We start from the raw sequence: 113,998 nt of genomic DNA, 5'->3' as shown, positions 1-113,998 counted from the left end.
CGCGATCTCTCATGAGCCCATCACCTGACCACGACGACGCCACGTCGCACGACCGCGCCGCGCAGCTGATCGCGGCGTTCGGGCTGAAGCCGCACCCCGAGGGCGGCCACTATCGCGAGGTGTTCCGCTCGTCGGCATCCGTCCACCCGGGCGACGGCCGGGGCGAGCGCTGCGGCCTGACGACGATCTACTTCCTGCTGAACGCGGGCGAGCAGAGCCGGCTTCACCGCGTCACCTCCGACGAGGCGTGGCACTTCTACGAGGGCGATCCCCTGGAGCTGCTCTGGACGGGTGCCGACCCCACGGTGCTGCACCAGGCGCGCCTCGGGCCGGTCGCGGACGGCATGGCCCCGGTGGCCGTGGTGCCCGCCGGTGGGTGGCAGGCGGCGCGCTCGAGCGGCGCGTACACGCTGGTCGGCTGCAGCGTGGGGCCGGGCTTCGACTTCGCCGACTTCCAGATGCTCGGGGACCATCCGGAACTCGCCGCAGAGCTGTGTGCGCGGCATCCTGGTTTGCGTCCGTACGTCTAAGATGCAACAGCACGTCCAGGCGGTCCCGCGGTCTGCCGCGCCGGCGCCGCGGTAGTTGAATGCCGTCCCGATCCGCCGGCCTGTCACCGCGTCTCGCGGCGATCGTAGACGCCCTGCCATTGCGCCCGGGAATGCGCGTGCTCGAAATCGGATGCGGGCCGGCCGCGGCGGCCCGGGCGGTCGCGCGCCGGATTGGCGCTGGGCACGTGCTCGCCATCGACCGCTCGGAGAAAGCGGTCGAGCAGGCGAGGGCGGGATCGGCCGATGAGATCGCGGCCGGCCGGCTGAGCGTGCGCCGGGCGACCGTGGAGGAGTTCGCGCTGCGGCCTGGCGAAGCACCGTACGACATCGCGTTCGCCATTCGCGTCGGTGCGCTGGACGGTCGGCACCCCGGGACGGAGCAGCAAGCCCTCCGCCGGATCGCGGCGGCCCTGGTTCGGGGTGGACGCCTGTTCGTCGACGGCGGAGACCCGCTCCGCGAGATCCCCCTCGGCCACGTCGCGGCCGAAGATGCGGCACCCCGACCGACGTAGCCCATCGTGGTGACGAAGAGGGCCAGGCGCATCGTGTGGGGTGCCGCGTGCGCCGTGATCCTGTGGAGCGTGTGCCTGGCATGGCGGATCGCGTCGTATGGCGGCCGGCATGATCCCGCCGCCGCCGACGTGGCGATCGTCCTCGGGGCGGCGGTCCGGGATACGGCGCCTTCGCCCGTGTTCGCGGCGCGGATCGATCACGCCATCGCGCTGTACCGCCGCGGCCGGGTGACGCGGATCGTGTTCACGGGCGGAGTGGGCGGCGGCAATCGCCATGCGGAGGCGGAGGTCGCGCGTCGCCGGGCGATCGCGGCCGGCGTTCCCGCTGCCGCGATCGCCGTGGAAACGCGATCCACGATCACGTACGAGAACCTGGTGGAGGCGAAGGCGCTCCTGTCTTCGGATCCAGATCTCCGCGTGCTCGTCGTGAGCGATCCGCTGCACATGCGCCGCTCCATCGCCATGGCGCGCGACCTTGGCCTGGACGCGCATCCCGCCCCCACGCCGACGAGCCGGTACCGCTCGTGGCGCACCAAGGCGGGTTTCCTGGGCCGCGAAGTCGTCTTCTATTCCCTCTACCTCGTCCAGCGCCTGCCCGGACGAATCGGCTGACCTCCGCTGCGTGACCGCCGCGTCCTGCCCATCCCGACGCATCTCACCACGAACGACGGCATTCCCATGAAGAACCTGTACGAACCCGCCGCCGCGGCCGAAATCAAGGCGCGGCTGCAAAGCCTGCGGCCCGACAGCCAGCGCCAGTGGGGCACCATGAACGTGGCGCAGGCGGTCGCGCACTGTGCCATCGGCATGGAGATGGCGCTCGGGGACACCCGCCCCAAGCGGATGTTCATCGGGCGGATCATCGGCCCGCTGATCAAGTGGCTGGCGATCCGCAACGATGAGCCGATCCGCCGGAACTCGCCGACCGCGCCTGACCTGGTGGTGGCCGGCGAGCGAGAGCTGGAGCGCGAACGCGAGCGCCTGTCGACCCTGATCGACCGCTTTGCCGCCGCGGGCCCGGCGGGCTGCACCACGCATCCGCACAGCTTCTTCGGGCGGATGACGCCGCAGGAGTGGGCCGTGCTGTCGTACAAGCACCTGGATCACCACCTGCGGCAGTTCGGGGTGTAGGTCGGCGAGGGCTTGTACCATGTAACTTGACACAACGCCGCTCATCGTGCATTGTTCATCCCGAGTGGTACAAGCACGTCCTCGCCACACGGGAGAAGGTCACATGCTCACGAAACTCTTCGGCGCACCGTTCCAGCTTTCCGACGCCGTTCGCAAGACGCTCGCGGATGCGCGGAACGAGGCGGTCCGGCTTCGGCACGACTATGTGGGACCTGAGCACCTGCTGATTGCGGCCACGCGCGAGCCGTCGGTTGCTCGCGCGCTCCATGGGTTGGGGGTGGCTCCGGAGCAGGTTCGCGCCGCCGTGGAGTCACGGGTGTCGGTCGGAGCGGAATCCGTCGCGCTGCGGAAGCTCGAGTATACTCGCCAGGGCAAGAAAGTGCTGGAATACGCCGCGGCCGAGGTGCGCGAGAGCGGGTCTCGGGTTGGGCGGATGGGACACCTGTTCCTGGGAATCATCCGCGAGGAAAGCGGGATCGCGTCTCTCGTGCTCAACGAACTCGGCATCACCCTGGACCGCGTCCGACAGCTGCAGGTGGAGGGTCAGCGGGAGCAGGATCCCCGATTCCGGGTGCGGATCGACGATGCGTCGGACCGCTCCATCTACGAGCAGATCGTGGGGCAGATTACGGAAGCGGTCGCGACGGGAGCGCTCGGGCCCGGTGAGCGGCTGCCCACGGTCCGGAAGCTCGCCGACGACCTGGACATCGCGCCGGGAACGGTGGCGAAGGCGTACGGAGAGCTGGAGCGCCAGGGGTTCGTCGTCACCGAGGGCGCTCGTGGGACCCGCGTGGCGGACCGGGGCGGGGCGCCCGCGGACGCAGAGCGGATGCAGACGCTCACCGGCCTCCTCCGTCCAGTCGCAGTTGCCGCGTTCCACTTGGGCGCGGATGCCCAGGACCTTCGCGTGGCGCTCGAATCTGCCATGCAGGGGATCTTCGACCGGGAGCGGAGCGCCGCGTGACAGGATTGCCGGATTGGACACGGCGCGCCCGACCCTTGGACGCGGTTATGATCGAGATCGGCTTCCCGATCCAGCCGGACTTCTACTTCGGCCCGGAGAACGATTTTACTGTGCGACAGTGGGACACCCTGTGCGAGCCGTTGTACGTGCCCGTGATCGACCACTACGCCCCGCCGCCCGGCCGGGGTGAAGTCCAGTTCGTGCTCACCCGATCCCTCGAAAATTCCATCGGCGAACTGGTCCGGTACTACGCGGACGTGCTAAGGCTGATGGAAAAGCACCGGAAGAAGGTCATCAAGCACCGGTACTTCTTCGAACTGGTCCCGATCATTTTTGCGCCCGGGGACAAGTTCGAGCTGCGATACTTCACGAGCGAGCACTGGGAAACGGCCACCCTGCTGCTTCACAACCTGGAGCAGCAGCGGGACGGCACGCTCGACGACGCTCGCGACCAGGGGCATGATGTGGAGGTAGTCGGCTGGGGCGACAGGCTGTTCATCCGGGTCACGGACCCGGATGCGGACCCCGTGATCGAGCACGCCTGCGTTTCCTGCGACCGCGCGAGCCTCGTCCGGCAGATCGGCCCGCTGCGCGAGCGGACCCGGCGTATTCGCGCGGACCTACGGCGCGCGTTCGAGGTGGACTACTGGTCGCTGGAGTGGCTGCACCGGGCGTGGAAGATCCCGCATCGGGACTGGATGCGCGAGGTGGATACGTTTCTCTAGGAGTGCCGGCCGGATGGGAAAGGCCGGGGCGTCGCCGCCCCGGCCTTTCCGATCGATCCCTGCCTTCGTCCGGCCTTACGGCTCTACGATGGACAGGTTCAGCCCCGCCTCGCGCGCCATTTCGATGGACCGCGCGACGGTGTTGCCCAGCACGAACCCGTGCTCCACCTTGGTCTTGATGCCGTTGAACTCCACCTCGCCCGTGCCGACCCCCAGGTGCGTGAGCACGCCGATGGCGCGCGTGCCCGAGAAGCTCAGGCCGTTGCTCTCGCAGCCAATGATGCCGGAGCCGGAGTCGCCGGGCGCCGCCACGAAGTCACCGTACCACGAATTCCCGTCCGATCCGCCGCCCACGCCCACGCGGGCCTTGGTGACGAACGTTTCACCCGTGACGGTGCCGTTGCCGTAGTGGCAGGCGGGCTCGCCGAAGGCCATCATCTCCACGCCGCTGAAGTCGCCCCAGATGGGCATGGAGGGGCGGATCAGGTGGTGCGCCGAGGCGGGAATCTCCACCACGCCGAAGTCGTTGCCCACGTCCGCGGTGCCGGTGGGGTCGGTCTGGCGCGCGTAGGCCACGCGGCCCAGCGTCACCACGGTGCCCACGAGCGTCATCGCGTCGAAGTTGCCCTCGCAGTTCTGCACGCACACGTCAACCGACACGCCCGTCGCGTCGAAGTCGGCGCCCGGGCCGTGCGTGGCCTTGTTGGCGGCCGAGACGAAGCAGTGGCCCGCGGCACCCAGGAACAGCCTGTTGCCGTCGCGCCAGATGAAGTTGGCGGTGCAGCCGTACGTGCCGTCGTTGGGAATGGTCACCAGGATCGGCGAGCCGGGCCCGATCCCCGCCGGGCCGGCGGGGATCAGCAGGTTGGGCGGCTTGCGGATGGTCTTGTTCACCCACTTGGTGACGTCGATCTTGGGCTTCTTGATTTCGATGTCGCCATCGGTGTCCGTCAGCGAGATGAGGTTGCCCGGTCCCGCCTCCGGCGCCATGATCTCCGGCGACGTGTCGACGCAGGCGGCGAGGGTGGCGGCAAGGCCGAGGGCGGCAAGGCTGGACAGCAAACGCATGGGCTCCTCCGAGGTGGCGTAGATTTGGGCAGACACTGCTGCGCGGAACCTGCCGCGCCCGCCCCGACAAAGGGCATCGGGCGTGCCTCCTTTCCCGCCGCCGTTCGGGATGCCTCGTGGCGGGAGGGATGGCGACAGCGAACCTTCTCTCCCGCAAGCACTTGCGAGGCTGCAGCGTGGTGAAGTAACTGAGTAGCGCTCAGTTGGCGTACGTGGAGGCGGCGGCGCTGCTTGCACCATTCTAGTGAAGGTGCGATATCGGTTCGCACGCTTTGCGGGCATTCACTTGAGGCACGATGAAGAACGCCAGCCAACCGGCGCCCCCCGAAGGATTCCGCTACCAGGCGAACGTCCTGCCGCCCGACGAGGAGCAGGCCCTGGTCGAGCGCATCCAGGAACTGCCGCTGAAGGAGTTCGAGTTCCACGGCTACGTGGGCAAACGCCGAGTGGTCTCGTACGGCTGGCACTACGATTTCGGCGAACGCAAGCTGCACAAGGTCGATGACATTCCCGACTTCCTCGTTCCGCTGCGCGACCGTGCGGCCGCGTTCGCGGACGTCGCGCCGGAGGAGCTCTCTCACGCGCTCGTCACCGAGTATGGCGCCGGCGCGGCGATCGGCTGGCACCGCGACAAGGGCGTCTTCGGGGATGTAATCGGCGTTTCGCTGCTTTCCTCGTGCGCCTTCCGGCTCCGGCGAAAGGCGGGATCGAAGTGGGAGCGCTACTCGCTGACGGCGGAGCCCCGGTCGGCGTACCTGCTGCGCGGCCCCTCGCGCACGGAGTGGGAGCACAGCATTCCCGCCGTGGATGCGCTCCGCTACTCTGTCACCTTCCGAACGCTGCTGTCGGACCGTTGACCTCCACTCTCCGGGATGATGCTTCTCCGATTGCTACCTCTCCTCGTCGTCCTCCTCGCCGGGTGCTTCGAGCAGCCGTATCGCGAGTACGCGAGCGGCGCCGAGGCGATCGCCGCAGGCGAGTTGCAGCGCGGATGGTGGCCGGCGTGGATGTCGGCCTCCGCCCGGAACGTGCACCTGCAGGGCGACCTTGATTCGAACGAGTGGTGGCTGCGTGCGGATCTGTCTCCGGCGAGCGCGGATTCCCTCCGAGCCCTACTCACGCAGGTGGACGCCGGTTCCGTTCGCGTGCAGCGCCCTTGGAGAGGGGGCGGCTGGTGGTTCGAGGCGTTGATCCAGCAGGCGCCTTCGAACGACAACGCCTTGAATGCGCGCCTGTTTCGCGGTACCGGGGCGCCTGTGCCCTACACGACCGTCGTGGCGTTCGACAACGGCTCGGAGACGGTGTTCGTGTGGACCCATGGAACGCGATTGTACGGCCCATGAACCTCAATCAGGTCACGCTCCCGGCGGTGGACCTCGCGGCGTCTGTCGCGTTCTATCGCACGCTCGGCTTCCGGCTGATCGTCGACACGCCGCACTACGCCCGCTTCGAGTGCCCGGACGGCGGCGCCACGTTCTCGCTGCACGGGGTGGATGCCGTGCCGGCGGAGTCGGGCGTGCTCGTGTACTTCGAGCACGAGGCGCTGGACGACCTCGTCGCGGACCTCAAGAACCAGGGCGTGGTGTTCACGCAGGAGCCCACGGACCAGCGCTGGCTGTGGCGCGAGGCGCGGCTTCGGGATCCCGCGGGTAACGCGCTGTGCCTGTACTGGGCCGGGGAGAACCGCCGCAACCCGCCGTGGAGAGTCGCGAACCCGTAGCGTCCGCGCCGCCAGCATCTCCCAATCCGCTCCACGCCACCCGTCCTGATGACCCAAGAGACGCAGCCGCGCCCGCTGTCACTGGTGTACCTCGCCGCGCCCGTCCCGGCACTCGTCCTCGGCGTGCTCACCATGCGGCTGTCGGACGTGCCGCCGAGCCTGTGGGGGCAGAACGTCGCCGCGTGGGCGATTGGCACGGTGCTGTGCGTGGTCCTTGCGCGGCCCCGTACCTCCGCCGCGCGGCCGAGGTGGGCGGAGGTGGAGGCGGTGCTCACGCTGGCGGCGTTGGCCGCGACCCTGCTTGTGCCGGGCGTGGACGGGGTACATCGGTGGCTGCCGCTCGGCCCGGTGCGCCTTCACGCTGCCGCGGTTCTCCTTCCCGTGCTGATCGTCGCGCTGGACGGCCTCTCGCAGGCGAGGGGATGGTGGGCTTCCGCCCTCGTCGCGTCCGCCGCCATGCTGGCGCTGTTCCTTCAGCCGGACGCCGCGCAGGCGACCGCGTTCGGCGCGGCGGCGGTGCTCCTGCTGGCCGCGAAGGCCGAGGGACGCGCGGCGCGGCTCGCCTGCGTCGGCATCGTCGCCGCGCTCGCCGCCCTCACCTGGACGCGGCGCGACCCGCTGGCGCCGGTGCCGTACGTGGAGGAGATCGTGGGATTGGCCGCGAGCCTCGGCACCGTCTGGGCGATGGCGGCGGCGGTCTCGCTGCTCCTGCTGCCTCTGCCGTTCCTCGTCGGTGGACGGGGCGCCGCGCGACACGTGGGCATCGCGCTCGGCGCATACGTGGCGATCACCGCCGCCGCTCCTTTCTTCGGCAGCTTTCCCGTTCCGGTGCTGGGATACGGCATGTCGCCCATCATCGGATACCTGGCGGGCCTCGGCCTCTTCCTGGGGCAGCGGGCACCGGACCCGAGGTCTCCCAGAAGCGGGTGAACCCGCCGGCTGGAAGAGCGGAAAGCCCCGACTCGGGCCGCTGACGTGTCCCGCTCGGGGCTTCACCTGCACGCGCTCCCACACCTGCCGAAGCGCACACGAATTCTCCCCCTCTCCCGCTTGCGCCCCGCTTGCGGGAGAGGGGGCCGGGGGGAGGGCAGCGGGGGAATGCGCCGGCGCCGATCGAAACGCCCCTCCATCCGCCAGCCGCGCTGAAACCAATCGCCTCCCGCGCCCGTCGAATGCGCATCGGCGGGGCGTCGACGGCCCCGCTTTCACATCCGCTCGGGGCTCCCCCATGATCGCATATCGCCGCAGCCTGCTCGTCCTGGCGTTCACCCTCGGGGCCTGTGCCCCGCATCGCCCGGCCCCCGTCGCACCCGCGCCCGACCCATCCGTCGCGCAGATCGCCGCGCTGGACGAGAAGGCGCCGCTCTGGCTGGCCGAGCACCACGTGCCCAGCATCGCCGTTGCGTACATCCGTGACGGACGCGTGCAGTGGACGAAGGTGTACGGCGAGCAGTCCGAGGGCGTGCCGGCCACCGCGCAGACGCTGTACAACGTGGCGTCGCTGGCCAAGCCCGTCTTCGCCGAGACGATGCTGCGGCTTGCGGCGGAGGGCCGCCTGTCGCTGGACGAGCCGCTCGCCGGCCATTGGATCGACCCGGACGTCGCGGCAGACCCGCGCCACCAGAAGCTGACGCCGCGGATTGCGCTCAGCCATCGCACCGGGTTCACCAACTGGCGCTACCAGACGGGCGGAAAGCTGGTGTTTGGGGGCGAGCCGGGCGCCACGTTCGGCTATTCCGGCGAGGGCTACGAGTACACCAGGCGCTTCGCCCAGAACAAGCTGGGGACGCCCTGGGAGGCGCTGGCCAGCCGGTACGTGTTCCAGCCGTTTGGCATGACGAGCACGTCGAACACGCGGCGCGACTGGTTCGCGGGTCGCATCGCCGTGCCGTACGGGCGCGAGGGGCGCTACGGCGAGCCCACCATCCAGGATTCCGCACTGGCTTCCGACGACCTGTACACGACGGTGGGCGACTACGCCGCCTTCGTGGTGGGCGTGATGAACCGCGACGGGCTTCCGGCCGCGTACGCCGCCCAACGCGACTCGGCCCACGTGGCGAACGAGGCCGCGGCCGCGCGCTGCGACCGCGCCCGCGTTACGCATTGCGCCCGCGTGGGCATGGGGCTGGGTTGGGAGATCCTGGAGTATCCGGGCGAATCCGTACGGCTTCACACCGGCGGCGACTGGGGAGAAAGCACCCTGGCGTTCTACATCGCCGAGCGCCGCGAAGGCGCCGTGATGCTCACCAACGGCGCGGCGGGAATGATGGTGATGCTGCGCGCCGTCAACCTGCTGTTCCCGGACACCTGGCTGGCGGACGAGGTCCGCAGCTATTACTGACGGCGTGCACGCGGCGGGCGCAAACACTTGCGCCCGCCCCCCTCCGGGGCTGAGCTTGAAGTCGCCCGCCCTCGCAGCGCCCACCTGCCGCACCCGGTTGCACCGATGCACCTGCGTATCCCCATCCTGCTCGCCGCGCTGGCCCTGCTTTCCGGGTGCACGCTGTCCACGGTTCGCTCCGCCGAGGTGTACCCCGGCCTTTCGCTGAGCGCCCAGGGGTCGGCCATGTCACCTCCGGGCGAGGATGCGTACTGGTTTTGGGCGTACGACTGCTACGGCTGCAACGGGTGGGTTCCCGGGCTGTACGCGGAGATGACGCTGGGAAAGGTGAGCGCAGACGGTGCCCGCGGCCGCGAGTTCAGCGCCGGGTTCGATGCCTTCTCGCCGTTCGTCGGCGCGTACACGCAGCTCGCGAAGAGCGAACGGTCGGCCTACGGGATCGGCGGGCGGCTGGGGCTTCCGCTGGTTTCGTGGAGCACGTCGCAGGTGTACGGCCGCTACGACCGCATCCTCCGCCCGGGGCAGCGCCTGCTGCTGAACCCCGCCGTGCTGCTGCACTGGGGCAACTCTCCCAACGGAGAGAATCGTGGGCACTTCGTGGGGGTGGTGCAGGGCGTGGGGATAGAGGAGGAAGGCGACCGCGCGTCGTTCATCCCGGCTGTCTCCGTGGGGCTGCTGTCGGGAAAGCGCGCCATCGACGGATTGCCCGAGAACTCGTTCACCACCGCGTTCGCCACGGCCTCCATCACCGTCGTCCTCCATCGCAAGCGTGCGCCCGCGGCTCCGGTTCCGGTCCAGCCGGCCGAACCATGAGGGGGCTGCCCCGGTTGATCAGCTCACGCCCGGCTTCCCGCCACATCCATCGCCTTTTCCGCTCCGGTGCCATGATCAAGGCCACGTTCGCATCCCTCGTCCTGCTCGCGCTGTTCGTCTCCTCGCCCGCGCGTGCGCAGCTGCTGCAGACGCAGACCCTCACCCTGCAGGCCGCCAGGACCATGGCGGCGGCGGCCGAGGCGGAGGCGCGCGAGAACAACTGGAACGTAGCCATCGCCATCGTCGATGCCGCGGGTGAGCTCATCCTCTTCCACCGGCTGGACCAGACGCAGCCCGCCAGCCTGGACATCGCCGTCGGAAAGGCGCGCACCGCGGCGCGGTTCCGGCGCCCGACCAAGGTGCTGGAAGACGCGGTCGCCGGCGGGCGCACCGTGCTGCTGGCGCTGGACGGCGTCCCGCTGGAAGGCGGGCTGCCGATCGTCGTGGACGGCCGCGTGATCGGCGCGGTAGGCGTCAGCGGCGTCACCTCGCAGCAGGATGCGCAGGTGGCGCAGGCGGCCATCGACGCCCTGGTGCGGTAGGTGCCGCGGCGCTGAGTAGTGGCGACCGAGCCAGGTCACGCCGCCGATGGCATGCTGTTTCACGTAAGCGAGGGCGAGATCGGCCGGTTCGAGCCGCGTCCCACCGCGTCCGCCGACGCGCCGGTGGTGTGGGCCGTCGACGGTCGCCGCCTGCACAACTACCTGCTGCCGCGCGACTGCCCGCGTGTGACCTTCTACGCCGGCCCGGGGACGATCGCCGAGGATGCCGAACGGTTCCTGGGCACGAGCCCGGCCGTCGTTGCGGTCGAGAGCGCCTGGCTGGAGCGCATCCGGGCGTGCGTGCTGTACTGCCATCACCTGCCGTCCCGCACCTTCGAGTGCCTGGATGAGAGCGCGGGCTATTTCGTCGGCCGCGACGCAGTGGTGCCCGAGCGGGTGGAGGTGATCGACGACGTCATCACGGAACTGCTCGCGCGCGGCGTGGAGCTGCGCTTTCTGCCCAGCCTCTGGCACCTGCACGATGCCGTCGCCGCGTCCAGCCTGCGGTTTTCGATGATCCGGATGCGAATCGCCGCGCCGCGCTGAAGTCACTCTACCGGGCCGTGTCGATTTCGCATCGCCTCGTTCGACGTACAGGTAGAGCGGGGATTCCACCGGCGGCCGCACAGGCCACCCCCGCTCTCCACCTGACACTGATGGAGACACCGATGCGATTCATGAACCTCGTAAAGAGCGCCGAGAACGCCGGCCCCATGCCCCAGTCGTTCATGGATGCCATGGCCGCGGCGAGCGAACAGTCCCGCCAGGCCGGCAAGCTGCTCGACACCGGCGGCCTGGCCTCGACCGCGCGCAGCACGCGGGTACGCGTCTCGGGTGGAGAGCTGAGCGTGCTCGACGGCCCCTTCGCCGAGGGCAAGGAAGTGGTGGGCGGCTACGGCATCGTCGAGGCGGCGTCCCGGGAAGAGGCCGTGGAAGGCGCCGTCTGGCTGATGAACATGCACCGCGAGCACTGGCCCGGCTGGGAAGGCGAGGTGGAGGTCCGCCAGATCATGGGACCGGAAGATTTCGCCGGGTAAGCCCGGCGTCCGCCCCGCATCCGCAACCATCGACTCCATCGAGAGGAACGCCATGGCCATCTCCCCACGCATCCGCCCGTGCCTCTGGTTCGCCGACCAGGCGGAGCAGGCCGCCGAGTTCTACACGGGCATCTTCCCCAATTCGCGCATCGTCAGTATCACCCGCTTTCCCGCCGCCGGCGTGGAGATCCACGGACGCCCGGCGGGCTCGGTGATGACCGTGGTGTTCGAGCTGGACGGGCATCAGTTCACCGCGCTGAACGGCGGCCCCGTGTTCACGTTCAACGAGGCCGTGTCGCTGGAGGTGCGCTGCGGCACGCAGGAAGAGGTAGACCACTACTGGGAGCGGCTTGGGGAGGGCGGTGATCCCGCGGCGCAGCAGTGCGGCTGGCTCAAGGACCGCTACGGCCTCTCCTGGCAGATCGTGCCGGTGGGGATGGAGAAGATGATGGCCGACCCGGAGTCGGCGCCCGCGGAGCGCGCGATGACTGCCATGCTGGGGATGAAGAAGCTGGACCTGGGCGAACTCAAGCGCGCCCACGCCGGCATCGCCTGAGCTCCCGCCGGAACTGCATTTCACGCAGAGGACGCAGAGGATGGGAGAGAGGACGCAGAGAAAAGAAGGTTTTTCTCTGCGTCCTCTCCGTTCCCTCTGCGGCCTCTGCGTGAAACGGTGTTAGCGAGGCATGGCGACGATCGAGCGCCCGTCGTCTTATCAGACGGCCACGTGCTTCGCCTGGGAGCCGACGCGGATCCCGACAAGCCGCTGGGGGAATGGCTGGACGAAGCCGGCGTGTCCTGGACGCCACAGCCCGACGGCAGCTGGCAGCGGGCGGAATGACGTGAGGGCGGGAGATCCGCCCTCACTCTTGCACGTCGGCGGTGATATAGTTAGATATATCACCATATCTCTGTAAAACCCGAGCACGGGAGAACGACCATGAGCACAGTGCACGGAGGAGCGTAGCCATGCAGCCGATGCTGGTGGTACACATCGCGGCCGGCAGCGTGGCGCTCCTCGCCGGCTACACCGCGCTCGCCGCGGCCAAGGGAGCGAGCGTGCATCGCAAGAGCGGGGTGGTGTTCGTCGGCGCGATGACGGTGATGGGAGTCACGGGGGCGGCGATCGCGGCGATGGCCGGCGTGGAAACCACGGTCACCGGCGGAGTGCTCTCGGCGTACCTGGTGATCACCGCGTTGACGACGGTGCGGCCCTCCACTCCCGCCATCCGGCGGCTGGAGTTCGGAGCGATGCTGGTGGCGCTGGCCGGGGGCTTGGCCACCCTGGGGATGTGCATCGACTCCGTGTCGCGCGGCGAGTTCGCTCGGGACGGCATCCCGGTTCCCATGATCTTCCTTTTCGCTGCCGTCGCGCTCCTGTCGGCGGGCGGCGACGTCCGGATGATCCGCGCGGGCGGCATCCGTGGCCCGTCGCGGCTGGTCCGGCACCTGTGGCGCATGTGCTTCGCGCTGTGGATCGCGGCGGGTTCGTTCTTCCTGGGCCAGGCAGACGAATTTCCCGCGCAGCTCCGCAACTTTGCGCTGCTCTCCGTTCCGGTGCTCGTGCCGCTGGTGGCGATGGTCTACTGGCGCTGGCGCATCCGCGGCGGAAAGCCGGTGCGGGGAAGGGCGCGCACCCCCGCTCCGGCGGTCGCTTGAGCCATGCTGGACGGACGCCCGCGGACCTTGCGGTCGGCGTGCCGTTCCGGGTAGTTATAGCACCATAGCGCCGGGCGTCGATTCGAGCGGATTCCGGCGTGCGGAGTCAATTCGCGGGCCGGGTGGGCGGGGGGCGATTTCGTTCGCCCCCCTTCATTGCAGGGTGATCCGGGAACCTGATGGCGGAACGCGAGTGGAACGACAGCCAGCCGATCTACCGCCAGCTTCGCGACATGGTTGCCGCGATGATCCTGGACGGCGTGCTGAACGAGGGCGATCCGCTGCCTTCCGTTCGACAGGTGGCGGCCGAGTACCGCGTCAACCACCTGACGGTGCTCAAGGGCTACCAGCAGCTGGTGGACGAGCGGCTGGTGGAGACCAAGCGGGGCCGCGGCATGTTCATCAATCCCGGCGCGCGCGACCTGCTGCTGCAGGGCGAGCGCGAGAAGTTCCTCACCGAGCAGTGGCCCCGCATCCAGGAAACCATCCAGCGGCTGGGTCTTACGCCGGAGGACCTGCTCGCCGCCGGCGCATCCGCGCCCGGTCCCGCTAAGGAGCGCTGAAGCCATGGCATGCATCCAAGCCCGCGGCCTGCGCAAGTCGTTCGGCAGCACGGTGGCGCTCGACGGTCTGGACCTGACGGTGGAGGAGGGCCGCATCGTGGGGCTGATCGGTCCCAACGGGGCGGGGAAGACCACCGCGCTCAACGCCATCCTGGGCCTCACTCGCTACGAGGGCGAGCTGAACGTGCTGGGCCACGACCCGTGGAGCCAGCGCGACCGGCTGGCGCGCGACGTCTCGTTCATCGCCGACGTGGCGGTGCTGCCGCGCTGGCTGCGGGTTTCGCAGGCGCTGGACTACGTCGCCGGCGTGCATCCCCGCTTCGACCGCGGCAAGGCCGAGGGGTTCCTGGGGAATACGGAGATCCGGCGCACGAGCAAGGTCGGCGAGCTGTCGAAGGGGATGGTGGCGCAGCTGCACCTGGCGCTGGTGATGGCCATCGACGCCAGGCTGCTGGTGCTCGACGAGCCGACGCTGGGGTTGGACATCCTTTATCGCAAGAAGTTCTACGACTCGCTGCTGAACGACTTCTTCGACCGCACGCGCACCATCGTGGTGACCACGCACCAGGTGGAAGAGATCCAGGACGTGCTGACGGACCTGGTGTTCATCGACCGCGGGCGCCTCGTCCTGGAGTGCAGCATGGAGGAGTTCGAGCAGCGCTACGTGGAGGTGATGGTTCGCCCCGGGCAGCTGGACGGGGCTCGCGCGCTGGGGCCCATCCACGAGCGCCACCTGTTCGGCCGCAGCATCCTGCTCTTCGACCACGCGGAGCACGATCAGGTGGCGGCGCTCGGTGAGCTGCGGACGCCCAGCATCGCGGACGTGTTCGTCGCCGTGATGGGCAGCCGTCCGGGCCAGGAACGCGGAGCGGGCCGATGAACGCCGCACCGCACGCCGTCATCGACGCCCCGGCCGAAGCCGCCCCGGCCCCGGCCCGGACGCGCCCGTTCTACTGGTCGGTGCGGCGCGAGCTGTGGGAGAACCGCTCCATCTACCTGGCACCGCTGGGCGTCGCCACGTTCGCGGTCGCGGGGCTGGTGATTCACGCCATCACCATGCCCAGCCACATGCCGGGCATGCTGGCGGTGGACGACGCGGCGACGGAATCGGCCTCCATCACCTACCGCGTCGCGGCGCTGCTGATGCTGGCGACCACCTTCGTGATCGCGGCGTTCTACTGCCTGGAGGCGCTGGCGGGCGAGCGCCGGGACCGTGGCATCCTCTTCTGGAAGTCGCTCCCCGTATCGGACCTCACGACGGTGCTGGCCAAGGCCGTCGTTCCGCTGGTGATCCTGCCGCTGCTGGCCTTTGCCGCCATCGTAGCCATGCACGTCGTGCTGCTGCTGCTGAGCGCAATCGCCCTGGCGATGCACGGCCGCGGCGTCGGCGTGCTCTGGAGCGAGCTGCGGCTGTTCACCATGTGGGCGTCGCTGCTGTACTCCCTCGTGTGCATCGTGCTGTGGCATGCACCCATCTACGGTTTTCTGCTGCTGGTGTCGGGCTGGGCCCGGCGCACGGCCGTCCTCTGGGCGGTGCTGCCGCTGCTGGCGCTCGGCGTGCTGGAGAAGCTGACGTTCGACAGCATGAACGTCGCCGCATTCGTCCAGTACCGGCTGCTGGGCTGGCACGTCCACGCCTTCGACCCGCGGGGGCCCGCCATCACCGTTCCGTTTCACCCCTCCACCCCGCTCACGCCGGGACGGCTCCTGGGCACGCCAGACCTGTGGATCGGGCTGGTGCTGGCGGGGGTGTTCATCGCCGCGGCCGTCCGCATGCGCCGGCACCGCGAGCCGATCTGATCCCGACCCTCCCTCCGCTCCCCGCCCCGCCTCTCGTTCTGCCGTAGCGCCTCCGTCCGTCCCCGCACGAAAAAATCCGGATCCGCGACGAGAGGCTTGCGCGATCTATGGTGTTATACTAGAGTATATCACCATAGCGCAGGTCGACCGTTCACCGGCGCATTCAAGTCCGCTCCAGCCGAACGGCGCGGACCGTTTCACCCGACCAGCACACACGGGAGAAGACATCATGCGGATAGCAACTCTGGGGATGGCCGCCGCGGCGGCGCTGATCTTTGCGCAGCCGGCGGCGGCAGACACCGTCTGCGACTGGTGGGAGTTCGCCACCCGCATCACCAACGCGCAGTCCGCCGCCGGGCGCACGCCGGAGACGGAGCGGACGATGTCGCGCGTGTCGCTCGCCATGTTCGAGGCGCTGAACGCCATCGACCGGCGCTACGAGAGCTACCTGGGCTTCCCGGTGGGCGATCCGTCCGCCTCGCAGGACGCAGCCGCGGCCACGGCCGCGTATCGCGTGCTGCTCTTTCAGCTCCCCGCGCAGAAGACGACGCTGGACGACACCTACGCGCTGACGATGGCGTCCATCCCCGACGAGCGCGCGCGCGAGGCGGGGCGGCTGATCGGCGAGCAGGCGGCGGCGGCGGCGCAGGCGGCGGGGGGAATCGACTCCACGGTCGCCCAGGTGCCCTACCGCCCGCGCACCACGCCGGGCGAGTGGATCGGGGCGGCGCTCCCCGTTCTGCAGCCGTACTGGGCGGCCTTCCGCCCGTGGGCGGCGCCGAGCGCGGAGGCGCTGCGTCCGCCGCCGCCCCCCGCGCTGAACAGCGAGCGGTGGGCGCGCGACTACGAAGAGGTGCGGCGCCTGGGCGGGCGCACGAGCACCGAGCGCACGCCGCTGCAGACGCTGATCGCGCGCTACCGCGAGATGCCGGACCTGACGCCGTCGCTGCGGATGATCGCGGACGGGCCCGGGCGCAGGCCGGTGCAGAACGCGCGCATGTTCGCGCTGCTGCAGATGGCGACCGACGACGCCACGCAGGGGATGGCCGTGGCCAAGATGCACTACAACTTCTGGCGCCCCATCACCGCCATCCGCAACGGCGCGGAAGACGGCAACGACGCCACGGCGCCGGACGTTGGCTGGGTGCCGCTGCTGGTGACGCCCAACTTTGCCGAGTATCCGTGCGGCCACTGCACCTACGCCGCGGCGGTCGCCGAGGTGATGAAGGCCGAGGTGGGGCCGCGGCCGGCGACGGGCGTGCGGGTCAGCTCGCAGTCCCTTCCCAACGCCGTCATCCAGGTGCTGCCCACGTGGGACGAGTGGGTGCAGCAGGTGTCGGATTCGCGCATCTACGGCGGCGTGCACTACCGCTTCAGCAACGAGGCGGGGGAGATGGCAGGCAGCCGCGCCGCGCGCATGGTGCTGGAGAAAGTGATGAAGCCGCTCCCCGCGCGAAATACGCGGCGCTGAGCGTACCCCGCCACAGAACAGCATTTCACGCAGAGGACGCAGAGGATGGGAGAGAGGACGCAGAGAAAAGAATGGTTTTTCTCTGCGTCCTCTCCGTTCCCTCTGCGGCCTCTGCGTGAAACGTTTTTCATCGTCGTCTTGCGCGATTCCGTGGGAGGTTCTAGTTAGGAGCACGTTTCTCGACCGTTCATCGCCGCCGCCGTACGCTCATGACCGCTGGCCCAGAACAGCCCCACAACCCGCTGCACGGCGTAACCCTCGAGCGGATGCTGACCGAGCTGGTGGACCACTTCGGCTGGGAGGCGATGGGGCAGCGCATCGCCATCCGCTGCTTCACCGCCGATCCCAGCATTGGCTCCAGCCTCAAGTTCCTGCGCAAGACGCCATGGGCGCGGGAGAAGGTGGAGGGCATGTACCTGTACATGCTGCGCGAAAAGGCCAGGCAAGCGCGGCACGGCTCCGCGCCCAAGCCATCCGGAGAGGGATGATCGAGCTTCGCCTCCTGGGCCCCGGCGACGCAGGCGTGCTCGGGCGCGTGGCCGACGACGTGTTCGACTACGCGATCGACGCACGCCGGACCGCGGAGTTCCTGGCCGACCGGCGGCACCACATGATCGTGGCGCGGGACGAGGGCGTAGTGGTGGGGATGATCTCGGCGGTGGACTACGTGCACCCCGACAAGGCGCCCCAGCTCTGGATCAACGAGGTAGGCGTCGCCCCCTCGCACCGGCGGCGGGGCATCGCCCGGCGGCTGATGGACGCCATGCTGCAGCACGGACGGACCCTCGGCTGCACCGAGGCGTGGCTCGGGACCGAAGAGGACAACGTGGCGGCGCGCGGGCTGTACGAAGGGGTGGGATCGCGGCCGGAGCCGTTCGTGCTCTACGCCTTTCCGCTTCAGGAGCCAGGCACGCCCCCGGGAGAATGACTGAGCGCCCCGCATCCGGATGGATGCGGGGCGCTCTCTCGTGGTGCGTGTCGGCTAGCGGAAGGCCGCCACCGTGGCCGCGGTCTCGTTCAGCACCCGCGCGTTGTTCTCGTAGCTGGTGGTGCCCATCACCTCACCCGTGCCCGGGTAGGTCTTGGACGGGTTGGACCACCACTGGATGCGCGTGCAGTTGCTGCAGTTGTTGCCGTACGCCATGATCGTGCGCCAGCTCTTGGACGCCGGGATGAAGCCGTGGCCGTACGGGTACGGGCTGGTGCTGCCGTCCACGTAGCGGTCGTGCCGGGCGCCCTGCAGGTGGCCGATCTCGTGTCCGAACGAGTAGTAGCCGGTGATGCAGGTGTAGTGGGCGGCCATGAACGCCGTGGTGGCGGTGGCCTTGATGGCCGCGGCCTGCCCGCACGCTTCGCTGTCGTTCACCACCAGCGCCACCACGTCGGCGGCGTAGGTGTTACGCAGCGTGTGCACGTTGTCCATCAGGCCGTCGGTGCTGCTCCGCAGCGCGGTGACGTGCTGCGAGAAGCTGCGGTTGGCCTCGTTGTACGTTACCTGCACGCTGTGCACGCGCACCATGTTGATGTTGATGCCGCTGTTCACGTACGACTGGTTGGTCTCGTCGACGGCCAGCTGGATCTTGCTGCCGATGGTGCCGGCGGCCGAGGCGGCCGACGCGGTGTACGCCACCAGCACGTTGATCTGCGTGAGCGCCGCGATGCCCACCTCGCCGCCGGAGCTGCGCGCCTCGCGGATCCCGCTGATGGCGGCGTCGAGCGAGCTGTTCAGCGCGCCGCTGGGTACGTCGGGGGTGTGCTCCGAGGGAAAGCCGCTCTGGTCGATGCGCGACACGGCGTGCAGCCCGTTGCCCAGCGACTCGATGCTGTACTGCGTGCGGCCCACGGTGACGGTGGCGGCCACGCCCCCGTCCATGAACACCATCTGCACCCAGCCGTGCTCGCCGCGCACCGGGCCGGCCCACGAGATGTCCTCGGCCGCGCGCTGCTGCACGCGCTCGCCGACGGCGACCACGTTCAGCCCCGGCGCCACCGCCAGGCGAACCGCGGCGCCCTTCCCGAGCATGCGTCCGGGCGCCGCGGCAATGCGGGCCAGGTGCACCTCGGCGGTGCTGGCGCGGCCGCGGATGCTGGCCAGCTGGCTCTGCTGCGAGGCGCTGAGGGCGGCCCCGGGGGCCAGCGTCAGGAGGTTCTCCTGGGCCTCTGCGGCGCTCATGGACGAGGTGGCGGAGGGGTTGATTTCGTCGCCCTGGCAGGCGGCGAGGCCGGCGGATGCGGCAAGGACCAGCGCGAGGCGTGCTGCTTTCATCGTGCGTTCTCCGGTGGGGCAGGGTTTGGATCGATGCGTGAGTGTTTCCCGACAGGGGGCGTGCAGGCGATCGTGCTCCTGAGGCTGCGCGGGCAGCCCCTTTTGATTGCGGGAAGTGTGTCGCGGGATGCGCTCGGGGCGGGAGCAGGGATGGCGCTCTGCACAGCGCCAGCCGCGCTTCCGTGGCGGAAGCCGGGACGGGCATCAGCGGGGTTACTGATGGAATAGGACAAGATTAGGGGCGGGATGCCGGAAGTCAAGCATCTTCTCTCCGCCCGAATCCGCCGTGGAGACACGTCCTGGAAGCGGGCCGCGCGAAATCACGAAAAGAGCGCTGGCGCCCACGCGTTGGATTCGATGTTCCCGACGGTCTCGCACCCTTTCCGACGTCCCGCGGACACGATCGTGGTCAACCGGGGGCGACCCCGTCCCGCAAACTGTCCGATCGAGGAGTTTTCATGACGTCCCCCGTGCCCGGACTCACCACGTCGCGCCTGGTGCTGCGCCCCTGGCGCGACGACGACCTGGCGCCCTTCGCCGCGCTGAACGCCGATCCCCGGGTGATGGAGTTCTTTCCCGCCGTGCTGTCGCGCGCGGAGAGCGACGGGCCCGTTGCGCGCATCCGGCGGCACGTGGAGGCGCACGGCTTCGGACTGTGGGCGGTGGAGGTTCCCGGCGTCGCCCCGTTCATCGGCTTCGTGGGCCTGATGACGGTTCCCCCGGCGCTCCCCTTTTCGCCGGCGGTGGAGGTCGGCTGGCGGCTGGCGCACGAGCACTGGGGCCGCGGCTACGCGACCGAGGCGGGGCGCGCGGCGGTGGAGTTCGGATTCGGCGTGCTGGGGGTGCCCGAGATCGTCTCCTTCACGGCCGAGCAGAACCGCCCATCCCGCGCCGTGATGGAGCGCCTGGGAATGACGCACTCCCCAGCCGATGACTTCGAGCATCCCTCCATCCCCGCGGGGCACGCGCTGCGGCGCCACGTGCTGTACCGGCTGCGCGCCCCGTGAAGATGCTTGCCGCGGGGCCGTCCGCGGCTGAACTTGATGAACCGCACCGCCAATCCGGGCCCGCCACCCTCCGGCCGAACCCACCCGATGCACTGTGCTGCCCCGATCGCCGCCACCTTCGCGCTGCTTGCGTGCACCGCATGCGCTCCGGACCGGGCCCGTCCCCTCCCGCCGCTGATGGACGTCTCCGGCGACGACTGCACGGCTTCAGCGCTGGTGTTCGCGGGTCGTCATGGGAACCCCGATTCGGCCGTGGCCTTCATCAACGACGGTTGCATCGGGGACCGCATTTTCCTGGGGATCGCGGGTTCGCGCCGCGAGCTGAAGCGCGCGGCCAACGTTCCGCTGGGCGCGGGAGGCGACTACTCCGACGGCGAGTACCGTGTGCTCGTACAGCGCGGCCGATCCGTCTCGCGGACCGTGGTGGCAAGCCCGCCGGACGCGTTCTGCCCCGAGCCGCACCAGCGGGAGTACGCAGCCGCGTACGAAGCGACGGTCCACATAGCGTCCAGCGCCGGTTCGTGGACCGTCGCCGGCACCCTTCGCCGCGACGAATGCGGGCCCTGAACGCTCCCGTCGTCGCGAGCGCGCTTTGCCGCGAAGCTTCCACGCGGCTCGCTTGACGGCCCCGGCGGCGCATCGTATCACCAACTGTTCCGCGAACTCCGCAACCGCAACTCGTTTCCCCAGGCGCGCGTGAGTCCCTTCGAGCACCTGTCCGTCCTCATCTCCATCATCATCGGCCTGGGGCTGACGCACCTGCTCGCCAGCCTTCACCGCCTGGTGCAGGCCCGCGACCGGGTGAAGCTCCACTGGCTTCCCCTGCTGTGGGTGGTGCTGCTCTTCATCTCGCAGGTGGAGTGGTGGTGGGCCAGCTTCGAATGGCGAAGCCGGGTGGAATGGAACTTCTTCTACTTCCTCTTCATTCTTCAAAGCCCCGTCGCGCTGTACCTGGCCGCGGCGTTCGTGCTTCCGGACGTGGAAGCGGGTGAGTCGTACGACCTGAAGCAGTACTACTTCGCCACGCGCCGCTGGCTCTTCCTGGCCATCGCCATGAGTCCCGCCGTGGACGCGGTGCGCAGGGCGGAGCAGGCGGGCTCCATCACCGACTTCGGCGCGGTGAGCAACGCCGTCTCCGCCGTGCTGGTGGGCTCGATGGCGTTCACGCAGAAGCTCTGGTACCACGCGCTCGTGACGCTGGCCGTGGGCGCGCTCTTCCTGGCCTTCATCGTCTCGTCGGCGCTGGAGCTTCGCTGATCCACCGGCATGGTGTCACGTTCGCCGGGCGCCGCGCGTTTGGTCCTGCGGAATGCTCATTCCCCCAGGCCCCACCCACGAGATCGTGACCATGAAGCGCTTTCCCCTGTTCGTCGGCACCGGGCTGCTCGTTGCGTGCAGCGGCATCACCGACACCGCCTGCGCCTGCTCGCCTTTTGAAGGCCCGCTGGTGCTGATCACCGGCACCGTCAGGAGCCCTGCCCTTGCTCCCGTGCCGGGCGCCGCCGTACAGGTGCGGCCGATGAACCCCGTAACGTGTGAGGCCGTCGAACCGACACTCGTCCGCGTGGTGCAGACGGATGCGGCGGGCCGGTTCCGGCATGGGGAAAACGAGAGCAACAGAAGCATGTGCTATCGCGTGTGGGCCGAGCCGCCGCAGGGAAGCGCGCTGGCGCGGTCCGACAGCCAGTTCGTCCGCGTGCAGTTTACGGATACCCTCGCCACTCCCGACCGCGTGGATCTCGCGTTCCAGCTGCGCTGACAGGAGGAGCCAGAGAAGAAGACGGCCCGCCCTCGGCTCCGCTGGGCTCTCGCCCGCCCGGGCTGACACGCGTCCACCCTCTCCCACACCAGCGTGGGAGAGGGGGTACACACCAGACGTCGGTGCACCCAAGTCCATGATGCGCCATAGCCTGTCATCCTGAGGCCCAGGCGCACCCTACCCGCCCGCAGCACATCGCTTGCGGGCCGAAGGATCTTGCTGGCGTCACTTCTCAGCCGGGGCGCGGCAGCGGTCACCAGTGCGTGGACCTTGGCCTTCGTCCCGGCGGTTGAAACCGCAGCTGGAACGTCACGAAGTCCGCCTTCGCGGCGCCTTCGCGAACTGCACGCGAAGCCCCGCTCATCAGGGAACGAGCACCAGCCCGTCCACGCCGAAGCTTCCGCGGCCCCAGGGCTGAAAGCGGATGGCCCTGACGTTGGTGAGCGTCATGCCGTTGTTGATGGCGGCCGGCTGGTAGTCCCTGCGGCGCGGGAACGCCGTGGTGTTCAGCGGCACGCTGGCGAACCGCCACCCCGTGAAGTCGTCGACGAAACGGTGGACGAACAGCTCACCGTCCGCGTCCTCCAGCTCCAGGTAGATGGGGTTGCCGGAGCCGGTGCCCTCCAGCCAGAACTCCAGGGCGCGGTACGCGCTCCAGTTCTCGTTCAGCGTAACGCCGAAACCCGCCCATTTAACCACGCTGTACGTCACCCGCACGCCCTGGCTCACCGCCGCCGGCCACGCCATCGTCGCGGTCAGGGTGCTGCCGGCGGTGTCCGCGTACGACCACCAGCGCCTGGAAATTCCCGCCTCGAAGTCGTCCACCGTTCGCCGCGGATCGGCCAGGGGATCGTGCATGTTGCCGCTGGCCAGCAGCAGCCCCAGCAGCCCCAGCCCGTGCCCGTACTTGGAAAAATCCATCATCCGCAGCGTCTCCGACCACATCCCGCGCCGGTAGCCGGCATTCGTCGACAGCATGGCCGCCGAGGTGAGCGGGCCGTAGAACCAGGGGCTGCGGTCGGGCCCGCCGAACAGGCTGTCGTCCAGAAAGGCGCCGCTGGTGTGGTATGCCGAGCCGATCCCGGTGGGGCCCCTGCCCGGGCCGCCGCCGCTGAAGAACGCGTTCATCCGGTCCAGCCGGCTGCTCGCCCGGCTCTCGCAATTCCACGCGGCGTCGGCCGCCAGCCGCCACGGCGCGCGCACGGCGTTCCACGAGAAGCGGTGGCTTTCCGGGTCGGCGTCCAGCGTGCCGTCGGGGCGGGTGCGGTCCGGCAGCAGCCCGGTCGCCGCGTTGGCGTAGCTGGGGTTCAGGTCGATGCTGGTCAGGTACTGGTACGACTTGTCGGCCACCTCCATCCAGAAGGCGTCGCCCGTATGGGTGGCGAAGGCCCGGTACCACGCCGGCGCCATGTATCCCGGAAAGGTGACTTCCCAGTACTGCAGGGGCATGTCGCCGGCCGTCAGCAGGTAGGCGTGCGCCGAGCCCTCCGGAACCACCATGTGCGTGCGGATGGTGCCCAGCAGCTCGTCGAGCGGCGCCGCGTACCCGCCCCAGCGCCTGTGCGCCACCAGCAGCGCGAACGCCATGTCCTGGTCGGCGTCGCTGGCCGCGCCGCTGTCGGCCACCACGCCGTCGGCGCGGATCACCCAGGGCAGGGCGCCCTTGGCGTTGCGGTGCGCGTAGCGATAGGCCTCCAGCGCGTTGAACGTCTTGCGGTCGCCCATGTACGCCGCCAGCAGCATCCCGTAGCCTTGGCCTTCGGAGGTGGTGCCGTGGGGCAGCTGCTGCTCGGTGCCGCCGTCGTCGAAGTAGGCGAAGTCGGCGTCGGCCTTCACGCGGGCCTGGTTGCCTTCGTACGACACCCGCGACGCGCGCCACAACTCGTACTTCTGCCGGAGCTGCTCGTTGGCGGCGGCCTGGTTCGGGGCGATGCTCTGCGCGCACCGGTACCGGTACGGCGCCGCGCCGCCGGTCCGCGAATCGGACTGGGCGAGGGCGCCGGACGAGACGAGCGCCGCCGCGAGGGCAAGGCCGGCCAGGATGCTGCGTCGGTGCATGGAGCGTTTCACGAGGGTAATGGCGTGGGAGCGCTTGCAGGTCGTTGTAGTGCCACACCTTGTCATCCTGAGATCCGGGCGCGCCGCACCTGCCCGCACACGAATCCACGCGGGCCGAAGGATCCAGCCGCGGACACGAGCAATCGTCGTGCGCGGAACCGCTGCGGGCGCAAATCGTTACCGGATCGTGTTACGCATCCCGCTTTCCGCGTCCGCACTGCGTGCGCGCCCTGCTCCGCGGCATGCTCTTGCGCTTCATCCCCCGAACACCTGAGCTTGCGGAGCACCGCCGCCCGGCGGATGCAATCCGCGGCCCTCCCCTCTCGCACGAGCCGATCCAATGAGAGCGCTCCTTCTCGCCACCGTGGTGCTCCTGTCCGCCTGCGCGCCGTCCGCCGGGCCCGCGCCGTCTGCCGGGGGCACGCCCGCGGCCTCTGCCTCACCCGCGGAGCAGGTGGTGCAGGTTCAGCTGGAGGCGTACAACCGTCGCGACCTGGAAGGCTTCCTGGCCACGTATTCGCCGGAGATCCGCATCTACCTGCACCCCGACCGCCTTCTGATGTCCGGCCTGGACCAGATGCGCAAGGAGTACGGCGATGCGTTCACCGCCAATCCCGACGGCCGCGCCGCCATCACCAGCCGCATGGTGCAGGGCAACTACGTCATCGATCACGAGCACGTGACCGGGCAGGCGGACGGAAGGGAGATCCGCGCGGTGGCCATCTACGAGGTGCGCGACGGAAAGATCCGCAACGTCTGGTTCATCGGCTAGCGATGTGACGCCGAAATTCCGTGGCGTTGCGGCGAGGCAACGAGTCACCGCCCGCTCGTGCGGCGGATCACTGCGCATTTTGAGGGCGCCGCCATCGGCGATTCGAAAAGCGCGTGTCGATTTCCCCGGTCGTGGTTCGTCGTGATGGTAGAGGCGAGCGCTGACCCGGTCCAACCACCGGGCGCCCCCTCCCAACCCGACACAGGAGGAGCACCGATGCAGACCATGGCGATCGACCAGGGACGTCCGGCGGCGGAATTCGCGCGCGCGGCGGCACCGGCTGCCCCGGGCAGGGGACTGGTATTGACCGGCCGCGCGATCAGCGGCTTCGTATCCGTCTTCCTGCTCTTAGACGGGGCGGCGCGGCTGGTGCGGTTTGCGCCGTACGTGGAGGGAACGGTGAAGTTCGGCTACCCGGAGCACCTCGCGTCACCCATCGGACTGGTGCTGCTCGCCGCGACGCTGCTGTACGTGATCCCCCGCACGGCCGTGCTCGGCGCCATCCTGCTGACTGGCTACCTGGGCGGTGCCACGGCGTCGCACGTCCGCATGGAAGACCCGTTCTTTCTCTTCGCCGCCACGTTCGGCGTGCTCGTTTGGGTGGGGCTGTACCTGCGCGAGCCGCGGCTGCGCGCGCTGATTCCGCTGCGTGCGTAGTGCGCCGCGCTCGGGCCTCCGAGCGGAGCGCGGCCGACGCTTTCCTGGAGGCACTGGATGCGCGCTTCGACGCGAGTGGCGGTCACGGCGCGCACCGTCTTCGGCCTCGGGCTGGTCCTGGCCTGCGCCGTACCGCTCGGGGCGCAGGCGGTGACGGCGTTCAACTTACGGCTGGACAACGACATCCTCGCGCTCCGCGGCCACGGAGCGCCACCCGACTACGACTACACCCACGGGCTGCACGTCCACGCGGAACTGAGCCGCAATCCGGGTCCGCTCGTCCCCCTGCAGACGTGCGCCGCGGACGGCGACGCGCTCCCGTGCCTGCGCACCCGGCTGCACGCGGGCCAGGAGATCTACACGCCCCGCCGCGACGCGCCCACGCCGCTGGCGGGAGAGCGGCCCTACGCTGCCTGGCTGTACGCCGGTACGGAAGCCACCGTGGAGGAGCCCGGGCGGCAGCGGGCGCTGGCGGTGCAGGTGGGGATCGTGGGCCCGGCGGCACTGGGCGAGCCGGTGCAGAACGGGGTTCACCGGCTGAACGGTTCCGAGCCGCAGGTGGGATGGGCGCACCAGCTCGGCACCGAGCCGGGGCTGCTGGTGCGTTACCGCGACGAGCGGGTGTTCGATGCGGATCTCGCGCGTCTCGGTTCCGCCCAGCTTCGCCCGGGATGGATGGTCGTGCTGGGCAACGTCCACACGGCGGCCCAGGCGGGCGCCAGTGCGCGGGTGGGCGCGGCGGACGGGTGCGGGCCGTTCCTGTTGCTCGGCGGATCGCACGAGTGGGTGGTTCGCGACCTGTTCCTGGACGGCAACACCTTCCGGGGCAACTCCACCGCGCGCAAGCTGCCCTTCGTCGCCACAGGCGAGGTCGGGGCGGGTTACGGCTTCGGACGGTGGAGCATTGAGTACCGGTTCGTCGCCCGGGGCCGCCAGTACCACGCCCAGCCCCGTCCCCACGCGTACGGATCGCTCGGCATCCAGGTGAACCGGCGCTGACGGTTCCATCCGGCGGCCCACCCGTCCCGTTTCGCGGACAGCGTTGTCCATCCGGGATGTCGGGCGCGTTCCGGGCCGCTGAGCGCAAAGTGTTGCGCTCGTGACCGTTGCGCCGCACGTCCGCTTTCGTACGGTCCTTGCCCGACGGAGAGCGGTTCTCCCACCCCGGCCCGATCTCCCAGGAGGAACCGATGCGTCGCCTCGTGCTCTTGCCGTTCGTCCTCGGCGGTTGCCTGATGAATTCCCGCGGGGTCCCCGCGCCCGCCGGCGCGCTTTCCTGCGCGGAGCAGGCGGCGGCCGGCCTTGGATATCATGTCACGGCGCGCTCCGAGTATACGTCGTTCAGGGCCGAGAAGCTGATGCCCGGCGACGGGATGTACCGGGTGGTGGGAGAGATCTCGGCGTCGTTCTGGAGCGACCCCGCCGGCCGGTCGCGCCTGAGCGTGGACGGCGGCCGCTACGAGGCCTCGGGCACGGGCGGAGGCCCGGTGCCGGGCCCCGGTCCCGGCGTGCGCGGGCAGCCGGGAACCGGGCTTCCGGGCGCGCCGCGCGTCACCCGCGTGGGGAACGGCCGGCGCCGGCTCTCTCCCGGCACGGCGGCCATCGACGCACAGACCATCCAGAAGCAGTGCGCCGGTGACGGCCCGGGGAGGATGGCCGAGCGATAGGATCGTCCTCCGGCCGAACTTAACCGATTCGCTCTGGCTCCCGCCGGGGCGAATCGGTTATTGTTGATCGAACATTCCCCGCTCCCCCGCTCTCCCAGACTCTCTCTGCCGGGCTCGAAACACAGGATGAAAAAGACATCGGTTCTCTCGGCGCTACTCGCATCGCTCGTCTGGTGCAGCACCGGGCTTGCCCAGGACGCGACCACGCCGCAGCGGTTCACCACCCGGGGTTTCCAGTTCACCGTGGGAATGACGGGAGCGCGATCCACCATCGAGAAGGGCGAGAGCCCCACCGCCGGGATCGGCGTAAGCCTGCACGCGGGGTACGGCTTCACACGGCGGCTTTCGCTCTTTCTCGGCGGCACCGGAACGACGATGGAATCCGGCAAATACGCCCTGGCCCATGTCGATCTCGGTGGCCGGCTCCTGCTCTCCGAAGCCCAGCTGCGGCCCTACCTGCAGGCGGCATGGACGGGCCGCCAGGCGAGGGAGGACATCCCCGAGCACTTCGATGACCAGGTCGTGCAGATCCGCGGATTCGGGCCGAGCGTGGGCGCCGGGGTGGAGTACGGGGTTTCGCCCGAAGCCGCGGTAGACGTGGGGCTGGTCTACACCGGTGGCGACTACACCGAGGGAAAGATCACGAAGGACCCCTGGACGGACCTGGGCAGCGGCCGCTTCGGCGGACGGAGCCTGCGGTTCACGGTGGGTGTCACGGCGCGCATCTAGCGGCCTGACCCGCGGCACGCGGCGGTGTGCGCGAATCGAACGCAGCGTTATCTTCTCCGCATGACTTCCGCCTCCCTCCCGCTCATCCGGACCGGCATCGTGCGCGGCGCCTGCCCGCACGACTGCCCCGACACGTGCGCCATGCTGGTGCACGTGCACGACGGCCGCGCCGTGCGCGTGCAGGGCGACCCCGACCACCCGGTGACGCAGGGCTTCCTGTGCACCAAGGTGAACCGCTACGTCGAGCGCACCTACCACGCAGACCGGCTGACGACGCCGCTGCGGCGCGTGGGCCCCAAGGGCGAGGGGCGCTTCGAGCCGGCCAGTTGGGACGAGGCGCTGGACGACATCGCCCGGCGGCTGAACGCCATCCGCGCGGGCGAGCACGGGGCGCAGGCCATCCTCCCCTACTCGTATTCCGGCACGCTGGGCAAGGTGCAGGGCGAGTCGATGTCCAGCCGCTTCTTCCACCGCATCGGCGCCAGCCTGCTGGACCGTACCATCTGCGCCACGGCGGGCAGCGTCGGCTGGGGCGTCACCTACGGCGACCGCCTGGGCCCCACGCCGGAAGAGGCCGAGCACGCGCGCTTCATCCTGCTGTGGGGCACCAACACCCTCACCAGCAACCCGCACCTGTGGCCGGCGCTGCGGCGCGCCCGCGAGGCCGGCGCCCGCCTGATCGCCATCGACCCCATCCGCACGCGCACCGCCGCCCAGTGCGACGAGCACCTGCCCATTCGCCCCGGCGCCGACGCCGCGCTGGCGCTGGGGATGATGCACGTGGTCTTTCGCGACGGGCTGGACGACGCGGAGTACCTGCGCGAAAACACGGTCGGCTGGGAGGCGCTGCGGGAACGGGCGCGCGAGTGGACGCCGGAGCGCGCGGCGGGCATCACGGGGCTGGATGCGGAGCGCATCGAGCGGCTGGCGCACGAATACGCCACCACGCGGCCGTCGTTCATCCGGCTGAACTACGGGCTGCAGCGGCACCGGGGCGGCGGCACGGCGGTGCGAACGATCTCGCTCCTTCCCGCGGTCACCGGTGCCTGGCGCGACCTGGGCGGCGGCGCCACGCTCTCCACCAGCGGCGCCTTCAAGCTGAACGGCGGAAAGCTGCAGCGGCCGGAATGGGTTCCGCCCGGCACGCGCACCATCAACATGATCCAGCTGGGCGAGGCGCTCACGAAGGCGGACGCGGGCGTGGGCGGGCCGCCGGTGCAGGCGCTGGTGGTCTATAACAGCAATCCCGCCGCGGTGGCGCCCGACCTGGGGAGCGTGCGGCAGGGGCTGCTGCGCGACGACCTGTTCACCGTGGTGATGGAGCACTTCGTCACCGACACTGCGCGCTACGCGGACTGGGTGCTTCCCGCGACCACGCAGCTGGAGCACTGGGACGTGCACACGGCGTACGGGCACCTGTACCTGACGCTCAACCGACCCTCCATCGCCCCGGTCGGCGAGTCGCTGCCCAACACCGAGATCTTCCGGCGGCTGGCCACGCGGATGGGGCTGGACGATCCGGAGTTCGCGGACGGCGACGTGGACCTGATCCGCCAGGCGCTGGAGTCGTCGCACCCCTGGATGCAGGGGATCACCTTCGAGCGGCTGCTGGACGAGGGATGGATCCGCCTTGCCGCCCCGCGCGACTTTCGCCCGTACGCGGAGCCGAAGCCGAACACCCCCACGGGAAAGATCCAGATCCTGGCCCCGGAGCTGGAGTCGATTGGCCTCGATCCCCTGCCCACGTACGTGCCCCCCGCGGAAAGCGCCGAGGCAGACCCGGAACGCGCCGCGCGCTTTCCGCTGATGCTGCTGTCGCCGCCGGAGCATCCGCTGATGAACAGCACCTTCGCCAACGTCCCGCACCTGGAGCGCGCGGCGGGGCCCACCAAGCTGCTGCTGCACCCCAACGAGGCGGCGGTGCGCGGGGTGCGCGACGGCGACCGCCTGCGCTGCTGGAACGACCGCGGCCACTTCTTCGGACGGGCGGTGGTCACCGACGACGTGCGGCCGGGGGTGGCCGTCTCCTACGGCGTGCGCTGGGCGCAGCTCTCCGACGGCGGCCGCACGGTGAACGACACCACCTCGCAGGGCGTCACCGACATGGGCGGCGGCGCCGTGTTCTACGACAACGCGGTCGAAGTGGAGGTGGCGGCGGGGAACGAGATTCTGGACAGGGTGCCCCGTTCGGGTGTATATTCAACCGTTCCACTGAGTTAGCCCCCGAAGGAACACCCCGCCGCAGGAGCACTCCACGTTGCGAATCCTCTACGTTTCCCACTCGTTTCCGCTGCCCGGCGACCCGCTGAGCAACGTGGGCGGAATGCAGCGCGTGGCGCAGGGGCTGCACGCGGCCCTGGGCGAGCATCCCGGCGTGGAGCTTCATTCTCGGCTGCTGGAAACGTCGTGGAAGCAGACGCCCCGCCGCTTGCCGGGCTTCATGGCCGGGCTGCTGCGGGAGATTCCCCGCGTGGTCAAGCGCGAAAAGATCGACGTGGTGCTGCATTCGTCCATGGTCACCGCGTCCACCACGGCGGTGCTGGGCAACGCCATCCGCCGCGCGGGCGCCCTGTCGGCCGCCATTCCCGTGGGGCGCGACGTGACGCTGCCCACGCCGGGGTACCAGTGGTTCGTCCCCAGGGTGCTCGAGGCGCTGGACCTGGTGTTTCCCATCAGCCAGGCCACGGGGCAGGAGTGCCTGGCGCGCGGGCTCTCGCCCGCCAAGATGCACGTGGTCCCCTGCGGCGTGGACGTGGACCTGTTCGGCGCCCCGCGCGACCGGCGCGCGGCGCGGCGCGAGCTGCTGAAGTCCATCGGCGAGTCCGCGGGCACCATTCCCGACGACGCGCTGATCCTGGCGAGCGTGGGGCGGCACCAGGAGCGCAAGGGCTTCACCTGGTTCACCGAGCAGGTGATGCCCACCATGCCCGGCAACGTGATCTACCTGATCACGGGCGAGGGGCCCATGACGCCGCAGATCCAGGCATCCATCGACCGCCATGGCATGCACGGAAACGTGCGGCTGCTGGGCAAGGTGTCGGAAGAGATGCTGCTGACGCTGTACCGCGGCGCCGACCTGTTCGTGATGCCCAACATCCACGTGAAGGGCGACATCGAGGGCTTCGGCGTGGTGATGCTCGAGGCGGGGCTGTGCGGGCTGCCGGTGATCGCGGCCGACCTGGAAGGGATCAGCGACGTGATCCGCGAGGGAGAGAACGGGCACCTGGTGCCCAGCCGGGACGCCGAGGCGTTCCGGGCGCTGGTGCTGCGCTACCGCGCGGACCGCGCCCTGGTGGCGCAGGCGTCCAGCCGGGCGGCGGCCTACACGGCCAGCCACTTCTCCTGGTCCGCCATCGCTGACACGTTCGTGCGCATTCTCAGCCAGCACACCCGGACTACCGGCACCGTCCCGGCGGAGCTCGCCCGAGCGGCAGGGTGAGCATCCACGTTCCGCCATCACACGATCAGCCGCCCTCTCGAACGGGGCGGCTTTTTCGTGGGCGGAGCGGTGGCGCGGGGCGGTGCGGGCCGTTAATCTGACGCCTTCTTGAGATTTGACAACGCGCGGCCCCGTGGCGGGCCCGATCAACGATATGGAGACCGGATGAGCAAGAACTGGGACGGCTGGCTGCGGGACAAGGACTGGCAGCCGGTGGCGCCCGACGAGTTCAAGGCGCTGCCCGCGGACGAAAAGCTGCGGCGCATCCGCCACTCGTCGGCGCACGTGATGGCGACGGCGCTGCGGAAGGTGAGGCCCGAGGCCACGTTCGCCATCGGGCCGGCGACGGAGCACGGCTTCTTCTACGACGTGCACGTGGACTCGCCGATCACGCCCGACGAGATCGCCGCGGTGCAGGAGGGGATGAAGGGCGTCTGCAAGGAGCGGCAGCGCTTCGAGGTGGCCGTCGTCCCCCACGCCGAGGCGGTGGAGTTCTTCGCCGAAAAGGGCGAGCGCTACAAGCTCGACATCCTGGAAAAGCTGGTGGACCAGACGGTCACGTTCTACCGCAACGGCGACTTCGTGGACCTGTGCGCCGGTCCGCACGTGCCCGACACCAGCTTCTGCCAGAACGTAAAGCTGCTGGCGGCCTCGCCCGCGCACTGGCGGGGCGAGCAGAACCCGTCGCTGCAGCGCGTCACGGGCACGGCGTGGGACAGCCGCGAGGCGCTGAAGAGCTACCTGGCGTTCGTGGAAGAGGCCAAGGCCCGCGACCACCGCGTGCTGGGCCAGGCGCTGGACCTGTTCAGCTTCCATCCGTGGGCGGCCGGCGCGCTCTGGCACCCCCGCGGGCTGACGCTGCGCAACGAGCTGGGCCGCTTCTGGCGCGAGCTGCAGCCGGAATACGGCTACGTGGAGATCCTCAACCCCGTGCTGTACAAGCCCGACCTGTTCCAGCAGTCGGGGCACTGGGAGCACTACCACGAGGACATGTACATCGTGCGCGACGCCAGCGGCGAGCCCGACATGGCGCTCAAGCCGATGAACTGCCCCGACACGATGCTGTTCTACAAGACGCGCTCGCACAGCTACCGCGACCTGCCCCTGCGCGTGGCCGAAAGCCAGATCCTGCACCGCAACGAGGTGACGGGCGCGCTTCACGGGCTGATGCGCACGCGCAGCTTCGTGCAGGACGACGCGCACATCTTCCTGACGCCCGACCAGGTGCAGGAGGAGATCCGGCAGCTTCTGGGGCTGGTGGACCGCTTCTACTCGCTGTTCGGGCTGGAGTATTCCATGAAGCTTTCTACGCGCCCCGAGAAGTACATGGGCGAGCTGGAGCAGTGGAACGCGGCCGAGGAGGCGCTCAAGGCGTCGCTGGACGCGTCGGGCCGGGGATACTGGATCGACGAGGGCGATGGCGCGTTCTACGGGCCCAAGATCGACATCAGCATCCAGGACAGCCTGGGGCGCAAGTGGCAGTGCGGCACCATCCAGCTGGACTTCCAGCTTCCGCAGCGCTTCGAGCTGGAGTACACGGCGGCGGATGGCACGCGGCAGACGCCCATCGTCATCCACCGCGCCATCTTCGGGTCGATGGAGCGCTTCATCGGCGTGATCGTGGAGCACTTCGCGGGGGCGTTCCCGGTGTGGCTGGCCCCCGTGCAGGCGGTGGTGCTCCCCATCTCCGACGAGAAGCAGCTGGACTACGCGCACGAGGTGATGGCCAGCCTGCGCAAGGCCGGCATCCGGGCCGAGCTTCAGCAGTACGAGTCGCTGAACTACCGCATCCGGCAGGCGGAAAAGCAGAAGGTGCCGTACATTCTGGTGCTGGGCGAGCGCGAGCAGGAGCAGGGCACTGCCGCCGTGCGCCGCCACAAGGTCAAGGAGCAGCGCGTGGTGCCGGTGGACGAGATCGTGGCCGAGATCGCCGCCAAGGTGAACAGCCGCGAGCTGGACGTGCACATGGCCAAGGTCCAGGCGAAGTTCCAGGAGCCGGGCGACACGAGCACCACCGACAACCCGTACTGATCGCGCGGGTGGGATGACGAACGGGGCGGGTGAAGATGGATCTTCGCCCGCCCCGTTTTCCGTCCCCCGTACTGCCTCTCAACCGTCCAGGAGCACGGGCCCGTACCGCCGATGGAACGCGGGCGCCAGGCGCCTGCAGAACTCTTCGGTGGTGCCGCCGCGGGCTTCGAAGCGCCGCATCAGCGCGCGCTGCAGCGCCAGATACGCTTCGAACCGCGTGGGCGAGGTTTCCAGGAACCGACGAACGATTTCCATGAGTCCATCCTTTCGGCGCCGGCATGGCGCACGCGACCCTGTACAAGCATTCGGCGTGCCGCCCGGCGCGAGCGTGCAAATCGTTGTGAAATCAACACTTTCGGGTCGAGAGCCCCCGCCGCTTTCTCCCTCCATGTGACGCCGGTGTGGTCGCCGGGGGACACCCAATGAGGCAATACGCGGACAGGCCCGCGGGAGTTGCAGCTGCCCCGGATTGCGTGCGTTACGCGGGTGACGCCATCCGCGCGGGCATCTGGTCCAATGGTTCCCGGCGCGGTGGAAGAGTACAATGCGAACACCCGCGGCCGGTCCGACGCACGTTCCTGCTGTCGCTCTGCCGCCCTCCGGGCGATATTGGCGTTCCACATACGATTCCCGACACGGGCGTAACACTTCCGTTGAACCTGCGCTGGAATGGCCACGAGCGATCGCGACATCCGCACGGCCCTGTACGAAACGGAACTCGCGCGGTTCTCGGCGGACCCCCACTCGCTGCTGGTGGACGAGCTGGGGGTTTGCCAGGGCGAGTTCCGCATCGACGTGGCGGTGGTGAACGGCGCGCTGCACGGGTGGGAGATTAAGAGCGACCGCGACACGCTCGCGCGCCTGCCGGCCCAGGCCCAGGCGTACAGCCGCGTGTTCGACACGATGACGCTCGTCGTCGGCGAAACCCACCTTCACCATGCGCTGGCGCTGATCCCCGGATGGTGGGGAGTGCTCGTCGCCTCGCGGCGGCGGGACGGCGCGGCCCTCGACGCAGCGCGCGCCGGCGCGCGCAATCCCGCCCCGGATCCGGTGGCGCTGGCGCAGCTGCTCTGGCGCGACGAGCTGGTCGCCATCCTGGCGGACCTCGACGCGCCGAAGAAGCTCTTCCGACAGCCCAAGTGGGACCTGTGGCCCGCGCTGGCGGCGCGCCTGGAGGTGGACGACCTCGCCGCGCGGGTGCGGGCGGCGCTCAAGGCACGCCCGGAGTGGCGCCGTCCGCATGGTCCCGCACCTGGATCGCAGCCAGCGTGAGGTGATGCGAGGTGCCCGCCTGGCGCCACGCCTCGGGGTTGCCGCCCTTCGTCTCCGCCCGGGCGGTACGGGCGATGTACTCGTCTCCCCTGCTGAACGCATTCCCGCTGTAGTCCGGGAGTTGGACGAGCTCCTGGCAAAGCTTCTGGAACGCCGCGCCCCCGCCTTTTCGAAACGTCCCGCGCTTCAGTACCAGGAACTCCGTCGCGGTGGTGTAGCGGAGGGCGACGGGAACGTTCATCAGCCGCGGATCGGCGTCTTCCAGGTCAGGATGCGCGATGCCGTAGTCGCCGAACGCGGGGCGGCGGACGGCGGCGGGGAGCGAGCGGGAGACCGCTTGCCACAGGTTCCAGTCCGATCGTTGGATGCGGAACTCGGAGCCGCGCCCCAGCTCGCCCAGCGACCTGGGGAATCCGCCCGATGCCAGCGTGAAAGTACGCCAGCGGTCCAGGTGCGGAAGCTCGCGGATGGCCACACTGGCGCCGGTCGCGAGAGAACGCGCCAGCTCCTCGGGAACGCCGCGGTAGTCCAGCACGAGGTCCGCATCGCGGACGGGCACGCCGAGCCATTCCAGGAGCGCGTCCATCCGGGCGGCAAGCTGGTCCGTCAGGTCGGCGTCTTCCATGCGCAGGCACACGCCCGTCCCCAGCCGTCCCACCGCGTTCCGCACCGCTTGCTGGTACGTGTCTTCGCGGCGCAGCCCGGTCACGGGCACCACGCCGAACCCGGCCCGCTCCGCAAGGTCGAACAGGACTGACGCTCCGTGTTCGCCTCCGGCCGTGAGCCGGCCTGGCTGAACGAGCCGCGAATCCACGAACACGGGACCCCGCTTTCCCCAGTACTTTTCGAGCTTGTCGAACTGCGCCTGGTAGTGCTGCGCGGGGGTGAGCACCCGTCCATCCAGCTCCGCGATGGGCGGAACGTCGATGAACGGCGTGAGCCCGTGCTGGTCGTGCAGCGCCAGCCCGCCCAGCGCCTGGTACTCACCGGATTTCCCCTTCAGCAGCGGAACGTAGTGCCCGGGACCGAAGCTCGGTTGCATGACGGTACGTGTAGAGGGCGGATGGAGGCGTGCCGCGGGAGTATGGAGCGTCACCTTTCCGGGCGCAATGTGCGTCCAATTCCCGTCACCGCGAGTGACGCTGAGCGGTTGTACGGCGGCGTTGACCGATCGTCGCGCGCGCAGTAATTTGCGCATCCTTCCCCACTGCGCCGCACCTTCGTTCACGCCGCCGCAACGCATCGTGGACCGCGCCCAAACGGCGCGCGGCGCGCATCCCCATCCCCTCGTTCGGGCATCCCCCATGTCCAGCTCCGCCGTCCTGTCTCCCGGCCTGGTCGTCGCCGGACGCTACCGCATCGAAGAGACGCTTGCCGGTGAGGGAAGCGCGGCCCTGCTGCGCGCCACCGACACGCGAGCCGAGCGCGGCGTGGTGCTGCGCATGCTGCCGCTGGGCGGCGGGGATGATGGCGAGCGCTGCACGCGGCAGGGCAAGCTGGCGGCGCGGCTGACGCACCCCAACCTGGCTCGCGTGCTGGATTTCGGGACGGACGAGGCGGCAGGCGTGCGGTACGTGGCGGCGGAGTTCGGGGCGGGGGGAACGCTGGCCGCCCTGCTGGCCCAACGCGGCGCGCCGCCGCTGCCCCTGGCGCTGCGGATGCTGCAGGAGGCCGCGGCCGGGCTGGCGGCGGCGCACGCGGCCGGGGCGGTGCACGGCGACCTGCACCCGGGAATGCTGTGGCTTTCGCGCGGGGGCGGAAAGCTGCGCGTGGAGGTGCTGGGGCTGGGGATGGACGCCGCCGGGGCGCCGCCCGCGCGCGCGACTGCCCGCTACTGCTCGCCTGAGCGGCTGCGGCGCGCCCGCGACCTGGCGGTATCCGCCGACGTGTTCAGCCTGGGCGCCATCGCCTACGAGGTGCTGGCCGGGCTGCCCGCCGACTGGATGTCCCTGCTGGTCGCCATGGCCAAGGGTCAGCCTGCCGCGGTGCCGTCGCCCCTCACCCTGAAGCCCGGTCTGCCGCCGGAACTTGCGGAGGCCGTGCTGCGCGCCGTGTCGCCGGCGCCCGGGGACCGCTGGTGCGACGCGGGCGAGTTCGCAGCCGCGCTCGCCGTCCCCGTCGCAGCCCCCGCCGCGCCGACGATCATCCCGCTCGCCATCAACGTGGTCCGGGAGCCCGCGCCCGAGCCTCGCGCCGAGGCCCCGCGATTCATCCCGCTCGCCGTGCCCATCGTGGCGGCTCCGGCGGACGTGCTCCCCGCGCCGGCGGAGATCGTCGCGGCCGCGGAGACGCTGCCTGTCCTGGAGCTCGTGCCGGCCGCTTCTCCGCTGGAGATCGTCCACGCGGATGCTTCGCCGCCGGTGGAGGTCGCTCCAGTTGCGGCTGTTCCTCCCGCCGCCGATGCAGCGCCTGCCGAGCCCGCACCGGCCACAGGCACCGATGGGGGGGCCACGCTCTCGCACGAGGTCACGCTCGCCTCCAGCGACCTCGCCGACAGCCTCTACATCCCGCCGGCCATCGTGCCGGCCGCGCAGGCGCCGGCTCCCGGGCTGATCGCGGACGTCGAGCCCGCCGCTGCGATCGCGGTGCCGCAGCCGGCGATGGAATCCGCGGTTCTGGACGATGATCCGGCTGTGGAATTCGAGCTGACCCTGATCGACGCCGAGGACGAGATCCCGACGCTGCTAGCCGCTGCACCGATCGCGGAGCCCGCGGTTGCGTCCGCCGAGCCGGAGGTCATCGACGAGGACGGGGCGGCGGCGCAGTCGGTTCCTCTCGGCTTTCTTACGGTGCTTCCCGCGTCGGAAGCCGTCGAGCCGAAGAGGGCGGACAGGATTGCTCCGCAGCCGGCGGACCGCGGTGCGCCGAGCGTGCCGGTGACCCCGATCGTGCGGTACGGCCGTCCCAGGCCGAATGCGCAGCCGACGGGCGGGCGCCGCGGGCTGATCGCTGCCGGCGTGGTGCTCGCGGTGCTGGTCGCGGGTGGCGGGCTGGTGGCGAAGACGGCCATGGGCGGATCGTCCACGGATGCCGCCGCGGCGCGTCTCGCCTCTCCCGCGCTGGCGGCTGCTTCGTCGGCCGCGTCCACGGCCGCTCCGTCGACCGACGTCGCCGCGCCGGCCGTTGAGGAACCGAAGCCCACCACCGACCGGACCGCAGCCGCGGCGGACGAGGAGCGGCGCCGCGCAGAGGAGAAGCGGAAGCAGGACCAGCTTCGCCGCGACCAGCAGCGGCGAGCCGATTCCATCCGGGCCGCCCAGCTCGCGTCGGCACGGCAGGCTGCGGCGCAGGCAGCGCCAGCCCCGATTCAGCCCCCCGCCCCGGTGGAGAACCGCCCGGTGCCGCAGGTGGCGGTGGCGCCTCCGCCCGCGGCAGCCGCCCCGGCGCCGTCCGCGCCCGCCCGTCCACGCGTAGACCCGTCGCGCGTGTACCGGGCGGGCGAGTTGGACGAGGCGCCGGCGCTCGCCAACCGCGCCGACTTCGGCCGCGTGGTCGCCCGCAACTACCCGTCGTCTGCATCCGGGGCGGGAAGCGCGGTGGTGCAGTTCGTGGTGCTGCCGAACGGAACGGTGGATCGCTCGTCCATCCGCGTGCTCGAGGTGTCGGACCCGGTCTTCCGCCGTGCCGCCACCGCGGCCGCGGGTGCCGCCCGGTTCACCCCGGCCCGCGTGGATGGGCAGCCCGTCCGGGCCACGGTGTCCATCCCGCTCACCTGGAACCAGAACTAGCGGCCAGGCAGAACGAGATCGCGAACGCCCCGGCCAGGTTACTGGCCGGGGCGTTCGTGCATCAATCGACGTACGTCTCGAAGAACCCCGGCAATCGCCCCAGCGCTTCGCCGCGCAGTTCCACCGTCGCCATCCCCCGCATCTGCACGAACCAGCGGCGGGACGCACGCGCCATGTCGGTCACGTGCACCGCGCCGACGTCCACCGTCACGCGCATCCCCTGCCGCGCATCGCCGAACGCGAACCGGCGGGGAACACGGATCGCACGTCCATCGGCGCGAATGGTCTGCCACTCCGTCACCTGCATCTCGCCGGGGCGATAGACGCCGCGCACGCCGCGGGCGTCCACCAGGTACGCGAACAGCCCTCCGGGCGACGCGGAGCCGCCACGGACCACGCCGTACAGCAGCGACAGGTCCGCGTTGGAGGCCGAGCCCCACTCCCACGAAACGTCGCGCCACACGCCCCAGTTGTGGTCGTGGTACGCCTGCGCGCCGCGCACCGGGCGGCAGGCGGGAAGGCAGACGGTGCCCTTGGCCGTAGCGTAGAGCGCGGGCGTCACGTAGCCGGACACCAGCTCCGCCCCGCCGATGTCCGTGGGCGGAAAGTAGCGGCGCGGGGCGGGGGAGACGCGCAGGTCCACGCGCACCCCTTCCGCATCCGCCACCACGTGGTAGCCGTCGTCCCCCAGGCGCACGAACGCGCGGTCGCCGAAGCGCAGGTCGGGTCCCGTGGTGTCGAAGCGAACCTGCTCGCCGGGGAGGTCGCGGGTCAGCGAGCGGTGGGTGCCGTCCGGCTCGCGAACCGTCAGCAGGATGCGCCCGCCCCAGCGGCCGGGCACGGCCACCTCGCCCGCCACCATCAGCGTCACGTACATCCACCGGGCATCGTCGAGCACCACGTTGAAGTAGTGCCACTCCGCCCAGGTGCTGTCGCGAACGGGCGGAACGTGAAAGCGATCGATCTCCCGGAGCAGCTCGGTCTGTGTCGGGTTCAGCCAGCGGCGGTCGGCGTCCGAGTCTTCCCAGCGGCCGGAGAGCAGCGTGGGCGCGGCCCCGGCGGCCTTCACCCGCGAGGGAATCTCGCCGCCGGCGATGGCGGGGAGGCGCCGGTCGCCCACGAACAGCTCCACCTGCTTGCCGTCCAGGACGGGGCTGGCCGCCGCCACGCCGAACTCCTCGCGCCCACGGGGCGATTCGAAGACGTTGCGGTGAAGGAAGCGCGCGTGGTCGATGCCCAGGAAGAGGGACGACACGCCGCCGGCCTTGAGCATCTCGGCGCTGATCCCCGCGGGCACGACGACCACGTCGCCGCCGCCCACCAGTTCGCGGTCGCGCGCCTGCTCCAGCATCGCCTCACCCACGGCGAGCAGAACCACCATCACCGACACCCCCAGCGCGTAGCCGCCCAGCAGAAAGAGCGCGCGCCCCGGGCGGTTGCGAAGCTCCGCGAGCGCCAGCCGCAGGATCATGAGGGCACTCCTCCCGACACCACCAGGCCGTCCGCCATCTCCACCCGTCGGCGCGCGCGGCCGGCCACGTGGGGATCGTGCGTAACGATGACCAGCGTGGTACCGCCGGCGTTCAGCCGCTCGAACAGGGCGATGATCTCGTCGCCGGTGCGCCGGTCCAGCTCGCCCGTGGGCTCGTCGGCGAAGATCACCTCGGGGCGGTTGGCGAGCGCCCGCGCGATGGCGACCCGCTGCTGCTCGCCGCCGGACAGGTGGGGCGGCCGGTGGCGGATCCGGTGCCCCAGCCCCACGAACTCCAGCAGCTCGCGCGCGCGGTCCCGCCGCTCGCGCCGGGCGATGCCCGCCTCGGCCATCGGCAGCTCCACGTTCTCGGCGGCGGTGAGCACGGAAAGGAGGTGAAAGCGCTGGAAGATGAAGCCCACCTTGCGCAGCCGCAGCGCCGAGCGGCGCCCCTCGTCCAGCGCGTAGACGCTTTCGCCCAGCAGCTCGACGGTGCCGCGGGTGGGCGCCTCGATGCCGGCCAGCACGTTGAGCAATGTGCTCTTGCCGCACCCCGACGACCCGACGACCGCCACGTGCTCGCCGCGAGCCACGGAAAGGTCGACCCCGCGCAGCGCATGGACGGCGTCGCCCTGGTAGGCGAATTCCTTGATGATGCCGCGGGCGGCGATCACGGGGCGAGCCCCTGAAGCCGCGCAATCACTGGAAGTCACAAGAGTCACGGAAAGTACCGGCATCACGGGCGTGTCCCGATGCGTCATCCCGGACCGGGTCGCAAGATCCGGGGCAGGACGTGAGACGCGCCCGGCGCGCGCAGCATCAGCAGCCCAGTGCCGGGCTTGTGTCGGGGTGGGGAAGGAGAAGCGCGGGCTGCCCGCCGCCACGGCGGCGGCGGGCAGCCCGCGGGCCGGGCTTACACAGACGCCGGCACCTGGCCGCTGATGAGCAGCGGGACGAGATCGGTGTTCGGGGGCAGCACGGTTCCCCACGTCGCGTGGCCGTCGCTCCAGCTGGTGCTGATGTCGAACGACACCGTGCGCGTCAGCGCGCCCGAGGCATCCTGCGGCGCGTCCGTGAGGTCGATGAGGATCCCGGCCGAGAACGACTTCTCGATCACGGTGCCCGTGTCTACCGTCTGCGAGGCGAACATCAGGAACACCTTCTCCACGGGCACCATCTCGTCCTCGCTGTTGCCGAACAGCGGGAACACCGCGAGCGGGGCGTAGTTGCCATCGCTCTGCAGCTGCGAGATCCCGCAGCTGAAGGGGCTGCTGGTGGCGTTGACCACGGAGATGGCGTCCTCCGGCCCGCCGTCGGCCACCGTGCCGGTGCCCGTGGGCGAGTCGACGGTGAGTACGTCGCTCAGGCTTGCGGGATAGTCGTTGTCCACCGAGATCTGCGTGTCGAAGTCCACGTCGGTGTTGCGCGACGTGAACACCTTGTAGAACTCCGACCACTGCACCTTGGTGTTCAGGCCGTAGTCGCTGGTGGCGAACCACACCACCGGCTTGCCGCTGGGGGGGCCGCTGACGGCCTTGAAGCCGTACAGCAGGAACCCGTTCTGGTTGAGCATGTCGGCCGTGGCCTGCTGCATGGTGATGACGACCTGGTACTTGCTCGCGTTGGACATGATGTTGCTCCCGTGCAAAGTAAAGAAGTGGTGCAGGCCCCTGAGTGGGCCGGCGGGCGGGTGGGAAAGCGGTCCGGCGGCCGCGCGGCGTCTCCCCTCCCATGCGTATCGAGAAGCGGCGGGTTGCGCTCGTTCTCGATACGCGGTTAACTATGAGCCGGCCCTCTCAACCTGCTGTCCCTTCACTGTGTTATCATCATCCATCCCCTCTCAACGTTTGCCCTCAACCTTCTGGGCGGCGCGGCGCTTTCGGGCCTGAACGGGCCGGTGGACGGCAAGGCGGCGCACAAGCGGCGCATCGCCCTGCTCGCCATTCTCGCCGTCGCCCGGGGGCGCACGGTGGGGCGCGAGCGCATCATCGGGCTGCTCTGGGCCGACCACCGCACCTCCGCCGCGCGCCACCTGCTTTCCGAGTCGCTGTACGTGCTGCGCAAGGAGCTGGGCGCCGACGCCTTCGTGAGCGCGGGGGACGAGGTGGGGCTGAACGGCGCCGTGGTGGGCAGCGACGTCGAGGAGTTCGAGCGCGAGGCGGAGCAGGGCGGGCTGGAGCGGGCGGCGCAGATCTACCGCGGGCCGTTCATGGACGGCTTCTTCGTGTCCGGCGCGGCCGAGTTCGAGCAGTGGGCCGAGGCAGAGCGGGCGCGGCTGGCCCGGGTGCACTCACGCGTGCTGGAGTGCCTGGCCGACGCCTGCGAGAGCGCGGGCCGGCACGGCGAAGCGGCGGAATGGTGGCGGCGCCTTTCCGTGCAGGACCCCTCCAGCACCCGCGTGGGAATGCGCCTGATGACGGCCCTGGAAGCCTCGGGCGAGCGGGCGGCGGCGCTCTGGTTCGCCCTGTCGCACGTGGCCTACCTGCAAGCGGAGCTCGGGGTGGAGCCCCAGGACGAGTTCCTCGACCTGGTGGAGAGGCTGAAGAAGGAGCCCGTGCCCCTGCCCACGCGTACTGGCGCCGTCGCGGCACCCACGCCGCAGGCGCCGGCACAGGTCCCCACGCCCGAGTCCCCTCCACCCGTTCCGGCAGAGAACGAGCAGGACGCCGGACCGGCGGAAGACTCCGTCGCGCCTGCCGCCGAGTCTTTGGGTGGAGGTGAGGAGCGGGCGAATGGCGCCGAGGGGGAGGACGAGGCCAGCGCCGCGCCGCCGCCCGGAGCGGCGGAGCCACGCGGCCAGCCCCAGGACGGACGGCGCCGGCGGCGGACCCTCTGGGTGGGAGCCGCGGCGGGTGTGCTGATGGGATTGGCGCTGGCGGCCGTGCAGCCGGGCGAGGAGGCGCCGCCCGCGCCGGGCAGGTACGATCCGCGGCGGGTCGCCGTGCTGTACTTCGAGGACGACAGCCGCGGGGGCGAGCTCGGCTACCTGGCCGGCGGGCTTACCGAATCGCTGATCCAGACGCTGAGCCAGGTGCCCGCGCTGGAGGTGATCTCGCGCAACGGGGTAAAGCCGTACCGGCAGGGCGCGGTTCCCCTGGCCCGCATCGTGGACGACCTGCAGGCGGGAACGGTGGTGGAGGGAAGCGTACAGCGCTGGGGCGACAGCGTGCGGGTGACGGCGGTGCTGGTGGATGCGGTGACCCAGGCCCGCGTGGAGAGCCGCACCGTGACGCACGCCCTGGGCGACGTGTTCGCCCTGCAGGATGCGCTGGCGGACTCCGTGTCCGTCTTCCTGCGCCGGCGCGTGGGGGCCGAGGTGCGGCTGCGGGGCACGGCGGCCGAAACCCGCAGCGCGGCGGCGTGGCGCTCCGTGCAGCAGGCCCGGCAGATGTACGACGATGCGGTGAGCCTGCAGCATGCCGGCGGCCCCACGGCGCGAGAAAGCGTGCTGCGGCTGCTGGCCGACGCGGACTCGCTCCTTGCCGCGGCCGAGCGGCAGGACCCGCGGTGGACGCGCCCCACGGTGCAGCGCGGGTGGGTCGCGCTGCGACGCGCGCCACTGGTGCGGGAAACGGCGGCCAGCCGTGCCGCCGCGCTCGCCCATGCGGAGCGGGCACTGGCGCGCCGGCCCGCGGACCCCCTTGCCCGCGAGCTGCGCGGCAGCGTCTTCTTCGCCCTGGCCACCAGCGCGGTCGACAGCGCCGGCCAAGCGGCGCGGGTGGTGGCCGCCGAGCGCGACCTGCGCGCCGCGGTGGCCGCCGACCCCGCGCTGGCCAGCGGGTGGAGCCAGCTGAGCCGGGTGGTGCGCTACCAGGGCCGAGCCGACGAGTCGCTCGTCCTGGCGCGCCGCGCCTTTCAGCAGGACGCCTGGCTGGAGGACGCCGACGTCATCCTGGGCCGGCTGTTCTTCGGCGCGATGTTCGCGGCCGACTACCCCCAGGCGCGCGCGTTCTGCGACCAGGGGCACCGGCGCTTTCCCACCAGCTCACGGTTCGTGGAGTGCAGCCTGCTCCTGATGCGTGCCGATCCGGAGCGCGTGGGCGGGCCCGCCGCGGTGCGGGCCCTGCTCGCGGAGCTGGACCGGCTGGAACCCCCCGAGCAGGCGCGGCGCGCCGGCCGCGCGTACGCCCCCGTGTTTCGCCTGGCCGTGGCCGCCGCGGCCCTCGCCCGCGCGGGCCAGGGAGACAGCGCCCGGGCCATGCTGGCCCGGGCGCGGCAGGCGGCGCGGGCCGACCCCGAGATGCGGGTGTCGCTGGCCTACGACGAGGCCATCGCGTACCTGCTGCTGGGGCGGCCCGACACGGCGCGCGCGCTGCTCGAATGGAGCTTTACGCGCCGCCCCGCGCAGCGTGGCTTCGCCGCGCGCGATCCGCTTCTACGGACGCTGGCCGCCAGCCCGCCGGCGGATCGTCGAGGTCGGAGAGCGGCACGGGCTTCGGCCCGTCCGGGGTCATGAACAGCAGGTGCAGCTGCCGATCCGCGGGGTGCCCCTCGATCGAGTCCCAGTCCGAGTCCGGCGTGTGCGCCAGCGCGAACGGAACCTCCTCGAGGAACGCTTCGCCGCCCAGCCGGGGCTCCGGATCGGTATCCCTGGGCACGGACTTGTACCAGTGGTACTCAAGCCTGGCCAGCACGGCCGCCGCTTCCCACAGCGACTTCGACGCGTAGTAGGGGAACACGAACTTTTCCACCGCCGCCTCGCTCCAGAAAACGGCGTCGTACTTCTTCACCAGGTCCATCGCCTGGCCCTCGCAGTCCATGATCACCGCGGTGGGGGCCGGGCGGGGCTCCACGGTGAAGGTATCGATCTCGAACACCGCGCCCTTCGGCGCGTCCTGGTTGTTGCCGGCCTGGATAGACAGGACGCCGCCGCGCACGACGCCGAAAAAGGGCTCCCCGCCGGGCCTGCGCAGGCTGGACGCGGCCTCCGCCAGCTCCCGCAGCTGGTGTGCGTTCAATCGCGGAATGCGGGTGCCGCGCGCCTGGGGACGCGGATTGGCTCGGGTGCCCTTGTGTGGGGTCTTCATCTCTCACCTCGTGTGCGCAGCGGAGTGCGATGCCGCTCGGCGGGCCGGCGGCGGTGTCGGTCCACGTAAGATGGTGAGGCGGCGTCAACCCGGCGTCCCGCCCCTCTCAACCTGTTGCCCTGGCGAAAGATGCGAATCGCGCATTACTCCGCCTCCTCCCGCAGGGCCCGCCCCAGCGGCGTGCGGACGGCGTTCCACCCGGGCAGCAGCCCCGCGACCGCGCCCACGGCGACCACGATGCCCATGGCCAGGGCGACGCGACCGGGCTCCCAGGCAAAGAACGTCATCTTCGCGGGGATGCCGGGAAAGGAAAGGAGGATGCGGTCCAGCCGCCCCGCCATCCACAGCCCCATCGGCAGCCCGGCCAGGCATCCCAGCGCGGACAGCACCAGCCCCTCCGCGACGATCGCCCCCAGCAGCCGCCCGCGCCCCACGCCGATCGCGCGCAGCGTGGCGATCTCCCCGAACCGCTCCCGCACGCCGATGGTGATGATGGTCGACACCAGCAGCGCCGTCACCACCAGCGCCACGCTCCCCAGGATGGTCGCGAGCTGCTGGAAGTAGAGCAGGCGCCGGTCCATCTCGGCCATCAGCTCGCGCGTGGAGTAGGTCGACACCTCCGGCACCGCGGCGGTGATGCGGTCCGCCAGCGCGTCGCCGTCCACCCCCGGCTCCGTGGCCACGCCGAAAAGAGAGACTTCGCCCGCTCGCCCGGTGGCGCGCTGCACGTCGGCGATGGGCATGGCCAGCGAGCGCTGGCCGGCGTAGTCGTACAGGAAGTCCGCCACGCCGCTGACCACGAACGTCCGTGTCTGCCGCGCGCGCCCCAGCGACGCGTCGGGGTCCGTCGCCAGCCGCAGCGTGTCGCCCGGGGATAGCTTCTCGTCCCGCGCCAGCGGCTCGCTCACGATCACCTCGCCGGGCCGCGGCTCGCGCCCGTCCACCACCTGGTACAGGAACTGGGCGGCGGGATCGACCCCGCTGGTGAACAGCGGCTCGCCGGCGCTGTCGCCGCGGGCCAGGTAGAACTGCGCGCCGAGGACCGGCGCCACGGCCTTCACCCCCGGCACCGCCCCGATCCGCCGCCCCACCGCGTCGCCGCCCACGATCCCCGCCTCGCTGTCGAAGGGCAGGCTGCCGCGCGGCGTCACCCGCAGTGCATATCCGCTGACGCCCAGCAGGTCGCCGAACGAACCCGTGAGCCCGGAGGCCAGCATCGTCATGTCCAGCAGCAGCGCGGCGGAAACGGCGATGCCGGCCAGCGCCAGCGCGGTCCTTCCGCCGCGCCGGAACAGCGACCGCAGGAAGGCGGATACGATCACCGCTCCCCCAGCTTCTGCGGCGCCACGCGCACCAGCCGCCACGCCGCGAGCACCCCGGCGATCGTCCCCAGGGCCAGCCCCAGCAGCGCCGCGATCAGCACGATGCGGGGCGTCACCAGCGCGAAGCGTAGCGTGGTGTCGTACACCCGGGCGTAGTGCGCGTTGACGATGCGCGTCACCACCACCCCCAGCCCGGCGCCCGCGACGGACCCCACCACCGCGATCCCGATCGCCTCCAGCACCACCGCGCGGAACACCGTTCCCCGGCTGACCCCGATCAGCCGCAGCGTGCCCATGTCGCGCTTGCGCTCGTCCACGCGGATGACCATCACGCAGAGCAGGAAGATGGCGCTCGCCAGGATGGTGACGATCCCGATGGCGTCGTGAAAGCGCGACACGACGCGAAAGGTGGCGCTCGTTTCCTCCGCCAGCGCCGCGCTGCCGTACGCCCGGGTGCCGAAGGCGACGGACTCGATCCAGCGCGCGGCCGGGTCTGCCCGGGCGCCGGGGGCGAGCACGATGGCGAAGCGGTCCACGCGGTCGTGCGTGGGCAGCAGCGCCTCCAGGTCCGGCAGGTGCAGCCGCACCTCGTAGTCGTTCCGCGCGATGCGGTTGGGGTCTGCCTCGCGCTCGAACACGCCCGCCACCACGAACGGGCGCGGCTGGGCAGAACCCGCCAGCGCACGGACGCGCACGGTGTCGCCCACGGCCAGGGGAATCGCTTCCGCCAGCCGCCGCTCCACCAGCATCCCGGGCGCGGGCTGCACCACGGCGGCCTGCAGCACCGCCGCCATCAGCATCATCGAAATCAAGCTTTGCTCCTGCTTCACCAGTCGAACGGCATCCTTCTGCAAAGCTGGTGCGAGAGCCTGGGTCCGGGGCTTCACCTGCACGTCCACCGTACCTGACGAAGCCACATGATGTCATCCCGATGGAGCGGCCACAGCGTACCTGCCCCTTGGGATGACGTCCAGGCCCAGTCCCGGCCTCGGCTGACGCGCATCCGCCGATGCCGCATGGAGGTGCGAAGGAACGGTTGTTTTCATAACGTTCAGTATTGACTGAACGTATCGAACGCATTAGCTTCTCGGTCCAACGGCGCCAGAGATGGACGCCGCCAGCCCCACAGCAGTAGAGACTCAGGATGCACGAGGCGGTTCAGCAGCTGGTGGAGCGGATGGCGCTCATCTGCGAAAAGGAAGGGATGCCCCGGATCGGCGGGCGCATCCTGGGCTACCTGCTCGCCACCGACCAGACGGTCTCCCTGGACGACCTCGCCGAACGGCTGCAGGCCAGCAAGGCCTCCGTCAGCACCAACGCGCGCATGCTGGAGCAGTTCGGCATGATCCAGCGCGTGAGCGTGATGGGCGACCGCCGCGACTTCTACCGCGTGGAAGACGATCCCTGGGCCCGCATGCTTCGCGTGGCGCAGGGCCGCTGGCGCGACATGGTACACGTGTTCGGCGAGGCCGCCGAGCGCCTTCCCGAGCCCGCCGGCCGCGCCCGGGTGGAATCCGCCCGCCGCTTCCACGAGCTGCTGATCGCCGAGTGCGACGCACTGATCGAGCGGTGGAACCGGCTGGACGGCGCCGCGGACGAGGCGGCCGCGCCGGGGCGGAGGGCTACGGGATCGTAACGATTCCGTGCCAATGTAAGCAACCACTTGCATACACCTATGGCGGCGACTATCTTCGCCCCATGGACGTACGAGAGAAGCTGCTGACGGCGGCACTGAAGGTGTTCGAGGAGGCCGGATCGCGGGGGGCCACCACGCGTCGCATCGCCTCCGAGGCGGGGGTGAACGAGATCACCCTGTTCCGCCACTTCGGAAGCAAGGCCGCGCTGATGAGCGAGGCGCTGGCGTGCGCCTCGGCCGCGCCGGTGGAAAACCGCCTCCCGGCGGAGCCCGTAGATCCCGCGCGCGAGCTGCTGGCCTGGAGCCACGGCGGATACGCCCACCTGCGGCGGAACGCGGCCATGATCCGCACCGCCATGGGCGAGATGGAGCAGGCGCCCGACGCGGCGCGGTGCGTGGCCGCCAACCCGGCGCGGGTGCACGAGCAGCTGAAGGCGTACCTGGCGCGGCTGCAGGAGCGGGGGCTGGCCTCCACCGACTGGGACCCGCACGCCGCCTCGTCGATGCTGATGGGCACGCTGTTCAGCGACGCCATGGGGCGCGACATGATGCCGGAGAAGTACCCGTACTCCGAGGCCGAGGCCCCGGCGCGGTACGTATTGCTCTTTCTGCGGGCCATCGGCGTCGATGCGCCCGCGGCGCACCACCCGGCGGAAGGCTCGCCGCTGCAGGACCCTGAACGTGGTTCCACTCATCAACGCAGACGCGACCCGTAACCATATGCCCAACATTCCCTGGCCCGGCCGCTGGACGCGCCTCGCCGCCCTGGCGGCGGCGCTGGCCTTGGCGGGGCCCGCGCTGGCCCAGCAGCCCGTATCGACCGAGGCGAGCCGGGCCCTGACCCTGGACGAGGCGCTTCGCCTGGCCGAGGACGCCAGCGAAACGGTGCAGGTGGCCCGCGCCGGCCTCACCCGCTCGCGGGGCGAAATGCTCCAGGCGCGCAGCGAGGGGCTTCCCCAGCTCTCGGGATCGCTCTCGTACAGCCGCGCCCTGGCCTCGGAGTTCCAGGGCATCGGCGGCGGCGGCGCCGAGCCCGACACCACCGGGCCCCCGCCCCCGCAGAACTGCGGGCGCTACACGCCCAACCCGGCGCTTCCCATCGGGCAGCGCCTGGACTCGCTGGAGCACGCGGTGAACTGCGCCGCCAACGCCAACCCGTTCGCCGCCTTTGGCGACCTGCCGTTCGGCCGCGAGAACACCTGGCGCATCGGGCTGAACCTGTCGCAGTCCGTGTTCAGCGGCGGACGCATCCAGGCGCAGAACCGCATCGCGCAGGCGGGGCGCACCCGCGCCGAGCTGGAGCTGGCGACGCAAAGGGCGCAGCTGGCCATGGACGTCACCCAGGCCTACTACGATGCCGCGCTGGCCGACCGGCTGGTGGGCATCGCCGAGGCCACGCTGCAGCAGGTGGAAACCACGCTGGAGCAGACGCGGCTGGCCCGGCAGGTGGGCAACCAGCCGGAGTTCGAGCTGCTGCGCGCCCAGGTGACACGCGACAACCAGCTTCCCGTGCTCATCCAGCGCCGCTCCGACCGCGACCTGGCCTACGCGCGGCTGATGCTGCTGCTGGACCTGCCCACGGACGAGCCGGTGTCGCTCACCACTTCGCTGGACGAGACGGTCGCCGTACCCGTCGCCCGGTTCGCCGCCAACGAGGCGCTGCTGGGCGACACCACGGCCGCCAACCGCGCGGCGGTGCAGCAGGCGCAGACGCTGGTCGACGTGCAGCAGTCGGCGCTGCGCATCGCGCGCTCGCAGCGGCTTCCCAACCTGAGCGTCAACTCGCAGTTCGGCCGCGTGGCCTATCCCGAGGGCGCGTTCCCGGGGTGGAACGACTTCCGGTCCAACTGGACGGTCGGCGCCACGCTGGCCATGCCCATCTTCACCGGCGGCCGCATCCGCGGCGACGAGATGGTGGCGCAGGCCAACCTGCTCGAGGCGCAGGCCCGCGTCCGCCAGGCGCACGACGCCGCCCGGCTGGATACGCGCGTGGCCATCGAGCGGCTGGAGTCGGCCCGCGCGCAGTACCAGGCCAGCGCCGGAACGGTGCAGCAGGCGCAGCGGGCCTACCAGATCGCCGAAGTGCGCTTCCGCGAGGGGATCAGCACGCAGGTGGAGCTCTCGGACAGCCGCATCCTGCTTCAGCAGGCGCAGGCCAACCGGGCCGTGGCCGCGCGCGACCTGCAGATCGCGCAGGCGCGTGTAGCGCTCCTTCCCTTCCTCCCCTTCGGCAGTGCGGGGCAGGGGCAGTCGCAGTCGCAATCTCAGCAGCAGAACCAGCAGCAGGCGCCGCGGCAGCAGCCGCGCCAGGCGCCGGCGGACCAGGGACAGGCGTTCACCTCCGGGGGCGAGTGATGGCTATGGGGATCAAGAAGGCGGGCGCGCTGGCGATGCTTGCGCTGGCGCTGGGTGCATGCGGCAGCCCGGGCGAGGCCGCCGAGGGCGAAAAGGCCAAGGCCGCGGACGACGCGGTGGTCCTGGGCCCCGAGGCCGTGTACGTGGTGCAGGCAGAGGAAATTTCCAGCGGGCCCGCCCTGTCGGGAACGCTGAAGGCCGACCGCGAGGCGCAGGTGCGCGCCGAGGTGGGGGGCACCGTGCTTTCCGTGCACGCCGACCAGGGGCAGACGGTCGGCTCGGGGCAGGTGCTGGCGCGCGTGGACGCCGCCGCCCTGCGCGAGCAGTACGTCTCCGCGCAGTCGGCCGTGCGCTCGGCCGAGCAGACGGTGTCCGTCGCGGCCCGGAACGTGGAGCGCAGCCAGACGCTGAACGCGGCCGGCGCCCTGGCCGACCGCGACCTGGAGGCCGCGCGCAACCAGCTGGCCGGGGCGCAGTCGCAGCTGGCCGGCGCCCGCGCGCAGCAGGCCGCGGCCCAGCGGCAGCTTTCGCGCACCAGCGTCCGCTCGCCCATCGCCGGCGTCGTCGCCGCGCGGCCGGTGAACGCCGGAGACGTGATCGCCCCCGGCGCACCGCTGTTCACCGTGGTCGACCCCGGCAGCATGCGGCTGGAAGGCTCCGTGCCCGCGGCGGACCTGGGACAGGTGCGGCAGGGCGCCACGGTGCGCTTCACCGTCACCGGCTACCCGGGGCAAACGTTCACGGGCACGGTGTCGCGCATCAACCCCTCCGCCGACCCCGTCACCCGCCAGGTGCCGGTGTACGTGACCATCCCCAACGGCGGCGGCACCCTGGTCAGCGGGCTGTTCGCCGAGGGCCGGGTGCTGGCGCAGGCGCGGCAGGGGATCGCCGTTCCCGCCTCGGCCGTGGACGAGCGCGGCGTGCAGCCCTCGGTGCTGCGCCTGGCCAACGGCAAGGCCGAGCGGGTGCCGGTGACGCTGGGCGCCCGCAACGCCGAGACCGACCGGGTGGAGATCACCTCCGGCATCGGCGCCGGCGACACGCTGCTGGTGGGCGCGGCGCTGGGCACCACGCCGGGGACGCGCGTGGAGGTCCGCGCCGCGGGCGCCGCCGCGGCACCCGCCGCCCGGTAAAGGAGACCGACCATGTTCATCTCCGATTTCGCCATCAAGCGGCCGGTCATCACCGTGGTGACCATGCTGTCGCTGGTGGTGTTCGGCATCTTCGCGCTGCTCAGCCTGGACACCGACGAGTTCCCGGAGGTCGAGGCGCCCTTCATCTTCGTCTCGGTGCCCTATCCCGGCGCCTCGCCCGACATCGTCGAGCGCGAGGTGGTGGAGCCCATCGAAGAGGCCGTGGCCGGCATCAGCGGCGTCGACGACATCCAGAGCCAGGCGCTGGACGGCTTCGGCTCCATCCAGGTGATCTTCGTCTACGGCAAGGACCCGCAGCAGGCCTCGCAGGACATCCGCGACGCCATCAGCCAGATCCGGGGCGACCTGCCCCAGGAGATGGAAGAGCCCATCCTGGCGCGGTTCGATCCCAACGACCAGCCCATCATCTCGCTGACGCTCTCGTCCGAGACGCTGTCGCCGGCCGAGCTCACGCGCATCGCCGACCCAGGCATCACCCGCGACCTGCGGGGCATCAACGGCGTGGCCGAGGTGCAGGTGGTGGGCGGGGTGGAGCGCGAGCTGACGGTGGAGGTGGACCCCGCGCGCCTGCAGGCCGCGGGCATCGCCATGCCGCAGGTGATCCAGGCGCTGCAGTCGCAGAACCTGGCCGTGCCCGTGGGCCGGCTGAACGAGCCGCTGGAGGAGCGCACCATCCGCCTGCGCGGGCGGCTGCAGACCCCCGCCGAGTTCGCCAACCTGGTGGTCGCCTCGCGCGGCGGCATCCCCGTCCGCCTCTCCGAGGTGGCGACCGTCCGCGACGGCACCGAGGAGCCGCGCTCGCTGGCGCTGTTCAACGGCAAGCCCGCCGTGGGCATCGACCTGGTGAAGTCGCAGGGCGCCTCGACGACCACCGTGGCCGACGCGGTGATCGGGCGCATCGAAACCCTTCAGAAGCAGCTTCCGCCCGGCGCCACGCTGAACGTGGTCCGCAACTCGGGCGAGCGGGTGGCCAGCTCCGTGGCCAACGTGCAGGAGGCGCTGCTGGAAGGCGCCCTGCTCACGGTGCTGGTGGTGTTCCTGTTCCTGAACTCGTGGCGCTCCACGGTGATCACCGGCCTGGCGCTGCCGGTGTCGGTGCTCGCCAGCTTCGTGGCGGTGCTGGCGTTCGGCTTCACGCTGAACACCATGTCGCTGCTGGGGCTGTCGCTAGCCATCGGCATCCTGATCGACGACGCCATCGTGGTGCGCGAGAACATCGTGCGGCACGTGGAGATGGGGAAGGACCACCACACCGCGGCGCGCGAGGGAACCGACGAGATCGGCGTGGCCGTGGCGGCGACCACCTTCTCCATCGTCTGCGTGTTCGTGCCCATCGCCTTCATGGGCGGGCTGGCCGAGCAGTGGTTCGCGCCTTTCGCGCTGACCATCGCCTGCTCGGTGCTGGTGTCGCTGTTCGTGTCGTTCTCGCTGGACCCCATGCTCAGCGCGTACTGGCCGGACCCGCACCGCGAGGAGCACGAGAAGTGGTTCATCACCCGCTGGCTGGACCGGTTCAACCGCTGGTTCGACCGCCAGGCCCACAACTACCGCAAGGTCATCGGCTGGGCGCTCGACCACCAGCTGGCCATGATCCTGATCGCCGTGGGCTCGTTCATCGGCGCGCTGGTGGTGCCGGCCAAGGGCATCTACGCCTTCTTCGCGGTGATGATCGTGGTCGCCGCGGCGGTCGTGGTGCTCTCGACGGTCCGCTTTCCCCGCGGATTGACGGGCGCGACCATGAAGGCCGTGGTCGGCGGGCTGTCGGTGCTGCTGATGTTCGTGGCCATCGGCGTGGCGCCCGCGGGGGGCAAGCTGGGTTTCGAGTTCTTCCCCGCCGACGACCAGTCGGAGTTCGAGGTGGACATCGACACGCCCCCCGGCGCCAGCCTGGAATACACCCGGCTGAAGAGCGAAGAGGTGGCGGCGCTGGCCCGGCGCGAGCCCGAGGTGCGGTACACCTACACCACCATCGGCGGGCGCGGCGGGGCGGTGGACGAGGGCAAGGTGTACGTGCGCCTGGTGCCCAAGGCCGACCGCGACCGCGGACAGAAGGAGATCGCCAACGCGGTGCGCATCGCCGCCAAGCGCGTGGGCGGGGCCACGGCCGCGCTGGGAACGGGCAACTTCGGCGGCACCAAGCAGATCATGATCCAGCTGCAGGGCCCCGACATCGCCGTGCTCAACCGCCTGGCCGAGCAGATCGAGGCCGAGGTGCGGCAGGTGCCCGGCGCCGTGGACGTGGGGCTTTCCACCAAGGGGCAGAAGCCCGAGCTGACGGTGGAGCTCAACCGCGGGCTGGCGGGAAGCCTGGGCATCAGCGCCGCGCAGGTGGCGCAGGCGCTGCGCCCGGCCTTCGCCGGCGTGGACGCGGGCGACTGGGTGGACCCCAACGGCGAAACGCGCGACGTGTACGTGCGCTTTGCCCCCGAGGCGCGGGAGCGCACGGGCGACCTGGAGCGCGTGCCGCTGGTGATGGCGGGGCCGCAGGGGCCGGTGACCATGCCCCTGGGGCAGGTGGCCACCATCCGGCGCGAGCTGGGGCCGGCGCAGATCAACCACCTGGACCGCGAGCGGGTGATCAACGTCGAGGCCAACACGCAGGACCGCCCGCTTTCCGAGGTGGTGGCCGACATCACCACGCGCATCGAGAAGGTGCAGATGCCCAGCGGCTACGTGATGAGCTTCGGGGGCGAGACCGAAGACCAGAACGAGGTGTTCGGGCGCATCATGTTCGCGCTGGGCGTGGCGGTGATGCTGATGTACCTGATCCTGGTGGTGCAGTTCGGCAGCTTCCTGGACCCGCTGGCCATCCTCCTTTCCCTGCCGCTGTCGCTGATCGGCGTGGTGCTGGGGCTGAAGATCGCCGGAAGCACGCTGAACCTGATGAGCATGATCGGCATCATCATGCTGATGGGCATCGTCGCCAAGAACGCCATCCTGCTGATCGACTTCGCCAAGTGGTCCAAGGAAAGCGGGATGAGCACGCGCGACGCGCTGATCGAGGCGGGCGCCATCCGCCTGCGCCCCATCCTGATGACCACCTTCGCGCTGATCGCCGGCATGCTTCCCGTGGCCCTGGGCCGCGGCGAGGGCGCCCAGTTCCGCGCGCCGATGGGCATCGCCATCATCGGCGGCGTGCTCACCAGCACCCTGCTCACGCTGCTGGTGATCCCCACCGTGTGGGAGTTGCTCGACGACCTGCGCGAGGCCGTGCTGGGCCGCTTCCGCCGCACCCCCTCGGCGGGGCACGGCGGCGGCCATGGCGGCGGCGCGCACGGCGTTGACCGCACCATCCCGGTGGAGCCCCGGCTGGTGGGGCGCGAGCCCGCGCACCAGGGCGATTGACCCATGCATCCCGCGCCGCGCACCCGCATCATGGTGCACGGCGCGGGACGCCCCCGGGGGCGCGGGTGAATCCGCCGGAGCCGCTGCTCCCGTACCCGCGGGTGGCGGAGCGAAGGGCCAGCCGGTGAAACGGGCTGCACGCAGCGGTGTACCATGGCGTCCCCGCCGCACGGGGACGCGGCCGGCGCCGAAAGGCCCGGGCGCTTTCTTCTTTCCAGGGTTCCATGCAGACGTCGCGCGAGGAGCCGGCCCCCGGGGCCGGCACCGCGGTTCTCGAAAAAGCACGGCAGCGGCGGGCGCCGCGCCCCCACAGCTGGCCCGAGCGGCGGCTGGCCTCGGCCGGGCGCAGCGCCGAGCGGCTGCTGGAGCACGCGGGGGGGATGGCGACGCTGGTGTGGCGCACCCTCGTGTACCTGTTCACGGGGCGCATTCCCTTCCGCGAGTTCGCCAACCAGGTGTACTGGATGGGCGTGGGCTCCATTCCCATCGTCATGGTGACGGGGAGCCTGGCCGGCGTGGTGACCTCGCAGCAGGGCGGCTACCAGTTCACCGGCAACATGCCGCTGGAGTACCTGGGGAGCGTGGTGGCCAGCAGCATCATCCTGGAGCTGGGCCCGGTGCTGACGGCGGTGGTGCTCATCGGCCGGGTGGGCGCGCGCATCACGGCCGAGCTGGGGACCATGCGGGTGTCGGAGCAGATCGACGCGCTGTACTCGCTGGGGCGCGACCCGGTGCGCACGCTGGTGGCCCCGCGCATCGTGGCCGGCATCATCTCGGTACCCATCCTGGTGGCCATCGCCAACCTGGTGGGGCTGTACGCGGGAATGATGGCCGCGCAGTTCACGGTGGGGCTGGGGCGGCAGTCGTTCTTCTACGGCGCCAGCCTGTTCTGGCACGACTGGGACATGTTCTACTCGCTGTCCAAGGCGCTGGCGTTCGGCTTCGTCATCCCGCTGGTGGCCTGCCACATGGGCCTGGCCACGCGCGGCGGCGCCGAGGGGGTGGGGCGCTACACCACGGCCGCCGTGGTGACCATGACGCTGGGCGTGCTGATTTTGGACGCCCTGTTCCCGCCCCTCCTGCTCAACTGAGGGAGGGCCGCGTGAACGACGTGATGGTGGACTACCGCGACCTGTACAAGTCGTTCGACCACCCCGTGCTGGCGGGGGTGGACCTGGCCGTGGGGCGGGGCGAGACGCTTTCCGTCGTGGGCCACTCGGGCACGGGGAAGAGCGTGCTGCTCAAGACCACCATCGGGCTGATCATGCCCGACGAGGGCGACGTGGTGGTCGACGGGCAGTCGGTGTGCGGCGCCACCCGCCAGCAGATGCAGGCCCTTCGCCGCAAGGTGGGGTACGTGTTCCAGAACGCCGCGCTCTTCGACAGCATGACGGTGTTCGAGAACGTGGCCCAGGGCCTGAGCGACGAGGAGCAGCGCGGCCTGGGCGGCAAGGGGCTGATGGCCCGCGTCGTCGACGCCCTGGAGCACGTGAACCTGGAGCCCCGCAAGGTGCTGGCGAAGCTGCCCTCGCAGCTGTCCGGCGGCATGCGCAAGCGGGTGGGGATCGCGCGGGCCATCATCGGCCGCCCGCAGATCCTGCTGTACGACGAGCCGGTGACCGGGCTGGACCCGGTGAACGGCACGGTGGTGCACCGGCTGATCGCGCGGCTGGGCGCCGAGCTGGGAGTGACGTCCATCATCGTGACGCACGACATCGAGGGCACGCTCCCCATCAGCGACCGGGTGGCCATGCTGGACCACGGCTTCATCCGGTTCGTCGGCACGGCCGACGAGTTTCGCGACAGCGACGACCCGCTGGTGCGGGCCTTCCTGGAACGCGACGTACCCGACAACGACGAGCTACTGGTATGATCCAGCGCGCCGACGGCCGGGCGCCCACCGCGCCGGCCCCTAGACTTTCCAACGACGACCTGCGGGCGATGGCTCCCATGCGTGCACCGCGACGCGAAATTCACGTCGGCCTGTTCGTGGTGATCGGCCTGCTGGCCGTGCTCACCGCCCTTTTCGCGCTCACCGACCCGGGCACCTTCCGCGGCCGCTACCACGCCTACACCGTGGTGCAGGACGCCGACGGCATCCGCAAGGGCGACCCGGTACGGCTGAAGGGGGTGAACGTCGGCCGCATCCGCGACTTCCAGATCGGGCCGAACGGCGTCCGCGTGAGCATGGAGTTCGAAAAGGAGTACCACGTTCCCGCGGGCTCCAGCGTCTCCATCGTCTCGGGCGGCATCCTGCAGTCCATGGTCGCCGAGATCCAGCCGGGCACCTCTACCCAGCGCATCGCCGACGGCTCGGTGCTGCCCTACGTGGAAGAGGCGGGCTTCGCGCAGCAGGCGGAGAAGGTGGTGGCCAACTCCGACAGCGTGCTCGTGGCCGCGCAGGCGCTGCTCAGCCAGCGCACGGTGTCGGCCGTGGGCAACAGCGCCGTGGAGATGGAGCAGCTGCTCCGCCAGTTGACCCTGCTGGCCACCGACCAGCGCCGGCAGCTGGCGCAGCTCACCACCAGCCTGAACGCCTCGGCGGCGGGGCTGCAGGGGGCGGTTTCGCAGCCGGAGCTGGCGCGGGCCATCGCGCGCACCGACTCCATGACCATTCGCCTGGACGCGGCCACGGGCTCGCTTCAGCAGGCGGGGCAGTCGCTGGCGGCGCTGACGGCGCGGGTAGAGGCGGGCGAGGGCACGCTGGGCAAGCTGACGACCGACGACCAGCTGTACCAGAACCTGAACGCCGCGGTCACCAGCCTCAACCAGCTGACGGCCGACATCCGCGCCAACCCGGGGCGGTACATCAACGTCCGCGTGTTCTGACCCCGGTGGACGCGACCCCCGGGCAGATCCCGCCCTCGATCGAAAAGATCCTGCGGCGCTTCGCCACCCTGACGCCCGACATGACGCGCCAGGCGCTGGTGCAGTACGCCAAGAAGCTGCCGGACCCGCCGGAGCGGTTCGCGGGGCTCGACGCGGCGCAGTTCCGGGTGCACGAGTGCCAGACGCCCGTGGCCATCTACCCCGAGGTGGTGGATGGCAGGATGTACTACCACGCCGACGTGCCCCGCGAAAGCGCCGCCATCCGGGCCCTGCTGGCGATGATCTTCGACGCGGTGAACGGCCAGCCGCCGGAAACGGTGCTGGCCATTCCGCCCGACTTCGTGCGCCAGGTGATGGGCAAGATCGGCCTTTCGGCCCGCGAGGCGGGGCTGGTGGCCATGGTCGAACGGCTGAAGCGCGCCGCGAGGGAGGCGAAGCAGCCGCAGGGGTGATCCCCGCGCGGGCCATCCTCTTGCGTGGAAGGCCCCCGGACGCTCTTTTACGCCGCCCGCGGCGACCGCCGCCGGACGAGAACAGGACGAGGGACCACGACGACGATGGCGTACGTTTTCCGGGGCCGGCCCGCGCCGGCCGCTCTGCTGCTGGCCGCCGCTCTGCTGGCCGGGTGCGAACCCGGCGCGCAGGGGGGCTACGCGAAGATCTCGTACCGCGGCGACCCGCAGGTGCCGTCGCACGCCTATCCCGAGCCGCCCACCGTGGTGCCCGGCACCAGCGTGGGCGCCGCCGCGGCCAAGGTGGTGCTCGCCAACCCGCCGGCCGGCGTCACGCAGGCCATGGTCGACGAGGGGCAGGCCTCGTTCGGCACCGTGTGCTCCGCCTGCCACGGGCAGAACGGCACCGGCAGCCCGGCCGGGCCGGCGCTCAACGACCGCGCCTGGCTGAACATCGGCGGGCAGTACCCCGAGATCGTCACCATCATCAACAACGGCGTGCCCAACCCCAAGCAGTACCCGGGGATGATGCCGCCCAAGGGCGGCGGCGCCTTCGACGACACCCAGGTGCGCAGCATCGCCGCGTACGTGTACGCCCTCAGCCAGCAGGGGGGAGCATGAGCCGCAGGGACAACGAGACGTTCCGCACCGTCGAGGGGCGCTACCAGTCCTTCGAAGAGGCCCACCCGAAGCAGCGCTCGCGCTCGGCGCTCGCCAACGTGCGCATTCCCGTGCTGAGCGACGAGGCCGAAAAGGGCGTCGGCACGGCGCTGGGCTTCGGGCTGGGCGCGCTGCTGCTGCTGCTGTGCGCCGTTTGCGTCGCCGCCTCGCGCAGCTGGGCCGCGCTGGACCGCTCCGGCGCCCAGCTGGCGTACGCCATCGCGGCGTTCTTCCTGCTGCTGGCGGGGCTGGGCGGCATCATCGCCACGTACAACCACATCTTCCGGGTGATCCCCGGCGAGGGCGGGCACCACTAGCCCCTCGCGGGGAGGAAAAGCGCCGGCCGGATCCTTCCGGCCGGCGTTTTTGCGGTGTGGAGCAGGGCAGTGGGCCGGCTCTGCGGGCGGCGGGAACGCGAGGGCGTGATGCGAGCGTTGACAGTTCGCAAGCAGTGACGTATTCTGTGGCCCATCCCTGCAGTACTTCCGCGCTTCGCGCGCTCACTGTTTGTCGGAGAACCCCCATGTCCCGTATTCGTGCGACTTTGCTGGCCGCGCTGGCCGGCATCCTGATCACCACCGGCGGGTGCGCCGACTCGGCCACCGCCCCGACGGCCGCCGCGGCCCCCTCGCTCAACCGCGCGGTGGGCGATTCGGTATCCGACGCGAACCGTGCCCCGGGCAGCGGCCAGGGCCAGCAGAAGACCGACGACGGGGGCGAGGTCACCATCCAGTCGGGGTACATCAGCGGCGGCCACTGAGCCAGCCGTGCTCCAGCGTGCGTCATGGGGGACGGCTGGTGCCGTCCCCCACTTCTTTTCGGCCTGCCTCACGACCGGTGACAGCCAATCTCGACACCCTGCTCGATCGCGCGACGGCGCACGAACGCGCCGGCTCGTGGACCGAGGCGTTCCACACGTTCGAATCCGCGTACCAGGCCAGCCTGGACGCGGGTGATGCCCCCGCGCTGCTGGAGTCGGTGGTGCGCCTGGGGCACTGCCACCGCCTTTCTGGCCAGCGCGAGCTGGCGCAGGAGGTACTGGAGCTCGCCCTGACCCTGGGCGAGATGCATGGGAATGCCGCCATCGCCGGGCGCGCACTCAACGGCCTGGGCGTGCTGGCCCAGGACGCCGGCGAACTGGTGCGGGCCGCCGAGCTGTACCAGCAAGCCAACCTGCTGGGGCGCGAGAGCGGCACCCTGGTGCTGGTGGGCGACACCGAGCAGAACCTGGGGATCCTCGCCAACATTCGGGGAGACCTGGACGAGGCGCTCCAGCGGTACCAGACCGCACTCTCGTACCTGGAGCAGGCCAACGCCGTCCGGGGGCGCCTGTCGTCGCTGAACAACCTGGGAATGCTGCACGTCGACATGGGGCGCCTGGACCAGGCCGACGAGTACTTTACCCGTGCGCTGCGGATCTGCGAGGAGGTGGGCGACATCGTCCACGCCGGCGTCGTCCACATCAACCGGGCCGAGCTGTTCCTGGCCCGGGGCGAGCGGGTCCGGGCCCGCGAAGCGTGCGACGAGGGGTTCGAAATCTTCAGCCGGCTGAACGACGAGCAGCGGCAGGCAGAAGCGCTCAAGTTCTACGGGGTGATCTACCGCGAGAGCGGGAAGCTTCACCTGGCCACCATCCACCTTCAGCGCGCCATCGGCATCACGCGCGACACCAGCCCCCTGCTGGAGGCCGAGGTTCAGCGCGAGATGGCCCGCGTGCTTCGGCAGCAGGGGCGCAACCGGCAGGCGCTGGAGGCGCTCAACCGTTCGCACGCGCTGTTCACCAGCCTGCAGGCGCGGCCGGACCTGGCCGACATCGACAGCCGCGTCTCGGAGCTGGAAGAGGAGTTCCTGTCGCTGGTGCGCTTCTGGGGCGAATCCATCGAGGCCAAGGACCGCTACACTCTGGGCCACTGCGCCCGCGTGGCCGACTACGCCTGCCGCATCGCCGAGCGGGCGGGGATGACGGACCGCGAGCTGACCTGGTTCCGGATGGGGGCCTTCCTCCATGACGTGGGGAAGACCGAGGTGCCCGAGGAGATCCTGAACAAGCCGGGAAGGCTGACCGACGAGGAACGGGCGACGATGGAGCGGCACACCGTCATCGGCGACGAGATGCTGGCGCCGGTGGAGTTTCCGTGGGACATCCGCCCGATGGTGCGGAGCCACCACGAGCGCTGGGACGGCCGGGGCTACCCCGACCAGCTGGCGGCGGAGGCCATCCCCCGGTCCGCCCGCATCCTGCGCCTGGCCGACGTGTTCGACGCCCTGACCACCGCCCGCAGCTACCGCGCGCCGCTCACCCCGGAGCAGGCCCTGGGCATCATGCGCGACGACCAGGGCTCGTTCGACCCGGAGCTGTTCCAGATCTTCCTGGCGCTGTACGACGAGTTCGCACCCACGGCCGCCGAGGCCGCCTCTTCCGTCTCCGCCTGACGCTCAGATTGCGCCAGCGTGCGTACGCTACGCCGCCGCGGGCTCGGGAACGTCGTCCACGGCCAGGCCGCGGGTGCGCAGCAGCCGCTCCACCGCCTCGCCGATCTTGTTGTTGGGGGTGGATGCGCCGGCGGTGAGCCCCACCGTCAGCGGCCCGGGGGGGAGCCAGTCCTCGGCGACCACTTCCGGCGCGTCCAGCGGGGTGCCGGCCGGCTTGAAGCGGATGGTGCCCGCCTCGGGGTCGATGCACGAGGCGTCGGCCACGTGGAAGGTGACGGTGTGCTGGGCGCAGAGCACGGCCAGGTGGTGCGTGTTCGACGAGTTGTAGCCGCCGATGACCACCATCACGTCCGGCGGGCCGTCGGGGCCGTCCACCAGCTGGTGAACGGCGTCCTGCCGCTCCTGCGTGGCCGAGCAGATGGTGTCGAACGAGCGGAAGTGCTGCGACGGGTCGAACCCCGGCTCGCCGCCGTAGCGCCTGGCCAGCGACCTGCCCACCTCGGCGGCGATGTCCAGCGACTCGCCCGAAAGCATGGTCGTCTGGTTGGCCACCCCGATGCGCCGCAGGTGAAGGTCGGGGTCGAACCCCGCCGACGCCTTGGGGGTGAAGTGCTCCAGGAACTCGGCGCGGGTCATGGCGCCGGGGGCCTGCTCGATGTAGTCCATCACCCGCCGCGCCTCGGGCATGTCGCGCACGATCAGGAAGCGCCCCTCGGGGTACTTGAGCGCCTGGCTGGCCGTGGCCCGCGTTTCCTCGTGCAGGTACTTGCCGTGGATGAGCGCCGTGAAGCCGTCGCGGGCGTACTGCTCCACCCGCTTCCACACGTTCAGCACGCTGCCGCAGGTGGTGTCGACCAGGATGCAGCCCACGGCCTGCAGCCGCCGGAAGTCGGCCACCGTGGCGCCGAAGGCGGGAAGGATCACCACGTCGTCGGGGACCAGCCCGGCGAAGTCGAAGGCGCCCTGCTCGTCGGGATGCAGGAACACCACGCCCATCTCCGTCAGGCGGCGGTTCACGTGCGGGTTGTGGATGATCTCGCCCAGCAGGAAGATGCGGCGCCCGGGAAACTGGGCGCGCGTCTCGTAGGCGTACTCCACGGCCCGGTCCACGCCGTAGCAGAACCCGAACTCCTCCGCCAGCCGCACCGTCACCTGCCGGCTTCCCTCGCCCCAGGTTTCGCGGTACCCGCGGGCGCGGATGCGCTCCACGAGGGTGCTGTGGTACTCGGAGCGGATGAGGGGGGCGACCTCTTTCTTGAGGCCGAACCCGCGGCGGAAGTAGGTTTGCTCCATCGGTCGGTGCGCGGTTCCGGGCGGCCGCGAGCGTCTGCTCCGGCAGCCTGAACGCTAACGGAACGGGGCCCGGGATGCAACCGCCCAAAGCCCTTGGCGCGCCGCCACTTGCCGGGGCCGGGAATGCTTCTTGCCCGCCCGCGGGCGCCGGCCGGCGCGTGGGGCCGGACCAATCGAGCGCACGTTTACTCCGTACTCCAAGTACTTCGGTGGCCAAGCCCGGAAAAGGACAGAAGCTCGGAGGCGCGCCGCGCACGGGCAGGTGGACCAAGCAGCCGGAGGAAAAGCGGCTGGGCGGCCGGTACCGCGACTCGCTGATCGGCCTGGCGGTGGTGGGGGTGCTGCTGATCGCGGGGCTGGGCGCCTACATGGTGTGGGCACACATGCAGCTGGGCGCCGGGCTGCTGCGGCAGGAAGCGCAGGCTCGGCGGCGCCCCGACTGGGTGCCGCTGACCCAGCTTCCGCCCCACGTGCGCGAGGCGTTCCTGACGGTGGTCGACACCACCTCCACGCTGCGCCAGCCCGGCTACCTGCGCCGGCAGCGCCCCTCGCTGGCGCGCGACCTGGTTCGGCAGGTGCACCAGCTGGAGCCCGGGGTGCGCGGCCAGGCCAGCGAGGTGGCGATGGCGCAGCTCCTGGAGGCCGAGCGCTCGCCCCGGCGCCGGCTGGAATTGTACCTGAACCGGGTGTACCTGGGACGGACGGAAAGCTGGCCGCTCTTCGGGGTGCACCACGCGGCCATGGAATACTTCGGAAAGGACGTGCGGCGGCTGACGCTGGGCGAGGCGGCCACCCTGGCCGGCATCCTCCTTCCGCCGCGGGTGCTGGACCCCGAGGCGGCGCCCGGCCCGGTGGGCGCGCGCCGCAACGAGGTGCTGCGGCTGATGCACGGCGACGAGCGGATCACCGACGCGCAGCTGGCCGCCGCGCTGGCGGAGCCGCTGGGCTTTCAGCCGGGCGAGGACTACGCGCCCATGACCCGGCCGGTGGACTGGAGCCCGGAGGCCCCCGTCATCCGTCTTCCCGAGGCGCTGCGCCCGAAGCTGGACTCGCTGCCGGCGGCACCGCAGCCGTAGTGTCGGCTGCGGGCGCAGGGGCGGGGGCGGGCGGGGCCTCGGGACGCGACAGGTGCATCTCGATCAGACGCCACGTCCCCTCCTGCCGCGCGAACACCCCCGACACCCGCAGCCGCTCCACCTGGCCCCCCTGCGCCACGGGGAACAGCTCCAGGTGGGTGGCGAACCAGCCGGTGCCGTCCTGGGCATCGGCTTCCACGTGCAGGTCCGGGGTGCGCGCCACGGCCCCCGTGGGCAGCGCCAGGGCGTCGAGGGTGGCGCGCAGCCCGTGGGGGCCCAGCAGGGCGCGCCCGTCGTTGGCCCGCGGCCCCATCACGTGCGCCGTCCCCACCGGCGCCAGCGCATCGACGGCGCCGCCGCGGTCGCCGCGCAGCAGCGCCTCGCGAAAGGCCCCCACGCGCGCCGCGATCTCCTGCTCGGCGTCGCGCTGCTCCACGGCGCTGGGGTCGCGCGGGTTCAGCACCCGCGCCGGGGTCTGGTTGACCTCGCAGGCGGCCAGCGCCAGCAGGGCGGTGGGCAGGGCAAGTCGGTGCACGGCTGTGGTCCGGGTGCGGGTACGCGTTCGGTGAACCGACAAGATGGCTGGCGGGTACAGGGTGTCAAGCTCCCGCGCCGCGCCTTGACGCGCGGGGCCGGTTCCGTCATCGTCACAGCAGTCCCGTTCCGCTCAACCGAAGTGGTCGATCCCCGATGATCTGGTTCGGCAAGCCGCTCAACGAAGTCCTGTTCACACCCCCGTCCGGCGTAAACCCCATCGGCGACGAGAGCACGCGGATGGAGCACGCGCTGCGCTGGGTGGCGGCGCGCGACCCGCACCTGGAGGGGGAGGCGCTGGTGGACGCGCTGGCCGCCACGGGATGGGTGGACCGGCCCACCGCGGCCCGCCTGCTCCCCTGCTACCGCCACTTCGACGCCGACCGCTACTTCGGCGAGGCGCTGCGCAGCCTGTCGTTCCGCGGCCCCACCGCCGCCGGCGAGTTCCGCCAGCGCATCGGGAGGGTGATGGAGGACATGACGGGCGCCGCGGCGCTGGGTTCGCTGGGCCCCGAGGAGTGCGTGCGCTTCGGGCACGGCGAGCGGCAGGGCGTGGTGCTGGCGTATCCGCAGGTGCAGTTCACGCTGGGGGGCGACGCGGCCAAGGCCGTGGCCGCCGCCGTGGACGAGATGCCCGACGCGCTGGTGATCGTCGCCCGCAACTTCCAGGAGAACACCGCGGCCCAGCTGGCGTCCATGCTCGAGGGGACGGAGGTGCCGGGAACGCTGGTGACGGTGAACCTGCTGCTGGGCATGCGCGCCACCACGCTGCGCTACCAGCCGGGCGGCGAGCGGGTGATGGGCCTGCTGGGCAGCGGCCGCACCCTGCGCTCCCGCGACATCGCGGTGCTGGGAAACCGGAACTAGCCGCCGTTCCAGGTCCACGGACGAGAGAGGGGCGGACCGGCATCACGCTGGTCCGCCCCTCTCGCCGTTCGTTCCCAGTGGTCAGGCCCGTCGCCCGTCTGACGTGTCGGAGGCGGCGTCCAGCTGGTGCTGAAGGTCTTCCATGCGGCGGCGCTGCTGCATGGCGTAGTACCCCAGCCCCAGCGCCAGCAGCGCGAAGAGCGCGGCGGCGAACCAGCCCGCCTCCAGCGGCTCGTGGAAGGCATGGTGCGTCAGCAGGGCGACCACGAGCGCGGCCGCGGCCATCCATCCTCCCGGATAGGCGGCCGCGTACCCGGGCCTCCGCTTGCGCGGCGCGGTGGACGGGCGAGCCGCCGCCACGAGCACCCGCCGGCGGACGTCCGCGGCGCGCGCGGGCTCCATCCGCACGGCGGGGGCCTGGGCCGCGAGCGCCCGGGCGGCGAAGTCGCGGAGGGCGGGCGCGCAGTCGGCGCATTCGTCCGCGTGCGCCAGCATCCCCTCCAGCTCGTCGTCCGACAGGGCCTCGGGGGCACCGGCATCCATCGCCGCGCGCCACCGGGCGTGATCGTTTTCCGTGATCATCCCGGCTCCCGCAGGCCGGAGAGCAGGGCGCGCAGCTTGGGAAAGGCCAGGCGCGTGCGCGTCTTGACCGTTCCCAGCGGAACGCCCAGCTCGTGCGCGATCTCCCGCTGCGTAAGGCCCTCGAAGAAGGTCATCCGCACCACCCGCTGCTGGTCGCCGGGAAGCCGTGACACGGCGCGGTCCACGATGTCGCGGCGTTCGCCCGCGGCGGCGCCCTGCAGGGGGGACTCGCCGTCGCCCGCGAGCTCGCCCGCGGCCCGCTCGTCCAGCCGCTCCTCGCGCTTCATCCGCGACTTGAGCAGCCGAAGCCGGTCCAGCGAGCGGCTGCGGGCCATCAGGATGATCCACGCCTCCACCGAGCCCCGTCCGGCATGATAGCGGGCGGCCTCGGCCCACACCTGGCTGAACGTCTTTTCCACGACCTCTTCGGCGTCGTCGCGGTTGCCCACCAGGTGAAAGGCCACGGCGTACACCCGGTCCGACCAGCGGTCGTACACCGCCGCGAATGCGGCCTCGTCGCGCTGGCAAATACGCTCCATGAGGCGCAGGTCCTCGCCGCCTTCCGAGGCGACGAGGTGCAGCGGGCGAGCGGACGATTCGCTCGCCGGCCTGCGCGGGGGTTGAACTGTGCTCATGGGAGTGCCTGCTCGGGTACCGCGCCACCGGATAGGTCGCGGTTCCCTTCGCACGCCTCGCGCCACTACCTCCTGGCCGACCATTGTTCCCTTGTGTGCGATACCCTGATGCTCAGGAGGAATACGCCGCGAGAGCCCCGGGGGGATTCATTTTTCTTTGCGGTGCCAGGGGCCGCAACCACCCGGCCATGCGGGAAACAGCGGTCCCGCAACGGCTCACGTGCCCGCGACCTCCCGGCCGATCTCCCGGAGCTCCCCCATCAGCCGGTCCAGGTGCTCTTCGCCGGTGCGGGGTTCATGAGAGTGACACGCAGCACGCGCCGTTCGTTGAGCACCGTCGTGGTGATCCATCCCCGGCCCGACGCGTTCAGCCGGGCGCGGAGCTCGGCCTGGAACGCGTCGACCTCTTCGTCCGCCATCGCGCGGACGGATTCCGGCAGGTGGCGGAAGCAGAGGATGTTGCTTTCCACCGCGTGCATGGGCTCGAAGTCCGGGGCGGCGGCCAGCTTGTCCTGCAGGGAGCGCGCGGTGGCCGTGGTGCGCTCCAGCAGGCCGGCGAAGTGGCCGGTGCCGTAGTGGCGCAGCGCCACCCACAGCTTCAGCGCGTCGAAGCGCCGCGTGCACTGCAGCGTCATCCGTCCCGCGTCGCGGCAGCGGTCCTCGCCGGGGCGGGTGTGGAAGAGGTAGGGCGCCTTCTGGCGGAACGCGGCCTCCAGGTGCCTGCCGTCGCGCACCAGCACGGCCCCGGTAGACATGGGCATCCATAGCATCTTGTGGGGGTCCCAGGCCACGGAGTCCGCCCGCTCGATGCCGTGCACCAGGTGGCGGAGCGCGTCCGACATCACGAAGGAGGCGCCGTGCGCGCCGTCCACGTGCATCCACACGCCCGTGCGCTGGCAGACGTCGGCGATCTGGTCCAGCGGGTCGAAGAGGCCCATCGCCGTCGCGCCGGCCGTGGCGGAGACGGCGAAGGGGATGCGCCCCTCGCGGCGCAGGGCGTCGATCGCCCGTTCCAGCTCCGTCGGGCACATCTTGCCGTCGCGCTCGCCCACGCCCATGACGGACTGGCTGCCCAGCCCCATCAGCCCGGCCGTGCGCTCCACCGAGTAGTGCGAGTGCTCGGAGACGAGCAGCACCGCGCGCTCCGCCTCCGGAGTGCGGGCCACGCCCTCCGTCCAGCAGCCGGGAAAGCGCGCCTCGCGGGCGGCGAGCAGGCCGGTGAGGTTGGCCACGCTGCCGCCCGACACCAGCGTTCCCGCGGAGGAGGCAGGGAATCCGAGCGCGTCGGCCAGCCAGCGCACCACGCGCTCTTCCACCAGCGTGCCCGTGGGCGACATCTCCCACACGGCCAGCGACTGGTTGAGAAGGCTGGCCAGCGTGTCGGCCAGCACGGCGTGGGGAAGCGGCGGGGCGATCTGATGGCCCATGTACATGGGATGGGCGAAGTGGATGGCGTTGCCCACCACGTCGCGCCACACCTCGTCCCACACCTCGTTAGCGGGGCGCCCCTCGCGCGGAAGCGGCTCGTCGAAGCGGCGCTCCAGCTCGGCGGGGGAGAGCGGGGTGGATACCGGGCGCGACTCGATGCCGGCCAGGTAGTCGGCCATGCGGTCGATCAGGTCGTGCCCGGCGGTGCGCAGGGCCTCGGCGTCGGCCGCAAGCTGCGCGGCGGCATCGGTTTCGGTCGTGAACATCTGGATCGGTCGCGGGTGAGCGGGCAATGTACCATCGCCGCGGCGGAAGCGGCACCCACGGGACGGTGCACGCCTCGGTTCGCGGGGGCGGGTGAACCCGCGGCAGCAAGGGCGGAAAGCCGCAGTGAGGCTTCACCTGCACGCCCGCCGCACCTGCCGACGCGCGATTGTCATCCCGATGGAGCGGCCCCGGCCAACCGAGACGCCTGAACGACAGACCGCAGCGACTGAGGGATCCGCCACACAATGATCGAAGCGCACGCGAGCCTCGGATTTCACCCGGGCTCCTTGAGCGGGTAAACCCGCCGCTGGGACAGCGGAAAGCCCCGACTCGGGCCGCTGTCGCGTCCCGCTCGGGGCTTCACCTGCACGCGCGCCGCACATGCCGAAGCGCATCTGTCATCCCGAGGAAGCGGCCCCGTCGAACTTGCCCGTACGCCGCACATAGCAGCGACGAGGGATCCGCCACACAATGATCGAAGCGCACGCGAGCCGCGGAGTGCGCCGTCCTTTGAGCTCGTAAACCCGCCGCTCGAAAAGCGGAAAGCCCCGACTCGGGCCGCTGTCGCGTCCCGCTCGGGGCTTCACCTGCACGTGAGGGCCGCTGCCGGGCGAGGCGCCTGATCGACGCCTCATCGCACGTGGGTGTACCCCCTCTCCCACGCTGTTTGTGGGAGAGGGTGGCACGCGTGTCAGCGCGGCCGGGTGAGGGCTCCACGGCAGCCGGGGCCTCGGCTACAGTGACCGCTTCCGCGCCCAGGCTTGTACGTGCCCCGGGCTAGATCCTGCGGCCCGCGCGGTGCGGCGTGCGGGCAGGCACAGCGCGCCTGGGCCTCAGGATGACAGATCGTTTCGCCGCAACCACGTTCGTGGGAGAGGGTGGCCGCGTGTCAGCGCGGACGCGTGAGGGCCCCTCGGGTCTATGCGAACAAGTCCAATTCCGGGGTGTCCTCCTGCTTCTTCCCGCGTTTCTTCTTCGCGGGGACGTCCGCCTCCAACTCCGGCTCCGGTTCGGGTACGGGAGCCTCCGCCGCTTTCTTCCCGCGCCGCGGCTTGGGTGCGGTCGCCTCCGCGGGTAGCGGCGTCGGGTCCGGCGCGGGTGCGGGGGGAGGCGCAGGCTCCGGCGCGGAGGCCCGCGCGGGCTTCCTCGCACGCTTCGCCGCCGGCGCCGGCGTTGGCGCGGGCGTCGGTTCGGGCGCGGGATCCGGCGCACGAGGCTCTTCGACGGCGGCAGGCGCGGCGGCGGCGGGCTCGCCGCGCGGTCCACGGGCGCGGCGGGGGCGCCGGGGCTCGATGATCGGATCTTCGATGATCATCTCGTCGGCAGCCATCGCGGGCTCTCCGCCGTCCACGAACAGCTCGACCTCGCTTACCGCCTCCGACGCAGCCTCAGCGGGCGCGTCGCCCGCTGCGTCCGGGAGATCCACATCCACCGATCGCCCGTCCTCCGTCGAGGGTGCGCCATCGTTGGATGACGCGCCGTCCTCCGGCAGCGACGTATCCATCCGCGGATCGTCGTTTTCCGAAGTAGCGGCGTCATCCAACTCCGCGGCGACGGACGGATCGGCGGCATCGAGTGCCACGGCCTCCGGCGGATCCGAGCCGTCATCGGACGGACCTGGACCGTTCGTGTCGGGATCGGGCGGAACGTCCTCACCGCCGTCCGGCGGGGTGGCGGTATCGCGCTCCGCCAGGGGCGTTACCATGACGATGCGCTCCGACTTCGCCAGCTCCAGCACCGGCTCCGGTGCGGCCTCGCGGGGCAGGGCGGGGATGCCGTCGCGGCGGATGCGCCGCCCCTCGCCCGACGCCAGCAGGGCGTTCAGGTCTCCCTGCAGTGCCAGCACCGCCACCAGGTCACCGAACTCCTTGCCGGTGGGAGACAGCACGGAGCCCTTGCCGTCGCGCTTCTGCAGCGGAAGGTCGTCCGCCAGGAAGCGCTTTCCCTGGCCGCGGGCGGTCACCGCGCACAGCTCGGCATCCGGCTTCACGGCCACCATGGATGCCAGCGTCTCGCGCGCGTCCAGCTTCATCCCGCGCACCCCCTGCGTGGCGCGCCCCACCAGCGGCACGTCGGCCTCGGCGAAGCGGATGGCGCGGCCCCCGGACCCGGCGAGCACCACCTCCATCTCCCCGTCCGTCACCGCCACGAACTTCAGCCGGTCGCCCTGGCGCAGGGTGATGGCCTCCACCCCGCCAGCGCGGATGCGGCCGAACTGGTCCAGCGACGTGCGCTTGATGGTTCCGCCCGCCGTGGCGAACAGCGCCGCCCGCTCCGCCGAGAACTCCTTCACCCGCTGCACCGAGGCGATCTCCACGCCCTTGCCCAGCTCCAGCAGCTGGTGGAGCCGCTTGCCGCGCGCGCGCAGCTCGGGATCGGGAAGGTCGCGCACGTCCAGCGCGTACGCCCGCCCATCGGTGGAAAAGACGAGAAGCGTGTCTTCGGTGCTGGCCACCAGCACCCGCTCCAGGTAGTCGGACTCGTACTCGGAGCCGATCAGCGCCCGCCCCGTGCTCGCCGCGCGCTGGTACACGGGCATGGGAATCTGCTTGACGAAGCCCTCGCGCGTGACGGTGACCACCACCTCTTCGGCGGCCAGCATGTCCTGCAGCGTGACCGTCTTTTCGCTTTCGAAGATGGTGGTGCGCCGCGCGTCGCCGTAGGTGACGGCCATCTCCTCCAGCTCGGCGCGGATGACGGCGATCTGCTGCTCGGGGCTGGCCAGCAGCGCCTCGAGCTCGCGGATGCGCGTCGCCAACTCGGCCAGGCGCTCGCGCAGCTCGCGCGACTCCAGCTGCGTCAGCCGGGAAAGGCGCATGTTCAGGATGGCCTCGGACTGCCGCTCGCTGAGCTTCAGCGCCGTTTCCAGCTTTCGCGCCGCCGTCTCACGGTTGCGGGAGCCGCGGATGATGGCGATCACCTCGTCGATGCGCTTGAGCGCGGCGATCAGCCCTTCCAGGACGTGGGCTTCGTCGCGCGCCTTGTCCAGCTCCCACCGCGAGCGCCGGACGACCACCTGCACGCGGTGGTCGCGAAAGCGCTCCAGCATCTCCTTCAGCGTGAACTCGCGTGGCACGCCCTTGTCCAGCGCCAGGGCGATCACGCCGAAGGTGGTCTGCAGCGCCGTCCACTTGTAGAGCCCCGCCAGGATCTTCGCCCCGTCGGCGCCGCGCTTGAGCTCGATGACGATGCGGATGCCGTCGCGGTCGGACTCGTCGCGAAGGTCGCTGATGTCGGCCAGCTTGCCGCCGCGCGCCAGCTCGGCGATCTGCTCCAGGATGCGCGACTTGTTGGTGCCGTAGGGGATTTCGGTGACGACCAGCTGCTCCTTGCCGCTGCGGCGCGACTCCTTGTACACCCGCGCCCGCATCACCACCCGGCCGCGTCCCTTTGCGTACGCGTCGCGGATGCCCTGCGTGCCCACGATCAGCCCGCCGGTGGGAAAGTCCGGTCCCGGCAGGTGGCGCATCAGGTCGTCGACGTCGCACTCCGGGTGGTCCAGCAGGTGCACCGCCGCGCGCACCACCTCGCCGATGTTGTGGGGCGGGATGTTGGTGCTCATCCCCACGGCGATGCCGCTGGAGCCGTTGACCAGCAGGTTGGGCACGCGCGAGGGAAGGACCCGCGGCTCGGTGAGGCGGTCGTCGTAGTTGGGGGCGAAGTCGACGGTGTCGCGGTCGATGTCGGCCAGCAGCTCGCCGGCGATGGGGGAAAGGCGCGCCTCGGTGTAGCGGTACGCCGCCGCCGCGTCGCCGTCGATCGACCCGAAGTTGCCCTGCCCGTCGATAAGGGGATAGCGCAGGGAAAAGTCCTGCACCATCCGCACGAGGGCGTCGTAGACCGAGGCGTCGCCGTGCGGGTGGTACTTGCCCAGCACGTCGCCCACCACGGTCGCCGCCTTCTTGTACGGACGGGTGGGGGTGAGCCCCGCCTCGTGCATGGCGTACAGGATGCGGCGGTGCACCGGCTTCAGGCCGTCGCGCACGTCGGGAAGCGCGCGCTGCACGATGACGCTCATCGAGTAGTCGATGAACGACTCGCGCATCTCCTGCTCGATCAGCCGCGGGACTACGCGGTCGCGCTGCGTGGGGGTGAGGATCGCCATGGGCCGGTTGAGCCGCCGCGGGGGGCGGATGTCTTCGCGAAGGTCGGGACGCCGAAAGTGCGTGTCCGCGGCGGAAAGCGCCAGCCGCGCGGTTCCAGGTACGATGTGGCTGGCGGATACACCGAGCGGGGTGATTGGTTCGGAGTTTGTTCGGGTTAGGTGGGGCGTTTCGATCAGGGCCCGCGCTGGCGAGGGCGCCGCACACTCGCGATGGAGCGTTTCGCGGGTTTTGGCGCATGCCTCGGGTGGGCCCCTCCCCCGGCCCCTCCCCGCATGCTGCGCATGCGGAGAGGGGAGAATTCGATCGCGCTTCGACGGGTGCGGGCTGTCGCCTCTCGCCCACCCTTGAGCCGCGTGCGATGTCATCCCGATGGAGCGGCCAGGCCGAACCTGCCGATACGCCGTACTCCGCAGCGACTGAGGGATCCGCCACATACTCCGCCCCGTGTGCCGCGGCTCGCATCCACCCGGGCCGAGGCAGTTCCGCCGGTACACCGCGTTCGTACACGCAACGGCAAAGCCTGGGTCGGGTGAGGCCGCTGCTTGGGAGTGTGATCGCGCGGTGTGTGGCGGATCCCTCTGTCGCTGCCGTCTTCGGTGTGCGGGAGGGTTCACCGGGGTCGCTCCATCGGGATGACATCGCGCGCGTCGGCAGGTGCGGCGTGCGTGCGGGTGAAGCCCCGAGCGGGACGCGACAGCGGCCCGAGTCGGGGCTTTCCGCTTTCCCAGCCGCGGGTTCACCCGCTCCCGCGGTGTCGGGGCCGGGATTCAGGCCTTTCCCGTTCCGCCTTCGCACCGTAACCTGTCCCCCTCGCGACCACCTTACCCGGGAGCCACACATGGAATCAGACTGGCGCCAGAACCTGGTCACCACCAGCGACGGCATCGCGCAGCTCCTGCGCGACACCAGGCGCATCGCGGTGCTCGGCATCAAGACCGAGGCGCAGGCCGGCCAGCCCGCCTTCTACGTTCCCGAGTACCTGCACAACGCCGGGCTCGACGTGGTCCCCGTGCCCGTCTACTACCCCGACGCCACCCGCATCCTGGGCAAGCCCGTCTACCGCCGCGTGGCCGACGTCCCCGGCCCGGTCGACATGGTGAACGTCTTCCGCCGGTCGGAGGACGTAGCACCGCACGTGGACGACATCCTCGCTGCCAAGCCGAAGGCCGTCTGGATGCAGAGCGGCATCCGCCACGAGCAGGCGGCGCAGCGGTTCGCCGAGGCCGGCATCAAGGTGGTGCAGGACCGCTGCCTGATGGTGGAGCACCGCCGCGTCGCGCGCTGACGGGAGCGGCCGTTTTGCAAGTGGCTCCGCCGCAACGACATGCGGCGGTGTAGGGAAAACGACTACACGGCGTAGTCACCGGCCCGATATTGCCGGAGTGCGGGGTGGGTGTTATATGGGGTGGCTCGACAGAGCGGCCGGGCGCGGGCAGGGTCCGGAGGCAGGTGAAAAGCCGCGTGCAGGCGGGCGCATGACCGGGCGCCCGGGTGTACGCGGCCCAATGGTATTCTCCGTTCAGGCAGACGAATGACAAAGGTCCTTCGCATCGCGGCGATGGCGCTGCTCTCCGTGGCGGCCGCGGCCTCGTGCCGCGACTACTCGCCGCCGGATGCGCCCAAGCAGCCCATCGCGTTCTACCACAACGTGCACGCGGGCGACAACAAGATCCCGTGCATGTACTGCCACTACACCGCCGACCGCTCGGTGGACGCGGGCATCCCCAGCGTGCAGCTGTGCGTGGGGTGCCACGTTCCGGCCAGCTCGGCGCCCACCTCGCTGCGCGGCCAGGCCCAGCTGGCGTTCCCCAAGGTCAAGGGCAACGACAGCACCTGGTACAACGAGGGGCAGAAGCTGGTGGACTACTGGCGCCGCGGCGAAGGGATTCCCTGGGTGCGCATCCACAAGATCCCGGAGCACGCCAAGTTCCCGCACTACTCGCACGTGAACGCCGGGCTGCAGTGCCAGACGTGCCACGGCAAGGTCGAAGAGATGAAGGAAGTCTTCCAGGCCTCGTCGCTGCGCATGGGCTGGTGCATCGAGTGCCACCGGGGCGAAATGCCGCTGTCGCCCGCGGAAGAAGCGTCGGTGAAGGCCCGCTCGTCCTTCGTCCGCAAGGTCAACGCGATGCGGGAGTCGGGCGGCGACGTGCGCGGGCTTACGGCCACCTATCCCAACCAGCGCGCGTCCACGGACTGCGTGGTCTGCCACTACTGAGCGCCGGAATGCGAGAAGGATTGCTGAGGAGACGGCATGTCTGACGGAATGAAGAGACGCACCTTTCTCAAGGTGCTCGGCGCATCGGGAGCGGCGACGGCCACGGTGGGGTGCTCCACCGGCGAGGTCGAAAAGCTGATCCCGTACGTGGTGCCCCCCGAGGAGATCGTTCCCGGCGTGCCCACCTGGTACACCAGCACCTGCCGTGAATGCCCGGCCGGGTGCGGCGTGCACGTGGAAACGCACGAGGGGCGGGTCACCAAGCTCGAGGGCAACCCCGACCACCCCATCAGCCACGGCAACCTGTGCCCGCGCGGCCAGGCCGCGCCGCAGGGGCTCTATCATCCGGACCGCTTCCGCGGGCCGCAGATCATGGAGTTCGGCGAGGGGCAGCCGCGCGGCACCACCTGGGCGCAGGCCGAGCGCTCCGTGGCCGAGGCCATCCGCCGCGCGCCCCGGGGCAGCGTGGTGTACCTGACGCCGGGCTACCGCGGGACCATGGACCGCCTGGCCACCGACTTCGCCGCCGCCATCGGCGCGCGGCGGGTGGACTGGGCCCCGCTGGAAGACACCCCGCGCGGGCTGGACTTCGCCGACGCGGAGCTGCTGGTGTCGTTCGGCGCCGACTTCCTGGAAACCTGGGGGTCGCCCGTCGACTACGCCTTCCAGTTCGCGCAGCAGCACGGCTATCGCGACGGCCGCCGCGGCCGCTTCGTGTGGGTGGGCCCGCACCGCCCGCTCACCGGCATCAACGCCGACCTGTGGATCGAAACCCGCCCCGGCACCGAGGCCCTGGTGGCCCAGGCGCTGGCGGGCGGCGCCAACCTGGCCCAGGTGGCCCAGCAGATCGGCCCCGAGAACGGCGGCGCCGAAACGGCCCAGCGCCGCGCCACGGCGCTGCAGACGCTGGCCACGTGGTGGGGCGAGGCCGGCCGCAAGGTGGCCTTCGGGCCCGGCTACGCCGTGCGCGGCCCCAACGGCGAGGCGCTGCGCCAGGCCGTCAACCGGCTGAACGGCGGCGGCGCGTCCACGCCCGCCGCGGCGGACGCCCGGCCCATCGTGCAGCTGATCCAGGCGATGAACGCCGGCCAGGTGCAGGTGATCCTGATCGACGGCAACGACCCCGCGTACACCCTGCCCGGCGGGCTGAAGTTCGCCGAGGCGCTGAAGAAGGTGCCCACGCGCGTCAGCTTCAGCCCGTTCCCGGACGAGACGTCGTCGCTGGCGACGCACTTCCTGCCGCAGAGCCACTTCCTGGAGCGGTGGGACGACTACACGCCCCAGCCGGGCGTGTTCGAGCTGGTGCAGCCCGCCATGCGGCCCATCTTCAACACCCGCGCGGTCGGCGACATCCTGCTGAACATTTCCCGCGTGCTGGGCGTCACGCCCACCGCGGGCTTCGCCGGCCAGACCTGGCTGGACTACCTGCGCGCCGCCTGGGCGGGCCGCACCGCCACGCAGGCCGCCTGGGAAGCGGCGCTCAAGCGCGGCGGCGTGTTCGCCGGCGGCGGCGACGCCTCGCAGGCCCTGGGCTTCACCGCCCAGCCCGCGGCGGGCACGACGGCCGCCGCCGCTCCGGCCGCGGCCGCCGCGGCGGTGCCCGCGCCCGCGCAGCCCGCCCCGGTGCAGGCCACGCCCGCGCCGGCCGCGGTCGCCTTCCAGGCCCCGCGCTACGAAGGACACGCCGACGGCCTTCACCTGGTGGTGTACCCGTCCATCCGCTTCTACGACGGCCGCACGGCGAACCGGCCCTGGCTGCTGGAGCTTCCGGACCCGGTCACCAAGGTGAGCTGGGAGTCGTGGGCCGAACTGCACCCCGACACCGCCAAGCGGCTGGAGCTGGCGCAGGGCGACGAGGTGGAGATCACGTCTCCGCACGGCACCATCACCACCCGCATCTACGTGTACCCGGGCGTCGTCCGCGACACCGTGGCCGTGCAGATGGGGCTGGGCCACACCGGCTTCGGCCAGTACACCGAGGGCGTGGGCGCCAACCCCATGAAGCTGCTGGGCGCCAGCCTGGACCCGGCGACCGGCGCCCTGTTCTCCGCCGGCATGAAGGTGCGCCTGAACCCCACGGGCCGCGGCAACGTCACCCGGCTGTTCCCGCGGGGGCTGGTGGAGCAGGGCGTGCGCGTGCAGCACGACCGCGCCATCTCGCAGGCGGTGGGGCTCACCCAGCTGGTGCAGATGGACCAGCAGGGGCCGGGGCACATCCCGGGCTCGGAAAAGAAGATCTTCCAATTGAAGGGCGCCGGCGGCTTCGTCCCGGAAGAGACGACGACCGACCCGGCGGCCTATCCCCCGGCGGGCACGGAGTACGGCGAGTACATCGAGAACGAAACGCGCTGGGCCATGGTGGTAGACCTGGCGCGGTGCATCGGCTGCTCGGCGTGCGTGGTGGCCTGCTTCGCCGAGAACAACATCCCCATGGTGGGGCCCACGGAGATCCGGAAGGGGCGCGACCTTCACTGGCTGCGCATCGAGCGGTACTTCGGCACCAGCCGCCACGAGGAAGAGGCGTACCGCGACGACGCCACCGACGACGTGCGGTTCCTGCCCATGCTCTGCCAGCACTGCGGCCAGGCGCCCTGCGAGCCGGTGTGCCCCGTGTACGCGGCGTACCACACCCCCGACGGCCTGAACGGGCAGGTGTACAACCGCTGCGTGGGCACGCGCTACTGCGCCAACAACTGCCCCTGGAAGGTGCGCGTCTTCAACTGGTTCACCTACCAGTTCGCCGAGCCGCTGAACTGGCAGCTGAACCCAGACGTGACGGTGCGCGAAAAGGGGGTCATGGAAAAGTGCACCTTCTGCGTGCAGCGCATCCACGAGGCCGAGCGCACCGCCAGCTCCGAGGGGCGCGCCATGCGCGACGGCGAGGTGGTGCCGGCGTGCGTGCAGACCTGCCCCACGGAGGTGTACGTCTTCGGCAACATCGCCGATCCGAACAGCGCGGTGGCCAAGGCGGCCACCACCAACCGCGGCTACCGCGCGCTGGGCGAGCTGAACACGCATCCGGCCATCGTATACCTGCAGAAGGTGACCCTCCACACGCCGGTGAACGGCGGCCACTCGGCGCCGCCGGTGGCGCACGGCTCCACGGAGGCAGCGCCGCAGGAAGGCCACGAACCGGCCCAGCAGGGAGGCCACTGAAATGCAGACGGTGACGCGCTCCGTATTCCACCCCCACGTCGAGTCGTACGAGCAGGTAAACCGTGACTCCATGCGGCTGCTCACGAAGCCCGGCAAGGGCTACGTGGCGCTGCTGGCCATGGCGGTGTCGCTGGTGGGCCTGCTGGTGTTCGCCGAGCTTCACAACATCATCTACGGCCTGGGGATGGTGGGTGAGAACTGGGCCGTTCTCATCACCACCTTCGTGTTCTGGGTGGGCATCGGCCACGCGGGAACGCTGATCTCGGCCATCCTGTACCTGTTCCGGGCGCCCTGGCGGCAGGCCATCTACCGCTTCGCCGAGGCGATGACGGTGTTCGCGGTGCTCACGGCGGCGCTCTTCCCGCTCCTGCACATCGGGCGGCCCTGGTTCTTCTACTGGCTGCTGCCGCTTCCCAGCCAGCGCGGCATCTGGCCGAACTTCCGGTCGCCGCTGCTGTGGGACGTGTTCGCGGTGACCACGTACCTGACGGTCAGCTCGGTGTTCTTCTACATCGGCCTGATCCCCGACATCGCCGCGGCGCGCGACGCCACCACGGACCCCATGCGCAAGCGCATCTACGGCGTGCTGGCGCTGGGGTGGCGGGGGACGGACCGCGAGTGGCGCCACTTCACCCGGGCGTACCTGTTCCTGGCCGCGCTGGCCACGCCGCTGGTGCTTTCGGTGCACTCGGTGGTGTCGTGGGACTTCGCCGTCTCCATCGTGCCGGGGTGGCACACCACCATCTTCGCCCCGTACTTCGTGGCGGGCGCCATCCTTTCGGGCGTGGCGATGGTGGTGACGCTGATGGTGCCGGTGCACCGCATCTTCCGGCTGGGGGCGTACTTCACCCCGCTGCACTACGACCGGCTGGCCAAGCTGCTGCTGCTGACCTCCTGCATCGTGGGCTACGCCTACGGCATGGAGTACTTCATGGCCTACTACAGCGGCGAACTGTACGAGCGCGACGTGTTCTGGGACCGCGTGACGGGCGACTACTGGTGGGCGGGGTGGTCCATGATCACCTTCAACGCCATCCTCCCGCAGCTCCTGTGGATCAAGAAGATCCGGCAGAACCTGAACGCGTTCTTCCTCATCACGATCTTCGTGAACATCGGGATGTGGTACGAGCGCTTCGTGATCATCGCCCCGTCGCTCTCCCACAGCTACGAGCCGTGGAAGTTCTGGAACATCCACATGACGTGGGTGGACGCGAGCCTGCTGCTGGGCAGCTTCGGCTGGTTCTTCATGTGGTTCCTTCTCTTCCTGCGCTTCCTGCCGGGGCTGTCGATCGCCGAGATCAAGGAGGTGCTGCCGCCGCCCATGCGTCACGCGGGGGCTCACCACCAGGCGCACGACGAGCACGAGATGACCACCGAGACGCTGCCCACCGGCTACCGGGAGCGGGAGGTTCGATGAGCAAGCTTACCACGGGTGTCCTGGGCGTGTTTCCGCACCTGGACACGACCACGGACGCCATCCGGCGCCTGCGCGCCGAGGGCTTCGAGCTGACGGTGTATTCGCCCACGCCGCGCCACGAGGTAGAAGAGGCGCTGGGCACCAAGGAAAGCCCGGTGCGCATCTTCACCCTGATGGGCGCCTTCACGGGGACGGCGGCCGGCACGGCGCTGGCCACCTGGGCCTCCATCGACTGGCCGCTGATCGTGGGCGGCAAGAGCATCGTGTCGCTGCCGGCGTTCAGCGTCATCATGTTCGAGCTCACCATCCTGCTGGGCGCGCTCAGCACGGTGGCGGGGCTGTTCATCCTGGGCCGCCTGCCGCACCTGGGGCCGGCCGAGGCGCCCCTGTACCACCCGTCGTTCACGGCGGGCAACTTCGGCGTGTTCGCCCACGCTCCCCGCGACCGGTACAGCGACGTGCAGCGGATCATGAACGAGAGCGGTTCCGAGGAGGTGCTCGTTGACCACCGCTAAGCTCAGGCGCGGCGCGCACGCGGCCGGCCTGGCCGCGCTCGTGGCGGCGCTTCCCGCCTGCACCGACTGGGCGGGGCACGACCTGGACATGGCCGCGGGCAAGGTGCCCGGTTTCTCCACCATGCGCGACGACGTGGTGCCCGACCCATACGAGATGGTGCGCGAGCCGGTGCCCGGCACGGTGCCCACGGTGCACCCGCTGGGCGACGTGCCCGGCCGCTACTCGCAGACGCAGCTGGATTCCATCGCCCCGCTGCTGCGCAACCCGCTGACGCGCAGCCCGCAGGTGCTGGCGCGCGGCAAGGCCATGTACGAGCAGCACTGCACCGCCTGCCACGGCGCGCTGGGCGACGGCAAGGGGCCGGTGATCGGGGCCGACAAGTTCCCGTTCGCCCCCGCGCTGAACGCCGGCCCCACGCAGGGCCGCAGCGACGGCTACATCTACGCCGTCATCGACGTGGGCCGCGGCCTGATGCCTCCGTACGGCGCCCGCATCACGCACCTGGACCGCTGGGCCATCGTGTCGTACGTGCGCCAGCTGCAGGGCAGCCTGGAAACGCAGGCCCCGCCGCCCAACGTGTCGGGCGTGGGCGCGGCCGTCGACACGGCGCGGCCCACGGAGTCGGCGCCCTCGGCGGGCACGCAGCCGGCGTCGCCGCAGATGGCGGCACCCAGCACTCAAGAAGCCCCCTGACGAGCCGACGAGATGTCTTCGCATAGCGATTATCCATCCCACATTCCGCTGCGCACGGCGGCGGCCCCCGGCACGGCCCTGGTCCTGGGGCTGGTGCTGGCGGCGATCGGGGTGGCGGCGTTCTTCCTGTCGCCGGACGAGCGGGCGTGGAGCGCCTTCCACTTCAACTGGATGTTCTGGTCGTCGGTGGCCATCGGCATGGTGATGTTCGCCGTGGCGCTGCACCTGACCAACGCGCGCTGGGCCTGGTCCATCAAGCGGGTTCCGCTGGGTGGCATCGCCTTTCTGCCCGTGTCGTTCGTGCTGTTCATCCCCATGATGCTGGGGGGGAAGAACGTCTACTTCCACCACTGGCTGCCGCACGGCGGGCACGACCCGGTGGCGGCGGACCCCATCCTCCACGAGAAGGCGGCCTGGCTGAGCTTTCCGGGGATGATGATCCGCGACGTGGTCGCCCTGCTGGTGCTGTACGGGCTGGCGTTCGCCTTTGCCCGGCACCAGCTGCGCGCCGACGTGCACGGCATCGACGGGGCGGGGCGCCGCAGCTTCGCCTACGGCTGGCTGAAGGGCCGCCCCGGGGCGTCGATCGAACAGATCGCCGAGGAGTCGCAGAACCGCGGGCTCTTCATCGGCGTGATCCTGGCGCTGGCGTTCGCCGTCTTCTGGGGGCTGATCGCCATCGACGTGGGCATGACCACGCTGCCGCACTTCTTCAGCACCATGTTCCCGGTGGCGTTCTTCATCAGCGCCTTCCACTCGGCGCTGGCGATGACGGCGCTGCTGGTGGTGCTGTACCGCAAGCCGCTGCGGCTGCAGGAGTACGTGACCGAGCGCCAGTTCCACGACCTGGGCAAGCTGGTGTTCGCGTTCTCGGTGTTCTGGATGTACATCAACTGGTCGCAGTACGTGGTGATCTGGTACGGCCTGCTTCCGCAGGAGCAGAACTACTTCGTGCTGAAGTTCCACCGGCCGTTCGCGCCGCTGGTGCTGGCGGCGGTGATGATGATCTTCGTGCTGCCGTTCTTCGGGCTGCTGGCGCGCTCGGTGAAGAAGGTGCCGGGGATCCTGGCCGGCTTCGCGGTGATCATTCTGCTGGGCCACTGGCTGGAGCGCTTCCTGATCGCCACGCCCAACTACTGGATGGCCGAGGAGTGGGGCACCATCGGCATCGGGCTGCCGGAGATCGGCGTGGCGCTGGGCTTCCTGGGGCTGTTCACCGTCTGCTATACGTGGTACGCGGCCACCTTCCCGGCGCTTCCGTCGCCGGTGTCGCTGGCGGCGCAGGGGTCGCAGACGGTGGAGGTCGCCGGCAACCCCAAGATCGCGACGATCTGATCGGTCTCGCTGGATGAATGAAGATCCCGCGGCTCGCAGATGCGAGCCGCGGGATTTCTGTCATCCTGAGGCCCAGGCGCACCGCACCTGCCCGTACACCATCCCATGCGGGCCGAAGGATCTTGCCGCGGAAGGGAAACAAGCCCGGGCGCGGCAGCGGTCACGGTAGCCGAGGCCTCGGCTGCCGTGGGGCCCTCACCCGTCCTCGCTTATGCTCGTCCACCCTCTCCCACAAACAGCGTGGGAGAGGGGGTACACACCAGGGCGTGTGGCGTTTCGACGAGGGCCGGCGCATGCCTCGGCCGCCCCCCATCCCCAACCCTTCCCCCGCAAACAGCGCGGGGGAAGGGAGCCAGTCGAGTGCGCGCGGCCAGCCAGCGCGCAAACGAATTCTCCTCTCCCCCATGGGGTTTATGGGGGAGAGGCCGGGAGAGGGGGGCGGCCGCGGCATGCGCCAGTGTCAGCCGAAGCGCGGTTCAGGTCTCCCCTCCCCTGCGAAGCGGGGGGACGGGGGCCGGGGGGAGGGGGCTCCCTTGGCATGCGCCGGCAGCCTTGGGTTCCGCGCCGCCCATCCTCAGCCGTGCGTGGGGCGGGGGAGGAGCCCGTCGATGATCGCCGCGCCTCGTTCGCCGGCGCCGAGGTTTTGCTGGACGTAGGCGCGCGCCGCCTGTCCCGCGCGGGTGCGGGCCGGTTCGTCTTCGATCAGGGGGAGCAGGGCGGCGGCCACCGCGTCGTCGCGCAGTGACAGGGCTCCTCCGGCCGTGATCAGTTCGGCCGCCTCGCGCGCGTTGGAGTGCCGCGGTCCGAAGAGGACCGGCGCGCCGAACGCGGCCGGCTCCAGCACCGAGTGCAGCCCCGCCGTCCCCCATCCGCCGCCCACGTAGGCAACGTCGGCCAGCGCGTACAGGTCGCCCAGCACGCCCACGCGGTCCACCAGCACGGTTTCGCCCGCATCGGCGCCGGCTTCCACCTCGGAGAGGAGGCGGACCGGATCGAAACCGTGCTGACGCAGGAGATCGCGGGTGCGCGTCAGGTGCGTGGGCGTCGGCTCGTGTGGGACCAGGACCAGGCGCACGCGCCGGCCGGATCGGCGGATCGCAGCCACGGCGGGGACCAGCTTCTCCTCGTCGGCCGGCCAGGTGGAGCCCGCGACTAGCGTCACTCCGTCGAACCCGCGGAACGGGCGGAGCAGTGCCGAGTCGCGGTCCGCCGCCTGCGCGCGCGCCCACACCTGGTCGAAGCGCGCGTCGCCCATCACCCGCCGCCGCTCCGCGGGCACACCCAGCAGCCCGAAGCGGTCCGCGTCGGCGGGGGCGATGGCGGCTACCACGTCCAACCGCGCGTACGCCGGGGCGAGCAGTGCCCGCGCGGGTCCGCGCAGCCGGCTGGAGGCTTGGGGCAGTGTGCCGCTGAGCATCGCCAGGCGAACGCCCCGCGCCTTCGCCTCGCGCGTGAGAACGGGCCAGACGTCCGTCTTGGAGAAGGCGATCACATCGGGCCGCAGCGCATCCAGCGCGGTGACGACGTCGCGGCGCAGGTCCAGGGGCAGGTAGTCGGCAAAGTCGGCGTCCACGGAGAGGGCGAACCGCTCGGCGGAGGCGGAAAAGAAGGTGTAGGCCACCTGCGCGTCGGGGCGTAGCGCGCGGGACTGCTCGATGACCGCGCGGGCCTGCAATCCCTCGCCCACGCTGGGCGCGTGGAACCACGCGAGCGGGCGCGCCGGGTCGCGATGCTCCCTCGCCCACGCCTGCATGCGGCCCAGCACGCCCGCGCGCCCTCGGATGCTGCGCGCCAGCTTGCCGCTCCCGCGCCCCGCGAGCGGAAGCAGGGGCCGCGCGGCGTGGAGCGCGAGCGTGTAGAGGGATTCGGCGATCGGCATGCGGGTAAGCTATGCGCCACGGCTGGCGTGGGGAACTGGACGGATGCGAAAGCGGGGGCGGCCATGCTGGCCGCCCCCGCCGGTCATCCCGCGATGCGCCTTAGAGCGACGGGGGACGCAGGGTGGTGCCCGAGCCGCCGGTGCCGTGGCCCAGCTCGCGGGCCGGAGCCGGATCCTCGCTGCCGCCCAGGTAGCCCAGGCCGGCGTCGCTCGTTCTGCTGCCACCGCCCGACAGCCCGACACTCCCGCCGGCTGCTCCCGCCGTTGCGCCGCCGCGCGCCGCGGAGTACTCGACTCCCTCGTGGTAGGGCATGCCGCCCGCGAAGTCGCCCGCGCTCTCGTAGTCGTCGTCCTCGGGGTAGTAGCGGTCCTCGATGGTGGCGTCATCGTCGGGCGTCATGTCCACCACCTCCACGTACTCGACCACGTGCTCCTCGTTGCGCTGGTTGAGGAACCAGGCGACACCCGCCACGGCGAGACCGCCCAGCAGCAGCCGCCCGACGGGAAGGCCGCCGCGCTCCTGGCGATGCTCGGCCGGGTGGGCCGGCGCCACGGTGGCGCGTTCCGCGAACAGCTCCAGCATGGCGCGGTTGAACTGCGGCAGGTCGTGAGGCCCGCGGCTGGACACCCAGTTGCGGTCACGGACCACGGGCAGGTCGCTCCAGGCGCCGCCCGCGTTGCGCACGTCGTCGCGGATGCCCGGCCACGACGTCAGGTTGCGGCGCACCATCAGCCCGGCGGAGATCAGCAGCCAGGGCGCATGGCAGATCATGGCGATGGGCTTGCCCGCGCGGTCGGCGGCGCGGATGAAGTCCAGCGCGCGCTCATCCTGCCGCAGCGTGTCGGGGTTGGCGAGGCCGCCGGGGAGGAGGACGGCATCGTAGTCCTCGGCGTCGGCGGTCTTGAGGGTGCGGTCCACCGACACCTTCTTGCCCGGATACATGTGGTTCATCCCGCGGATGCGGCCGCGGTGCACCGACACGATCTCCACCTCGGCGCCGTGCGCCTCCAGGGCCTCGACCGGGCTGGTGAGCTCTACCTGCTCGAAGCCGTCGGCGGCGAGCACCGCCACTCGCAGGCCGGTCAGATCTACGTGATTCATTGGCACTCTCCTCGGTTCAGGGCCAGTTGGAGCCGCGTACCGGTGCAAGACGTGGACCTTGTGCGAGGCTTGTAGATGTGGGGGGCGGGTGGGTTTGCGTTGTGGTTCGATAGGTGATGGCGTACGCCGCGGTGCGGGGTTGGCGAGGTTGGCTGCGTCTCTGCTGGTCCGGCGCATTCCCCGGCTGCCCTCTCCCCCGGCCCCTCTTCCGCAGGCGGGAGAGGGGAGAACTTCGACCGCGGTTCGACAGGGTGCCTCGCATGCTGATGGAGCCCCCCTTCCCCCGGCCCCCGTCCCCCCGCTTCGCAGGGGAGGGGGAGACCTGAATCGCGCGGCAGCGGGCCTCGTGTACTCGACTGGCTCCCTTCCCCCGCGCAGTTTGCGGGGGAAGGGTTGGGGATGGGGGGCGCCGGCCCGCGCACCGGGCCTCCCCTGATGCGCCCCGCTCACCCCCGCTCGAAATTCTCGAAGTGTACCCCCTCTCCCACGCTGTTTGTGGGAGAGGGTGGCACGCGTGTCAGCGCGGCCGGGTGAGGGCCCCACGGCAGCCGAGGCCTCGGGCTCAGTGACCGCTGCCGCCCTGGCTTGTTCGTGCCCCGGGCTGGATCCTTCGGCCCGCGTGGTGGCGTGGGTGTGCGGGTGCGGAGTGGCTTGGCCTCAGGATGACAGGTTTGCGTTCTGGTTACGGATTCGTGCCGCGGGCGGGCTCGGTCGCTAGTTTGCTTGCGTGGTCCGCATCCCCAAGTACGAGCACGCGATGATCCGCACGTCCGACGAGGTGGCAGAGGCGCTTGGCGCCGGGCAGGCAGTGGTGGCGCTGGAGAGCACCGTGCTCGCCCACGGGCTGCCCCGGCCGCGCAACCTGCAGGTGGGGCTCGCCATGGAGCAGCGCGTCCGCGAGGCGGGCGCGGTTCCCGCCACGGTGGGCGTGCTGGGCGGCGTGCCGAGCGTGGGCCTGTCCCGCGACGAGGTGGAGCGGATGGCGATGGCGGACGGCGTTCTGAAGCTGTCCACGCGCGACCTGCCGGTGCCCGTCGCGCGGGGGAGCGATGGCGCGACGACGGTGGCGGCTACGATGTGGCTGGCGCACCGGGCCGGCGTGCAGGTGTTCGCCACCGGCGGCATCGGCGGGGTGCACCGGGGCGAGGACCGCGACGTATCCGCCGACATCACTGAGCTGGGCCGCACGCCCATGCTGGTGGTGTGCGCCGGGGCCAAGTCTGTGCTGGATCTGCCTGCCACCCGCGAGGCGCTGGAAACCGCGGGCGTGCTGCTCGTCGGATTCGGGACGGACGAGCTGCCCGCCTTCTACTCGCCCCGCAGCGGCATTCCCGTCGACGTGCGCGTGGACGACGCGGCGCAGGCGGCCGCGCTCTGGCGCGCGCACCGCGACCTGGGGCTCCCCGGCGCCGTGCTGCTCTGCGTTCCGCCGCCGGAAGAGCACGCGCTGGCGGCCGACGAGGTGGATGGCGCCATCGCCAGTGCGCTGGAGGGCGCGCGGGCGGCGGGGATCCGAGGCAAGGAGGTTACGCCTTTCCTGCTCCGCGCGGTGGCCGAGGCTACGGGCGGGCGCTCGCTGGAGGCGAACGTCGGGCTGCTGCTGAACAACGCGGCGGTGGCGGCTTCCGTCGCCGTCGCGCTGGCGGAGGGAGCGGCGTGACCAAGGACGGCGTTCGGCGGGAGGTGCGCGGGCGACTGCGGGCGCTCTCCGCCAAGGAGCGCGCGGCGGCGGAGGTGGAGATCGCACGGCGGGTGTGGGAGGTGCCTCAGGTCGCTGACGCGCGCGTGCTGATGCTGTACGCGTCCATGCCGGGCGAGGTGGGGACCGATGCGATCGCGACCGAGGCGGCGCGGCGCGGGATCACGCTCGTCTATCCCCGCTGCCTGGAGGACCGGCGGCTGTCGCTGCACGTCGTAGATGCGCTGGACCGCCTGCGTCCGGGACGATACGGCATCCGCGAGCCCGATGTGGACGCGTGCCCCGTGCATGAGGTGGCGGCTGTGGATGCCGCGCTGATCCCCGGCCTCGCATGGGACCGCGCAGGGAACCGCCTGGGCCGCGGCGCCGGGTATTACGACCGCCTGCTGGCGGATCCGGAGTGGCGGGGCTTTCGCTGCGGCCTGTTCTTCTCGATCCAGGAGTTCCCCGCGATCCCGCACGATCCGTGGGACGCACCCATGCATGCCATCGTCACCGAAGCCGCCATCGTCTCGCCCTGATCAACTGCATCTCACACGAAAGGGCACGGAGGAACCATTCCCCCGCGCCCTTCGTGTGATCCCCCGCTTTCCCGCCTGAAGCGCTACGCTCAGGTGGTGGTCATCAGCGGAACGCCGCCGTGGCCGGCCGTGTGGAACAGGAAGCCCTGCGTGAAGTGCACCCCCAGCCGCTTCACCGTCTCGTACTCTTCCTCGCGCTCCACCCCCTCGGCGATCACCTTGATGCCGTGGTCGTTGGCGAACGACACCATGGTCTCCACGAGGTTCTGCTTCATGAAGTTGGCGTCGATGCCGCTGATCAGCGAGATGTCGAGCTTGATGAAGTCCGGTTCCAGGTTGGCGATGCTCCCCAGCCCCGCGTAGCCGCTTCCCGCGTCGTCCACGGCGAAGCGGAAGCCGCGGTCGCGGAACTCCTTCAGGTATCCCTGGAAGGTGGGATAGTCGGTGATGGCCGTGCGCTCCGTGATCTCCAGCACGATGCGCTCGGGGTGCTCCACGCCCAGCTCATCCAGGTCCAGGTAGCGGAAGGTGGGGTCGCGGAAGTCGTGCGGGTCGATGTTCAGGAACAGGAGCTGGTTCTCGTTCAGGTGCGCGTCCATCCCCTCGATGGCGCGCCGGCGGCACAGGCGCGAAAGCTCCCAGATGAGGTTGGCTTCCTCGGCCACCCCGAACATCACCTCGGGCGAGCGCAGCGCGCGGTGCGTGCCGCGGGCCAGGGCCTCGAAGCCGTACACCTCGCGCGTTTCGGTGACGACGATGGGATGGTAGACGATGTAGACGGCGCCCTCGCGGAGCGTGGTCTTCAGGTCCGTCACCTTGCGCGCCCGCTCGCGGCTTTCGACGCTGCGGGCCGCCTGCGCCGCCTCGCGGATGCCGCGGTAGATGATGCGCTCGGTGCGCAGCTTGGGGTTGCGGAAGATGGTGGTGGAGCCCACGTAGATCTCGAACAGCCCCGCCACGTCTTCGCCCTGCTCGGCGTCCAGCCGCGTGCGCACGTGCTCCTCGAGCGCGTGCGCCATCTCGTTGATGCGCCGTTCGGCGTCGTCGAGCGCCCCGGGCAGCTCGGAAAAGAAGATGAAGTCGTCGTCCGCCGCGTGCGACACCATCACCACTCCGTCGACGCCGTCGTACTGCTCGTAGAAGTCGCGCACGGCCGAGGCGGTGCTCTGCAGCACCTCGTCGAGCTTTTCCCAGCCGTAGATTTCCTCGAGCTTGGAGTAGCGGACGAACTCGATGTACAGAATGGTCAGCCGGCCGCCCCGCTCCAGCATCTCACGGCCGCGCTCGATCATCACCGGCAGGGTGGGAAAGCCGGTGAAGCGGTCGTACAGGAGCTCTTCGTAGCGCAGGTGCTCGGCGCGCTCGTGCGTGGCGCCGGGGCCGGCACGCGTGCGCAGGCGCTCCAGCGCGCTCGACACCCGCGCGGCGACTTCCTCCGCCGTGGTGGGAAGCATCAGCCACTCCTCCACCCCCGCCCGCGTGGCCAGCCGCGCCTCGGCGTCGTTGCGGCAGGCGGCCACCAGCGCGATGCCCCGCGTCTGCGATTCTTCGCGCGCGCGGTCCAGCAGCGCCCGCCGGAACTGCACGACGGCCGCCTCCGGATGGGTGCGCAGGGCGTCGTAGAAGCGGTCGTCGCGCACGGACGAACCGCCCTCGGCGGGCGAGAGCAGCGTGAGCTCGGCTTCCAGTGCCCGCGCGGCGCCTTCTACCGCGGCGCGGAGCGCCTCGTCGTCCGCAAATCCCAGGAGCCTCACGCCTTGCCGCCCCTGGCCGCCAGGTTGCGGTTCACCCTTTCCAGCAGGTCCTTGAAGTCCACCGGCTTCACCACGTAGTCGTCGGCGCCGGAGCGCAGCCCCTCGAACTTGTCTTCGAACGCGCCCTTGGCGGTCACCATGATTACTTTCATGCTTCCGTGGGTGGGGTGCGCCTTGATGACGCGGCACACTTCCCAGCCGTCCATTCCCGGCATCATCACGTCAAGCAGCACCAGCGCGGGCCTCACCTCGTCGAGGCAGGCCAGCGCCGAGCGGCCGTCGCGCGCCTCCGCGACCGTGAACCCGCGCGACTCCAGGAAGGCGCGCAGGATTTCGACGTTGTCGCGGTTGTCGTCCACCACCAGGATGGTTTCGTTCTGATCGGTCACCGACACGGCCGTTCTCCCCTGCGCTTGCTGCGGACGATCCTTGGTGGGGCCGCACGGGCGCAAGAAGCAGGCCCAAAGGGGGCAAAGCCTTGGTGGACATGCGTTTACACCCTGTCGAGTGGAAGCGGCCGATTCGTGGTGTAGTGCGGGCCGGGCGGTCGCGCATTACCATCCCCTGTTCGCTTTCCCTCCGCTGACTACGTCCTCCTGAGAGACGCTGATGAAACCTCCCTTCTCCCGGCGCTGGCTCCTGGCCCCGCTCGCCGTTCTCCTCTCCGCCCCCGCGGCCCGGGCCCAGGCGCTGTACGAAATGCAGGACGGCGTGGAAACGCGGTGGGCCAGCCCCGAGAACCCCACGGGGGCGCGGGGCCGCGGCGGAATGGCGGCCGGCGGACGGAAGGGGGCGCCCACCATCGCCATTCCCGCGGGGCAGAGCGTGGTGCTGGCGCAGGCGCAGGGCACCAGCGGCATCGTTCGCCGCATCTGGATGACGCTGTGGGACCGCAGCCCGCAGATGCTGCGCAGCCTGCGCATCGACATGTACTGGGACGGCGCCGCCACGCCGGCGGTCAGCGCGCCGCTGGGCGACTTCTTCGGCATCGGGCTGGGGCGGCAGACGCAGTTCGAGTCGGCGCTGTTCAGCAATCCCGAGGGGCGCAGCTTCAACTCCATCGTGCCCATGCCGTTCCGCACGGGAATGCGCATCGTGATGACCAACGAGAGCGGCACCGACGTCCCGGAGCTGTTCTACGACGTGAATTACACCGTGGGCGACCGGCATCCCGCGAACATGCTGTACTTCCATGCGCACTGGCGGCGCGAGAGCCCCACGCGGCTCAAGCAGGACTACGAGATCCTGCCGCGCGTTTCGGGGCGCGGGCGCTACCTGGGCACCAACGTGGGGGTGGCGGTGAACCGCGACGAGTACTTCAACACCTGGTGGGGCGAGGGCGAGATCAAGATCTACCTGGACGGCGACACGCAGCATCCCACGCTGGTGGGCACGGGCACGGAGGACTACGTGGGAACGGCGTGGGGCCAGGGGCGGTACGCGCAGCTGTACCAGGGCTCACCCATCGCCGACGAGGAGCGGATGCAGTGGGCGTTCTACCGCTACCACGTGCCGGACCCGGTGTTCTTTCGGCGCGACGTGCGGGTGACGATGCAGCAGATCGGCTACCTGGCCGACCACAGCCGCGGCGGCTTGATCCGCACGGGCAAGCGCATCTACCGCGCGGGGGAGGGGATGGTGGAGATGAACCTGGCGGAGAACGGCAAGTTCGAGCGCTCCGACGACTGGTCGAGCACGGCGTACTTCTACCTGGACCGCCCGGAGAACGGCCTTCCCGCGCTGGCCCCGGTCACGGCGCGCACGTCCGGGCTCTGAACCACGTTTCACGCAGAGGTCGCAGAGATGACGGAGAGGACGCAGAGAAAATACGTGCTTTTCTCTGCGTCCTCTCCGTTTCCTCTGCCGTCCTGTGCTTGAAACCCAAAGGCCGGCTCACCGCCTGACGAAGCGGGCGACCCGCGGATCGTCATCCGAGTTCCGCAGCCGCAGCTCGCCGCGCGCGAAGGTGCCCGCCAGGATCGACACTCCCTCCTCGTCCCCGCTCACGATCAGGCGGAGCGTTTCCCCGTCCACCGTGTAGCGCCCGGTGACGGCGTGCGCGGCCCAGGGCGCGTCGGGGGCGCCGGTGGACGTGGCAATGGTGATGGTGAACTCCCCCGTTTCGTCCAGGGTAATGGTCGAGGCGTGCAGGAATACGCCGGGCTCGGATTCCACCGGTGGCCGCCTGCCGTCCAGGTCCACGAACGTGTACGTGCCCTCCGGCCGGCCCGAGCCTGGCTGCAGGCCGGCGCATGCGGAGGTGCAGAACAGAACGAGCAGCAGGACGAGTGCGCGCATCGGGATGGTTTCCGAGATGGTCGGAGAGTTTCGCTCACGATGGCGCCGCAAGGCGGTGATGCGCAAGGAACTCTTCGCCCCGCGCCGCGTTTGAACGACAGTTTCACGCAGAGGACGCAGAGATGACAGAGAGGACGCAGAGGGGCTGCCGGTTCCCTCTGCGTCCTCTCCGTTCCCTCTGCGCCCTCTGCGTGAAACCAGAAAGGCCGGCCACCTCGCGATGGCCGGCCTTTCTGCATCGAGCCGCAAGCGTCAGTGGCTGCCGGCGGGCGGAGCGAAGCCGCGCTTGCGCATCAGCGCCTCCACGGCCGGGTCGCGCCCGCGGAAGCGGCGATAGCCCTCCGCCGGGTCGATGGTGTTGCCGATGGAAAAGATGTTCTCGCGAAGGCGGCGCGCCACCCCCGGATCGTACAGCCCGCCCGGCGCTTCCAGGAACGCCTCGGCCGCGTCGGCGGTGATCACGTCGGACCACAGGTAGCTGTAGTACCCCGCGGAGTATCCGTCGCCCGCGAACACGTGCCCGAACTGCGGCGTGCGGTGCCGCATCACGATCTCGCGCGGCATTCCCATCTGCGCCAGCGTTTCGCGCTCGAAGGCGCGCGGGTCGATGTCGGCGGTGCCGGCCAGGTGAAGCTTCATGTCGATCAGCGCGCTGGCCAGGTACTCCACCGTGGCGAAGCCCTGGTTGAAGGTGGCCGCGCGCTTGATGCGGTCTACCAGCTGCTGCGGAATGGGCTCGCCCGTCTGGTAGTGCACCGCGAAGCGCTGAAGCACCTGCGGCGTGCTCAGCCAGTGCTCCAGCAGCTGGGAGGGAAACTCCACGTAGTCGCGCGCCACCGCCGTGCCCGAGAGCGACGGGTAGTTCACGTTGGACGAAAGCCCGTGCAGCGCGTGCCCGAACTCGTGGAAGAGCGTGACGGCGTCGTCCCAGGAGATCAGGACGGGCTCGCCCGGCTGCCCCTTCACGAAGTTGGAGTTGTTCGAGACGATGGTGGTGATCTCGCCGGCGTACCGCTCCTGGCTGCGGTACGCGTTCATCCACGCGCCCGAGCGCTTGCCCGCACGGGCGTACGGATCGAAGTACCAGAGGCCCACGTGGCGGCCGGAGGCGCGGTCCGTCACTTCGTAGACGCTCACGTCGGGGTGGTACACCGGCACGTTCTCCACCGGGCGGAAGGCGAACCCGAACAGCTCGCCCGCCACCCAGAACATCCCCTCGCGCAGCTTGTCGAGCTGCAGGTACGGCTTCACCTGGTTCTGGTCCAGGTCGTACCGCTCCTTGCGCACCTTTTCGGCGTAGAAGCGGTAGTCCCACGGCTCGATGGTGATGCCGGCGCGCTCGGCGTTGGCCACGGCCTGCATGTCGGCCACTTCCTGGCGCACGCGGGCCACGGCGGGCGTCCACACCGCCTCCATCAGCTGCATGGCGCGCTCGGGGGTGGCCGCCATGGCGTTCTCCAGCCGCCAGTGCGCGTGCGTGGGGTAGCCCAGCAGGTTGGCCCGCTCGGCGCGCAGCTTCAGGATCTCGCGGATGATCTCGTGGTTGGCCGTGGCGCCCTCTTCGCCCCGGTTCACGAACATCCGCCACGCCTTTTCGCGCAGGTCGCGGCGGGTGCTGTAGGTGAGGAGCGGGTCGATGGAGGAGCGCGTGTTGTTGATCAGCCAGGCGCCCGGCAGGTTCCGCGCGGTGGCCGCGGCCGCGGCGGCGTCGCGCAGCGACTGCGGAAGCCCCGCCAGCTCGGCCGTGTCGCGCAGGACGAGGAACTGGTCCGTCTCGTCCTTGAGCACGTTCTGGCCGAAGCTCGTGTACAGCCCGGCCAGCCGCTGGTTGATCTGCGACATGCGCGCCTTGGCGGTGCCGTCCAGCCGGGCGCCCGCGCGGACGAAGTTGGTGTAGTAGCCCCACGCCAGCCGCTGCTGCTCCGGCGTCCAGCTGGACTTCTCGGGCGAGTTGTACACGGCCTCGATGCGGCGGAACAGCGCCTCGTTCTGCGTGATCCGGTCGCTGAACGCGGCCAGGCGCGGCGCCATCGTGCGCTCCACCGCCTGGAACTCCGGCCCGCTCATGGTGGAGCTCCACACGCCGTAGATGGTGCTCACCCGGTCCAGCGCAGCCCCGGCGCCTTCCATCGCCGCCAGGGTGTTCTCGAAGGTGGGCGCGGCGGGGTTGGCGGCGATGCGGTCGATCTCCGCCATCTGCTGCGCCATGGCCGCTTCCATCGCGGGCTCGAAGTCCTGTACCCGCACCTGGTGGAAGGGCGGGACGCCGCCGTACGGGCCCGTCCAGTCGGCCAGCAGCGGGTTTCCGGCGGCGCCGGGCGCGGCCGCCGACGTGGCGGGTTCGGGGGCGGTGTCGTTGGTCTGCACGGTGGCGCACCCGGCGGCGGCGGTCGCAAGCACCAGCGCGGCGGTGCGGGAAAACAGGGAGTCGCGCATTGTGTCCCAGGGTTGTGGCAATCCAGCCCCGGCACCGGGTGCCGGGGAGCCAAACAGACGGATACACTAACCGGAAACGTTTCGGCGGGGTAGATACGCGGAACGGCCGCCCGCGTTCCGCGCGGGCGGCCGTTCCGCGCGCCCGAGCCGGACCGAGCGTCGTTCGCCGCGGCCACTTGCGCGACGGGCCATTCGTGGCTATCATCCCGTCGCGCCTTCACGGGCGCCGCGGCGAGTTGTTGCGATTGCTCCGCGTTACAAATGTGCTAAAGCGCTCGGGGGGCCCCGGCGCATTCGCGTTCCGGGGCCCCTTTTTCGTTTTTGAGATCACTGGATTCCGGCCTGGCGCGGCGACGCGCGGGCGGGGCGGGCGCTTTGAAGAGACAGCTTGGCGGGCCCGCCACGTAACGGAAGATCCGCCTAAAGCGTCGCGAGGGCCTGCACGTCCGGCTGGATGGCGGGCCCTTTGCGCACCCCCCAACACTGCTCTACCGCAGGAGAGCCGATGAGCACCGTGGTTACCGAGATCGAAGCGCCCGCCGCCGTAAGCTACACCTTTACCTCCGAGTCGGTGTCCGAGGGGCACCCCGACAAGGTGTGCGACTTCATCGCCGACAGCATCCTGGATGCCCACCTGGCCCAGGACCCTGCCAGCCGCGTGGCGTGCGAGGTGCTGGTCAAGGAAGACAACGTGGTGCTCGCGGGCGAGATCACCTCGTCCGTGACGGTCGACTACGAGCAGGTGGTCCGCCAGGCCATCCGCGAGATCGGCTACGTCGACGCCGACCAGCCGTTCCACGCCGACACGGTGAAGATCATCTCCTTCCTGTCGGCGCAGGCCGCCGAGATCGCCCAAGGCGTGGACGAGGACACCAGCGAATCCGGCGAGCAGGGTGCCGGCGACCAGGGGATCATGTTCGGCTACGCGACGGCGGAGACGCCGGAGCTGATGCCGCTTCCCATCCTGCTTTCGCACCGCCTGGCCCGCTCGCTGGCGGCGCACCGCAAGGGCGGGACGGTCGACTGGCTTCGCCCCGACAGCAAGACGCAGGTGTCGGTGGTCTACGAGGGCAACACCCCCGTGGCCGTCACCGACGTGCTGGTGAGCACGCAGCACGCGGCCTCCGTGTCGCGCGACGAGATCCGCCACCTGGTGGCCACCACCATCATCCCCGAGGCGCTGGGCCACTGGTACCACGACGACCTGCGGATCATGGTGAACCCCACCGGCAGCTTCGTGCAGGGCGGCCCCTCGGCCGACGCGGGCGTCACCGGGCGCAAGATCATCGTCGACACCTACGGCGGCATGGGGCGCCACGGCGGCGGCGCGTTCAGCGGCAAGGACCCGAGCAAGGTAGACCGCAGCGGCGCGTACTTCTGCCGCTTCGTGGCCCGCGAGATCGTCAAGGCGGGGCTGGCCCAGCGCGCCGAGGTGCAGGTGGCGTACGCCATCGGCGTGGCGCAGCCGGTGTCGGTAAAGGTCGACACCTTCGGCACGGGCGACGCCCGCGCGGCCGCCGAGTACGTGCGCGAGAACTTCGACTTCCGCCCGGGCGCCATCATCCAGCGGCTGGACCTGCTGCAGCCCATCTACCGCAAGACCACCAACTACGGCCACTTCGGCAAGGCCGAGCTGCCCTGGGAGCAGTAGGACGGGATCGACGGGGCCCCTTCGCGGGGGCCATGCTCGAAAGCCCGGCGGCACGGTGCCGCCCGGGACCTGAACGAAAGACATTGGGCAGACCGATGGCGATTCGCGCCGTAGTGATGATGTGCATGTGCATGTGTCAGTGCGTCCTCCCCCCGGGAGAGACGGACGGGCGCGCACGTGCACGCAGGTCGCACGGGTAGCGCGAGGATCGCCGGGCACAGCCCGGACACCGATTCCACCCGCCCGGCCCTCTCCACAAACGGAGAGGGCCGGGCTTTTTCGTACCCCCGGATCCGGAAGGGATCACACGAACATGAGCATCATCGCCGAAGCCGAACGCAAGCTGGGCCTGGGCACGCGCGCCGTGCAGTCCGGGCAGGAGAGTGCCGATTCCGCCACGAACGCGCGGGCGGTGCCCATCTACGCCACCACGTCGTACGTGTTCAACGGGCCCGACCACGCGGCCAGCCTGTTCGGGCTCAAGGAGTTCGGGAACATCTACACCCGCATCATGAACCCCACCTCCGACGTGTTCGAGCGGCGCATCGCCGAGCTGGAGGGCGGGGTGGCGGCCGTCGCGACCAGCAGCGGCCAGAGTGCGCAGACGCTGGCGCTGCTGAACCTGGCGCAGGCGGGCGACAGCATCGTCGCCTCGTCCGCGCTCTACGGCGGCACCTTCACCCTGCTCAAGTACACGCTGGGCCGGCTGGGCATCACCACGCGCTTCGTGGACGGCAACGATCCGCGGGCGTTCGCCGACGCCATCGACGAGACCACCAAGGCCGTGTACGTAGAGACCATCGGCAACCCCAAGCTGGAGGTGCCCGATTTCCGCGCCATCGCCGACGTGGCGCACGCGGCCGGGGTGCCGCTGGTGGTCGACAACACTTTCGGCACGCCGTTCCTCAGCCGCCCCATCGAGCACGGGGCAGATGTCGTGGTCCACTCGGCCACCAAGTGGATCGGCGGGCACGGCACGGCCATCGGCGGCGTGGTCGTCGACGGGGGCACGTTCGACTGGGGCGCGTCGGAGCGCTTCCGCGGCTTCTACGTCGATCCGGAGCCGGCGTACCACGGCCTGTCGTTCGCCCCCACCTTCGGCAACGTCGCGTTCGCCATCCGCCTGCGCGTGCTGCTGCTGCGCGACATCGGCGCGGCGGTCTCGCCCTTCAACTCGTTCCTCTTTCTGCAGGGGCTGGAGACGCTTCACCTGCGCATCCAGCGGCACAGTGAGAACGCGCTGGCCGTCGCGCGCTTCCTGGAGGGCCACCCCGCCGTGAGCTGGGTGAGCTACCCGGGCCTCGAGAGCCACCCCACGCACCAGACGGCGAAGCGCTACCTGAGTGGCGGATTCGGTGGGGTGCTCACCTTCGGCGTGCTGGGCGGGCAGGACGCCGCGAAAAAGGTGATCGAGGAGGTGAAGCTCTTTTCCCTCGTCGCCAACGTGGGCGACGCCAAGAGCCTGATCATCCACCCGTGGAGCACCACGCACGAGCAGCTGGAGCCGGCGGAGCGCGAGGCGGCCGGCGTCACGGCCGATCTCGTCCGCCTGTCCGTCGGCATCGAGGACGCGGTGGACCTGCTGGCGGACCTGGATGCGGCGTTGCGCGCCGCGGTCGGGCTGTGAGCAGCGGAATCGTGGTGCTGAAGTTCGGCGGAACGTCGCTCGGCTCGCCCGGGCGCGTTCGCCGGGCGGCGGCGCGGGTGCACGCGCACCTGCGCCGCGGGCGACGCCCCGTGGTGGTCGTCAGCGCCATGGGCGGCGCCACGGACCGCATCGTCCGGCTGCTCGCCGCCGTTTCCCCGGGCGGACGCCCGGACGGGCGCGAGGCGGACCGCGCGCTCGCCACGGGCGAGGACCTGTCTGCGGCCCTCCTGGCGGCGGCGCTGCGCGGCCGTGGCGTGGGTGCCCGCAGCCTGCGCGGCGGCGAGGCGGGCGTGTGGGCGGCCGGCGCGTTCTGCGGCGCGCGCATCGAGGACGTGGACCCGCGCCCCATCCTCTCCCTCGTCGAAGCGGGCACCGTTCCCGTCATCAGCGGCTTCCAGGGCGCGCGGGAGGACGGCGAGACGGTGACGCTGGGGCGCGGTGGCTCCGACACCTCCGCCGTGGCGATCGCGGCGGCGCTGGGGGCGGCGCCGTGCCACATCATCACCGACGTCCCCTCCGTGTTCGATCGCGATCCCGCCGTGCACGCGGATGCGCGCCGGATCGGCGAGATCGATCCGCTCGGCCTCGTGGTCCTCGCCGAGTCCGGGGCCAGGGTCGTCCACGCCGAGGCGGCGCGGCTGGCGCTGGCGCACGGCGTCACGCTCCGCGTCTACGCGTACTGGGCCCCGCTCTCCGGGCGCGGCGGAACCGTCGTCCGCTCCGCGCGGGCACTGTCGGAGGCCGCATGAGCCGCCGCGAGCTGCACGTCCAGCGCGTCGCCCGGTTTGCGCTGGAGTCGGGCGAGGTGCTGCACGACGTTCGGCAGGCGTACCACCTGGACGGCGCGCTGAACGAGGAGCGCGACAACGTCGTCCTCGTCTTCCACGCGCTCACCGGGTCCGCGGACGCAGCGGGCGGATGGTGGACGGAGGTGGTCGGCCCTGGCAAGCCGATCGACACGAACCGCCACGCCGTGCTCTGCGCCAACCTGCTGGGCTCGTGCTACGGCACCACGGGTCCGTGGGAGCCGGGGCGCGAGGACTTTCCCCTCGTCACCACGCGCGACCAGGCCCGCCTCGTCCAGCTCCTTGTAGGCGAGCTGGGCATCACGGGCGTGTCGCTCGCCGTCGGCGGATCGCTGGGCGGGATGGTGGCCATGGAGTGGGCCGTCCAGAACCCCGCGATCGCGGAGTCCATTGTCGTCCTCGCGGCCCCGGCGGCGCACACCGCATCCGCCATCGCGTGGAACCACATCCAGCGGCAGGCGATCGAGGCCGCGGGCGAGCGGGGGCTGGAGATCGCCCGGATGGTCGGGATGATGACCTACCGCACGCCGGACGAGCAGGCGTCGCGGTTCGGGCGGCGGAGGGAGGTGGATGGAGGCTGGTCCGTCGCCTCGTACCTGGAGCACCACGGCCGCAAGCTGCGCGATCGCTTCGACCCGCGCAGCTACGTGGCGCTCACCCGGGCGATGGACAGCCACGACGTGGGCCGTGGCCGGGGCGGCGTCGCATCGGCGCTCAAGTCCATCCAGGGCCGGCTGATCGGCGTCGGCATTCCCGGCGACCTGCTGTACAGCGATGCGGACGTGCGGAGCTGGGTGGACGCGGCCGGGGCGGAGTACCGGGAGATCCGCTCCCGCCACGGCCACGACGCGTTCCTCCTGGAGCCCGAACAGACCGCCCGCATCCTGGCCGAAGCGCTGGAACCCGCCGCACAACTGATGGAGAGGTGATGATGAGCACTGCTCTGAAGATCGGGACCGCCGGCGTCCCCATCCCGGCCATCCGCCGCGGCCCGCGGGTGGTTCGCGTGGCGCTCGCCGGATGCGGCACGGTGGGCGGCGAGCTCGTCCGCCTGCTGCACCAGGGTGCGGACGAGATCCGCGCGCGCCACGGCCTGCGGTTCGAACTCGTCCGCGTGCTCGTGGCGCACGGCGAGCGCCCGCGGCCCGGCGAGCTGGACCGCGCGCTGCTGACGACGGACGTGGATACCTTTCTCGCCACGGACGCGGACATCGTGGTGGAGGCCATCGGCGGCCTGGACCCGGCGCTCCGCATCGCGCGGGCGACGCTGGCCGCGGGGCGGCGGCTGGTGACGGCCAACAAGGCGCTGGTGGCGGCGCACGGGCCGGAGCTGGCGGAGATGGCGCTGAGGCATCGGGGGCGGCTGGACTTCGAGAGCGCGGTGATGGGCGGCGTTCCCGTGATCCGCGCCCTGCGCGAGCCGCTGTCGCTGACGGGCATCCGGTCGATCCGTGGCATCCTGAACGGGACCACCAACTACATCCTAAGCCGCCTGGAGGATGGATGGACGTTCCCCGCCGCGCTGGCCGAGGCCCAGGCGCGCGGCTTCGCCGAGGCGGACCCGTCGCGCGACCTGAGCGGTGAGGACGCGGCCGACAAGGTGCGGATCCTGGCGTGGCTGGCCTTCGGCGCCGATCCCGAGCGGCTGGAGGTGCGGCGTCGCGGGCTGGGTGACAGGGCCGAGCGCCTGGCCCATGCCGCTGGCGCGCTGGGTGGGGTGGCACGGCTGGTGGCGGAGGCGGCGCGGCTGCCGGAGGGCGTGGTGGTGAGCGTGGAGCCGGTACTCGTTGGCGCCGCGTCGGAGCTGGGCCGCACGCGCGACGAGGAGAACGCGGTGGTGATCGAGAGCGAGTGGAACGGGCGGGTGCGGCTCTCCGGCCCCGGCGCGGGGGGCGCGCCGACCGCGTCGGCGCTGCTGGGCGACATGGTGCGCTCTGCGGTCTGCCACCGTGCGCCCGCGGACGGGGGAACGCCGTCCATCCCCGACCGCCGTCCGCACGCGTGGGCCATCGCGGTGGAGCGCGGCCAGCTGCCCGAAGCCGCGCTCCGGGCGACGCTGGACCGCGTGGACGTGGAGGTACACCGCATCGCCCGCGGCAAGGGCGTGAGCGTGATGCGGACGCAACCCACGCCGTGGCCGCGCATCGGCTTGGCGGTGCGGGCGCTGGAGGGGCAGGGGCTGGCGCCGGCGGTGCTGCGGGTGGGGGAGTAGGGGCTTCCGTGTATCGATGCGGGCACGACCTGCTGTGGTGAATGCCGCGGCGCCCCCCCATCCCCAACCCTTCCCCCGCAAACTGCGCGGGGGAAGGGCGCCAGTGTGGTGCATCAGGGGAGTGCCGTGGGTGAGTTGAGCCTGTACCGGGCTTTGGAGCGGTTGGAGATCGGCCGGGCAGTTCCCGGCTGCCCTCTCCCCCCGCCCCCTCTCGCGCAAGCGGGCGAGGGGGAGAATTCAATCACGCTTCGGCAGGTGCAGCGTGCGTGCGGTTGAAGCCCCGAGCGGGACGCGGCAGCGGCCCGAGTCGGGGCTTTCCGCTGTCCCAGCGGCGGGTTTACCCGCTCCCGCCAGCCTTGGCCTCAAGGCTGCGCCCTTCGCGCGACCCGTCCCGCCGGATCGGGGTACAGAATCCCGTATACTTCGGGTGGTGGCGGGTGGGGGAACGTTGCACCGTCGCGGAGCGCGCCCTAGTTTGCCCCACTCGCAGTAACCCCGGCCCGGCCCGCTGCTTGCGGGCCGCCCGCCGGGCCGTGATCCTGGAGGCGGGGCCGCGAGAACGCGCGCTCCGCCTCGCCGCACCCGTCGGCAAACGGTGGGGCCCGGCCCCACGGAGCAGTGATATGAGCGCCATCACCACGCCCGACGTCCCCGCCCGCGGCTACGCGCCCCAGGGCAAGGACAACGGAATCGTCAAGAGCAAGGGCACCGTCACCCTTCCGACCCCCACCGGCGGCGAGGCGGTGCCCCACCGCGCCCGCAAGCCCGAGTGGCTCAAGGTGCGCGCGCCCGGCAGCCCCAACTACCTGCGCCTCAAGGACCTGATGCGCTCGCAGGGGCTGCACACCGTCTGCGAGGAAGCGCACTGCCCCAACATCGGCGAATGCTGGGAAAGCGGCACCGCCACGTTCATGATCCTGGGCGACGTGTGCACCCGCGCCTGCAAGTACTGCGCGGTCGCCCACGGCCTGCCCACGGAGCTGGACTGGGACGAGCCGCGCCGCGTGGCGGATTCCGTCGTGACCATGGGGCTGGAGCACGCGGTGATCACCTCCGTGAACCGCGACGAGCTCAAGGACGGCGGCGCCGCCATCTACGCCGAGTGCATCCGGCAGATCCACGAGCGCGTTCCCGGCTGCTCGGTAGAGGTGCTGATCCCCGACCTCAAGGGCAACGAGGACGCGCTGCGGGTGGTGGTCGAGGCGCGCCCGGAGATCCTGGCGCACAACATCGACACCGTCGAGCGGCTGGCGAAGGCGCTTCGCCCCGGCGCGCGCTACTGGCGCAGCATCTCGTTCCTGGGCGCGGTCAAGCGGATGAACCCGGCGCAGCTCACCAAGAGCGCCATCATCCTGGGGATGGGCGAAACGGAAGACGAGATCTACCAGTCGATGAAGGACCTGCGCGAGGCCTCGGTCGACATCGTTACGCTGGGCCAGTACCTGCGCCCGTCGGAGCACCACGTGCCGCTGGACCGCTGGGTGCATCCCGACGAGTTCCGCCGCTGGAAGGAGATCGGCGAGCGCGAGCTGGGGTTCGGCCACGTGGAGAGCGGGCCGCTGGTGCGCTCGTCGTACCACGCCAAGGAGCAGGCGCGCACCATCGACGCGGGCGGGCCGGGAAGCATCACGCAGATCGTTGACGCCGACGTGGACTCCGACGTGCAGATCGACGCGTCCGAAGCCGCCCTGCGCGCCGCGATGGTCCGGCCCCCCGCGCCGCGCCTGGTGCAGATCGGCGGACTGTAAGGTACACGATGGCCACGAACCCGCGCACCGCGATCATCACGCTCGACGACTATCTCGCGGCCGAAGAGGCTTCCGAGTTTCCCAGTGAGTTCGTCGACGGTGAGGTGATTGCGATGGTGGGCGGGACGTACGACCACGGGCTCATCGTCGGCAACCTCCACGGGCTGCTCTGGTCCCGGCTTGAGGGCGGGCCGTGCAGGGTCGTGTCGCAGGGAACGCACGTCAAGGCGGCGCAGGGGGAGCGGGTTTTCTATCCGGACGTGGTGGTGACATGCGGCACTCCGAAGCGAGAGCGACGGGTGCGTGACCTACTGCTGAATCCGACGTTGATCGTGGAGGTTCTCTCACCGTCGACGGCAACGTACGACCGTGACACCAAGTGGGAGAGCTATCAGCGGATTGCCTCGCTGCAGGAGTACCTGATCGTGTCGCAGAAGAAACCCCGTATCGAGCGATACACGCGCCACGGTGACGGATTCTGGCTGTTCAGTGAGGTCGAAGGCCTAAACGGTGAGATTCGCCTCGACTCACTCGATGTGAGCTTGCCGATGGCGAAGATTTATGGGGGTGTGCTCCCCCGCGAAGACGATTCTGCGTGATTGACCGGCGGCTCCGCGGAGCCGCCGCTACACACCGGAACATGTTGCGGGCAATGTTGAGCAAACCGCGGCTTGGTGTCGCCTTGGCCAAGGTGACGGGCGAACGGCGAATCGTCACGTACGACCAGTGGGCGGAGCTCGAAAGCACGAGCCAAGCACGCTGGGAGTTCCTGTTGATTGATCACTTGGACCCCGCGACGGGTGAACCGGATCCAGAGGAACTGCGCAGTTGGGGATTCACGCCGGGCGGACCAACCGTCATTCCCGGCGAACTGGAAGAGGTGGAACCCGGGATGTTCCGTTTCGTCGCGGAGAGCGCGGACACCCGCCAGGGCACACGGCTGGAGACATAGAGACTGATGCTGAAAAAGAGAACGCACGAAGCCGCACCGGCGGAAGACACGGCGGCCGCTACGGAATCGGTCGCGCACGCCGAAGACCAGGCCCCCGAGGCGGCGGTGCAGGAGGCCGCCCCCGACCGCGAGGCGATGACGGCCGAAAAGCCGGCGCTGAGCGACGAGGAGCGGCTGCAGGGGCTGGAGCCCGAGAAGCTGCGCAAGATGATGTACGACATGCTGCTGGCGCGCCGCTTCGAGGAGAAGGTTGCCGAGGCGTACGCGCTGGGCAAGATCGGCGGCTTCTGCCACCTGTACATCGGCCAGGAAGCCGTCGCCGTGGGCGCCATCCACGCGCAGACGCCCGACGACTACGTGATGACCGCCTATCGCGAGCACGTGCACGCCCTGCAGTGCGGCGTGACCCCCGGCGCCGTAATGGCCGAGCTGTACGGCCGCGCCGACGGCTGCAGCAAGGGCAAGGGCGGCAGCATGCACATGTTCGACGCCGAAAAGAACTACCTGGGCGGCCACGGCATCGTGGGCGGGCAGATTCCGCTGGCGCTGGGCGTGGCGTGGAAGATCAAGTACCGCCAGGAGGAGCGCGTCATCCAGGTGTACTGCGGCGAGGCGGCGGTGAACCAGGGGGCGTTCCACGAGTCGCTGAACATGGCGGCGCTGTGGAAGGTGCCCATGATCCTGATCGTCGAGAACAACCGCTTCGGCATGGGCACCGCCTGGGAGCGCGCGTCGTCGCTGTACGACATCTACCAGAAGGCCACCGCCTACGCCATGCCCAGCGCCGTGGCGGACGGCATGGACGTGCTCGACATGTACCGCGTGACCAAGGAGGCCGTGGACCGCGCCCGCGCCGGCGGCGGCCCCACGCTCATCGAGGCGCGCACCTACCGCTTCGTGGGCCACTCCATGTCCGACCCCGTCTCGGGCGTGTACCGGACGAAGGAGGACGTGGAAAAGGAAAAGGGCAACGACCCCATCCGCATCTTCGCCGACCTGCTGGCGCGCCAGAACATCCTGAGCCAGGAAGAGCTGGAGCAGATGGACGAAGAGGTGAAGCGCGTCTCGGAAGAGTCCGCCGACTTCGCCGAAAAGTCGCCGGAGCCCGCCGTGGACGAGCTCTACACCGAGATCTATGCAACCGAGGACGTCAACGGACGCCTCTACTTCGACGGGAGGCGCTGAGGCATGGCCGTCATTACGTATCGTGAGGCCCTGAACCAGGCGCTCGCGGAGGAGATGGAGCGCGATCCGGACGTGTTCCTGATGGGCGAGGAAGTGGGCGTGTACAACGGCGCCTACAAGGTTTCCAAGGGGCTGCTGGAAAAGTTCGGCGAGATGCGCGTGGTCGACACGCCCATCACCGAGCTGGGATTCGCGGGGCTGGGCGTGGGCGCGGCCATGACGGGCGTGCGCCCCGTGATCGAGTTCATGACCTGGAACTTCGCCATCCTGGCGTTCGACCAGATCTTCAACTCGGCCGCCAAGATGCGCTCCATGAGCGGCGGCCAGTTCAAGATGCCCATCACCTTCCGCGGCCCGACGGGCGCCGCGCTCCAGCTGGCCGCGCAGCACTCGCAGGCGCTGGAGTCGCAGGTTGCGCACTACCCGGGCGTGAAGGTCGTCGTCCCCGGCACCCCGGCAGATGCCAAGGGGCTGCTGAAGGCCGCCATCCGCGACGACGACCCGGTGTGCGTGTTCGAGGGCGAAATGCTGTACAACCTCAAGGGCGAGGTGCCCGAGGACGACGACTTCATCATCCCGCTGGGCGTGGCCGACCTCAAGCGCCCGGGCAGCGACGTATCGATCATCACGCACGGCAAGATGATCCACGTGGCGCTGCAGGCCGCCGCGCAGCTGGAAAAGAACGGTATCGACGCCGAGGTGCTGGACCTGCGCAGCCTTCGCCCGCTGGACACCGACGCCATCCTGGCCACCGTCGCCAAGACCAATCGCGTGGTGCTGCTGGAAGAGGGCTGGGCCTTCGGCGGCATCACGGCCACCATCGCCGCGCTCATCCAGGAAGAGGCGTTCGACCACCTGGACGCCCCGGTGCTGCGCGTTACGCAGGCCGACGTGCCCATGCCGTACGCCAAGGCCATGGAGCGCGCCGCCAAGCCCAGCGTCGAGATGGTGATCCAGAAGGTGAACCAGGTTCTCTACAGATAAGTGCGTGAGTGCGTGAGTGCGTGAGTGCGGAAGTCCCTTCCCCTCACGCACTGGCGCACCAACGCACTCACGCACTTCTCCGGGACGACGATGGCGACGAAAGTCTACATGGAGGCGCTCTCCCCCACGATGGAAGAGGGGCGCCTGATCAGCTGGCTGAAGAACGAGGGCGACGACGTCAAGGAAGGCGACATCCTGGCCGAGGTCGAGACCGACAAGGCCACCATGGAGTTGGTGGCCCGCGGCTCGGGCGTGCTTCGCAAGCGCCTGATCGGCGACGGCGAAACCTCGCCCGTCGGCACCATGATCGCCGTGATCGCCGGGGCCGACGAGGACGTCTCCAGCCTCACGGGCGGGGCCGACGCCAAGCCCTCGCCGGCGCCCGCCGCTGCCAACGGTGAAGCAAGCGCTCCGGCCGCGTCCGAGGTGGGTTCGGCGGCGCAGGATGAGGCCGAAGCACCGCAGGCCGACGTGTCCGCGACGCCTGCGCCCGACGCCAAGCCGCCGGCGCCGGCCGTGGAGGCGCAGCCCTCCACCGTCTCCGCCGAAGGCGGGGCGGGGCAGGACGGCGGGCGGGTGAAGGCCTCGCCGCTGGCCCGCAAGCTGGCCGCCGAAGCCGGGATGCAGATCGGCGCCGTGCAGGGCAGCGGCCCGGGCGGGCGCATCGTCAAGCGCGACATCGAGGAGGCCGTCGCCCGCGGCGGCACCCCGGCGGCGGCGTCCGCGCCGGCTGCCCCGGCCGAGGCCGCGCAGCCGCAGGCCCCGGCGGCCGCGCCCGTGCCGGTGTCGACGGACGCCCGGTTCCGCGTGCACCCGCTCACGCAGATGCGCAAGACCATTGCGCGGCGGCTGGCGCAGTCCATCGGCCCCGTTCCCACCTTCTACCTCACCATCGAGGTAGACATGGGCGAGGCGATGTCCCTGCGGGGCCGCATCAACGAGCGCTTCGCCAAGGAGGGCGTCAAGGCCAGCCCCAACGACCTGGTGATCAAGGCCGTCGCGGTGGCGCTCCGCCGGCACCCGTTCGTGAACGCGGCGTGGACGGGCGACGCCATCCACCTGTTCGAGCAGGTGCACATCGGGGTGGCCGTGGCCATCGACGAGGGGCTGATCACGCCGGTGATCCGCGACGCCGACCTCAAGGGCGTCTCCGACATCTCGCGCGAAGTCAAGGAGCTGGCCGGCCGCGCGCGGGAAAAGAAGCTGAAGCCCGAGGAGTTCACGGGAAGCACCTTCAGCATCAGCAACCTGGGGATGTTCGGCATCGAGGAGTTCACGGCCATCATCAACCCGCCCGAGGCGGCGATCCTGGCCGTGGGCGCCATTACCCCCAAGGTGGTGGTGGACGACGGCGGGAACATGGCCATCCGCCAGCGGATGCGCGTCACCCTCAGCTGTGACCACCGGGTGATCGACGGTGCGACGGGTGCGGCGTTCCTGCAGACGCTCAAGCAGTACCTGGAAGACCCGATGCTGATGATCGCCTGACGGCGGTCGTCTCCACCGATGCGAAGGCCCGGCCGGGATGTTCTCGGCCGGGCCTTTTTCAGCGCGGGGGCTGGCGCGGCGGGGCCTTCTCCCCAATGATATGCAGGCTGATCGCTCCGACGCGGGTTCCGCGTTCCGCTCACGTACCGCAAACGAGTTCCATGCGCATCTACGCACTCGCCCTGCTGCTGCTCGCCGCGCCCGCCGCCGCGCAGCAGCCGCGCCAGCTTACCGCCCAGGACTACGCCCGCGCCGAGCGGTTCCTGGGCGCCAACACCGCGCCGCTGGTCAGCGGCACCGCCGGCCGGCCCACCTGGCTGGAGGACGGGCGGTTCTGGTACCGCGCCACCACGCCGGGGGGCAGCGCCTTCTTCGTCGTGGACCCGGCGCGGCGCACCCGCGAGGCGCTGTTCGACCCCACGCGCCTGGCGTCGGCGCTGGCCGCCGTCTCCGGCCGGCCCGTGCAGGCAGGCCAGATCCCCCCGTTCGAGCTGGCGAAGGACAGCCGCTCCATCACGGTGCGCGCGCAGAACCGCCAGTGGAGCTGCGACCTGCAGGCGTATACCTGCGCCCCGGCCGACTCGTCCGCGGCGGCGCCCGGCGCGCCGGAAAACTCCAGCGTTTCGCCCGACGGGCGCTGGGCGGTGTTCATCCGCGGCTTCAACCTGTGGGCGAAGGAACTGGCCACCGGCGCGGAGACGCAGCTGACCCGCGACGGCACCGAGGAGTTCGGCTACGCCACCAACAACGCCGGCTGGGTGCACGGCGACGACCCGGTGCTCACCTGGTCGCCCGACTCGCGGCAGATCGCCACCTTCCAGCACGACGCGCGCGGCACCTCCGACATGTACCTGGTGTCGACCAACGTGGGTGAGCCGCGGCTGGAGGCGTGGAAGTACCCGCTTCCCGGCGACAGCGTGATCTTCCGCATCCACCGCGTGATCATCGGCAGGGGGGCCGACGGGCGGCCGCAGGTGGTGCGGCTGAACATGCCGGCGGACCAGCACCGCTCCACGGTGTCTGACCACGTGCAGTGCGGCGGCGGCACCCTGTGCGACATGCAGTGGTATCCCGACGGCTCGCACGTGGCCTTCGTCTCGAGCTCGCGCGACCACAAGACGGCCTGGTTCCGCGTGGCCGACGCGCGCACAGGCGAGGTGCGCACCCTGTTCGAGGAGCGGTCGGCCACGCAGGTGGGCGACGCGGCGTTCACCGAGAACCTGTGGCGCGTGGTCCCCGGCTCGAACGAGCTGATCTGGTGGTCGCAGCGCGACAACTGGACGCATCTCTATCTGTACGACCTGGCGACCGGGCGGCTGAAGAACCGGATCACCACCGGTGAGGGGAACGTCGTCGACATCGTGCGGGTGGACGAGCGGACGCGCACCATCTACTTCATGGGCCAGGGCAGGGAGCAGGGACGCGACCCGTACTTCCAGCACCTGTACCGCGTGGGCTTCGACGGCCGCGGGCTGCGGCTGCTGACGCCGGAGAACGCCAACCACACCGTCTCCCTCTCGCCTGACGGCCGCTACGTCGTCGACACCTACTCCACCCCCGACACGCCGCCGGTCACCGTGCTGCGCGACATGACGGGGCGGGTGCTGCAGACGCTGGAGCGCGCCGACATCTCGCGCCTGCTGGCGACGGGGTGGCGTCCGCCCACGCCCATCCGCATGAAGGGCCGCGACGGCACCACCGACATCTACGGGCTGATGTACACCCCGTCGAACCTGGATTCCACGCGGACGTACCCCATCGTCAACCACATCTACCCGGGTCCGCAGTCGGGAAGCGTGGGCAGCCGCAGCTTCTCGCCCGCCCGCGGCGACAGCCACGCGCTGGCCGAGCTGGGGTTCATCGTCGTGCAGATCGACGGGATGGGCACGCCGGGCCGCTCCAAGGCATTCGCCGACGCGTACTACGGCCGCATGGGCGACAACACGCTGCCGGACCAGATCGCCGGCATGCGCGAGCTGGCGCGGCGCCACCGCTTCATCGACATCGACCGCGTGGGCATCTGGGGCCACTCGGGCGGTGGGTTCGCCACGGCGGCGGCCATGTTCCGGCACCCGGACTTCTTCGACGTGGGCGTGTCGCAGTCGGGCAACCACGACAACCGCAACTACGAGGACGACTGGGGCGAGCGGTACCACGCGATGCTGGTGAAGAACGGTGAGACCGACAACTACGCCCAGGAGGCCAACCAGACGCACGCCGCCAACCTGCGGGGCAGGCTGCTGCTGGCCCACGGCGGCATGGACGACAACGTGCCGCCCTACAACACCCTGCTGGTGGCCGACGCGCTGATCAAGGCGGGCAAGGACTTCGACCTGCTGATCTTCCCCAACGCGCGCCACGGCTACGGGGCCGACAACAACTACATGATGCGCCGCCGCTGGGACTACTTCGTCCGGCACCTGATGGGCGCCGAGCCGCCCCGCGACTACCAGATCGGCCGGCCGCGCCCCGCGTCCGACTAGTCTCCAGGCGATCCACCGGCGCGGATCCACCCTCTCGCGCGCCGCTCGCGAAGGCCCGGCCGAAACCCGGCCGGGCCTTCGTCCGTTCCATGTCCCTGGATGGGCGGCGGGGGCCGCCGTATCTTTGCTGCGCCTCCACCGTCCCCCGCAGGTCCCCTCGCCCGGAGCCCCTGGCATGTACCTCTTCCTCTACGACGTGGCCGCCATCGCCATGCTCGGCTGGCTGCTGCTGATCGTGCTTCCGGCCTGGCGCGTGACGCGGTGGATCGCGGAGCGATCCGTGTTTCCCGTGTTCCTGTCCGTGCTGTACCTGGCGGGAATCCTTCCCCTGGTGGCGCAGCTGGGCCCCGGCATCATGCGGGACTTCGGCAGCGCGGAGGGTGTCGTCCGGCTGCTGGCCAACCCCGACGTGGCGCTGGTGGCGTGGATCCACATCCTGGCCTTCGACCAGGCGGTGGCGCTGATGATCTACCGCGACAACATGCGCGAGCGTTACCTGCCGCTTCCGGTGCAGTCGATCGTGCTGGTGTTCACGCTGATGTTCGGCCCCCTGGGGTACCTGGGATATTTCGCGCTGCGCCGGCTGAGCCGCAGCCGCCGCGAGGCCCTGGCCCAGCCGGCGGAAACGGAGCCGGCCGTGGGGATCGTCTCCGCGGAGCGCGGGCTGGCGGCCGCGGGGCGGGAGGCGTTCGGCCGGGTGATGTCCGTCTACCGGCGCGAGCGGGTGCTGAGCGCACTGGGCGTGCTGGGCATCGTCCTGGGGCTGGGGTGCGCGGCGGCCATCGGCATCCGCGGGGGCGAGTTCGTGGCGCCCGAGGGTCACCTGCAAAAGGCGATGACGTTCAACGTCGCCGTCGGCATCTACCTGCTCACCCTGGTGCTGTGCCTGCCGCTGGCCCGCTTTTCCCCGCGCGGGCTGGCCACCTGGCGCGGGTTCAGCGTGGTGCTGGCGCTGTACGCGTACCTGGTCGAAACCGTGCAGATCGCCCGTGGGCTGGACCCGCGGTTCAGCAAGGTGGCGCCCGTGCGGGACCAGATCCTGGGCGGCGTGTTCTTTCTGACCGCGCTGGGACTGATCGTGCTGTTCGCCGTGCTGGCCTGGAAGATCCTGCGGCGGCGGATGGACGGCGCCGACGCGCCGCTGCTGCTGGCCCTTCGCTACGGCGCCGCGTCTACCTTCGCCGCGTTCGCCGCCGGGCTGTGGATGAGCGCCGTCCAGGGATCGCGGGCCGGGTCCGGGGCCAGCATCCTGCCGCTGCACGCCGCGGGCTTCCATGGCCTGCAGGCGCTGCCGCTGGTCGCCATCCTGCTCACCTGGGCCGTGGTGGGCGCGGTGCGCGCGCGGCCGTGGATCCACGCGGCGGGAATCGCCTGGCTCGCGGCCGTCGCGGCCATCGCGTGGCAGACGGTGGAGGGCCGTGCCATCGTGGACGCCTCACCCGCCATGGCCCTCGCTGCCGGATCGCTGCTGGCCTGGGCCGTAGTCGCCGCGCTCGCCGCGCGCACCTGGCTGCACGCAGGCTCGCGGCCGGCGCACGCCATCCGACCCGCGGCTGTGTAACCCGGAGCAGGGGCGCGAAGCGGTCTGCTGGATACAGACTGGGTGCGGAACGCAAATCTGGACGGAGGCACGGGGCGTGCTTAGATTGGCGATCGCGTCGTACGAGCACGTCTCTGCGGCTCACAGGGGGGCGAAACCATGAAGGACTTCGGAATGCGAGAGTACACGAAGCACCTCGTCCGTGGCTTTGGACGGGCGATCGATATTCGCGGCGGCACCGCCCGGTACAGTCGCCGCTGGGAACGCCTGCCTTCTGACAGCGCGGCGCTCGCATCGGATTGGAATGCCGTCTGGAGCGATCTCGGCCGCGCGTTCCAACAGGTGAGACAGCGGGAAGATGGCCGATAACCGAAGGAAAAGCCGAGGGGGCGGGGGACGGCACCCGATCCCGCAGGAACAGGAACGAATTGTTGAGGGGCGCGGCAAGGAGTCGCGCCCCTCTTCAGTGACGATGAGCGTCGCCGAGACGTTCGAACTCCGCCGGGGTCCCATTCCGGACGCGGAGGAACTGGTCCGGTACGGGCAGGCCCACCCGGACGCGCCAGAGATCATCCTTTCCGAGTTCCGCAGGCAGGGCGCTCACCGGCGGATGCTGGAGCGGCGGGCGCTCAGCTTGGATCGTAAGGAACTGGAGGCCGGCATCCTGAGCGAGCGAATCGGCGTGGTGTGCGCGTTGCTCATCGCGCTGGTTGGTTTCGGCTGCGCCACATTCCTGGTCGCCACCGGCCATGGGGTGGAAGGGACCGTGATGTTCGGGCTGGACGTTGTCGCGCTGGTATCGGCTTTCATCCTCGGTCGTTCGAAGGCCGATCAGCAGCAGTGAGGCTTGGCCCCGTCCGAAGGCCAACGTAGACATACTCCTTTCGCACGGGCCGTAGCACCGTAGATTCACGTTCGTGCCGCAGGTCCACGCCCGGGCTGCTGGTCCGGCGATCCATCCCCCAGACTTCCAACCACTCGATGATCAAGATGCAGCGTGGGGCAGCCGGTATCGCGGCGGCGTGCCTGATGGCGGCCTGTGCCCCGTCCGCCGGCGGCCTGCAGATGCAGCCCGGAACGGCGCCCCCCATCCGCGTGGGCCAGACGGTGCAGGGCAGCCTGGCCGACACCGATCCCGCCGGGCTGGAGCGGGGCCCGTTCGACGCGTACCGCTTCGACGCCACAGCCGGGCAGCAGCTGGTGGCGACCATGGCGTCCGACACCTTCGACACCTTCCTCACCGTGGCCCGGCTGTACGGCCCCGTGATGGACGTGGTGGACTCCGACGACGACGGGGCCGGGGAAGGCACCAACTCGCGGATGCGCTTCACCGTTCCCGCCAACGGGGCGTACGTCCTGATCGCCCAGTCGTTCACGGAGGAGGGCCGCGGCGCGTACACGCTGTCGCTGTCCCAGGCGCCCGTGCCCACTACCGGGGCGTCGCAGGCCATCACCGCCGGGCAGCCCGTCACGGGGCAGATCGCCGACACCGACAACGTCTCGGACGAGGACGACGCCTTCTACGACGCCTACACCTTCACCGGGCGCGCCGGGCAGCGCATCGCCATCACCCTTGAGTCGGAGGAGTTCGACACCTTCCTGCGGGTGGGGCGCATGGAAGGAGGCGCGTTCGAGGAACTTGAAAGCGACGACGACGGGGCGGGCGGCGAGGGCACCAACTCCATGCTGCGCATGACGCTGGAGCAGGATGGACAGTACGTGATCCGCGTCAGCCCGCTGGGCGAGGGCACCGGCGCGTACACGCTTCGGCTGGAGGAGCGCGCCGCGGCCCGCGGCCCGCAGCCCGCCCAGCCGCTGCAGGCCGGGGTGCGCGCGCAGGGCGTGCTGAACGAGGACGACGCCGTGCTGGAGGCCGACAACTCGTACTACGACCTGTGGTCGTACCAGGGCCGCGAGGGCGAGGCGCTGAAGATCCAGATGATGTCGGACGACTTCGACACGTACGTGGCGATCGGCCGCATGGTGAACGGCGAGTGGGAGGAGGTCGCCTCGATGGACGACGGCGGCGAGGGCACCAACACGCTGCTGGAAGTGACGCTTCCCGCCACGGGCGAGTACGTGATCCGCGCCAACTCCTTCGGCGCCGAGGAAACGGGCGACTACACGCTGCTCCTGGAAACGTCCCGCGACCGCTGATCGATCAGGCAAAACCAGCCTCACGCAGAGGCGCAGAGACGCAGGGAGACGATGGTGTTCTCCCTGCGTCTCGCCGTTCGCAGGCGCGAACGTTTTCAGCCACAGCCGGACCGCAGGGGTGGCGTGGAACCCGCAAATGCCTTATATTCAGGGGTTTGCGAGAAGAGACGAAATTCACCTTGTGGTCCGCCGACGCGAAACTGTGCGGGCCGCACGCAATCTGACCCGGAAGTGACGAGCCCGGGCACGCTGCGGACATACGGAACAGGAAAAAAGAATGCGATTCGACGAGTTGGACCTTGCGCCGGAGCTTCTCCGGAACGTGAGGGAACTGGGCTATGAAATCCCCACCCCCATTCAGCAGCAGGCCATTCCCTTCGCCCTGGAGGGCCGTGACGTGCTGGGCCGCGCGCCCACCGGCACGGGCAAGACCGCTGCCTTCATGCTTCCCACCCTGAACCGGCTTCGCGGCAAGGAAGGGCTGCGCGCGCTGGTGCTGTGCCCCACCCGGGAACTCGCCATCCAGGTAGCCGACAACGCGCGGATGTATTCGCGCGGCACCGAGCTGTTCGTGGGGATCGTGTACGGCGGCACGCCGCTGGACAAGGACCTCCGCGACCTGCGCGCCGGCATCGAGGTGCTTGTCGCTACGCCCGGCCGCCTGAACGACCACCTGGAGCGCGGCAACGTAGACCTGAGCAACGTCGAGGTGCTGATCCTGGACGAGGCCGACCGCATGCTCGACATGGGCTTCAAGCCGCAGATCGACCAGATCATGCGGCGGTGCCGGCGGACGGGGCGCCAGACGCTGCTGTTCTCGGCGACGATGCCCAACTCGGTGAAGTCGCTCGCCTACGAGCTGCTGAACGACCCCATCACGGTCGAGGCGGCGCCCAAGGTGACCACGGCCGAAGGGGTGGAGCAGTTCGTCTACCCGGTGGAAACGAGCAAGAAGACCGAGCTGCTGCTGCACATCCTCAAGCAGGAAGAGGTTCGGACGGCGCTGGTGTTCAGCCGCACCAAGTTCGGCGCCGACCGCATCGCCGGCCAGTTGACGCGCGCCGGTCTGACGGTGGAGGTGATGCACAGCGACCGCAACATGGCGCAGCGGGTGCGGGCGCTGGAGGCGTTCCGCAGCGGCGACGTGAAGGTGCTGATCGCGACGGACGTGGCCCAGCGCGGCATCGACGTCGAGGGCATCAGCCACGTGATCAACTACGACGCTCCGCGCGATCCCGAGGGTTACGTGCACCGCGTAGGCCGTACGGCGCGCGCCGGCGAGACGGGCGTGGCCATCACGTTCATGTCGGGCGGCGAGATCGGCGACGTGGCGGCCGTGGAGCACCTGCTGGGCTCGCGCATCGCGCGGGTGAACGTGCCCGGGTTCAGCGTGTTCGCCGAGGAGAGCATCGACGGCGCGCCGCAGGTGACCACGATCACCATGCCCGCCGAGACCAAGAAGGAGGCACGCGCCTCCCGCGGCCGCAAGATGGGCAAGCACGCGGGCAAGGAGCTGTCGCCCGAGGAGCTGCAGAAGCTTCTGGGCGTCGGCAGCGCGGCCTGACAGGCGGCGGTCGGATGGTCGAAGGGCGGCTCCCGCGAGGGGGCCGCCCTTTTTCGTGCACGGCCAGGGCGCGGCAGGCGGTCACGGTGCGCGGGCCTCGGCTGCCGTGGGGCCCTCACCCGGCCGCGCTGACACGCGTGCCACCCTCTCCCGCAAGCGGGAGAGGGTGTACACACCAGGCTGGGCGTGCTCCGGCAGCAAAATGGCGCACGAAAGCCTGTCATCCTGAGCCCCAGGCGCACTGCACTCTCCCGTACGACGGGTTTCGCGGGGCGAAGGATCTAGCCGCGGACACGTACCAGCCTGGGCGCGGCAGCGGTCACCGTTACGTGGGCCTCGGCTGCCGTGGGGCCCTCACCCGGCCGCGCTGACACGCGTGCCACCCTCTCCCGCAAGCGGGAGAGGGTGTACACACCAGACTCGCGCGCGGGCCAGCCGAAGCGCGATCGAATTCTCCCCTCTCCGCATGCGCAGCATGCGGGGAGGGGCCGGGGGAGGGGCAACCCGCGGACTGCGCGGGGACCAGCCGAAGCGCGTCGAGCACCGCCCCGCGGGGGGCGCCGCGAACTGCGCGCGGGCCAGCCGAAGCGCGATCGAATTCTCCCTTTCCCCTGCGCAGCGGGGGAGAGGGCCGGGGAGAGGGGGCTCCCAAGGGAATGCGCCGGCACTCCTCGAACCGCACCGCTGGCCAGCCCCGAACAGACGTGCGCCCAAGGCTGTCGTGACCGCTGCCGCGGCCCGGCATCGAGGCTTCCTCGGCAAGATCCTTCGGCCCGCATGGGACGGCTTGCGGGCCAGTTCG

General features: G+C 70.6%; 102 protein-coding genes. 80 read left to right on the top strand and 22 right to left on the bottom strand.

Annotated features, from left to right (window positions below):
• Nucleotides 1–11: 11 nt before the first annotated feature.
• The 6 genes from VGB24_RS08325 (at nt 12) to VGB24_RS08300 (ending at nt 3,883) form a co-directional block, all read left to right on the top strand.
• The gene (locus tag VGB24_RS08325) at nt 12–530 is read left to right on the top strand and encodes a cupin domain-containing protein (protein WP_331072481.1); all 519 of its coding nucleotides are present in this window, start codon (nt 12–14) and stop codon (nt 528–530) included.
• A gap of 59 nt (nt 531–589) precedes the next feature.
• Complete coding sequence (locus VGB24_RS08320) at nt 590–1,063, top strand: SAM-dependent methyltransferase (protein ID WP_331072480.1); 474 nt, start codon at nt 590–592, stop codon at nt 1,061–1,063.
• Nucleotides 1,064–1,069: 6 nt separating this feature from the next.
• A complete protein-coding gene (locus tag VGB24_RS08315; RefSeq protein WP_331072479.1) occupies nt 1,070–1,675 on the top strand; it encodes a YdcF family protein in 606 nt (201 codons plus the stop codon).
• A 66-nt stretch (nt 1,676–1,741) separates the two neighbouring features.
• The gene (locus VGB24_RS08310) at nt 1,742–2,194 is read left to right on the top strand and encodes a DUF1569 domain-containing protein (RefSeq protein WP_331072478.1); all 453 of its coding nucleotides are present in this window, start codon (nt 1,742–1,744) and stop codon (nt 2,192–2,194) included.
• A 103-nt stretch (nt 2,195–2,297) separates the two neighbouring features.
• Nucleotides 2,298–3,158: a GntR family transcriptional regulator gene (locus tag VGB24_RS08305; RefSeq protein ID WP_331072477.1), complete on the top strand. Its 861-nt coding sequence runs from the start codon at nt 2,298–2,300 to the stop codon at nt 3,156–3,158.
• Nucleotides 3,159–3,205: 47 nt separating this feature from the next.
• On the top strand, nt 3,206–3,883 hold the full coding sequence (locus VGB24_RS08300) for a hypothetical protein (RefSeq protein WP_331072476.1): 678 nt from the start codon (nt 3,206–3,208) through the stop codon (nt 3,881–3,883).
• 75 nt (nt 3,884–3,958) lie between these two features.
• On the opposite strand, the gene VGB24_RS08295 is transcribed toward VGB24_RS08300, so the two are convergent.
• On the bottom strand, nt 3,959–4,951 hold the full coding sequence (locus tag VGB24_RS08295) for a hypothetical protein (protein WP_331072475.1): 993 nt from the start codon (nt 4,949–4,951) through the stop codon (nt 3,959–3,961).
• Between the two features lie 296 nt (nt 4,952–5,247).
• Between VGB24_RS08295 and VGB24_RS08290 the strand changes: the two genes are divergently transcribed.
• From VGB24_RS08290 to VGB24_RS08210, 17 genes are all read left to right on the top strand, one after another.
• A complete protein-coding gene (locus VGB24_RS08290) occupies nt 5,248–5,808 on the top strand; it encodes an alpha-ketoglutarate-dependent dioxygenase AlkB (RefSeq protein WP_331072474.1) in 561 nt (186 codons plus the stop codon).
• A 15-nt stretch (nt 5,809–5,823) separates the two neighbouring features.
• Nucleotides 5,824–6,294 (top strand): hypothetical protein, encoded by a 471-nt coding sequence (locus tag VGB24_RS08285; RefSeq protein WP_331072473.1) that lies wholly within the window; start codon nt 5,824–5,826, stop codon nt 6,292–6,294.
• A complete protein-coding gene (locus VGB24_RS08280) occupies nt 6,291–6,671 on the top strand; it encodes a VOC family protein (RefSeq protein ID WP_331072472.1) in 381 nt (126 codons plus the stop codon). The genes VGB24_RS08285 and VGB24_RS08280 overlap by 4 nt, the downstream gene beginning before the upstream one ends.
• Before the next feature lie 48 nt (nt 6,672–6,719).
• On the top strand, nt 6,720–7,601 hold the full coding sequence (locus VGB24_RS08275; RefSeq protein ID WP_331072471.1) for a hypothetical protein: 882 nt from the start codon (nt 6,720–6,722) through the stop codon (nt 7,599–7,601).
• Nucleotides 7,602–7,899: 298 nt separating this feature from the next.
• Complete coding sequence (locus VGB24_RS08270; protein ID WP_331072470.1) at nt 7,900–9,012, top strand: serine hydrolase domain-containing protein; 1,113 nt, start codon at nt 7,900–7,902, stop codon at nt 9,010–9,012.
• Nucleotides 9,013–9,117: 105 nt separating this feature from the next.
• Nucleotides 9,118–9,825, top strand: a complete 708-nt coding sequence (locus VGB24_RS08265) for a hypothetical protein (protein ID WP_331072469.1) — start codon at nt 9,118–9,120, stop codon at nt 9,823–9,825.
• 71 nt (nt 9,826–9,896) lie between these two features.
• The gene (locus VGB24_RS08260; protein ID WP_331072468.1) at nt 9,897–10,367 is read left to right on the top strand and encodes a heme-binding protein; all 471 of its coding nucleotides are present in this window, start codon (nt 9,897–9,899) and stop codon (nt 10,365–10,367) included.
• Nucleotides 10,368–10,418: 51 nt separating this feature from the next.
• Entirely contained in the window at nt 10,419–10,913 is a 495-nt protein-coding gene (locus VGB24_RS08255; RefSeq protein ID WP_331072467.1) for a DUF6886 family protein, read from the top strand.
• A 122-nt stretch (nt 10,914–11,035) separates the two neighbouring features.
• Complete coding sequence (locus tag VGB24_RS08250; RefSeq protein WP_331072466.1) at nt 11,036–11,404, top strand: YciI family protein; 369 nt, start codon at nt 11,036–11,038, stop codon at nt 11,402–11,404.
• 52 nt (nt 11,405–11,456) lie between these two features.
• Nucleotides 11,457–11,960 (top strand): VOC family protein, encoded by a 504-nt coding sequence (locus VGB24_RS08245; RefSeq protein WP_331072465.1) that lies wholly within the window; start codon nt 11,457–11,459, stop codon nt 11,958–11,960.
• Between the two features lie 413 nt (nt 11,961–12,373).
• On the top strand, nt 12,374–13,063 hold the full coding sequence (locus VGB24_RS08240; RefSeq protein ID WP_331072464.1) for a hypothetical protein: 690 nt from the start codon (nt 12,374–12,376) through the stop codon (nt 13,061–13,063).
• Between the two features lie 179 nt (nt 13,064–13,242).
• On the top strand, nt 13,243–13,626 hold the full coding sequence (locus VGB24_RS08235; RefSeq protein WP_331072463.1) for a GntR family transcriptional regulator: 384 nt from the start codon (nt 13,243–13,245) through the stop codon (nt 13,624–13,626).
• A gap of 4 nt (nt 13,627–13,630) precedes the next feature.
• On the top strand, nt 13,631–14,506 hold the full coding sequence (locus tag VGB24_RS08230) for an ABC transporter ATP-binding protein (RefSeq protein ID WP_331072462.1): 876 nt from the start codon (nt 13,631–13,633) through the stop codon (nt 14,504–14,506).
• Nucleotides 14,503–15,426, top strand: coding sequence for a hypothetical protein (locus VGB24_RS08225; RefSeq protein WP_331072461.1), 924 nt, complete (start codon nt 14,503–14,505; stop codon nt 15,424–15,426). The genes VGB24_RS08230 and VGB24_RS08225 overlap by 4 nt, the downstream gene beginning before the upstream one ends.
• 229 nt (nt 15,427–15,655) lie before the next feature.
• Complete coding sequence (locus VGB24_RS08220; protein WP_331072460.1) at nt 15,656–16,897, top strand: vanadium-dependent haloperoxidase; 1,242 nt, start codon at nt 15,656–15,658, stop codon at nt 16,895–16,897.
• 209 nt (nt 16,898–17,106) lie between these two features.
• Nucleotides 17,107–17,385, top strand: a complete 279-nt coding sequence (locus VGB24_RS08215) for a VF530 family protein (protein ID WP_331072459.1) — start codon at nt 17,107–17,109, stop codon at nt 17,383–17,385.
• Nucleotides 17,382–17,825, top strand: a complete 444-nt coding sequence (locus VGB24_RS08210) for a GNAT family N-acetyltransferase (RefSeq protein ID WP_331072458.1) — start codon at nt 17,382–17,384, stop codon at nt 17,823–17,825. The genes VGB24_RS08215 and VGB24_RS08210 overlap by 4 nt, the downstream gene beginning before the upstream one ends.
• Nucleotides 17,826–17,879: 54 nt before the next feature.
• On the opposite strand, the gene VGB24_RS08205 is transcribed toward VGB24_RS08210, so the two are convergent.
• Nucleotides 17,880–19,163, bottom strand: a complete 1,284-nt coding sequence (locus VGB24_RS08205; RefSeq protein WP_331072457.1) for a M12 family metallo-peptidase — start codon at nt 19,161–19,163, stop codon at nt 17,880–17,882.
• A 458-nt stretch (nt 19,164–19,621) separates the two neighbouring features.
• On the opposite strand from VGB24_RS08205, the gene VGB24_RS08200 reads away from it, so the two are divergent.
• From VGB24_RS08200 to VGB24_RS08185, 4 genes are all read left to right on the top strand, one after another.
• Nucleotides 19,622–20,170, top strand: coding sequence for a GNAT family N-acetyltransferase (locus VGB24_RS08200; protein WP_331072456.1), 549 nt, complete (start codon nt 19,622–19,624; stop codon nt 20,168–20,170).
• An 87-nt stretch (nt 20,171–20,257) separates the two neighbouring features.
• The gene (locus VGB24_RS08195) at nt 20,258–20,737 is read left to right on the top strand and encodes a hypothetical protein (RefSeq protein WP_331072455.1); all 480 of its coding nucleotides are present in this window, start codon (nt 20,258–20,260) and stop codon (nt 20,735–20,737) included.
• 129 nt (nt 20,738–20,866) lie between these two features.
• A complete protein-coding gene (locus VGB24_RS08190) occupies nt 20,867–21,427 on the top strand; it encodes a hypothetical protein (RefSeq protein WP_331072454.1) in 561 nt (186 codons plus the stop codon).
• Between the two features lie 91 nt (nt 21,428–21,518).
• Nucleotides 21,519–21,929, top strand: a complete 411-nt coding sequence (locus VGB24_RS08185) for a carboxypeptidase-like regulatory domain-containing protein (RefSeq protein WP_331072453.1) — start codon at nt 21,519–21,521, stop codon at nt 21,927–21,929.
• 363 nt (nt 21,930–22,292) lie between these two features.
• Here VGB24_RS08185 and VGB24_RS08180 read toward each other — a convergent pair whose 3' ends face one another.
• Entirely contained in the window at nt 22,293–23,987 is a 1,695-nt protein-coding gene (locus VGB24_RS08180) for a glycosyl hydrolase family 8 (RefSeq protein WP_331072452.1), read from the bottom strand.
• 340 nt (nt 23,988–24,327) lie between these two features.
• On the opposite strand from VGB24_RS08180, the gene VGB24_RS08175 reads away from it, so the two are divergent.
• From VGB24_RS08175 to thrS, 8 genes are all read left to right on the top strand, one after another.
• Nucleotides 24,328–24,759 (top strand): nuclear transport factor 2 family protein, encoded by a 432-nt coding sequence (locus tag VGB24_RS08175; protein ID WP_331072451.1) that lies wholly within the window; start codon nt 24,328–24,330, stop codon nt 24,757–24,759.
• A 216-nt stretch (nt 24,760–24,975) separates the two neighbouring features.
• The gene (locus VGB24_RS08170; RefSeq protein ID WP_331072450.1) at nt 24,976–25,416 is read left to right on the top strand and encodes a DoxX family protein; all 441 of its coding nucleotides are present in this window, start codon (nt 24,976–24,978) and stop codon (nt 25,414–25,416) included.
• A gap of 57 nt (nt 25,417–25,473) precedes the next feature.
• Nucleotides 25,474–26,415: a lipid A deacylase LpxR family protein gene (locus VGB24_RS08165; RefSeq protein ID WP_331072449.1), complete on the top strand. Its 942-nt coding sequence runs from the start codon at nt 25,474–25,476 to the stop codon at nt 26,413–26,415.
• Nucleotides 26,416–26,651: 236 nt separating this feature from the next.
• Nucleotides 26,652–27,083, top strand: coding sequence for a hypothetical protein (locus tag VGB24_RS08160; RefSeq protein WP_331072448.1), 432 nt, complete (start codon nt 26,652–26,654; stop codon nt 27,081–27,083).
• A 126-nt stretch (nt 27,084–27,209) separates the two neighbouring features.
• On the top strand, nt 27,210–27,812 hold the full coding sequence (locus VGB24_RS08155) for an outer membrane beta-barrel protein (protein WP_331072447.1): 603 nt from the start codon (nt 27,210–27,212) through the stop codon (nt 27,810–27,812).
• An 84-nt stretch (nt 27,813–27,896) separates the two neighbouring features.
• Complete coding sequence (locus VGB24_RS08150; protein WP_349263904.1) at nt 27,897–30,032, top strand: molybdopterin oxidoreductase family protein; 2,136 nt, start codon at nt 27,897–27,899, stop codon at nt 30,030–30,032.
• 37 nt (nt 30,033–30,069) lie between these two features.
• On the top strand, nt 30,070–31,251 hold the full coding sequence (locus VGB24_RS08145) for a glycosyltransferase family 4 protein (protein WP_331072445.1): 1,182 nt from the start codon (nt 30,070–30,072) through the stop codon (nt 31,249–31,251).
• A 165-nt stretch (nt 31,252–31,416) separates the two neighbouring features.
• Entirely contained in the window at nt 31,417–33,282 is a 1,866-nt protein-coding gene (gene thrS, locus VGB24_RS08140) for a threonine--tRNA ligase (protein ID WP_331072444.1), read from the top strand.
• Between the two features lie 78 nt (nt 33,283–33,360).
• Here thrS and VGB24_RS08135 read toward each other — a convergent pair whose 3' ends face one another.
• A complete protein-coding gene (locus tag VGB24_RS08135) occupies nt 33,361–33,537 on the bottom strand; it encodes a hypothetical protein (RefSeq protein ID WP_331072443.1) in 177 nt (58 codons plus the stop codon).
• Nucleotides 33,538–33,951: 414 nt separating this feature from the next.
• Here VGB24_RS08135 and VGB24_RS08130 point away from each other — a divergent pair, with 414 nt between their 5' ends.
• Nucleotides 33,952–34,554 carry a sce7726 family protein gene (locus VGB24_RS08130; RefSeq protein WP_331072442.1) on the top strand — a complete coding sequence of 201 codons (603 nt, stop codon included), beginning with the start codon at nt 33,952–33,954 and terminating at the stop codon, nt 34,552–34,554.
• Here the strand turns inward: VGB24_RS08130 and VGB24_RS08125 are convergent.
• Nucleotides 34,493–35,596, bottom strand: coding sequence for a beta family protein (locus VGB24_RS08125; protein ID WP_331072441.1), 1,104 nt, complete (start codon nt 35,594–35,596; stop codon nt 34,493–34,495). The two genes, VGB24_RS08130 and VGB24_RS08125, sit on opposite strands and share 62 nt — an antisense overlap.
• 262 nt (nt 35,597–35,858) lie before the next feature.
• On the opposite strand from VGB24_RS08125, the gene VGB24_RS08120 reads away from it, so the two are divergent.
• Nucleotides 35,859–38,282 carry a TonB family protein gene (locus tag VGB24_RS08120; RefSeq protein ID WP_331072440.1) on the top strand — a complete coding sequence of 808 codons (2,424 nt, stop codon included), beginning with the start codon at nt 35,859–35,861 and terminating at the stop codon, nt 38,280–38,282.
• A 61-nt stretch (nt 38,283–38,343) separates the two neighbouring features.
• On the opposite strand, the gene VGB24_RS08115 is transcribed toward VGB24_RS08120, so the two are convergent.
• From VGB24_RS08115 to VGB24_RS08105, 3 genes are all read right to left on the bottom strand, one after another.
• Nucleotides 38,344–39,753, bottom strand: coding sequence for a hypothetical protein (locus VGB24_RS08115; protein WP_331072439.1), 1,410 nt, complete (start codon nt 39,751–39,753; stop codon nt 38,344–38,346).
• The gene (locus VGB24_RS08110; RefSeq protein ID WP_331072438.1) at nt 39,750–40,427 is read right to left on the bottom strand and encodes an ABC transporter ATP-binding protein; all 678 of its coding nucleotides are present in this window, start codon (nt 40,425–40,427) and stop codon (nt 39,750–39,752) included. Before VGB24_RS08110 ends, VGB24_RS08115 begins: the two co-directional genes overlap by 4 nt.
• 239 nt (nt 40,428–40,666) lie before the next feature.
• Complete coding sequence (locus tag VGB24_RS08105) at nt 40,667–41,383, bottom strand: hypothetical protein (protein WP_331072437.1); 717 nt, start codon at nt 41,381–41,383, stop codon at nt 40,667–40,669.
• Between the two features lie 267 nt (nt 41,384–41,650).
• Here VGB24_RS08105 and VGB24_RS08100 point away from each other — a divergent pair, with 267 nt between their 5' ends.
• Nucleotides 41,651–44,209, top strand: coding sequence for a BTAD domain-containing putative transcriptional regulator (locus tag VGB24_RS08100; protein ID WP_331072436.1), 2,559 nt, complete (start codon nt 41,651–41,653; stop codon nt 44,207–44,209).
• A 714-nt stretch (nt 44,210–44,923) separates the two neighbouring features.
• On the opposite strand, the gene VGB24_RS08095 is transcribed toward VGB24_RS08100, so the two are convergent.
• Nucleotides 44,924–46,102, bottom strand: coding sequence for an ABC transporter permease (locus VGB24_RS08095; RefSeq protein WP_331072435.1), 1,179 nt, complete (start codon nt 46,100–46,102; stop codon nt 44,924–44,926).
• Nucleotides 46,099–46,905 (bottom strand): ABC transporter permease, encoded by an 807-nt coding sequence (locus tag VGB24_RS08090; RefSeq protein ID WP_331072516.1) that lies wholly within the window; start codon nt 46,903–46,905, stop codon nt 46,099–46,101. Before VGB24_RS08090 ends, VGB24_RS08095 begins: the two co-directional genes overlap by 4 nt.
• 341 nt (nt 46,906–47,246) lie before the next feature.
• Between VGB24_RS08090 and VGB24_RS08085 the strand changes: the two genes are divergently transcribed.
• The 13 genes from VGB24_RS08085 (at nt 47,247) to VGB24_RS08025 (ending at nt 60,966) form a co-directional block, all read left to right on the top strand.
• Nucleotides 47,247–47,738: a GbsR/MarR family transcriptional regulator gene (locus tag VGB24_RS08085; protein ID WP_331072434.1), complete on the top strand. Its 492-nt coding sequence runs from the start codon at nt 47,247–47,249 to the stop codon at nt 47,736–47,738.
• Nucleotides 47,739–47,800: 62 nt separating this feature from the next.
• On the top strand, nt 47,801–48,454 hold the full coding sequence (locus tag VGB24_RS08080; RefSeq protein WP_331072433.1) for a TetR/AcrR family transcriptional regulator: 654 nt from the start codon (nt 47,801–47,803) through the stop codon (nt 48,452–48,454).
• Between the two features lie 4 nt (nt 48,455–48,458).
• Nucleotides 48,459–50,093, top strand: a complete 1,635-nt coding sequence (locus VGB24_RS08075) for a TolC family protein (protein ID WP_331072432.1) — start codon at nt 48,459–48,461, stop codon at nt 50,091–50,093.
• Nucleotides 50,093–51,226 carry an efflux RND transporter periplasmic adaptor subunit gene (locus tag VGB24_RS08070; protein ID WP_331072431.1) on the top strand — a complete coding sequence of 378 codons (1,134 nt, stop codon included), beginning with the start codon at nt 50,093–50,095 and terminating at the stop codon, nt 51,224–51,226. The genes VGB24_RS08075 and VGB24_RS08070 overlap by 1 nt, the downstream gene beginning before the upstream one ends.
• Before the next feature lie 12 nt (nt 51,227–51,238).
• Entirely contained in the window at nt 51,239–54,592 is a 3,354-nt protein-coding gene (locus tag VGB24_RS08065; protein WP_331072430.1) for an efflux RND transporter permease subunit, read from the top strand.
• Between the two features lie 224 nt (nt 54,593–54,816).
• On the top strand, nt 54,817–55,683 hold the full coding sequence (locus VGB24_RS08060) for an ABC transporter permease (protein WP_331072429.1): 867 nt from the start codon (nt 54,817–54,819) through the stop codon (nt 55,681–55,683).
• An 11-nt stretch (nt 55,684–55,694) separates the two neighbouring features.
• Nucleotides 55,695–56,465 carry an ABC transporter ATP-binding protein gene (locus VGB24_RS08055; RefSeq protein WP_331072428.1) on the top strand — a complete coding sequence of 257 codons (771 nt, stop codon included), beginning with the start codon at nt 55,695–55,697 and terminating at the stop codon, nt 56,463–56,465.
• Nucleotides 56,462–57,421 carry an MlaD family protein gene (locus VGB24_RS08050; RefSeq protein WP_331072427.1) on the top strand — a complete coding sequence of 320 codons (960 nt, stop codon included), beginning with the start codon at nt 56,462–56,464 and terminating at the stop codon, nt 57,419–57,421. The genes VGB24_RS08055 and VGB24_RS08050 overlap by 4 nt, the downstream gene beginning before the upstream one ends.
• 5 nt (nt 57,422–57,426) lie before the next feature.
• Entirely contained in the window at nt 57,427–57,873 is a 447-nt protein-coding gene (locus tag VGB24_RS08045) for a SufE family protein (RefSeq protein WP_331072426.1), read from the top strand.
• A gap of 105 nt (nt 57,874–57,978) precedes the next feature.
• Nucleotides 57,979–58,494: a c-type cytochrome gene (locus VGB24_RS08040; RefSeq protein ID WP_331072425.1), complete on the top strand. Its 516-nt coding sequence runs from the start codon at nt 57,979–57,981 to the stop codon at nt 58,492–58,494.
• Complete coding sequence (locus VGB24_RS08035) at nt 58,491–58,850, top strand: hypothetical protein (RefSeq protein WP_331072424.1); 360 nt, start codon at nt 58,491–58,493, stop codon at nt 58,848–58,850. The genes VGB24_RS08040 and VGB24_RS08035 overlap by 4 nt, the downstream gene beginning before the upstream one ends.
• A 206-nt stretch (nt 58,851–59,056) precedes the next feature.
• Nucleotides 59,057–59,293, top strand: a complete 237-nt coding sequence (locus tag VGB24_RS08030; protein WP_331072423.1) for a hypothetical protein — start codon at nt 59,057–59,059, stop codon at nt 59,291–59,293.
• A 77-nt stretch (nt 59,294–59,370) separates the two neighbouring features.
• On the top strand, nt 59,371–60,966 hold the full coding sequence (locus tag VGB24_RS08025; protein WP_331072422.1) for an HD domain-containing phosphohydrolase: 1,596 nt from the start codon (nt 59,371–59,373) through the stop codon (nt 60,964–60,966).
• A 27-nt stretch (nt 60,967–60,993) separates the two neighbouring features.
• On the opposite strand, the gene VGB24_RS08020 is transcribed toward VGB24_RS08025, so the two are convergent.
• A complete protein-coding gene (locus VGB24_RS08020; RefSeq protein ID WP_331072421.1) occupies nt 60,994–62,259 on the bottom strand; it encodes a 4-hydroxy-3-methylbut-2-enyl diphosphate reductase in 1,266 nt (421 codons plus the stop codon).
• A gap of 209 nt (nt 62,260–62,468) precedes the next feature.
• On the opposite strand from VGB24_RS08020, the gene VGB24_RS08015 reads away from it, so the two are divergent.
• Entirely contained in the window at nt 62,469–63,335 is an 867-nt protein-coding gene (locus tag VGB24_RS08015; RefSeq protein WP_331072420.1) for a transglycosylase domain-containing protein, read from the top strand.
• Here VGB24_RS08015 and VGB24_RS08010 read toward each other — a convergent pair.
• Entirely contained in the window at nt 63,271–63,870 is a 600-nt protein-coding gene (locus VGB24_RS08010) for a nuclear transport factor 2 family protein (RefSeq protein WP_331072419.1), read from the bottom strand. The genes VGB24_RS08015 and VGB24_RS08010 overlap by 65 nt on opposite strands.
• Before the next feature lie 155 nt (nt 63,871–64,025).
• Between VGB24_RS08010 and VGB24_RS08005 the strand changes: the two genes are divergently transcribed.
• The gene (locus tag VGB24_RS08005) at nt 64,026–64,736 is read left to right on the top strand and encodes a hypothetical protein (RefSeq protein WP_331072418.1); all 711 of its coding nucleotides are present in this window, start codon (nt 64,026–64,028) and stop codon (nt 64,734–64,736) included.
• 81 nt (nt 64,737–64,817) lie between these two features.
• On the opposite strand, the gene VGB24_RS08000 is transcribed toward VGB24_RS08005, so the two are convergent.
• From VGB24_RS08000 to gyrA, 4 genes are all read right to left on the bottom strand, one after another.
• Complete coding sequence (locus tag VGB24_RS08000) at nt 64,818–65,318, bottom strand: hypothetical protein (protein ID WP_331072417.1); 501 nt, start codon at nt 65,316–65,318, stop codon at nt 64,818–64,820.
• Nucleotides 65,315–65,953, bottom strand: a complete 639-nt coding sequence (locus VGB24_RS07995; protein WP_331072416.1) for an RNA polymerase sigma factor — start codon at nt 65,951–65,953, stop codon at nt 65,315–65,317. Before VGB24_RS07995 ends, VGB24_RS08000 begins: the two co-directional genes overlap by 4 nt.
• 260 nt (nt 65,954–66,213) lie before the next feature.
• Entirely contained in the window at nt 66,214–67,647 is a 1,434-nt protein-coding gene (locus tag VGB24_RS07990) for an aspartate aminotransferase family protein (RefSeq protein ID WP_331072415.1), read from the bottom strand.
• Nucleotides 67,648–68,567: 920 nt separating this feature from the next.
• The gene (gyrA, locus tag VGB24_RS07985; protein WP_331072414.1) at nt 68,568–71,753 is read right to left on the bottom strand and encodes a DNA gyrase subunit A; all 3,186 of its coding nucleotides are present in this window, start codon (nt 71,751–71,753) and stop codon (nt 68,568–68,570) included.
• 839 nt (nt 71,754–72,592) lie between these two features.
• Between gyrA and VGB24_RS07980 the strand changes: the two genes are divergently transcribed.
• The 7 genes from VGB24_RS07980 to VGB24_RS07950 all read left to right on the top strand — a co-directional run bounded on the left by VGB24_RS07980 (nt 72,593) and on the right by VGB24_RS07950 (nt 81,089).
• A complete protein-coding gene (locus tag VGB24_RS07980; protein WP_331072413.1) occupies nt 72,593–73,039 on the top strand; it encodes a CoA-binding protein in 447 nt (148 codons plus the stop codon).
• A gap of 246 nt (nt 73,040–73,285) precedes the next feature.
• On the top strand, nt 73,286–73,972 hold the full coding sequence (locus VGB24_RS07975; RefSeq protein WP_331072412.1) for a cytochrome c3 family protein: 687 nt from the start codon (nt 73,286–73,288) through the stop codon (nt 73,970–73,972).
• A gap of 36 nt (nt 73,973–74,008) precedes the next feature.
• Nucleotides 74,009–77,128 (top strand): molybdopterin dinucleotide binding domain-containing protein, encoded by a 3,120-nt coding sequence (locus VGB24_RS07970; RefSeq protein ID WP_331072411.1) that lies wholly within the window; start codon nt 74,009–74,011, stop codon nt 77,126–77,128.
• Between the two features lies 1 nt (nt 77,129).
• The gene (nrfD, locus tag VGB24_RS07965; protein WP_331072410.1) at nt 77,130–78,545 is read left to right on the top strand and encodes an NrfD/PsrC family molybdoenzyme membrane anchor subunit; all 1,416 of its coding nucleotides are present in this window, start codon (nt 77,130–77,132) and stop codon (nt 78,543–78,545) included.
• On the top strand, nt 78,542–79,060 hold the full coding sequence (locus VGB24_RS07960; RefSeq protein ID WP_331072409.1) for a DUF3341 domain-containing protein: 519 nt from the start codon (nt 78,542–78,544) through the stop codon (nt 79,058–79,060). Before nrfD ends, VGB24_RS07960 begins: the two co-directional genes overlap by 4 nt.
• Entirely contained in the window at nt 79,047–79,754 is a 708-nt protein-coding gene (locus VGB24_RS07955) for a cytochrome c (protein WP_331072408.1), read from the top strand. Before VGB24_RS07960 ends, VGB24_RS07955 begins: the two co-directional genes overlap by 14 nt.
• A 12-nt stretch (nt 79,755–79,766) precedes the next feature.
• Nucleotides 79,767–81,089: a hypothetical protein gene (locus VGB24_RS07950; protein WP_331072407.1), complete on the top strand. Its 1,323-nt coding sequence runs from the start codon at nt 79,767–79,769 to the stop codon at nt 81,087–81,089.
• Between the two features lie 574 nt (nt 81,090–81,663).
• Here VGB24_RS07950 and VGB24_RS07945 read toward each other — a convergent pair.
• Together VGB24_RS07945 and VGB24_RS25445 are read right to left on the bottom strand one after the other, a co-directional pair.
• Nucleotides 81,664–82,968, bottom strand: a complete 1,305-nt coding sequence (locus tag VGB24_RS07945; RefSeq protein WP_331072406.1) for a 3-deoxy-D-manno-octulosonic acid transferase — start codon at nt 82,966–82,968, stop codon at nt 81,664–81,666.
• A gap of 100 nt (nt 82,969–83,068) precedes the next feature.
• Nucleotides 83,069–84,070, bottom strand: a complete 1,002-nt coding sequence (locus tag VGB24_RS25445) for a type 1 glutamine amidotransferase domain-containing protein (RefSeq protein ID WP_331072405.1) — start codon at nt 84,068–84,070, stop codon at nt 83,069–83,071.
• 757 nt (nt 84,071–84,827) lie between these two features.
• Here VGB24_RS25445 and VGB24_RS07935 point away from each other — a divergent pair.
• Entirely contained in the window at nt 84,828–85,730 is a 903-nt protein-coding gene (locus tag VGB24_RS07935; RefSeq protein WP_331072404.1) for a pseudouridine-5'-phosphate glycosidase, read from the top strand.
• A complete protein-coding gene (locus VGB24_RS07930; protein ID WP_331072403.1) occupies nt 85,727–86,290 on the top strand; it encodes a 5-formyltetrahydrofolate cyclo-ligase in 564 nt (187 codons plus the stop codon). Before VGB24_RS07935 ends, VGB24_RS07930 begins: the two co-directional genes overlap by 4 nt.
• A gap of 89 nt (nt 86,291–86,379) precedes the next feature.
• On the opposite strand, the gene VGB24_RS07925 is transcribed toward VGB24_RS07930, so the two are convergent.
• Together VGB24_RS07925 and VGB24_RS07920 are read right to left on the bottom strand one after the other, a co-directional pair.
• Nucleotides 86,380–88,044, bottom strand: a complete 1,665-nt coding sequence (locus VGB24_RS07925) for an EAL domain-containing protein (protein ID WP_331072402.1) — start codon at nt 88,042–88,044, stop codon at nt 86,380–86,382.
• Entirely contained in the window at nt 88,041–88,439 is a 399-nt protein-coding gene (locus VGB24_RS07920; protein WP_331072401.1) for a response regulator, read from the bottom strand. Before VGB24_RS07920 ends, VGB24_RS07925 begins: the two co-directional genes overlap by 4 nt.
• Nucleotides 88,440–88,653: 214 nt before the next feature.
• Here VGB24_RS07920 and VGB24_RS07915 point away from each other — a divergent pair, with 214 nt between their 5' ends.
• Complete coding sequence (locus VGB24_RS07915; protein ID WP_331072400.1) at nt 88,654–89,820, top strand: glycoside hydrolase family 172 protein; 1,167 nt, start codon at nt 88,654–88,656, stop codon at nt 89,818–89,820.
• Between the two features lie 117 nt (nt 89,821–89,937).
• Here VGB24_RS07915 and VGB24_RS07910 read toward each other — a convergent pair whose 3' ends face one another.
• Nucleotides 89,938–90,342 (bottom strand): hypothetical protein, encoded by a 405-nt coding sequence (locus tag VGB24_RS07910; RefSeq protein ID WP_331072399.1) that lies wholly within the window; start codon nt 90,340–90,342, stop codon nt 89,938–89,940.
• 252 nt (nt 90,343–90,594) lie between these two features.
• Nucleotides 90,595–92,778, bottom strand: coding sequence for a M3 family metallopeptidase (locus VGB24_RS07905; RefSeq protein WP_331072398.1), 2,184 nt, complete (start codon nt 92,776–92,778; stop codon nt 90,595–90,597).
• Nucleotides 92,779–93,283: 505 nt separating this feature from the next.
• Between VGB24_RS07905 and metK the strand changes: the two genes are divergently transcribed.
• The 17 genes from metK (at nt 93,284) to VGB24_RS07820 (ending at nt 113,196) form a co-directional block, all read left to right on the top strand.
• Entirely contained in the window at nt 93,284–94,429 is a 1,146-nt protein-coding gene (gene metK, locus VGB24_RS07900; protein WP_331072397.1) for a methionine adenosyltransferase, read from the top strand.
• 313 nt (nt 94,430–94,742) lie between these two features.
• The gene (locus VGB24_RS07895; protein ID WP_331072396.1) at nt 94,743–96,056 is read left to right on the top strand and encodes an O-acetylhomoserine aminocarboxypropyltransferase/cysteine synthase family protein; all 1,314 of its coding nucleotides are present in this window, start codon (nt 94,743–94,745) and stop codon (nt 96,054–96,056) included.
• The gene (locus VGB24_RS07890; RefSeq protein WP_331072395.1) at nt 96,053–96,826 is read left to right on the top strand and encodes a hypothetical protein; all 774 of its coding nucleotides are present in this window, start codon (nt 96,053–96,055) and stop codon (nt 96,824–96,826) included. The genes VGB24_RS07895 and VGB24_RS07890 overlap by 4 nt, the downstream gene beginning before the upstream one ends.
• Nucleotides 96,823–97,812: a homoserine O-acetyltransferase family protein gene (locus tag VGB24_RS07885; RefSeq protein ID WP_331072394.1), complete on the top strand. Its 990-nt coding sequence runs from the start codon at nt 96,823–96,825 to the stop codon at nt 97,810–97,812. Before VGB24_RS07890 ends, VGB24_RS07885 begins: the two co-directional genes overlap by 4 nt.
• Nucleotides 97,812–99,095: a homoserine dehydrogenase gene (locus VGB24_RS07880; RefSeq protein WP_331072393.1), complete on the top strand. Its 1,284-nt coding sequence runs from the start codon at nt 97,812–97,814 to the stop codon at nt 99,093–99,095. Before VGB24_RS07885 ends, VGB24_RS07880 begins: the two co-directional genes overlap by 1 nt.
• A 623-nt stretch (nt 99,096–99,718) precedes the next feature.
• Nucleotides 99,719–100,843 (top strand): lipoyl synthase, encoded by a 1,125-nt coding sequence (lipA, locus tag VGB24_RS07875; RefSeq protein ID WP_331072392.1) that lies wholly within the window; start codon nt 99,719–99,721, stop codon nt 100,841–100,843.
• Nucleotides 100,844–100,851: 8 nt separating this feature from the next.
• Nucleotides 100,852–101,442, top strand: coding sequence for a Uma2 family endonuclease (locus VGB24_RS07870; protein WP_331072391.1), 591 nt, complete (start codon nt 100,852–100,854; stop codon nt 101,440–101,442).
• An 83-nt stretch (nt 101,443–101,525) separates the two neighbouring features.
• The gene (locus VGB24_RS07865) at nt 101,526–101,795 is read left to right on the top strand and encodes a hypothetical protein (RefSeq protein ID WP_331072390.1); all 270 of its coding nucleotides are present in this window, start codon (nt 101,526–101,528) and stop codon (nt 101,793–101,795) included.
• A gap of 6 nt (nt 101,796–101,801) precedes the next feature.
• Nucleotides 101,802–102,980 (top strand): pyruvate dehydrogenase (acetyl-transferring) E1 component subunit alpha, encoded by a 1,179-nt coding sequence (pdhA, locus tag VGB24_RS07860; protein WP_331072389.1) that lies wholly within the window; start codon nt 101,802–101,804, stop codon nt 102,978–102,980.
• Nucleotides 102,981–102,983: 3 nt separating this feature from the next.
• Nucleotides 102,984–103,964, top strand: coding sequence for a pyruvate dehydrogenase complex E1 component subunit beta (locus VGB24_RS07855; RefSeq protein ID WP_331072388.1), 981 nt, complete (start codon nt 102,984–102,986; stop codon nt 103,962–103,964).
• 90 nt (nt 103,965–104,054) lie between these two features.
• Nucleotides 104,055–105,452 carry a pyruvate dehydrogenase complex dihydrolipoamide acetyltransferase gene (locus VGB24_RS07850; protein WP_331072387.1) on the top strand — a complete coding sequence of 466 codons (1,398 nt, stop codon included), beginning with the start codon at nt 104,055–104,057 and terminating at the stop codon, nt 105,450–105,452.
• A gap of 161 nt (nt 105,453–105,613) precedes the next feature.
• Complete coding sequence (locus VGB24_RS07845) at nt 105,614–107,935, top strand: S9 family peptidase (protein WP_331072386.1); 2,322 nt, start codon at nt 105,614–105,616, stop codon at nt 107,933–107,935.
• A gap of 175 nt (nt 107,936–108,110) precedes the next feature.
• Nucleotides 108,111–109,496 (top strand): ABA4-like family protein, encoded by a 1,386-nt coding sequence (locus tag VGB24_RS07840; RefSeq protein WP_331072385.1) that lies wholly within the window; start codon nt 108,111–108,113, stop codon nt 109,494–109,496.
• Between the two features lie 138 nt (nt 109,497–109,634).
• The gene (locus tag VGB24_RS07835) at nt 109,635–109,844 is read left to right on the top strand and encodes a hypothetical protein (RefSeq protein ID WP_331072384.1); all 210 of its coding nucleotides are present in this window, start codon (nt 109,635–109,637) and stop codon (nt 109,842–109,844) included.
• A gap of 103 nt (nt 109,845–109,947) precedes the next feature.
• On the top strand, nt 109,948–110,319 hold the full coding sequence (locus VGB24_RS07830) for a DUF2335 domain-containing protein (RefSeq protein WP_331072383.1): 372 nt from the start codon (nt 109,948–109,950) through the stop codon (nt 110,317–110,319).
• 137 nt (nt 110,320–110,456) lie between these two features.
• The gene (locus VGB24_RS07825; protein ID WP_331072382.1) at nt 110,457–111,632 is read left to right on the top strand and encodes a PPC domain-containing protein; all 1,176 of its coding nucleotides are present in this window, start codon (nt 110,457–110,459) and stop codon (nt 111,630–111,632) included.
• A 277-nt stretch (nt 111,633–111,909) separates the two neighbouring features.
• Nucleotides 111,910–113,196, top strand: coding sequence for a DEAD/DEAH box helicase (locus tag VGB24_RS07820; protein ID WP_331072381.1), 1,287 nt, complete (start codon nt 111,910–111,912; stop codon nt 113,194–113,196).
• The last annotated feature ends 802 nt before the right edge of the window (nt 113,197–113,998 follow it).

This window comes from Longimicrobium sp., assembly GCF_036399935.1.
Lineage (GTDB): Bacteria > Gemmatimonadota > Gemmatimonadetes > Longimicrobiales > Longimicrobiaceae > Longimicrobium.
The sequence above is the reverse complement of the archived record's forward strand: the minus strand, read 5'-3'. Positions and strand labels throughout refer to the sequence as shown.

Excerpts from the sequence above, each read along its gene's own strand:
- VGB24_RS08305 (WP_331072477.1), top strand. The coding sequence starts at position 2,298 with ATGCTCACGAAACTCTTCGGCGCACCGTTCCAGCTTTCCGACGCCGTT.
- VGB24_RS07945 (WP_331072406.1), bottom strand. The coding sequence starts at position 82,968 with ATGCCGATCGCCGAATCCCTCTACACGCTCGCGCTCCACGCCGCGCGG.
- VGB24_RS07885 (WP_331072394.1), top strand. The coding sequence starts at position 96,823 with ATGAGCCGCCGCGAGCTGCACGTCCAGCGCGTCGCCCGGTTTGCGCTG.
- VGB24_RS08195 (WP_331072455.1), top strand. The coding sequence starts at position 20,258 with ATGCACTGTGCTGCCCCGATCGCCGCCACCTTCGCGCTGCTTGCGTGC.
- VGB24_RS08170 (WP_331072450.1), top strand. The coding sequence starts at position 24,976 with ATGCAGACCATGGCGATCGACCAGGGACGTCCGGCGGCGGAATTCGCG.
- VGB24_RS07855 (WP_331072388.1), top strand. The coding sequence starts at position 102,984 with ATGGCCGTCATTACGTATCGTGAGGCCCTGAACCAGGCGCTCGCGGAG.
- VGB24_RS08115 (WP_331072439.1), bottom strand. The coding sequence starts at position 39,753 with ATGATCCTGCGGCTGGCGCTCGCGGAGCTTCGCAACCGCCCGGGGCGC.
- pdhA (WP_331072389.1), top strand. The coding sequence starts at position 101,802 with ATGCTGAAAAAGAGAACGCACGAAGCCGCACCGGCGGAAGACACGGCG.
- VGB24_RS08075 (WP_331072432.1), top strand. The coding sequence starts at position 48,459 with ATGCCCAACATTCCCTGGCCCGGCCGCTGGACGCGCCTCGCCGCCCTG.
- VGB24_RS08035 (WP_331072424.1), top strand. The coding sequence starts at position 58,491 with ATGAGCCGCAGGGACAACGAGACGTTCCGCACCGTCGAGGGGCGCTAC.
- VGB24_RS08200 (WP_331072456.1), top strand. The coding sequence starts at position 19,622 with ATGACGTCCCCCGTGCCCGGACTCACCACGTCGCGCCTGGTGCTGCGC.
- VGB24_RS08210 (WP_331072458.1), top strand. The coding sequence starts at position 17,382 with ATGATCGAGCTTCGCCTCCTGGGCCCCGGCGACGCAGGCGTGCTCGGG.
- VGB24_RS08235 (WP_331072463.1), top strand. The coding sequence starts at position 13,243 with ATGGCGGAACGCGAGTGGAACGACAGCCAGCCGATCTACCGCCAGCTT.
- VGB24_RS08275 (WP_331072471.1), top strand. The coding sequence starts at position 6,720 with ATGACCCAAGAGACGCAGCCGCGCCCGCTGTCACTGGTGTACCTCGCC.
- VGB24_RS07950 (WP_331072407.1), top strand. The coding sequence starts at position 79,767 with ATGTCTTCGCATAGCGATTATCCATCCCACATTCCGCTGCGCACGGCG.
- VGB24_RS07895 (WP_331072396.1), top strand. The coding sequence starts at position 94,743 with ATGAGCATCATCGCCGAAGCCGAACGCAAGCTGGGCCTGGGCACGCGC.
- VGB24_RS07825 (WP_331072382.1), top strand. The coding sequence starts at position 110,457 with ATGATCAAGATGCAGCGTGGGGCAGCCGGTATCGCGGCGGCGTGCCTG.
- VGB24_RS08130 (WP_331072442.1), top strand. The coding sequence starts at position 33,952 with ATGGCCACGAGCGATCGCGACATCCGCACGGCCCTGTACGAAACGGAA.
- VGB24_RS08085 (WP_331072434.1), top strand. The coding sequence starts at position 47,247 with ATGCACGAGGCGGTTCAGCAGCTGGTGGAGCGGATGGCGCTCATCTGC.
- VGB24_RS08155 (WP_331072447.1), top strand. The coding sequence starts at position 27,210 with ATGAAAAAGACATCGGTTCTCTCGGCGCTACTCGCATCGCTCGTCTGG.
- VGB24_RS08325 (WP_331072481.1), top strand. The coding sequence starts at position 12 with ATGAGCCCATCACCTGACCACGACGACGCCACGTCGCACGACCGCGCC.
- VGB24_RS08000 (WP_331072417.1), bottom strand. The coding sequence starts at position 65,318 with ATGATCACGGAAAACGATCACGCCCGGTGGCGCGCGGCGATGGATGCC.
- VGB24_RS08125 (WP_331072441.1), bottom strand. The coding sequence starts at position 35,596 with ATGCAACCGAGCTTCGGTCCCGGGCACTACGTTCCGCTGCTGAAGGGG.
- VGB24_RS08120 (WP_331072440.1), top strand. The coding sequence starts at position 35,859 with ATGTCCAGCTCCGCCGTCCTGTCTCCCGGCCTGGTCGTCGCCGGACGC.
- VGB24_RS07970 (WP_331072411.1), top strand. The coding sequence starts at position 74,009 with ATGTCTGACGGAATGAAGAGACGCACCTTTCTCAAGGTGCTCGGCGCA.
- VGB24_RS25445 (WP_331072405.1), bottom strand. The coding sequence starts at position 84,070 with ATGAATCACGTAGATCTGACCGGCCTGCGAGTGGCGGTGCTCGCCGCC.
- VGB24_RS07910 (WP_331072399.1), bottom strand. The coding sequence starts at position 90,342 with ATGCGCGCACTCGTCCTGCTGCTCGTTCTGTTCTGCACCTCCGCATGC.
- VGB24_RS08065 (WP_331072430.1), top strand. The coding sequence starts at position 51,239 with ATGTTCATCTCCGATTTCGCCATCAAGCGGCCGGTCATCACCGTGGTG.
- VGB24_RS07820 (WP_331072381.1), top strand. The coding sequence starts at position 111,910 with ATGCGATTCGACGAGTTGGACCTTGCGCCGGAGCTTCTCCGGAACGTG.
- VGB24_RS07935 (WP_331072404.1), top strand. The coding sequence starts at position 84,828 with ATGATCCGCACGTCCGACGAGGTGGCAGAGGCGCTTGGCGCCGGGCAG.
- VGB24_RS07995 (WP_331072416.1), bottom strand. The coding sequence starts at position 65,953 with ATGAGCACAGTTCAACCCCCGCGCAGGCCGGCGAGCGAATCGTCCGCT.
- VGB24_RS08295 (WP_331072475.1), bottom strand. The coding sequence starts at position 4,951 with ATGCGTTTGCTGTCCAGCCTTGCCGCCCTCGGCCTTGCCGCCACCCTC.
- VGB24_RS08270 (WP_331072470.1), top strand. The coding sequence starts at position 7,900 with ATGATCGCATATCGCCGCAGCCTGCTCGTCCTGGCGTTCACCCTCGGG.
- VGB24_RS08240 (WP_331072464.1), top strand. The coding sequence starts at position 12,374 with ATGCAGCCGATGCTGGTGGTACACATCGCGGCCGGCAGCGTGGCGCTC.
- VGB24_RS08230 (WP_331072462.1), top strand. The coding sequence starts at position 13,631 with ATGGCATGCATCCAAGCCCGCGGCCTGCGCAAGTCGTTCGGCAGCACG.
- VGB24_RS08060 (WP_331072429.1), top strand. The coding sequence starts at position 54,817 with ATGCAGACGTCGCGCGAGGAGCCGGCCCCCGGGGCCGGCACCGCGGTT.
- thrS (WP_331072444.1), top strand. The coding sequence starts at position 31,417 with ATGAGCAAGAACTGGGACGGCTGGCTGCGGGACAAGGACTGGCAGCCG.
- VGB24_RS08225 (WP_331072461.1), top strand. The coding sequence starts at position 14,503 with ATGAACGCCGCACCGCACGCCGTCATCGACGCCCCGGCCGAAGCCGCC.
- VGB24_RS07835 (WP_331072384.1), top strand. The coding sequence starts at position 109,635 with ATGAAGGACTTCGGAATGCGAGAGTACACGAAGCACCTCGTCCGTGGC.
- VGB24_RS08175 (WP_331072451.1), top strand. The coding sequence starts at position 24,328 with ATGAGAGCGCTCCTTCTCGCCACCGTGGTGCTCCTGTCCGCCTGCGCG.
- VGB24_RS08180 (WP_331072452.1), bottom strand. The coding sequence starts at position 23,987 with ATGCACCGACGCAGCATCCTGGCCGGCCTTGCCCTCGCGGCGGCGCTC.
- VGB24_RS07960 (WP_331072409.1), top strand. The coding sequence starts at position 78,542 with ATGAGCAAGCTTACCACGGGTGTCCTGGGCGTGTTTCCGCACCTGGAC.
- metK (WP_331072397.1), top strand. The coding sequence starts at position 93,284 with ATGAGCACCGTGGTTACCGAGATCGAAGCGCCCGCCGCCGTAAGCTAC.
- VGB24_RS07850 (WP_331072387.1), top strand. The coding sequence starts at position 104,055 with ATGGCGACGAAAGTCTACATGGAGGCGCTCTCCCCCACGATGGAAGAG.
- VGB24_RS08185 (WP_331072453.1), top strand. The coding sequence starts at position 21,519 with ATGAAGCGCTTTCCCCTGTTCGTCGGCACCGGGCTGCTCGTTGCGTGC.
- lipA (WP_331072392.1), top strand. The coding sequence starts at position 99,719 with ATGAGCGCCATCACCACGCCCGACGTCCCCGCCCGCGGCTACGCGCCC.
- VGB24_RS08290 (WP_331072474.1), top strand. The coding sequence starts at position 5,248 with ATGAAGAACGCCAGCCAACCGGCGCCCCCCGAAGGATTCCGCTACCAG.
- VGB24_RS08135 (WP_331072443.1), bottom strand. The coding sequence starts at position 33,537 with ATGGAAATCGTTCGTCGGTTCCTGGAAACCTCGCCCACGCGGTTCGAA.
- VGB24_RS08090 (WP_331072516.1), bottom strand. The coding sequence starts at position 46,905 with ATGATGCTGATGGCGGCGGTGCTGCAGGCCGCCGTGGTGCAGCCCGCG.
- nrfD (WP_331072410.1), top strand. The coding sequence starts at position 77,130 with ATGCAGACGGTGACGCGCTCCGTATTCCACCCCCACGTCGAGTCGTAC.
- VGB24_RS07980 (WP_331072413.1), top strand. The coding sequence starts at position 72,593 with ATGGAATCAGACTGGCGCCAGAACCTGGTCACCACCAGCGACGGCATC.
- VGB24_RS08285 (WP_331072473.1), top strand. The coding sequence starts at position 5,824 with ATGATGCTTCTCCGATTGCTACCTCTCCTCGTCGTCCTCCTCGCCGGG.
- VGB24_RS08255 (WP_331072467.1), top strand. The coding sequence starts at position 10,419 with ATGCTGTTTCACGTAAGCGAGGGCGAGATCGGCCGGTTCGAGCCGCGT.
- gyrA (WP_331072414.1), bottom strand. The coding sequence starts at position 71,753 with ATGGCGATCCTCACCCCCACGCAGCGCGACCGCGTAGTCCCGCGGCTG.
- VGB24_RS07905 (WP_331072398.1), bottom strand. The coding sequence starts at position 92,778 with ATGCGCGACTCCCTGTTTTCCCGCACCGCCGCGCTGGTGCTTGCGACC.
- VGB24_RS07845 (WP_331072386.1), top strand. The coding sequence starts at position 105,614 with ATGCGCATCTACGCACTCGCCCTGCTGCTGCTCGCCGCGCCCGCCGCC.
- VGB24_RS08250 (WP_331072466.1), top strand. The coding sequence starts at position 11,036 with ATGCGATTCATGAACCTCGTAAAGAGCGCCGAGAACGCCGGCCCCATG.
- VGB24_RS08320 (WP_331072480.1), top strand. The coding sequence starts at position 590 with ATGCCGTCCCGATCCGCCGGCCTGTCACCGCGTCTCGCGGCGATCGTA.
- VGB24_RS08215 (WP_331072459.1), top strand. The coding sequence starts at position 17,107 with ATGACCGCTGGCCCAGAACAGCCCCACAACCCGCTGCACGGCGTAACC.
- VGB24_RS07870 (WP_331072391.1), top strand. The coding sequence starts at position 100,852 with ATGGCCACGAACCCGCGCACCGCGATCATCACGCTCGACGACTATCTC.
- VGB24_RS08105 (WP_331072437.1), bottom strand. The coding sequence starts at position 41,383 with ATGTCCAACGCGAGCAAGTACCAGGTCGTCATCACCATGCAGCAGGCC.
- VGB24_RS08300 (WP_331072476.1), top strand. The coding sequence starts at position 3,206 with ATGATCGAGATCGGCTTCCCGATCCAGCCGGACTTCTACTTCGGCCCG.
- VGB24_RS07880 (WP_331072393.1), top strand. The coding sequence starts at position 97,812 with ATGATGAGCACTGCTCTGAAGATCGGGACCGCCGGCGTCCCCATCCCG.
- VGB24_RS08220 (WP_331072460.1), top strand. The coding sequence starts at position 15,656 with ATGCGGATAGCAACTCTGGGGATGGCCGCCGCGGCGGCGCTGATCTTT.
- VGB24_RS08050 (WP_331072427.1), top strand. The coding sequence starts at position 56,462 with ATGATCCAGCGCGCCGACGGCCGGGCGCCCACCGCGCCGGCCCCTAGA.
- VGB24_RS08245 (WP_331072465.1), top strand. The coding sequence starts at position 11,457 with ATGGCCATCTCCCCACGCATCCGCCCGTGCCTCTGGTTCGCCGACCAG.
- VGB24_RS08280 (WP_331072472.1), top strand. The coding sequence starts at position 6,291 with ATGAACCTCAATCAGGTCACGCTCCCGGCGGTGGACCTCGCGGCGTCT.
- VGB24_RS08310 (WP_331072478.1), top strand. The coding sequence starts at position 1,742 with ATGAAGAACCTGTACGAACCCGCCGCCGCGGCCGAAATCAAGGCGCGG.
- VGB24_RS08040 (WP_331072425.1), top strand. The coding sequence starts at position 57,979 with ATGGCGTACGTTTTCCGGGGCCGGCCCGCGCCGGCCGCTCTGCTGCTG.
- VGB24_RS07990 (WP_331072415.1), bottom strand. The coding sequence starts at position 67,647 with ATGTTCACGACCGAAACCGATGCCGCCGCGCAGCTTGCGGCCGACGCC.
- VGB24_RS08080 (WP_331072433.1), top strand. The coding sequence starts at position 47,801 with ATGGACGTACGAGAGAAGCTGCTGACGGCGGCACTGAAGGTGTTCGAG.
- VGB24_RS08005 (WP_331072418.1), top strand. The coding sequence starts at position 64,026 with ATGATCTGGTTCGGCAAGCCGCTCAACGAAGTCCTGTTCACACCCCCG.
- VGB24_RS08265 (WP_331072469.1), top strand. The coding sequence starts at position 9,118 with ATGCACCTGCGTATCCCCATCCTGCTCGCCGCGCTGGCCCTGCTTTCC.
- VGB24_RS07975 (WP_331072412.1), top strand. The coding sequence starts at position 73,286 with ATGACAAAGGTCCTTCGCATCGCGGCGATGGCGCTGCTCTCCGTGGCG.
- VGB24_RS08165 (WP_331072449.1), top strand. The coding sequence starts at position 25,474 with ATGCGCGCTTCGACGCGAGTGGCGGTCACGGCGCGCACCGTCTTCGGC.
- VGB24_RS08205 (WP_331072457.1), bottom strand. The coding sequence starts at position 19,163 with ATGAAAGCAGCACGCCTCGCGCTGGTCCTTGCCGCATCCGCCGGCCTC.
- VGB24_RS08070 (WP_331072431.1), top strand. The coding sequence starts at position 50,093 with ATGGCTATGGGGATCAAGAAGGCGGGCGCGCTGGCGATGCTTGCGCTG.
- VGB24_RS08160 (WP_331072448.1), top strand. The coding sequence starts at position 26,652 with ATGAATTCCCGCGGGGTCCCCGCGCCCGCCGGCGCGCTTTCCTGCGCG.
- VGB24_RS08260 (WP_331072468.1), top strand. The coding sequence starts at position 9,897 with ATGATCAAGGCCACGTTCGCATCCCTCGTCCTGCTCGCGCTGTTCGTC.
- VGB24_RS07915 (WP_331072400.1), top strand. The coding sequence starts at position 88,654 with ATGAAACCTCCCTTCTCCCGGCGCTGGCTCCTGGCCCCGCTCGCCGTT.
- VGB24_RS07840 (WP_331072385.1), top strand. The coding sequence starts at position 108,111 with ATGTACCTCTTCCTCTACGACGTGGCCGCCATCGCCATGCTCGGCTGG.
- VGB24_RS07830 (WP_331072383.1), top strand. The coding sequence starts at position 109,948 with ATGAGCGTCGCCGAGACGTTCGAACTCCGCCGGGGTCCCATTCCGGAC.
- VGB24_RS08020 (WP_331072421.1), bottom strand. The coding sequence starts at position 62,259 with ATGGAGCAAACCTACTTCCGCCGCGGGTTCGGCCTCAAGAAAGAGGTC.
- VGB24_RS08030 (WP_331072423.1), top strand. The coding sequence starts at position 59,057 with ATGTCCCGTATTCGTGCGACTTTGCTGGCCGCGCTGGCCGGCATCCTG.